The following is a 113,053-nucleotide window of genomic DNA, read 5'->3' on the forward strand; positions in this document are numbered from 1 at the left end:
CCTCTTCGTCGACCAGCGCCGCGACCTCTTCCGAGTAGTCCCGCGGGTGCGACATCTCGCGCCCGAGGAACGGCTCGGTGTTGTCGCCACCGAACTTGATGGCGCCGAGCCGCTCGGTCATGCCGTACTGGGTGACCATCGCGCGGGCCGTGGCCGTGGCCTTCTCGATGTCGTTCGCCGCGCCCGTGGTCGGGTCGTGGAAGACGAGCTCCTCGGCCGCGCGCCCGCCGAGCATGTAGGCGAGCTGGTCGAGCATCTCGTTGCGCGTGGTCGAGTACTTGTCCTCTTCCGGCAGCACCATCGTGTAGCCCAGGGCACGGCCGCGGGACAGGATGGTGATCTTGTGCACCGGGTCGGAGTTCGGCGAGGCCGCCGCGACCAGGGCGTGACCGCCCTCGTGGTACGCGGTGATCTTCTTCTCCCGGTCCGACATGATCCGGGTCCGCTTCTGCGGGCCCGCGACCACGCGGTCGATCGCCTCGTCGAGCGCGTTGTTGTCGATCAGCTTCTGATCGCCGCGCGCGGTGAGGAGCGCCGCCTCGTTGAGGACGTTGGAGAGGTCCGCTCCGGTGAAGCCGGGGGTGCGTCGGGCGACGGCGCCGAGGTCGACGTCCGGTGCGACCGGCTTGCCCTTCTGGTGGACCTTGAGGATCTCCAGTCGGCCCTGCATGTCCGGACGGTCGACGGCGATCTGCCGGTCGAAGCGGCCGGGGCGCAGGAGGGCGGGGTCGAGGATGTCGGGCCGGTTGGTGGCGGCGATCAGGATGACGCCGCCCTTGACGTCGAAGCCGTCCATCTCGACGAGCAGCTGGTTGAGGGTCTGCTCGCGCTCGTCGTGGCCGCCGCCGAGTCCGGCGCCGCGGTGGCGTCCGACGGCGTCGATCTCGTCGACGAAGACGATGGCCGGTGCGTTGGCCTTGGCCTGCTCGAAGAGGTCGCGGACGCGGGAGGCGCCGACACCGACGAACATCTCGACGAAGTCGGAGCCGGAGATCGAGTAGAAGGGCACCCCGGCCTCGCCGGCGACGGCGCGCGCGAGGAGCGTCTTGCCGGTTCCGGGCGGGCCGTAGAGCAGGACGCCCTTCGGGATCTTGGCGCCGACGGCCTGGAACTTCGCGGGCTCCTGGAGGAATTCCTTGATCTCGTGGAGTTCCTCGACGGCCTCGTCCGAGCCTGCGACGTCGGCGAAGGTCGTCTTCGGCGTGTCCTTGGTGATGAGCTTCGCCTTGGACTTGCCGAACTGCATGACGCGGGAGCCGCCGCCCTGCATCTGGTTCATCAGGAAGAGGAAGACGACCACGATGAGGACGAAGGGCAGGAGGGAGAGCAGGATCGAGACGAAGGGCGACTGCTTCGTCGGGGAGACGGTGTAGCCCTTCTCGATCTGCCCGGCCTCGAACTTCTCCTGCAGCTTGTCGGCGAGGTCTGCGCCCTGGGTGCCGATGTAGCTGGCCTGGACCTTGCTGCTCTTGTCGATCTTCTGGCCGTCGATGAGCTCGATCTTGATGATCTGCTCGTCACCGGTGGTGAGCTTTGCCTGCTTGACCTGGTTCTTGTCGATCGCCTGGACGACCTTGCCGGTGTCCACCGTCTTGTAGCCCTCGGACGAGCCGACGACCTGCATCAGCACGACCACGGCGAGGACGGCCAGCACGATCCACATGACCGGCCCACGGAAGTATCGCTTCACGTCCATCCATACGGGGCGAGAACGCCCCGTCCCTCCTGCCCGTAGGAAAATGCTGCTGTGAGTGCTGCTGTGTGAAAAAGCTGTTCTTCGGACGGTACCTCAGCATCGTCGCCCGCGACCGCCTTCCCGTGGTTCAACGGGGGGAAGGCGGTGCGGGTTCCCCGTACGGCCTCGGTGTTCAGCCGCCGTAGACGTGCGGGGCGAGCGTGCCGACGAACGGAAGGTTCCGGTACTTCTCGGCGTAGTCGAGGCCGTAGCCGACGACGAACTCGTTGGGGATGTCGAAGCCGATCCACTTGACGTCGATCGCGACCTTGGCGGCCTCGGGCTTCCGCAGGAGGGTGCAGACCTCCAGGGAGGCGGGCTCGCGCGAGCCGAGGTTCGACAGCAGCCAGGACAGGGTCAGGCCGGAGTCGATGATGTCCTCGACGATCAGGACGTGCTTGCCCTTGATGTCGGTGTCGAGGTCCTTGAGGATCCTGACGACGCCGGAGGACTGGGTTCCGGCGCCGTACGAGGAGACGGCCATCCAGTCCATGGTGACGGGGGTGGACAGGGCGCGAGCCAGGTCCGCCATCACCATCACCGCGCCCTTGAGGACGCCGACGATGAGCAGGTCCTTGCCCGCGTATTCCGCGTCGATCTTCGCGGCCAGCTCTGCCAGCTTGGCGTCGATCTCTTCCTTGGTGATGAGCACCGACTGGAGGTCGGTGCCCATGTCCTTCTCGTTCACCCGGGTCACTTTCGTTGCAGCGTGCGTCAGCCTTGCCGGATGACCAGTCTGCCACCCTGGCGGCGGGCTTCGACTCGGCCGGGCAGGTTGATGGTCCCCTGGCCGCGCCAGCCGGTGATGAGCCGGTCGACTTCCTCGATGTGGCGGGCGAAGAGGGAGCCGGCGGGGGCGCCCTCGGCGATGACGGCGCGGCGCAGGACGCGGCGGCGTACGGCGGGGGGCAGTCCGAAGAGCTTGGCGCACTCGAGGGTGCCCGCCTCGTCGCGTACGGCGGTCTCGGCGTCGGCGGCCCAGGTGTCGAGGGCGTCGGCATCGTCCCGGGAGAGCTGGGCCGTCCGGGCGAGGGCTTCGACGACGCCCTTGCCGAGGGCTTTCTCCAGGGCGGGGAGGCCTTCGTGGCGGAGCCGGGAGCGGGTGTACGCGGGGTCGCTGTTGTGGGGGTCGTCCCAGACGGCGAGTTCCTGCGCGATGCAGGCCTTGCGGACGGTGTGGCGGTCGAGCTGGAGGAAGGGGCGCCGGTAGCGTCCGGCGGCGCCGGAGACGGCGGCCATGCCGGAGAGGGACCGGATGCCGGAGCCGCGGGCGAGGCCGAGGAGGACGGTCTCCGCCTGGTCGTCGCGGGTGTGGCCGAGGAGGATGGCGGCGGCTCCCTGGCGCTCGGCCGCGGCGTCGAGGGCGGCGTAGCGCGCGTCGCGGGCGGCTGCCTCGGGTCCGCCTTCGCGGCCGACGGTGACGGTGACGGCCTCGACGGGGGTGAGGCCGAGGGCGGTCATGCGTCCGGCGACCTCGGCGGCCCGGGTGTCGGAGCCGTCCTGGAGGCCGTGGTCGACGGTGATGCCGCCGGCGCGCACGGGGAGTTTGCGGGTCTCGAAGGCGAGCGCGGAGGCGAGCGCCATGGAGTCGGCGCCGCCGGAGCAGGCGACGAGCACGAGGGGTTCGTGTCCGTCGTGCGCGGTGGCGGGGTCGGTCTGGTGCTCGGTGAGGACGTCGTGGAGTACGCGGCGGACCGCCAGGCGTATCGCCGCGACCGCAGGATGGGGACCCATGTCCGGTGCCCTTCGTGATGGGGTGGGGTGCCTCGGTCGGAGTCTTAACGGTCGGAAAGGGGGGTTCGGTCACTCAGAGTGCGTCGATGGTGACAGAAACCCGGCCGTTACCCGAGCATTGCACGCCTCACCCCATGCCCAGGGTCCCTCGGATGGGTGATTGGCGGGTTGTTCTCCCGTGTTTCCTACGCCGTGCGGCGCACCTGCCTCACGAGTCTGCCTTACGGTGCACCCGCGCGATCCAGTCGGCGGGAGCGGCGATCTCGGACTTGGTGGGGAGCGTGTTGGGGGAGGTCCAGACGCGGTTGAAGCCGTCCATGCCGACCTGGTCGACGACGGCGCGGACGAAGCGCTCGCCGTCGCGGTACTGGCGGAGTTTGGCGTCGAGGCCGAGGAGCTTGCGCAGGGCGAGGTCGAGTCGGGAGGCGCCGCGGGCCCGGCGCTGCTGGAACTTCTCGCGGATCTCGGCGACGGAGGGGACGACGTCGGGGCCGACGCCGTCCATCACGTAGTCGGCGTGGCCTTCGAGCAGGGACATGACGGCGGTGAGGCGGCCGAGGATCTCGCGCTGCTCGGGGGTCTGGACGATCTCGACGAGGGAGGGGGCGGGTTCGCCCTCCTCGCCCTCGGGGCGGCCGCCGGCCAGGGCCTGGGCGGCTTCGCGGAGGCGCTCGACGACGGTGCCGGGGTCGACGTCGGTGGCGGCGAGAAAGGACTGGATCTCGCCCTGGAGGTGGTCGCGGAGCCAGGGCACGGCGGTGAACTGGGTGCGGTGGGTCTCTTCGTGGAGGCAGACCCAGAGGCGGAAGTCGTGTGGCGAGACCTCGAGTTCGCGCTCGACGTGGACGATGTTGGGCGCGACGAGGAGGAGGCGGCCGCCGCCGTTGGCCCCGGCGGGGAGTTGGCGGGTGGCGGGGGCGAAGGTCTCGTACTGGCCGAGGATGCGGGAGGCGAGGAAGGACAGGAGCATCCCGAGTTCGACGCCGGTGACCTTGCTGCCGACGGCGCCGAGGACGGCGTTGCCGGGGGTGGTGGAGCGGCGCTCCTGCATCTTGCCGAGGAGGGGGGTGAGGAGCTCGCGGAAGCCGGCGACGTTGGCCTTGATCCAGCCGACGCGGTCGACGACGAGGACGGGGGTGTCGTGGACGTCCTGGCCCTCGGGGAGCATCCGGGTGTAGGCGCGGACGTGTTGCTCGGCGGCTTTGGCGTGCTTGCGGAGTTCGGCGACGACCTCGCGGGCCTCGTCGCGGCTGACTTCGGGTCCGGGCCGCACGAGGCGGGTCGCGGTCGCGACCGCGAGGTTCCAGTCGACCATCCCGGATGTGCCTGCGCCACCGATGCTCGTCATGCGTCAACCGTACGGTCTCGGCGCCCGATCGGTGCGGGTTCGGTGCAGGTCGGACGCGGGTCGTGCGGGTGGTTCGGCCGTCAGTTCGGTGCCGCGAGGGCGGCGGAGAGCCGGTCGAGGGCGGGCTGTGCCTCGTAGGGGGAGAGGGTGCTGCCGGCGAGGAAAGCGAAGGCGAGGAGCCGTCCGTCGGGGGTGACGACCGTTCCGGCGAGGGTGTTGACGCCGGTGAGGGTGCCGGTCTTGGCGCGGACGAGTCCGGCGCCTGCGGTGGCGGGTGCGGTGTCGAAGCGGCCGGCGAGGGTGCCGGTGAAGCCGCCGACGGGCAGGCCGGTGAGGAGCGGGCGGAGGGCCGGGTGGGCGGGGTCGGCCGCGCGGGTGAGGAGGGCGGTGAGGAGGGCGGCGGAGACGCGGTCGCGTCGGTCGAGGCCGCTGCCGTCGGCGAAGCGGGCGCCCGCGAGGGGGAGTCCGAGTCCGGCGAGTTCGTCGTGTACGGCCTTTTCGGCGCCCTGGAAGCTCGCGGGCTGTTCGCGGGCGATGGCGGTCTGGCGGGCGAGGGCCTCGGCGAGGTCGTTGTCGCTGTGGGTGAGGGTGCGCTCGGCGAGCTCGGCGAGGGGGGCGGAGTACGTACGGGCGAGGGGGGCGGGCTTCGGGGCGGGGGCGGGCTTCGGGGTGGAGCCGGTCTGGGTGCCGGTCTTCGGGGTGCCGGTCCTGGGGGTGGGGCTGGGCGCCGGGGCGGGGGCGGGATCGCCGGTGACCGTGATCCCGGCGTCGGCGAGGAGGCCGGCGAAGGCGGTGGCGGTGGCGCCGGCCGGGTCGGCGCTGCGGGGCGCGGGGCCGCTGCCGCTCGCGTCCAGGCGTCCCCCGCGGGTCATGAGGGCGGTAACGGGGGCGAGGTTCTCGTTGGGGCCGATGGGGTGCAGCTCGGGGCCCGTGTAGAGGCTCGTGTCGTAGGTGAGCCGTACGGAGGTGTGGCCGCGGGTCCTGAGGGCGCGGGCGGTGTCGGCCGCGAGGGCGCGCAGGCGGGCCGGGTCGAGGGTGGGGTCGCCGCCGCCGGTGAGGGTGACGGTGCGGCCGTCGGTGGAGGCGGTGACGGTGGTGGGGATGCGGTGGTCGGGGCCGAGTGCGGAGAGCGCGGCCGCGACGGTGGCGATCTTGACGGTGGAGGCGGGTGTCATGGGGGTGCCGGCGCCCTCGCCGTACAGCTGGGTGCCGGTGGCGGTGTCGACGACGGAGGCCGTGCGGAGCGGGCCGAGGCCGGGGTCGGCGAGGAGCGGTACGAGGACGGCGGCGAGGTCCGCGGGGCGGCCGGCGGGGCGGCCGGCGGTGGCCGGGGCGTGCAGGGCCGGGAGGACGCCGGGGGCGCTGGGGGCGGGGGCGGGGCGGCGGGGCGCGGCGGGGGCCGGGGGCGGGGGCGGGGCGTGATGTGCGCCACCCGCCGCGGGGGCGGCGGCGCGGGCCCGCTCGGCCGTACGCTGACCCGAGTCCCACGGGCCGGCCGCGGTCACCGCCACGGCGGCCAGGGCCAGACCGAGGGCGGCGGAGCCCGCCGTGAGCTGCCACATCCTCGGCTCCGGCATGTGATGACCAGCCCCTTTCGCGATCACGGTCGTCCGTGAGGGACACTTAATCACCGCGCGTCGTCGCGAGCATTCACTTGTGTTGATTCAGGAGGAGCCACCCGTGGAGTTCGACGTTCTCATCGAGATCCCGAAGGGATCGCGGAACAAGTACGAGGTCGACCACGAGACGGGTCGCATCCGCCTGGACCGTCGTCTCTTCACGTCGACGGCCTACCCGACCGACTACGGCTACGTCGAGAACACCCTCGGTGAGGACGGCGACCCGCTGGACGCGCTCGTCATCCTCGACGAGCCGACGTTCCCGGGCTGCCTGATCAAGTGCCGCGCCATCGGCATGTTCCGCATGACGGACGAGGCGGGCGGCGACGACAAGCTGCTGTGCGTCCCGGCCACCGACCCGCGCATGGAGCACCTGCGGGACATTCACCACGTGGCGGAGTTCGACCGCCTGGAGATCCAGCACTTCTTCGAGGTCTACAAGGACCTGGAGCCGGGCAAGTCGGTCGAGGGCGCTGACTGGGTCGGTCGCGCCGAGGCCGAGGAAGAGATCGAGAAGTCCTACGCGCGCGCCAAGGAGCAGGGCGGCCACTGAGGCCTCGCTCTCCGGATCGGCGGCCGGCGCTCCGGTCCGGCCGGTCCTCCGGTCTTCTGATCTTTGGTCTTCTGATCTCTGATCTCTGATCTTCCGGCCGGTCTTCTGGTTCATGTGAAGGCGGTGCACCTCTTTGGGGTGCACCGCCTTTCGCACATCCGTCGCACACTCATACTGGAACCCACGGTTCCCGAGGTAGTGAGGCGGACAGAGTGGTGGCGGAGCCGGACGGCTCGAAGGGTGCTCCGGGCGAGGCTCCGGAGGACCGGAAGCCGCAGTCGGACGAGGCGCGGAGCGCGTTCGTCCCGCCGGCCGGGGTCGAGCAGCCCGCGCCGCCCGAGGAGGAGCATCCGACCTCCGAGTTCGCGCTTCCGCCGGGGCTGACCGCGGAGCCGCCGTCCGAGCAGGAGGGTTCGGCGTTCGCGACGCCGGCCACGTACTCGGCGAAGAACTCGCCTCCCGCGTTCACCCCTGCGTACGGGGTGCCCCTGGTGCGGCTGCCGCAGGACGCGCCGTGGCAGGACCGGATGCGGACCATGCTGCGGCTGCCGGTGGGTGAGCGGCCGGTGCCTGAGGCGCCGCGCAAGGAGGACGAGACGGGGCCCTCGGTGCCGCGCGTCCTCGACCTGACCCTGCGCATCGGCGAGCTGCTGCTCGCGGGCGGGGAGGGCGCGGAGGACGTCGAGGCGGCGATGTTCGTGATCTGCCGCTCGTACGGTCTGGACCGGGTCGAGCCGACGGTGACCTTCACCCTGCTCTCCGTCACGTACCAGCCGTCGCTCGTCGACGCCCCGATCACGGCGAACCGGACGGTGCGGCGCCGGGGCACGGACTACACGCGGCTCGCGGCGGTGTACACGCTGCTCGCCGACATCAACGCGCGGGCGCACGAGGTGACGCCCGAGGAGGCCTACCGGCGGCTCGCGGAGATCCGCCGGAACCGGCACCCGTATCCGGGGTGGGTCCTCACGGCGGCGGCGGGAGTGCTGGCCGGTGCGGCCTCGGTGCTGCTCGGCGGTGGCGCGACGGTCTTCCTGGTGGCCGCGCTGGGCGCAGTGCTCGGCGACCGGCTGGCGTGGCTGTGCGCGGGGCGCGGGCTGCCGGAGTTCTACCAGTTCCTGGTGGCGGCGATGCCGCCGGCGGCGATGGGCGTGCTCCTGACGATGCTGCACGCGGATCTGCGGCCGTCGGCGGTGATCACCGGTGGGCTGTTCGCGCTGATTCCGGGGCGGGCGCTGGTGGCGGCCGTGCAGGACGGTCTGACCGGCTTCTACATCACGGCCTCGGCCCGGCTCCTGGAGGTCGCCTACTTCTTCGTGGCGATCGTGGTGGGCGTGCTGTCGGTGCTGTACATCGCCGTGCAGTTCGACGCCCAGCTGAACCCCGAGGGGGCGCTGCGGGCGGTGGAGCGGCCGGTGACGCAGATCCTGGCGTCGATGGTGCTCTGCGCGACCTTCGCCATCCTTCTGCAGCAGTCGCGGGCGACGGTGCTCTTCGCGACGTTGAACGGCGGGGTCGCGTGGGTGATCTACGCGTCGATCGCGGTCACCGCGGAGGGCTCCACGGTCATGGCGACGGCCGTGGCGGCGGGCCTGGTGGGGCTTTTCGGGCAGCTGATCGCCCGATACCACCACACCTCGTCGCTGCCGTACGTGACGGCGGCGATCGGCCCGCTGCTGCCCGGTTCCGCGACCTACTTCGGGGTGCTCGCGATCGCCCAGAACAACCTGGACCAGGGCTTCGCGTCCCTGGCGAAGGCGGCGGCGCTGGCCCTGGCGATCGCGATCGGCGTGAACCTGGGGAGCGAGCTGGCCCGCCTCTTCATGCAGGCCCCCGGCGCGGCCGCGGCCCGCAGGGCGGCGAAGCGCACCAGGGGCTTCTAGCGGGTGTGCCCGGGCCCGGGAGCCCGGGTGCCGGGAACTTGGGGCCCGGGGCTCTCCGGTGCTTCTCGTCTAGCGCTTGGCGTGGCGGCCGCGGGAGGACGGGGGGTTGGGAGTGCCGGGGGCGTCGTGGCCGCCGTGACCGCCCTGGTCGACGTGGTCGCCGTCGGCCTTGGCCTTCTTGGACTGGGAGCGGGCGCGGAGGTACTCGATCACGATCGGGATCACGGAGAGAAGGACGATCCCGACGAGAATCATCTCGATGTGCCGGTGCACGAATTCGACCTTGCCGAGGGAGGCGCCGAGCAGGGTCACGCCCGCGCCCCACAGCACACCGCCGATGATGTTGAACGTGATGAACTGGCGGTAGTTCATGCGGCTGACGCCGGCGATGATCGGCGTGAACGTCCGCACGATGGGGACGAAGCGGGCCAGGATCAGCGACTTCGGGCCGTGCTTCTCGAAGAACTCGTGCGCCTTCTCGACGTTCTCCTGCTTGAAGAGCTTGGAGTCGGGGCGCTTGAAGAGGGCCGGGCCGACCTTGCGGCCGAAGAGGTATCCGACCTGGTCGCCGATGACCGCCGCGGCCACGATCAGCGTGCACATCAGCCACAGCGGCATGTCCAGCTTGCCGGTCGTGATCAGCAGGCCGGTGGTGAAGAGCAGCGAGTCGCCGGGCAGGAAGAACCCGATGAGGAGGCCGGACTCGGCGAAGACGATGGCCAGGACACCGATCGGACCAAAGGTCTGAATCAGATGGTCCGGGTCCAGCCAGCTCGGTCCGAGGGCAAGCGTGTTCACGGGTTCCGGGCTCCTGCGGTCGGTGGGGGCTTGGGGGACGGCTGGCCCCAAGCTATCAACGCGGGCAGGACCCGCCCGGTTCCACCCGGCTCCCACGGGATGCGGAGCGGGCCTCCGGGCCCGAGTGTGGGGGGTCAGGAGGTGCAATGCCGATGGGCATCGAGGAGTACGGAGGCGGCCAGGGGCCGCACCCAGACGTGCTGGTCGTGACGACGAACGATGTGCCGGGCTTCGAGGTCCGGCAGGTCATCGGTGAGGTCTTCGGGCTCACCGTGCGCTCGCGCCATCTGGGCAGCCAGATCGGCGCGGGGCTGAAGTCGATGATCGGCGGTGAGCTGAAGGGCCTGACGAAGACGCTGGTGGAGACCCGCAACCAGGCGATGGAACGGCTGGTGGAGCAGGCCCGGGCGCGCGGCGCGAACGCCGTGCTGATGTTCCGCTTCGACGTGTCGGAGGCGGCGGACGTGGGCACGGAGGTCTGCGCCTACGGCACGGCGGTGGTGATCGCACCCCGCGCGTGAGCCGCGGGGGCCCCGACGGCCCGACGGCCGGGAGACCCGGCCGTCGGGCCGTCGGGTTTTCGGGCCGCTGGGACTTCGGGCCGTCGGGATTCCGGCCGTCGGGATTTCGTGCGGGTCAGGATTTCGGGCGGGTCAGGCCGCCAGGCGGCGGGTGTTCGCCCGGACGGCGGCGCGGAGGTGTTCCGGCAGGCCCGGATGGATCGCCTCGTAGAAGGCGTGGAAGTTCTCGTCGGCGACGTACATCTCGGCGAGCTGCTCGTGGGTCTTCGGGTGGCAGTCGAAGAACCAGGTGGTGAGGTGGCGTCGATGGGCCTCGGCGAGGTCCATCGCCTCCTCGGCCCCGGGGGCCACGCCCCGGTCCATGAGGGCGCTGTAGGCGGCGCCCCAGGCGTCCACCTCGTCCTTCATGCGCTGCCAGTCCTCCTTGGTGTACTCCGCGGCGCGGGCCTGGGCCCGCTCGTGGGAGTCGGTGCCGCCCCAGCGGCGGGCGGACTCCTCGGCGTACCGCTCGGGGTCCTTGTCCCCGAAGACCTCGAACTTCTCCTCGGGGGTGAGGTTGATGCCCATCTTCTTCGCCTCCATGGCGTGCTCGACGGCCGCCGCCATCCTCCGGAGCTCCCCGATCCGCGCCGTCAGCAGCGCGTGCTGCCGCCGGAGGTGCTCCCGCGGGTCGGCGTGCGGGTCGTCGAGGAGGACGGCGACCTCTTCGAGGGGGAAGCCGAGCTCCCGGTAGAACAGGATCTGCTGGAGTCTGTCGAGGTCCGCGTCGTCGTAGCGGCGGTGGCCCGCCGCGCTGCGGCCACTCGGAGAGAGCAGCCCGATCGCGTCGTAGTGGTGCAGCGTGCGCACCGTGACCCCGGCGAAGCCGGCGACCTGTCCCACGGAGTGGCCCATCGGCCGTCCGCCCTTTCTCTCGGTACGCGTGTCAGCCTCGGGCCTGACGTGACGTGAGGTGCAAGTCCGTACGAGCCGGTTCCGGCCGAATCTCGGGATGTTATGTCGCTTTTGCTCACCTATGGTGGGGCGGTGGCCACTGATCATGCTCCGCCCGCTCCGCCGCCCTCCCCGTCGGAGGGCCCCTCCCGGGTCCTGCTGCGGCAGGTCCTGCCCGCGCTCGCGGTCGGCGTCGGAGCGAGCCTCCTGCTCCTGGGGATCAGTTCCCTCGCGGATGAGTTCCAGGGCGTGCTCTGGGACGACCTGCCGGACGCCCTCGGCATCGGCGGCTACTCCTCCCTCTGGATCATCATCATGCTCACGGCGACCGGTATCGCCGTGGGTCTCGTCGTGTGGAAGGTGCCGGGACACGCCGGCCCCGACCCGGCCTGCGAGGGTCTCGGCGGGCCGCCGCTCGCCCCCGGAGTGGTGCCGGGCCTGCTGCTCGCGGCCACGCTCGCGCTGGCCGGCGGGGTCAGCCTCGGCCCCGAGAACCCGATCATCGCGGCCAACATCGCCCTCGCCTACTGGCTCGGCAGCAAGGCACTGCCCTCGGTGCCCGCAGCCGCCTGGGTCGTCCTCGCCTCGGCCGCCACCATCGGCGCCCTCTTCGGTACGCCGGTGGCCGCCGCCCTCGTCATCTCCGAGGCCCTGACGGCGCAGCCGGGCCCCGGCTCCCTCTGGGACCGGCTCTTCACGCCGCTCGTCGCCGCCGGCGCCGGATCGATGACCACGGAGCTGCTCTCCGAGCCGAGCTTCGACATGGGGCTGCCGCCGCTGACGGACCCCGGTTGGGGCGACCTCCTCGCCTCCCTGGTCATCGCCTCCGCCGCGGCCGTCTTCGGCCTCGCCTCCTGCTACCTCTTCCCCTACTTCCACGCCGCCTTCCAGAGGCTGCGCCACCCGATGCTGATGCTGCCCCTCGGCGGTCTCGTCCTCGGTCTCCTGGGCGCCCTCGGCGGGAAGCTGACCCTCTTCAAGGGCCTGGAGCAGGTCAAGGAGCTCACCGCCTCGATCGGCAGCTGGTCCTCCGGTGACCTGGCCAAGATGGCCGCGGTCAAACTCCTCGCCCTCCTCGTCGCCGCCGCCTGCGGCTTCCGCGGCGGCCGCATCTTCCCCGCCGTCTTCATCGGGTCCGCCTTCGGGCTGTTCGCCCAGGCTCTCGTCCCCGAGGTCCACCCCTCCGTCGCCGTCTCCTCCGCCGTTCTCGGCGTCCTGCTCGCCACCACCCGGCTGGGCTGGATCAGCCTCTTCACCGGGGCCATCCTCGCCCCCTCCCCCGCGATGCTCGCCGTGCTCTGCCTGGCCTCCCTCCCGGCCTGGCTGATCGTCACCGGACGCCCCCAGCTCCAACTCGACAAGACCGGCACCTCCCTGCACTGACCCCTCCCCCCACCCGGACAGAAGGAGCCCCCCATGCCGCTGCACAAGGGTCCCGACGCCTCCCCGCACGAGCCCGAGCGCCGGCTCGCGCTCAACCCCTTCTTCGGAGAGGCCGACCCCATCGGCGGCATGACCGAGGCCCCGCCACGCCACCAGCTGCCCGCCGGTCCACTGCCCCCGATGAGCGCCTATCAGATCGTCCACGACGAGCTCATGCTCGACGGCAACTCCCGGCTCAACCTCGCCACCTTCGTCACCACCTGGATGGAGCCCCAGGCCGGTGTCCTGATGAGTGAGTGCCGCGACAAGAACATGATCGACAAGGACGAGTACCCGCGCACCGCCGAACTGGAGCGCCGCTGCGTCGCCATGCTCGCCCAGCTGTGGAACGCCCCGGACCCGGGCGCGGCCGTCGGCTGCTCCACCACCGGCTCCAGCGAGGCCTGCATGCTCGCCGGCATGGCGCTCAAGCGCCGCTGGGCCAAGAAGAACGCCGACCGTTACGCGGGCGGCGCCCGCCCCAACCTGGTGATGGGCGTCAACGTCCAGGTCTGCTGGGACAAGTTCTGCAACTTCTGGGAGGTCGAGCCCCGGCTCGTCCCCATGGAGGGCGACCGCTTCCACCTCGACGCCGAGACCGCCGCCGCGCTCTGCGACGAGAACACCATCGGTGTCGTGGCCGTCCTCGGCTCCACCTTCGACGGCTCCTACGAACCCGTCGCCGAGATCTGCGCCGCCCTGGACGCGCTCCAGGAACGCACCGGCCTCGACGTCCCCGTCCACGTCGACGGCGCCTCCGGCGCCATGATCGCGCCCTTCCTCGACGAGGACGTCGTCTGGGACTTCCGCCTCCCCCGCGTCTCCTCGATCAACACCTCCGGTCACAAGTACGGCCTGGTCTACCCGGGCGTCGGCTGGGCGCTGTGGCGCTCGCCCGCCGAACTCCCCGAGGATCTCGTCTTCCGCGTCAACTACCTGGGCGGCGACATGCCCACCTTCGCCCTCAACTTCTCCCGGCCGGGCGCCCAGGTCGTCGCGCAGTACTACACCTTCCTGAGGCTCGGCCGGGAGGGCTACCGCGTGGTGCAGCAGACCACCCGGGACGTCGCCCGCGGCCTCGCCGAGCGCATCGAGGCCATGGGCGACTTCCAGCTCCTCACCCGCGGCAACCAGCTACCCGTCTTCGCCTTCACCACGACGCCCGACGTCACGTCCTTCGACGTCTTCGACGTCTCCCGGCGGCTGCGCGAACGGGGCTGGCTGGTCCCCGCCTACACCTTCCCGGCCAACCGCGAGGACCTGTCGGTCCTGCGCGTGGTCTGCCGGAACGGCTTCTCGGAGGACCTCGCCGGGCTGTTCGTCGAGGACCTGAACCGCCTGCTGCCCGAACTCCGGAGCCAGTCCGGTCCGTCCACCCACGACAAGACCGCCGCCACCTCCTTCCACCACTGAGCCACGACCGGGCCGGGGGCCCGACGTCCGACCCTCAGCCCCCTCGGGCCTCGGGCCTCCGGCACCCGGAACCCCGGGTGCCCGGGTGCCCGGGTGCTCAGGGGCTCAGGGGCTCAGGGGCTCAGGGGACGTCGTCCCCGCAGGCGAGCCGGAACTCCGACCACCGCACCCCGTCCGCGGTCAGCGCGTACTGACACCGGGACGACTCGCGCAGCAGTCCCAGCGGGGTGCGACGGGTGAAGGGGGATCCGTCGCCGGACGGGACGAACGTACGACCGCCGTCCTCGCTCACGTACCCCGCGAGCTCCCCGCCGATCTCCACCCGGCCGCCGGGCCCCGGAACCGGCAGCCCGAGCAGCGTGCGGGGCTCCCGCTCCGGCCCCGTGGTCCACATCCGCTGCCACGTCCGGCCCCCGTCCACGGAGCGGTGCAGTGCCCGCATCGGGTTCTTGACGGGGGCGCCGCCCTTCAGCTCCCCCATCTCCGCCGCGTACACCGCGTCCGGGCCGACCGCCACCGCCGTGTACCACCCGGGCCGGGTGTCGGGGCTCGGCAGCCGGCTCACCGTCCAGCTCCGGCCCGCGTCCCGTGAGACGGCGACCGCCGCCCGCCCGGAGAGCGGATCCGTCCCCGACACCCACCAGGACCCGTCGGGCTCCGGCTGCTCCGCCGGTCTCGGATGCGCCCCGAGGAGCGGCACCCGGGCCAGCGCCCGGCGCCGCCCGTCCTGCGCCGAGACCACGACGAGCCGCTGTCGGTCGCACGAGTCGGGCAGCGCCTCGGCGGGCGCGGCGCAGTCCGTGGCGAGCACCGATCCGGCCGGTATCTCCGGGGTCGTGCCGACCGTACGCCGATCACCCGCGCGCCAGCTCCGGCCGCCGTCCCGGGTGAACCAGGTCCGGGCGGCCGGCTCGGCGCCCCCCTCCTCGATCAGCGCCCGGCCCGGCCCGAGGGCCAGCAGATTCGCCGAGACGCCCTCCGTCCCCGCTGCCTCGGGGAGCGGTGACCTCCGCAGCACCCACTCCTTCGCCCCGGCGTCCCGCACGGCCACGTGCTGCCGGCAGAAGCCGCTCTCCGGCGCCGCCGGGTCGCTCACGCAGTCGGCGAGCAGCACGAACCCGCTGCCGTCGCGCGCGAAGCCCGGACTGTGCGCCCAGCCGGGCAGCCCCGGCGAGGACGGCAGCCGGGGCGGCGCCCCGAACACCCCCGTCGGTCCCGTCGGTCCCGAAGGCCCGGACGAACCCGTCCGAGACCCCGATCCGGATCCCGATGCCGATCCCGGGGCCGGGGTCGTCCCCGTCCCCGTCCCCGACCCTGGCCCCGGCCCCGACCCTGGCCCCGGCCCCGTCCCCGTACAACCGGTCAGTACCACCAACACCAGCGCCACGACGGCGCCGGCCGCTCCCACGAGCCTGCGCATCGCACGATCCCCCTGCCCCTCGGGCGGTCCGCGGTGAACCACTGCCTTCAATACACCGCTCGCCGCCTTCGGGTTCCCACCTCCGTGCCGCTACTTTCCGAGCCGCCCGAACTTCCGTACCGCCAGCGGGAAGAAGACCGCCAGCAGCACCAGCGGCCACACCATCGCCGCCGTGATGTGCCCCGGTTCGCCGCCCGGATTGCCGAAGAGTTCGCGCACCGCCGTCGCGGTCGCCGACATCGGGTTCCACTCCACGACCGTGCCGAGCCAGCCCGGCATCGACTCGGGCGAGGCGAAGGCGTTGGAGAGGAAGCCGACGGGCCAGACCAGGATCTGAACCGCCGTCACCAGCTCCGCCCGCCCCGCGACCAGGGCGAGGAAGATCCCGATCCACAGCATCGCGAAGCGCAGCAGGAGCAGCAGCCCCAGCGCCCCCAGGAAGCTCGCGGCTCCACCGCTCGCCCGCCAGCCGATCGCGTATCCCACGCCCACCATCACGAGCAGCCCGACCGTCGACTGGAGCATGTCGGCGGTCGCCCGCCCGACCAGGACGGCGCCGTCGGCCATCGGCATCGACCGGAAGCGGTCGATCACGCCCTTGTTCAGGTCCTGCGTCACCGCCGTCATGGTGCCTTCGAGCCCGAAGACCATCGTCAGGGCGAGCATGCCGGGCACGAGGTAGTCGACGTAGTCGCCCGCGACGGCCCGGCCGCCGCCGACGAGGTAGCCGAACATCAACAGCATCATCACCGGGAACACGAGCCCGACCAGGACCTGCACCGGCTGCCGCGCCCAGTGGGCCAGCTCGCGGCGGGTCATCGTCCAGCAGTCGCTCACCACGTACGCGGCGCTCATGCCACGGTCTCCTTCTCTCGCTCCGTCAGCCGCAGGAAGGCCTCGTCCAGCGTCGGCCGCCGCAGGGCGATGTCCTCCGCCTCGATCCCGGCCTCCGCGAGGGCGCGGACGGTCTCGGTGAGCGAGGCCATCCGGTCCGTCACGGGCGCGCCGAGCCGCCGCCGGTCGGCGTCCACGCTCACCTCCGCCCGGGCGGCGGCGGCCAGCAGGCGGGCCGCCTCGTCGAGCCGTGCCGCGTCCCGTACGACCACGTCGATGCGGTCCGCGCCGACCCTCGCCTTGAGCTCGTCGGCCGTGCCGTCGGCGACGACCCGGCCCCGGTCGACGACCGAGATGCGGTCGGCGAGCTGATCGGCCTCCTCCAGGTACTGGGTGGTGAGGAGGACGGTCGTGCCCCCGTCGACGAGGGAGCGCACCGACTCCCAGACCTCGCCGCGGCCGCGCGGGTCGAGCCCGGTCGTCGGCTCGTCGAGGAAGAGCACCTCGGGTTCGGTGATCAGCGAGGCGGCCAGGTCGAGCCGTCGCCGCATGCCGCCGCTGTACTGCTTGACGGGCTTGCGCCCGGTGTCGGCGAGCCCGAAGCGCTCCAGGAGCTCGTCGGCCCGCGCCCCGGCGCCCCGCGCGCCCAGGTGGTGGAGCCTGCCGAACATCTCCAGGTTCTGCCGGCCGCCCAGCTCCTCGTCGAGGGCGGCATGCTGCCCGAGCAGCCCTATTCGCCGCCGTACCTCCCGGGCCTCGGTCCGTACGTCGTGGCCCGCGACCCGCACCAGCCCCTCGTCGTGGCGCAGGAGCGTGGCCAGGATCCGTACCGTCGTGGTCTTTCCCGCGCCGTTGGGGCCCAGCAGGCCGTGGACGGTGCCGCGTCCGACGGCGAGGTCCAGCCCGGCCAGGGCATCCTTCTCCCCGTACCGCTTCCGTGCGCCCTCCATGAGGATCGCGTCCCTGTCCATTCCGATTCCTCCCGAAAACACCTTAGTCAAATTTGACCAGTTGCCGCCGACTGAGGAAGTTATGCCCTCACAGGACACCTAGTCAACTTTGATCAGTCGGCGGATCCCGTCGCGAACGGGTTCTCCTCGCCCTCGGCGAGCACGCCCACGAAGGGGTCGCCCTCGCCCGCGAACACGTACGCCCCGCCCTCGATCCGCTCGATCAGACCGAGCGTCCACTCCTTGCCCGCGTCCGCCGAGTGCACCCAGAGGTGCATGATCTCGCCGATGTGCCCGAGCTGCCCGGGGCCGCCCTCCGGCGTGTAGTACTCGGTGACCGCCGACCGCCACTCGTCGAGCGCCCGGACCCGCCGGCGCAGCAGCTCCGCCGCCTCCTCCCGGGGAAGGTCCACGATGAAGCCGATGCCCGCCGACAGGACGTCCATCTTCTGGTCGTACGTGGTGAGGGCCTCGCGCAGCAGCGTGAAGTACTCCTCCGTGCCCCGCTCCGTCAGCTCGTACTCGACGCGCGGCGGGCCGCCGACCGCGCTCGGCGCGATCTCGTGGGCGTGCAGCAGTCCCTGCTTCGCCATCTGCTTCAGCGCGTGATAGATCGAGCCGGGCTTGGCGTTGGACCATTCGTGCGCGCCCCAGAACTCCAGGTCGTTGCGCACCTGGTAGCCGTGGGCGCGGCCGTGCTGCTTCACCGCGCCCAGGACGAGCAGCCGGATCGCCGACATGCCACGTACCTCCCTAGTCAATTTTGACCAGGGTACGGGGGCCGTCCCCCGGTCTCATCCCTGCCGCTCCGCCGCGATCAGCTCGAAGGAGCCCTTGCCGTCCAGGGACTCGCGGACGATGTCCGCGTGCCCGGCGTGGCGCCCGGCCTCCTGGACGAGGTGGAGCAGCATCCAGCGGATCGACACCCGGCCGTCCTTGGGGAACCAGGGCGCCTCGGGCAGCGGGAAGGTCTCGTCCAGGCTCGGCGCGGAGTGGACGAAGTCCTCGGTCTCCTTCGCCACGCCCGCCCAGAATTCGATGATCTCCGGGATCGTCTCGTCCCCGACGAGCCGGAAGCCGTCGCCCCAGGTCTCCTGGGTGCGCTGCTTCTCGTTCGGCCGCTGCTGCGCGAGCCGGAGCCAGTTCAGCTCCACCTCGGCGACGTGCTTGAGCAGGCCGGACAGGCTCAGCTCACTGACGCTGGGGCGGCTCGCCGCCTGCTCCTCGGTGAGCCCGAGGAGCGAACGGCGGATCGCGGCGCGCTGGGCCTCGATGAAATTGAGGAGCGCGCCGCGCTCGTCGCCGTGGGCCTCGGTGGGAACAAGAGCGACCATGGTGTCCGCCTTCCGTAGCGTGAGGTGAATCGTGTGGACCTTCTCGACACCGACCACGCTACGGACCCTTGCGGACAGGTTCTGTCCTAGACGCGGACCAGAAGGGGGACCAGAAGGGGGACCAGAAGGGGATCAGAAGGGGAACCGGCTCCGGCCGTGCTGGATGGAGATCCACTTCTGGGTGGTGAAGACCTCCACCATCGCCTCGCCGTTGAGCCGCCCGACGCCCGAGTGCTTCTCGCCGCCGAAGGGCACGATCGGCTCGTCGTGCACGGTGCCGTCGTTGATGTGGATCATGCCGGTGTGGATGCGCTTGGCGACCCGTACGCCCCGCTCGATGTCACCGGTGTGGACGGCGCCGCTCAGTCCGTACGGGGTGTCGTTGGCGATCCGCACGGCCTCCTCCTCGCCGTCGAAGGGGATGATGAGCGCGACCGGGCCGAAGATCTCCTGGCTCAGCACGGGCGCGTCGGCGGCGATGCCGGTCAGGACGGACGGGGAGACGACGTTGCCGTCCACCGAGCCGTGGAGCAGCGCCGTCGCTCCGGCCGCCACCGTCTGGTCGACGATCGAGGAGACGGCCTTCGCCTGCTGGGAGTTGATCAGCGGGCCGATGTGGGTGGCGGGGTCGGCCGGGTCGCCGACGCGCAGGGTCTTCACCTTCGCCACGAACTTCTCGGTGAACTCCTCCTCCACGCTGCGGTCCACCAGGATGCGGTTGGCGGCCATGCAGACCTGGCCCTGGTGCACGAAGCGACTGAAGACGGCCGCGTCCACCGCGTAGTCGACGTCGGCGTCGTCGAGGACGATCAGGGCGCTGTTGCCGCCGAGTTCGAGGACGGCGTGCTTGAAGTTCTGCGCGCAGACCGTGGCGACGTGGCGGCCGATCCGGTCGGAGCCGGTGAAGGAGATGACCTTCGGGACGGGGTGGGTGAGGAGCGCGTCGCCGATCTCGGCGATGTCGGTGACGACGACGTTCAGCAGGCCGGCCGGGAGCCCGGCCTCCTCCAGGACCTTGGCGACGAGGGTGCCGCCGCAGATCGGGGTGTTCTGGTGGGGCTTGAGGACGACCGCGTTGCCGAGGGCGAGCGCGGGCGCCACCGACTTGATCGAGAGGAGGAAGGGGAAGTTGAAGGGGGAGATGACGCCGACGACACCGACCGGGAGGCGGTAGACGCGGTTCTCCTTGCCGTCCACCGGGGAGGGCAGGAGGCGGCCCTCGGGGCGGAGCGCCAGCTGGATCGCCTCGCGCAGGAACTCCTTGGCGAGGTGCAGCTCGAAGCCGGCCTTGAGGCGGGTGCCGCCGAGCTCGGCGACGATCGTCTCGGCGATCTCCTCCTCGCGGTCCTCGAGGATCCGCAGCGCGCGCTCGAAGACGAGCCGGCGCGTGTACGGGTTGGTCTCGGCCCACTCGGCCTGGGCGCGCTCGGCGGCCCGGTAGGCGCGGTCGACCTCAGCCGCCGTGGCGACGGTGATCGACGCCAGCTTCTCCCCGGTGTACGGATTGAAGTCGATGATGTCCCACGAGCCGCTGCCCGGCTTCCACTCGCCGTCTATGTACTGGTGGGCCAGCTCGGTGAAGTGCGACATGGATCGAGACCCCTCTACCCGCCAACTGATGTCGCGTCATCGTACTTATGTGTCAGGAGAGTTGGAGGAGTCCTCGGAGAAGGTCCCGGCTTTCGGCCGGATCCGGACTGTCCTTCTGGAGGCGCTCCATCACGCGCTGGTACTGGGCGACCTCCTCGCGCTTGTCGAGGTAGAGCGCGCTGGTGAGCTGCTCCAGGTAGACGATGTCGGAGAGGTCCGACTCGGGGAAGCTCAGCATCGTGAAGGCGCCGCTCTCACCGGCGTGGCCGCCGAAGCTGAAGGGCATGACCTGGAGGGTGACCCCGGGGTGCTCGGAGATCTCGATGAGATGCCTCAACTGGCCCTGCATGACGGATCGGTCGCCGTAGGGGCGGCGCAGCGCGGCCTCGTCGAGGACGGCGTGGAACTGGGGGGCCCGCTCGGAGACGAGGACCTTCTGGCGCTCCAGGCGCAGGGCGACGCGGCGGTCGATCTCGGCGCTCGGGGCCTCGGGCATGCCCCGGGTGACGACGGCCTGGGCGTAGGCCTCGGTCTGCAACAGCCCGTGGACGAACTGGACTTCGTAGACGCGGATGAGGGAGGCGGCGCCTTCGAGGCCGATGTACGTGGGGAACCAGCCGGGGAGGACGTCACCGAAGCTGTGCCACCAGCCGGTGACGTTGGCCTCGCGGGCGAGGCCGAGGAGCGCGCCGCGCTCGGTCTCGTCGCCGACTCCGTAGAGCGTGAGCAGATCCTCGATGTCCCTTGCCTTGAAGCTCACCCGTCCCAACTCCATGCGACTGATCTTGGATTCGGACGCGCGGATCGAGTAGCCGGCCGCCTCGCGGGTGATTCCGCGCGACTCGCGCAACCTCCTCAGCTGGGAGCCCAGCAGGATGCGCCGCACCACGCTCCCGCTCGCTCCACCGGATTCGCCTGCGGTCACGGCTCTCAGCCTCCCCTTTACGGTGTCGAGCCCCCGTCGAGCCCCGGATTCTGCCATCAAACGCTTCAGCGCGTACACATTCGATTACGGAAAGGGGCGACTTCCGGGCACCTGCTCGACGGAACGGGGCCCGGGGCACACCGATTCGCCTGTCAACCCGTAGAAGATATGCACAGATTCACCACAGGGACGGACAGGTCCGGCGCGTGCACGTGCATCTGCCCTTGCATCCAGTGGTCGCATTCGGAACCATGGACCCCGCGCAGCCGCGTACTCGTTCGTGTTGTCGTGTTGTCGCACCACAGTCGCGATTCCCGGGAGTGCCTCGCATGGGGACGAATGGATCGACCGTGCTCGAGCCGTTAAGGCAGGGCCTTCCGCCGATCGATCCCGGCGCTGTCTCCACCTCCGCCTCCTGCGCCCTGCCCGCCCGGTACGAAGCCGTGCGCGGGGCCCGGAAGTTCACCAGCGCCACGCTCGACCGGTGGGAAATGACCGACCGCTTCGACGATGTCGCTCTGGTCGTCTCCGAGCTCGTCACCAACGCGCTGCGCCACGCGGTACCCGCCGACGCGCCTCAGGAAGAAGGCCAGAACCCGCCGGTGCGACTGCACCTCATGCGCTGGGCCTCGCGCCTCGTGTGCGCCGTGCGCGACCCCAGCCGGGAGAGCCCGGAGGCGCGCGGCGGCGAGGAGGACTTCGCCGCCGAGTCGGGACGCGGGCTCTTCCTGGTGGACTCGTTCAGCGACAGCTGGGGCTGGCACCCGCTCGCCGGGACGCTCCAGGGCAAGGTCGTGTGGGCGCTGTTCCGGGTGGGTCCGGAGCAGTAGCGCGGGAATGTCGTACGGAAGAAGGGCCCCGGCGGTCTCCGCCGGGGCCCTTCCTCGTGCCGTCCTCGTGCCGTCCTCGTACCGCCGCTCACACCAGGTGGTCGAACTCCCCGTCCTTGACGCCGAGCAGGAGCGCCTCTATCTCCGCCGGCGTGTAGACGAGTGCGGGCCCGTCGGGGTAACGCGAATTGCGTACGGCAACGCTTCCCCCCGGAAGTTTCGCGAACTCCACGCATGATCCCTGGGAGTTGCTGTGCCTGCTCTTCTGCCACACGACGCCTCGCAGCTCCGTGGCCGCCATGCCGTTGTACGCATGATGCACTGGTAGCTCCCCGAGTTGCTTGGTGCAGGTGTCAACTTCCTCGGATCATAGCTGTGTTCATATGCCAATGCATGAGCAGATGCACGTGCACGGGGGGTGGCGTAGTGGCTACGCGACTCAGCGTGCTACCGCGAAGTACGGCAGAAGTGCCATCTCACGGGCGTTCTTCACGGCCCTGGCGATCTGCCGCTGCTGCCGCGCGCTCACCCGGGTCACCCTACGGCTCCTGATCTTCCCCCGGTCGGAGACGAACCTCCGCAGCAGGTCGGTGTCCTTGTAATCGACGTGGTCGACATGGAGGACGCCGTCACGGTCGAGGGGGTTGGGTCGCGCCTTCACCGGCTTGCGCGGGGGCTTCGTGGGCATGGGGTCAGACCTCCAGGAGATGGTCGAAGTCGGAGCCGAGCCCCTTCCAGGACTCGCGCCCCGCGGCGTACTCGGCGTCGGTGAGCAGGCAGGAGCCGAGGAGCTCGGCCAGACCGTCGCGGTCGAGACCGGGCGAGGTGAAGACCAGGTGCTGGCAGCGGTCGCCGTGCTCCGGGTGCCAGTCCAGGGCGGCGGCGGCCCGCCGCAGCGGCGGCACCATCTCCCAGGCAGCGTCGGGCAGCGAGGCCAGCCAGGGACCGGCGCTCTCCACGCAGAGCGCGCCGCCCGCCGCGTCCCAGGCGAGCAGGGTGTCGGGCCGGTCGGCCAGGTAGAAGCGGCCGCGGCTGCGGGCGGCGGCGCAGGTCAGGTCCTCCAGGGCGGCCCAGAGCCGCTCGGGGTGGAAGGGCCGGTGGTGGCGCCAGACGTACGTGCCGACGCCGTGGTCGTCCGCCTCCTGCGGCAGCAGCGCGCAGGCCGGGTGCTGGGCGGCGGCCGCGGCCTCCACGTCGAAGCCGGCGAAGACCGCGGCGGCGAGCCCGCCGCCCTCGACCGGGATCCGCAGGGCGGTGGGGTGGAGCTGGTCGAGCAGGGCCCGGTCCTCCCCGCCGGCCTCGGGGCTCTCGACGACGGCGAGGACGGGCGCGTACTCCAGCTGGCGCGCCCAGGTGTCGGCGACGGTACGCCGGTCTGTGGCGGCCGCGGCGAGCCCGACGTCGGCGAGGTCGTCGCCGTTGCCGAGGTACGGCAGGAGGAGCGCCGGGTCGACGGCGGTGACGACGGCGCCGATGCGGAAACCGGCTTTGGCGACGACCTCGGCCATCGCCCTGGGCTCGACGGAGTCCCAGAGCTCGACGACGGCGAGCCGGGTGAGGCCGGAGTCGCGGAACCGTTCCAGCTCGGGGACGAGGTCCTCGCGCAGGGCGCAGCAGGCGCAGTCGTTGACGAGCGGTGTCTCGCCGGTGGACAGCACCCCGGTGGCGTCCCGGACGGTACGGGCGACGGTCCCGGTCTCCGGGGCCGTCGCGAGGTCGTGGTGGAGCGCCACGCTGCCGGGGACGTCGGCCAGGAGCCGGTCCACGGCAGCGCGGCGGGCGTCGGAGTGAAGACCTCCGACGAGGGCGACGGAGAGCATCAGGGGGCCTCGCGCCGTCCGTACCGCTTCTCGAAGCGCTCCACGCGGCCGGCGGTGTCGAGCACGCGCGCGGTGCCCGTGTAGAAGGGGTGGCTCGCCGAGGAGATCTCGACGTCGACGACGGGGTAGGTGCGCCCGTCCTCCCACTCGACCGTCCTGCCGCCGGTCCTGTCGGCGGTGAGCGTGGAGCGGGTGAGGAAGGCGAAGCCGCCCGCCTTGTCGCGGAAGACGACGGGCTCGTACGGGGGGTGGATGCCGGGCTTCATGGGCTCAGCGCTCCTCTCGGAAGTCGACGTGACGGCGGACGACCGGGTCGAACTTGCGCAGGGTGAGGCGGTCGGGGTCGTTGCGGCGGTTCTTGCGGGTGACGTAGGTGAATCCGGTGCCGGCGGTGGACCGGAGCTTGACGACGGGGCGGAGTTCGTTACGGGCCATGGTGTGTAGAGTAAATGAAAATGGTTCTCATTTCCAATATCTCTACGGAGAGGTAGGTCACCCTTGTCCGCCCACTGCCAGCTGACCGGAGCGCAGCCCGGATTCGGCAACCGGATCTCGCACTCCCACCGGCGCACCTCACGCCGCTTCGACCCCAACATCCAGCGCAAGCGGTACTGGCTCGCCGGCGAGGGCCGGTACGTGCGGCTCACGCTCAGCGCCCGCGCGATCAGGACCGTCGACGCCATCGGCGTCGAGGCCGCCGTGGCCCGCATCCGGGCGCGCGGGGGGAAGGTCTGATGGCCAAGCGCAGCAAGATCGCGCGCAACGAGCGCCGGAAGACGATCGTGGCGCGGTACGCCGAGCGGCGGGCCGAGCTGAAGGAGATCGTCCGCCGCCCCACCACCCCGGCCGCCGACCGCGAGGCGGCGGTACGCGAACTCGCCCGCCAGCCCCGGGACGCGAGCGCGACCCGGGTACGGAACCGGGACGCCGTGGACGGCAGGCCCCGGGGCCACCTGCGGAGGTTCGGCATCTCCCGGGTCCGGCTGCGGGGGCAGGCGCACGCGGGCTTCCTGCCGGGGGTGCGGAAGGCGTCCTGGTGAGGGGCTGAGGAGCCGGGTCGGCTCGCAGCCGACAGGCGTCGGCCATCGGCCATCGGCCATCGGCCGTCAGCCGTCGGCCGTCAGCCGTCGGCCGTCGGTCGTCAGCCGGGGAGGTCGGCGAGGAGCTTGCCCGCGCGGTCGTACAGCGCCACGCCGACATCCCCTTCGCCCGGCCCGGTGTGGGCGTACCAGACGCCCCAGCCGGGCCGGTCCGGCAGTTCGAGCAGGGTGGCGAGGGTCTTCCGCCCTCCGGCGCCCGTGAGTTCGAGCCGGCCGGCCGTACGGGTCCCGATCCCGTAGTACAGGCCCGAGTGGAAGACGCCCGCCGCAGTCCCCTCCGACTGATGGGACACGCCCGGTGCGGCCGTGTCGACGTTGCCGTCGGTGACGCTGCGGGAGTTCTCGTACCCGTCCGGCCCCACCCAGTGCTTGCCCTCCGCCGTCAGCCAGACCTTCCAGCCCTTCCCGGCGTCGACGCGCTCACCGGGGCGGACGGTACGGACCGGGGGCGCGGTGGGCGTCCGCGTCGGCGTCGGCGTCCGTGCGGTCGTCGGGACCCGGGGGGCGACCACGGACGGCGGGGCGGCGACCGGGCCGGGGACCGGCAGGGACGAGCGCGTGTGCGGCACGCCCGCGACCACCGCCGAGGCCGTCGCGACCACGAGGACCGACAGTGCCGAGAAGGTCGCCGTACGGCGCCGCCGACGCGCCAGACCCGCGCGGCGGACGGCCGCGAGCGGCACCGGACCCGGGGTGACGTCGAGCGCCTCCCGCACGAAGGCCTCGCGGAGGAAGGCCTCGCGGATCCGGTCGGCTTCGGTCTCGGGGTCGGGGGCGGGGGCAGCGTCGGGGTCGACTTCGGGGTCGGTTCCGGCTTCGGGGTTCATCGGCGGGCTCCGGACGGGGCGGGGGCGTACGGGACGGGGGCGGCGGCGAGCCGGGGGTGGGTGCGCAGCGCCGCCAGACCGCGTCGGGCGTGTGTCTTGACCGTGCCGATCGAGCAGTTGAGCACGTTCGCGATCTCCGCCTCGGTCAGGTCGTCCCAGTAGCGGAGCACCATCACCGCGCGCTGGCGGGCGGTGAGATCGGCTAACGCCTCCTGGAGCGCGGTGCGTTGCTCGACGGCCTCGGCGTGGCCCGCGTACGCGTGCCGGACCGACTCGGGGAGCACCGGGGTCAGGAGATGGGCGACCCGCTTCCGGCGGAGCCGGCTGAGGTTGTTGTTGATCAGGGCCCGGCGCACATAGAGGTCGATCTCGCCCCGGGGAACCCGCCGCCACCGCCCGTACACCTTGGCGAGCGTCGTCTGCACCAGGTCCTCGGCCTCGTGGAAGTCGCCGGTCAGCAGCTGGGCCGTACGCACCAGCCGGGGCCAGGCGGCGACGGCGAACGCGGCGAAGCCGTCGTCCTCGGCGGCGGGCTCGTGCGACACGGTGTCGGACCTCGCGTTCGTTCGGCGGAAGAGGAGAGAGAGGAGATAGAGGAGAGGAGGGAGAGAAGGGAGGGAGGCGAGGGGCGGGGCCCGCCCCGTGACGGGCCCCGCCCGGTTCACGGCAGCGGCCGGTCAGAACTCCGAGGCCGGCAGTTCGGTCAGGAGCTTGCCGCCGCGGTCGTACAGCGCCACGGCCGGGCTGCCCTGGGACGGTCCGGTGTGGACGTACCAGACCCCCCAGTCGGAACGGCCGGGCAGGGCGACGAGGGTGGCGACGGTCTTGCGGCCGTCCGCGCCGGTCAGCTCCACCCGGCCCGCGTCCCGGGTCCCGTAGTAGAGGCCCGAGTGGAAGACTCCGTTCGCGTCGCCTTCGCTCTGGTGGCTCACGCCGGGCTGGGACCGGTCGATGTTGCCGTCGACCACGCTGCGGAAGTTCTCGTAACCGTCCGGGCCCGACCAGTGCTTGCCCTGCCTCGTCAGCCATACGGTCCAGCCCTCCCCGGCGTCGACGCGCTCACCGGGGCGGACGGTACGGACGGGGGCGGGGGCAGGGGCCGGAGTGGTCTCGGCAGCGGCGGGGGCGGCCGGGGCGACGGCCGCGGGGGCGGAAGCGGCGGCCGGGGCGGTCTCGGCGGAGGCCACCGTCGGTGCGGCGACGGCGGCGGCCGCGGCCACGACCGCTGTCGCCGCCGGCAGGTACTTCTTCGTCCAGGTCATCCGGGTCGTCCGGGTCATCCAGTTGCTCCAGGGATCGTCTCGTCGGCCAGGGACCGTCTCGTCGGCCTGCGACCGGTCGAGGTCGACCGGCCGAGGTCCTCACCCCTACCAACTCCGCCCGGCCCACCGCCGGATGACATGGTCGCGAAAATCGCGGCCCCCTAGCGCGCCGGAGCGGAGTCCGCCAGTGCCGCCGTGAGCTCGTCCAGGGCGTCGAGGAGCAGCCGGGCGCCCTTGTCGAGGAGGAAGTGGTCCGGCGGGGCGGCCGACCACGCTGCGACGGTCTCCCGCAGGTCGTCCCAGCGCGGTTCGCGGCGTTCCCGCAGGTCCTTCGCGCCCCGCTCCGTCGACCGGTGCAGGGCCTCCGCGAGGGCCGCGGCGGCGGGCAGCGGCGCCGCTCCGCGCTCCGGCAGGTGCGCCTCCAGGAGCATCGCCGCGCGCCCGAACTCCGCCAGGGCGTGCCCGGCCTCCTCCGCCGTCGCGTGCGAGAGCCCCCGGTGGCGTACCGGCTCGTGGGTCGCGCGGGCCACCGCCTCCTGCCAGGCCACCCGGGCCGCCCGGGTGGCGAGGAGCGCCTCGCGGACGTCGGGGCCGGCACGGCCGGCGGGCTCGGCGTACCGGGCGGCGACGGCGGCGGCGTACCGGCCGTCCGCCACCAGCCAGTCCGCGAGGCGGCCGCGCAGCCGGGGCGTCTCCCAGGCCGGGTGGACGGCGTACCCCAGCATGGCGAGCAGCCCGCCGAGGAGGGTCAGGAGCACCCGCTCCCGCACCGTCTGGGTCAGTCCCGCGCCGGCCATGTCGAGCAGGAAGACGACGTACGCGGCGACGCAGACCTGGCTGACCGCGTACCCCGTGCGCATCAGCAGGTACATCCCGAAGGCGCACAGCACCGCGAGTCCGGCGGACAGGTACATGTCCGGGTGCGCCGTCTGCACGACCGCCGTCGCGAGCGCCACCCCGACGAGCGTGCCGCCGAAGCGGGCCACCGAGCGGGCGTACGTCTGCGAGAAGTCCGGGCGCATCACCATCACCGAGGCCATCGGTGCCCAGTAGCCGTGCCCGAAGGGGAGCGCCGTACCGAGGAGGTAGCCGGCGGCCGTGACCGCCGAGACGCGGACGGCGTGGCGCAGGATCGGCGAGTCGGGGCGCAGCTCGGCACGCATCTTCGCGAGGACGATCGGCGCGAGCCGGGCCATCGTGGGGCGGGTACGGGCCTCCACCGCGCTCGTCTCGGTACGGGGCTCCACCGTCTCGACGACGTCGTCGAGGAGCGCGGCGAGCCGGAGGGCGGCGCGGTGGGGCGGGCCGGAGAGGATCGAACCCGTGTCCGGGGTGCGGAGGACGGCGACGGCGGGCGGCGGGAGCGTGACCGGCTCGCCGTGCCGGATCGCGTGCGCGGCGGCGTCCAGGACGGCGCCGGCCGCGGCGAGCAGCTCGCGCACGCGGTCCCGCTGCGGGCCGTCGTCCGGCACGCCGACCGCCGGGTCCGCGAGCGAGGCGAGCACCGGGCGGATCCGCTCGGCGAGCCCCCGCGCACCGTGCAGCTCCGCCGGGCGGCTGCGGGCCTGGCGGGGCGTCACGGCAGCGGCGTTGCGGGCCGTCATGAGCGTACGGGGTCGAAGGGGGCGACCGGGTCGCGGCGGAGGCGGCGGGCGTAGTCCGCCTCGGCGGCGAGCGCGTCGGCGAGGGCGTCGCGCTGGGCGCCCCAGCGGCGGACGGGGAGGAGGACGACCAGGGCGGCCTGTACGACACCGCCCGTGAAGATCATGGCGGCGTGGCCGGCGGCGGTGGCGACGGAGGTGGGGAGGGTGACCGTCACCAGCATGATCGCCACGTTGGAGGAGGCGATGATGCCGGCGGTGGGACCGGCGGCCCAGGCGAGCCCCGAGAGGAACGTCCAGAGCAGCAGCAGGCCGAGGAAGAGGACCGGGTGGGCGCCGGCGCCGGTGACGTATCCGAGGAACGTCGACACGGCGAGGCTGGCGCCGGAGGCGAGGGCGAGGGTGGGGCGGGGACGCCAGGAACGCTGGAAGGTGGCGATGGCGGCCTGGAACGCGCCGAAGGCCGAGGAGGCGGCGACGGAGGGGCCGAAGAGGGCGAGCGAGACCCCGACGACGAGGGCGAGCCCGAAGGCGCCCCGGGCGGCGATGACGGGTTCGAGCCGCGGCCGCTCGACGGTGAGCCCCGAGCGGGCGGTCTCCTTCAGGGCCCGGAGCCAACTCATGCGCAGAGCGTATCCACGAACTACCCCCAATCGGGCATTTCACCCCCCACTCCACCCCACCCCACCCCCACCCCTTCCCGAAACCCTGCCCCCCTCCGAGCTATCCGGCGGTTGCCGACCGGGGCACGCTGATGCGCGCGTTCTCACCTCGCATGGCCTGCGGCCGGCGACTGTCGATGACGCTCGCTGCGGATCGGCAGTCGCCGCAGGCGTTCTCCCTCTCTGGCAGCCACCAGTAGTCGGAGGGCGCCATGTCGGCTCACTGGATCCCGCACAGCGTCGCGTCGTAGGCCCCGCTACTTCGACCAGGCCCACCCACTTCGGCCACGAGTTCCGGGCGTTCACCGGGCTCACGCCGACCCGGTACGTCGAAGTCCGGCGGCGGTTCCTGCGCGAACATCCCGGGCCACGCGCTGGACGGCCGGCCGCTGCCGGCCGATTGATTTCTTACCGGAGCGACAGCTCACGACACGTTAATTTGGGGCACCCCAGAGCAGAGGAGAGCCCCGTGGGCAAGGTGGTCATGTACAGCTCGGTGTCGGTGGACGGCTTCGTCGCGGACGAGAATGACCAGCCCGGGCCACTGTTCGACTGGCTGTCCAGCGGTGACGTCCCGTTGGACGAGAGCGGCGAGCTGAAGGTGTCGCAGACGTCCTACGACTACATCCGGCCGTACTGGGACCAGATCGGAGTCACGATCGTCGGCCGCCACGTCTTCGACCTGACGGACGGCTGGGACGGGAAGCCGCCGGGCGGGATCGACCACATGGTCGTCGTGACGCACCGGCCGGCGCCCGAGGGCTGGGACCCCGAGGCGCCGTTTCACTTCGTCGACGGCGTCGAGGCAGCCATGGCCAAGGCGCAGGAGCTTGCGGGTGACCGCTTGGTCGAGGTCGCCGCCGGCGACGTCGGTGGCCAGGTGCTTGCCGCGGGCCTGATCGACGAGGTGCGCATGGACGTCGTACCCGTCGTGTTCGGGTCCGGCAAGCGCTACTTCGGGTCGGTCCACGCGCAGCACCTGTTGGAGGATCCTGACGTGGTGATTCAGGGCAACCGGGTGCTTCACCTGCGCTATCGGGTGCGCCGTTGACCGATCTGAGCGGGTACGCGAAGAAGTCCACTGCGAACGGTGACACAAGAGGCAAGGACGAAGGACACGACCAGCCGCGTCGGCAGGAGTCGGCGGCGCCCCACCATGGCCCCGGGCCGAACACCAGGGCGGCGCCGCCCTCGTCGGCCGTGCCGCGTTCGTTCGGGCGCTCCGCTCCTACGGGAGGTGGCGGCGGTCCGGATGGAGGCCTGCCCTGTCCGCCGCCGAGGCTCCGTGGGTCCAGCCCTCCTCGTCCCAGGCCGCTCGGACCCTGGTCGCCCGCGTCTCCGGGAAGAGTTCGTCCGTGCGGGTGGTGACCGCGAGGTCGCGGGAGGCGAGGGCCGGGAGGAGCGTCGGGGCCTCCGCGGCGACCCGGCGGGACGTCGCCGACAGGCGGGTGCCCAGGCGGTTGGCGTAGGCGAGGAGGAAGGACTGGCGGAACGACTTCGTGCGCTTGCGGCCACCCGCCCGCTGCTCCGCCTCCGCCCGCGTCATCGCCGCCGTCCCCTGCACGAGCAGCGACGTGTACAGCAGCTCCACCGGGTCCAGGTCCGCCTCGAAGCCGACCACCGTCGAGAAGCCGTACGCCTCGTTCCACACCGCCCGGCAGTGGTTCGCGGTCGCCACCGCGTCCAGCAGGATCGCCTTGGCCTGCTCGTACGGCGGTTCCACCCCGATCCGGATCGCGCCGGGCGTCTCCGGGGACGGCGCGCCCGCCGCGAGCGTCGCCTCGTCCAGGCTGTGCCGGGCCATCAGCTCCTGGGCCTTCGCCGTGAGCGCCTCCGCCTCCTCCGGGTACCCCGTCGCCTCCGCCTTCGCGAGCAGCGCCCTGATCCGGCCGAGCATCCGGGGCTCCCCCGCGGTCGCGGGCGGCAGCGCCTCCCCCGGGACCGGGCCGACCGCGTCGAGCCGCGGCAGCCGGACCAGGATCCGGTACAGCTCCAGGACGGTCGTCGCGTACGAGAAGCGGTCCGTCGGGCGGCCGGTGCCGGGGTCCAGTTCGTCCAGCTGTGGCTGCCAGCGGTGCGGCAGCCGCTCGTAGCCGGCCGTCTCGCTCCTGATCAGGGCGGCGAGGAGCCGGACGTGCTCGTCGGAGAGTTCGCGGCGGGCCGTGCGGACCAGGTCCGCCGGCTGCCAGCCCCGCACCCACAGCGTCCGCACGAACTCCTCGCCCCGCCGGGTCAGTTCCGCGTCCGCGCCCCGGTCGGCGGCGAGGAGCGAGGCGGCCGTGTCGAGCGAGCCGTCGTCGCTCGCGTACAGCGCCTCGAAGGCCTTGTCGATGATGGTGGTGCTCACGCCGTCCTCGTGTCCCATTCCTCGCGCGACCGGGCGATCACCGCACGGTGGTCGAGCGACCAGTCGATCAGCTGCTTGATGAGGTGGGTCATGCTGTGACCGGTCTCGGTCAGCGCGTACTCCACCTGCGGCGGGGTCGTCGGGTACACCGTCCGCGAGACGAGGCCGTCCCGTTCGAGGCGGCGCAGCGTCAGGGTCAGCATCCGCTGCGAGATCCCGGTGACCAGTCGCTGGAGCTCCCTGAACCGCCGTGGCCCCGGCGCGAGTTCGACCACGACGTGCACGGTCCACTTGTCGCCGAGCCGGTCCTGGACGTCCCGTACCCCGCACTCGTCGGCACAGCTCACCACCGGCCCGTCGGCCACCTCCGCACGGGTCGCCTCGGCCACCTCCCCGCCGGTCACCTCGGTCGCCTCCCCGCCGGCCACCTCGGCCACCTCCGCAGCGGCCTCGGACGCCTCCGTGGCGACCGACGTGGTTACCTCCGTGTGCCCTTCCGACATCGAAGTGCCTCCTTCCGCGATCTTCCCCGTCCCCCCACGATGGTCTCAGCCGTCACCACCCCAGGGGGAAACCATGCTGCTCGTCACCGGTGTCTCCGGCGCCCTCGGCTCGCTCGTCGCCGAGCGCCTCGCCGGCCGCGACGACGTCGTCCTCGGCACCCGCGCCGGACTGCCCGGCACCCGCCGCGTCGACTTCGACGCTCCCGTGACCCTGCCGGACGCCTTCGCCGGGGTCGACACCCTGCTCCTCGTCTCCGCCGGGTACGGGGAGGACGACACCGTCATCGCCCGCCACGGCGCCGCGATCTCCGCCGCCGAACGCGCCGGCGTCCGGCACCTCGTCTACACGAGCCTCTCCGGCGACGGCGACCACCTCACGTACGCGCTCGCCCACCGCTGGACCGAGCGGCGGCTCCAGCGGTCCGCCACGCTCGACTGGACGATCCTCCGCAACGGCCTCTACGCCGAGTTCCTCACCTGGATCGCCGCCCCGGACGCCGGGAACCGCATCACCGGGCCCCTCGGCGAGGGCCGTCTCGCCGCCGTCGCCCGCGAGGACCTCGCCGACATCGCCGTCGCCGTCGCCACGGACCCGGCCGCCCACCGGAACCGGGTCTACGAGCTGGTCGGCGAGCGCCCCCTCGGCGGCGCCGAGCTGGCGGCCGCCCTGGGCGCCGCGTACGCGCCCGGCACCCTCGCGGACGCCCGCGCCGCCGTCGCCGCCTCCGGGGCCGTGCCCTTCCAGGTGCCGATGCTGGCGAGCACGTACTCGGCGATCGCGCACGGCTTCCTCGACGGTACGGGCGTCGAGAGCGACCTGCGCGCGCTGCTGGGCGGGCGCGAACCCCGCGACGCGCTGGACGTGTTCGTGAAGGCCGTACGGGAGGGGTAGGGCCAGGCATACCCCCCGGACGCCCGGCAGTGGTCGTGATCGGCGGCGGCGGAAACGGTTCGCTTGAGCCATGACCACGACTACGGCTGCCGCCGCCAATTCAGCTCCCGCTGCCACTGCCACTGCCGTACGGCTCCGGGGGCTCACCCGCCACCACCGTGACGTCCGCGCCCTCGACGGCGTCGACCTCGACTTCGCCGCCGGGACCTTCACCGCCGTCATGGGGCCCTCGGGCTCCGGAAAGTCCACGCTGCTCCAGTGCGCGGCCGGGCTCGACCGGCCCACCTCCGGGAGCGTGGAGGTCGGCGGCACCACCCTGGAGGGGCTGAGTGAGCGGCGCCTGACCCTGCTGCGGCGGGACCGGATCGGCTTCGTCTTCCAGTCCTTCAATCTGCTGCCCAGCCTGACGGCCGCACAGAACGTCGCCCTGCCGCTCCGGCTCGCCGGCCGCCGCCCGTCCCGTACGGAGGTGCGGGAGGCGCTCGCACGCGTCGGGCTCGCCGGGCGGGAGCGGCGCAGGCCGGGGGAGCTCTCCGGCGGTCAGCAGCAACGGGTCGCGATCGCGCGGGCGTTGATCACCCGGCCGGCCGTCCTCTTCGGGGACGAGCCGACGGGCGCGCTGGACTCGACGACGAGCCGCGAGGTCCTGGACATGCTCCGGGGGCTCGTCGACGAGGACGGCCAGACGATCGTCATGGTCACCCACGACCCGGTGGCGGCGGCGCGCGCGGACCGGGTGGTGTTCCTGGTCGACGGCCACCTGGCGGGCGAACTGACCGCGCCGACGGTGGAGTCGGTCGCGACCCGGATGGCGGGCCTGGAGGCTCCGGACACCCGTGACGGGGGGCCGGACGCCCCCGGCGCGACTCCGGCGACCCTCGGCCGAGGTCCGGACACCCCCGGCGCGGGCGCGGCCTCCCCCGCCCCGTACCGCGCCGACACCCCCGTGGGGAGCCCGGCATGCTGACCGTCGTCCTCTCCGGGCTGCGTGCCCGCTGGGCCTCCTTCCTCGGCGGCTTCCTCGCCCTCGCCCTCGGCGTCGGGCTGCTCACCACCATGGGCCTCGGCCTCTCCGCCACCTTTCACGCGCCCGAGCGTTCTCCCCAGCGGTTCGCCTCCTCGCCCGTCGTCGTCCAGGGCCAGGACCGGCTGACGCTCGACGTGCGGCGCGGGCCCGACACCGTTCCCGTGGAACTGGCGCTCGACCGTCCACAGCCTGTGGACAAAGAACTCCTGCGCGAGCTCCGCGCCCGCTGGACCGTCACCACCTCCGCCGCCCCTTCCGCCTCCCCTTCCACCTCCGCCGGCACCGGCCACGCCACCGCCCCCGACACCGGCCGCCCCGACGCCGTCGGCGTCGACGCCCCCGCCGACGAGGTCCGGGCCCTGGTCGGCGACCGCGCCCGGGTCCTCACCGGCGGCGAACGGCGGAACGCCGACCCCGACCCCCAGCGGGACGCCCGGGCCCTCGTCGGCCTCAACGCCCTCCTCGGCACCACCGGAGGCGTCACCGCCTTCGTCTCCGTCTTCGTCGTCGCCTCCACCTTCGCCTTCGCCGTCGCCCTGCGGCGGCGCGAGTTCGGGCTGCTCCGCACCGCCGGAGCCACCCCCGGACAGGTCCGCCGGATGCTCCTCGGCGAAGCGACGGCACTCGGCGTCCTCGCCTCCGCCACCGGATGCGCGCTCGGCGCCCTCGGCGCGCCCCTGCTGGCCCGGACGCTTGTCGACGGCGGCCTCGCACCCGAGTGGTTCGCGGTCGGCGACGCCGTCTGGCCCTTCCACCTCGCCTTCTGGACGGGCCTGACCGTCGCCATCACCGGGGCCGTCGCCGCCTCCCGCCGGGCCGGGAAGGTGGGCCCGACGGCCGCCCTGCGCGAGGCGGACGTCGACACCGACGTCCTGCCCCTCGGCCGGGCCCTGCTCGGGACGGGACTCCTCCTCACGGGGCTCGGACTGCTCGTCTGGACCTGCGTCACCGAACCGTCCGAGCTGCTCAAGCGGAAGACGTACACGACCCTCCCGATGCTCCTGATCGGCGGCGTCGCCCTGCTCTCCCCGATCCTGGTGCGGCCCGTGGCGCGCCTGCTGCGGCTGCGCGGGGCCGTCGGGACGCTCGTACGGGAGAACAGCGCCGCCTCCGTCCGCCGCACCGCCGCCGTCGCCGCGCCCGTCCTCGTGACCGTGGCGCTCGCCGGGACGCTCTTCGGCTCGGCGGCGAGCGTCACGCACACCCGTGGCGTCGAGGCGCGGGAGCAGACGGCCGCTCAGTACGTGGCGAGTGGCGAGGACCTGAAGCAGGTGACGGGCGCACCGGACGGAGCCGTCCTCTCCCCCACCGGGCCGACCTCCCTCTTCGTACGGGACGGGGCCGAGGCCGTCGTCAAGTACGGGGCGCGGGCGGTCGCCGACCCGGCGGCCTTCGCGGAGCTTGCCCGGCTCCCCGTGGTCGCGGGAGACCCGAGGGACCTCGACGACCGGTCGATCGTCGTCAACGAGGAGTTCGAGCGGCACCGTGTCGGCGAGACCGTCGAGGTGTGGCGCGCGGACGGCAGCGGGCCGGTACGGCTCCGGGTCGTGGCCGTCCTGGCGCTCGGCACCGGCGACAACGGACCGTACGTCACCCGGGCGAACGCGCCGGGCGCCCCCATCGACCGGATCGAGGCGCTCGGCGGCGGCGCGGCCACGGCGCGGGCCCTGGAGGCGAGCGGCGGAACCGTCAGGACCGCCGACGCGTGGGCCGCGGGCGACCATCCGGCGAGCAATCCGCAGACCCGGCTCGGCATGATCCTGGTCCTCGGCATCGCCCTCGTCTACACGGTGATCGGGCTCGCCAACACGCTGCTCATGGCGACCTCCGTACGCGGCGGGGAACTGGCCTCCCTCCGGCTGGTCGGCGCCACCCGGTCCCAGATCCTGCGGGTGGTGACGGGCGAGGCGGCGCTCGCCACCGCGATCGGCGCGCTCCTCGGCCTCGCGGTGACGGCGGCCGTCCTCGGCACCCTGGGGGCGGGTCTGGCCGCCCTGTCGGCACCGGTGGCCCTGGTCCTCCCCTGGGCCACGGTCGGCGCGGCGGCGGCGGTGTGCGCGACGGTCGCCGTCGCCGCGTCGGCCCTCCCCGCGTGGCGGCTCACGCGCTGAGCGGCGATGGTGGGACACGGGGCGGTGACAAGGGTCGGAGCCGGGTCACCGCCCCTCCACGCGCGCGTGAACCCCTCGTAGGGCTGCACGCGCGCGTGCAGCCCTACGAGGGGGAGTCGGCCGGCTTCGCCGCCCGCCACTCCGGTGCGAGGACCGACCAGACCTCCTCGTCGTACACCTCGCCCCGGTAGGCGTAGCTCTCCCGCAGGACGCCGTCCCGTGTCATGCCGAGGCGCCGGGCCACGGCGATGCTCGGCTCGTTGACGGAGGAGACCACCCACTCCACGCGGCGGATCCCCCGCACCTCGATAGCCCAGTCGATGAGCGCCCGCGCGGCCCGGGTCACCAGACCCTTGCCGACCCCCGCCGGTTCCAGCCAGCAGCCCGCCTCGGCCCTGCCGCTCGCGGTGTTCAGCGTCCGGAGGATGACGGCGCCGACGAGCGTCCCGTCCGACGACCAGATGCCGCAGATACGGCCCGTGTCGGCCGCCACCTTCTCCGCGTACAGCCGGAGGAAGGCCCGGCTCGACTCCAGGTCGGTCACGACGTCGGGGAGGCCGTTGCGGGCGCCGATGAACTCCCGTCCCCGGTCCATGTGCGCCAGGAACTCGTCGGCCTGCCACGGTTCGAGCGGGCGCAGCTCCGCGCCGTCGTCTCCCAGGGGTATCGCGTACATCGTCGTCGCCTTCCACGGTCGGTCGGATCCAGCCTTCGCGGCGGAGGGATCGTCTCACCGTCCGCCGGCCGGTGGACCCTACGGGACCAGGACCAACTTGCCCCGTACGTGGCCCGATTCGCTCAGTTCCTGGGCCCGGGCCGCCTCCTTCAGGGGGAGCGTGTCGGCCAGGCGGACCGTGAGGGTGCCCTCCACCGCCTGCCGGGCCTGGGCCGTGAGCCCGGCGCGTACGGCGTCGGGGGTGCCCGAGACGCCCGAGAAGACGATCCCGTGCTCCGCCGCGTCCGTCGCCGCGATCGTCGCGATCCGCCGCTTGTCCGCGGTCCCCTCTCCGCCCAGGAGCTCGATCGCGACCGGCAGCACCCCGTGGCCGGCCGCGTCGAAGACCGCGTCGACGCCGTCCGGCACGGCCGCCCGGACCCGGTCGGCCAGGCCCTCCCCGTACGCCACCGGGATCGCGCCGAGCTCCCGCAGGTACGCGTGGTTGGACTCCGAGGCGCTGCCGACGACCGTGATCCCGGCCGCGACGGCGAGCTGGACGGCGACCGAGCCGACGACGCCCGCCGCCCCGTGCAGGAACAGCGTCTCGCCCTCCCCCACCCCGATCAGGTCGAGGACCCGCTGTGCCGTCTCGCCGGCCACCGGCAGGCTCGCGGCGGCCTCCCAGGAGAGCTCCGCCGGCTTGGGTACGACGGTGCCGGCGATGGCGTACTCGGCGTAGGCGCCGGTCTTCGTCCAGCCGAGGACCTCGTCGCCGACGGCCAGGTCGGTGACGCCCTCGCCGAGCGCGTCGACGGTGCCGGCGAACTCCAGGCCGGGGACGGCGGGGAAGGTCGTCGGGTAGAACTCCTCGACCCAGCCGTAACGGCGCTTCCAGTCCACCGGGTTGAGGCCCACCGCCGCCACCCTGACCCGGACCTCGCCGGGGCCGGGCTCCGGCACGGCGACGCCGGTCGCGTGGCGGAGCACCTCGGGGCCGCCGAACTCCTCGTAGACGATCGCTTCCATCTCAGCCTCCAGCGCTGCCCGTTCGCGTCTCTCGTTCCTTGACGTGCTCCAGCCTGCGCCCCCGCCCACCTCCTCCCCGCCCTCCCAACGGCCAGTCCCACCTGTCCGAAAGACCGGCCGGGCCCGCCCCGCGCCCCCGTACGCTGATCCGCATGGACGCGCTCACCCTGACCGCCGCGTACGAGATCCTCCGCCGGCCGCTCGGCGAGATCCTCCCCAGGGTCTCGGCCTCCCTCGCCCCCCTGATCCCGCACGTGGACGCCGCCGAACTCTCCACCCACTGCGCCCACTCCCCCTTCAAGACCATCGGCGGTACGGAGGGACTCTCCGTCTCCGAGCTGACGCCGCTGCTCCTCGCGGGCGTCCCCGGGAGCCCCTGGCAGGGTCCGGCGACGATCGGCGGCCGGGAGCGCCAGGTCGTCGCCGTGAAGAGCGACGCGACCAGGCGGGGGGCGGTCCTCGTGCTCGTACGGGAGGACGGCGCCGCCCCGGCGGGCGCGGCCGAACTCGCTGTGGCGCAGGCCCTGTGGGATCTGGTGACCAGCCACTTCGACCGGTTCGCGACGGAGGCCCTGCCGGGGGCGCTGGCCCGTTCCCGCGCGGCGGCCGACACCCGGGCCCGGGTGATCTCGGAGCTGACGACCTCGCATGTGGCGGCGCTCTCCGGGGTCCTCGGGGTGCTGCGCAGCCGGGCCCTCGACGACACGACGGCCCGGACGACCGCGACCGACCTGGCCGCATCGGCGCTGATCGAGATGCGGGCGGAGCAGCGGCAGGACCGGGCGCTCGCGGAGGAGCCGGCGCGGGACGCCTTCGAGCGGCTCGCCGGCGAGCTGCGGCCGATGCTGCGGCACAGCACGGTCCGGCTCGACCTGGGCGCGCCGGACGCGGACCGCTCGCTCGCGGCGGACGTGGCGCACAGCGCGCGGGCGATCGTCCGGGCGCTGCTCCTGGTGGTCCTGGAGCAGGAGACGGTGCGGCGGGTCCACGTCGGCTGGCAGCTGACCGAGCACGAGCTGAGGGCCTCGGTGCGGGACGACGGGGCGGGCGCCCTGGCCCCCTGCGACCTGGGCGCGGGCAGCGTCCGGGACCGTCTCGACGTGCTCGGCGGGCGGCTCGACATGGAGGCGGTGCCGGGCTGGGGGACGACGATCACGGCGGTGATCCCGCTGGCGACGCCGGAGGCGCCGGTCGAGGCGGCGCACCCCCTGACCGGGCTCGGCGAGCGGGAGGTGGAGGTCCTGCGGCACCTGGCGCTCGGCCACCGCAACCGGCGCATCGCGGAGGAGCTCCACATCAGCGAGTCGACGGTGAAGTTCCACGTGGCGAACATCCTGAACAAGCTGGGCGTCGACTCGCGCGGCGAGGCCGCCGCGCTCTTCCACGCGGCGGCGTAGACCTCGTACGCGTTTCGGGTCCGGCCCGGCTCCGCCCCGCTCCGACCCGGCTCCGGCCCGCCTCCCGGGCGCTGTCAGTGGCAGGTGCCAGACTCGCACCCATGAGCGAGAGGTGGGCGCTGGCCGCCGAGGCGGAGGGGGACGGAGCGCTGCTCGTACCCCTCGGCCCCGACGGGCTGCCCATCGGAGAGGTGCGGCGCGAGCCGGACCTGGTGGCTGCCGTGCGGGCCCGGCCCGAGGTCGCCCGCTGGGTGTGGCGGTCGACGGCCGAGGTGTATCCCCGGCTGCTCGCCGCCGGGGTACGGGTCGAGCGGTGCTACGACGTGGAGGACGCCGAGCAGCTCCTCCTCGGGCACGAGGGGCGGCTGGGGGAGCCCCGCTCGGCGGCGGCGGCCTGGGCGCGCCTGCGGAACGCCCCCGTACCGCCCGATCCGCCGCAGCGCAGCGCCGAGCCCGGTTCGCAGGACTCGCTCTTCGAGCCGCGGCCCGTCGCCTCCGTGCCCTTCGAGGGGCTCCTCGCGGTCTACGGGGAGCAGCTGCGCCGCCACGACCGGACCGAGCACCCGGGGCGGATGCGGCTGCTCACGGCCGCCGAGTCGGCGGGGATGCTGGTCGCCGCCGAGATGCACCGGGCCGGTCTGCCGTGGCGGGCGGACGTGCACCGGGATCTGCTGCACGAGCTGCTCGGCGAGCGGTACGCGGGCGGGGGCGAGCCGCGCCGCCTCGCCGAGCTCGCGGACGAGGTGTCCGCGGCCTTCGGGCGCCGGGTCCGGCCGGATCTGCCCGCCGACGTGGTGAAGGCCTTCCAGCAGGCCGGCATCCGGCTGAAGTCCACCCGCCGCTGGGAGCTGGAGGAGCTCGACCACCCGGCGGTGAAACCGCTGATCGCGTACAAGAAGCTGTACCGGATCTGGACGGCGCACGGCTGGTCCTGGCTGGCCGACTGGGTCCGCGACGGCCGTTTCCGGCCCGAGTACCTGCCGGGCGGCACGGTCAGCGGGCGCTGGACGACCAACGGCGGCGGGGCGCTGCAGATCCCGAAGGTGATCCGGCGGGCGGTGGTCGCCGACGAGGGCTGGCGGCTCGTGGTCGCCGACGCCGACCAGATGGAGCCGCGGGTCCTCGCCGCGATCTCCCGCGACCCCGGCCTGATGGAGGTCGCGGGCCACCCCGACGACCTGTACACGCGCCTCTCGGACCGGGCCTTCTCCGGCGACCGCGACCACGCCAAGATCGCGCTGCTCGGCGCGGTCTACGGGCAGACCAGCGGCGACGGCCTGAAGAACCTGGCGGCGCTGCGGCGCCGCTTCCCGCGCGCGGTGGCCTATGTCGACGACGCGGCGAAGGCGGGCGAGGAGGGCCGGCTCGTCCGGACCTGGCTCGGCAGGACCAGCCCGCGGGCGGTCGGCGCGGGCGACGACGACGAGGCCGGGCTGCCCCAGGAGGGCGGCGAACCCGCCGCGGCGGAGGGCGAGTTCGTCCCGGGGTACGCCTCGGGGAACGCCCGGGCGCGCGGCCGCTTCACCCGTAACTTCGTCGTGCAGGGCAGCGCCGCCGACTGGGCGCTGCTCATGCTGGCGGCGCTGCGGCGCTCCCTCGGGGGGATGCGGGCGGAGCTGGTCTTCTTCCAGCACGACGAGGTGATCGTGCACTGCCCGGCGGAGGAGGCGGAGGCGGTGACGGCCGCGATCAGGGCGGCCGGGGACGAGGCGGGGCGGATCGCGTTCGGGGAGACGCCGGTGCGGTTCCCGTTCACCACGGCGACGGTCGAGCGGTACTCGGACGCGAAGTAGGCCCGGACGCCGAGCAGAACCGGCGGTACGGGTCCCCCACCCGCACCGCCGGTTGTCTCAGGGCTACTTCCTGGGCAGCTTCTCCCACTTCGGGCTCAGCGCGATCGTCTTCAGCTGCTCCATCGTCAGCGCGGGCTCGGGGCGCGTGGCGGCCTCGCGCTGCGTCCCGGCGTTGAAGGCGGAGACGACGACCCGGAAGCCCTCGGGCGTCATGGTGTCGACGGTCCACCAGACGACACCGGCGCCGCCCTTCTCGCCGGGCTGCTGGGTGAGCTTGACCTTGCGGCCGTCGGGCAGGGTGGTGACGTTCCCGCTGCCGAAGAGGTCGCCGGCCGCGCCCCCCATGTTCTGTTGGACGTTGATCTCGACGAGGCTCTTGCCCTTGCCGTCGTCGACGACCACGAAGCCGTATTCGCCGTTGCCGCCCTTGTCGGCGACCGTGAGGCCCTTGGGCAGAAGCGCACGCAGGGTCGTCTGGACAACGGCGCCGACGGGCTCGGCGGGCGGCTGGTGCGCCTCCTGGACGGCCTCCGCCTTCGGGTCCTTGGTCAGCTGCCGGAGCAGCGGGCGCCAGGCCTCGGCCGTGACGAGGGCCTTCAGCTGGGTGGCGGTGAAGGGCGGGTTCTCGCGGCTGATCGCGGCGCCCTTCTGGGCGGCGGCGTTGTACTCGCTCGCGTCGATCAGGAAGCCGTCCTTGGTGAGCAGGACCGCGCGCCAGTTCTTGGTCTCCTCGCGCTTGTCGGGGTACTCGTACCCCTGGATGACCATCAGCCGGTCGCCGCCCGGCAGCGTGCCGCTGGTGCACTTGTCGAACTCGACGTGGACCCTGCTCGGGCACTCGACCTGCCCCGCGCCGGCCTCGCCGTCGCCGCCGGCGGAGCGGAAGAGGCCGACGGAGAGGGCGGCCTTGCCGTGGCCGTCGTCGTAGATCCCGAGGGCCGACTGGCCCTCGCCGTCCAGGTTGTCGAACTGCCACTGTCCGGCGGGGGTGTTGGCCTCGATGACGGCCGCGATGTCCTTGACCGGGATCTGCGCCTGCGGCATCTGCGCCTGGCGCCGCTTCTCCGCCTGGCTCGGCTCCGTGGCCTCGGCGGCGGTCGGCTTGGGGGCCGCGGCCGTGCCGGCGGCCGTCGCCTTCCCGGTGGGGCCGAGCAGCGACCCGCCGTACACGCCGCCGATGCCGACGGCGGCGAGCGCGAGGGCGCCGCCGATCACCGCGAGGCGGCGGCGCACCAGGCGGCGCCGGCCGCGGGTGAGTCCGCCCGAGACGAGCTCGCGCCGGCCGTCGACGGAGAAGCCTTCGCCGGTGCTGCGCAGGACCGCGCCGAGCTCTTCCTCGAATCCCTCGTGCGGGGAACCTTCGTTCTGAGGCATGCCGAAACCACCGTTTCCGGTTCGTGGGTGAGAAGTCTGATGGATGGGAGCGGGTCAGCGGGTCAGCGGGTGGCGAACTCCGCGATGCTCCCGCCGAGCCGTTCCCGCAGCTTCGCGAGCGCCCGCACGGAGCGGGTGCGGACCGCTGCGGAGCTGACGTGCAGGGCGTCGGCGGTCTCCTCGATGCTGCGGTCCTCCCAGTACCGCAGCACCACGACCGCCCGGTCCTTGGGCGCGAGTCCGGCCAGCGCGTCGAGCAGCGCGATCCGGAGCGCCGGGTCCTCGCCGTTCTCGGGTGCGCGGTCGGGCAGCTCGCCGAGGGGGCGCTCGGTGGCCGAGCGGCGCCGCTGGTGGCTGAGGAACGTGCGGACGAGCACGGTCTGGGCGTACGCGGCGGGGTTACCGATCCGTGCCATGCGGCCCCACAGGGCGTACATCCGGCCGAGCGTCTCCTGTGTGAGGTCCTCGGCGAGATGGGTGTCGCCGCTGGTCAGCAGGCATGCGGACCGGAACAGGTGCCCCGTGCGTGCGGAGGCGAACTCCAGGAACTCGTCCGCGCGGGACTTTCTCATGCCCCTCCTTTCCCTCGCGGTCACGTGGCGTGGTCGCCGTACACCTCATTGACGCGACGGGGGTCCGGAAATGTTTCAGGAAATCTTGGAGGGGATTCCCGCCCGACGGGTCCGAAGAAGCGGAATCGGGTATTCCTGAGGTATGAACACTCTCAGCGCAGCAGAGACCCTGGCCGCTGGAGTTTGGCAGTCGGGTCTGGGACAGGTCCTCGGCGGACTCGTCATCGTCGCCGTGCTCATCGGCGCCGTCTGGCTGGGCTTCCGGGTCCGCGACCGCGAGTCGGACACGCCGAAGCCGGAGGACCAGCCGCACCGGCCGGAGACCGACCGGCTGCCCGGCGAGATGTCCGAGTACCGCAGACCGGCGGTGATGCCGCAGAACGACGGCGAACACCGCCTCATGCCGTACCAGCTCAAGGATTCCGGCACGGCGGGCAGCGAGACCTCCCCTGACCCGCCGAGCGAGGAGAAGCGCAAGTGGGGCGGGATCTCCAGCGGTGGCTTCGGCAGCGGAGGCACCGGCCACGGCGACTGAAGCCGTGCGCACCCCTGGTCGCCGCCGGGGCGTCCCTTGAGGGCGCCCCGACGACGGCCGCACGCTGACCCGCCCCTGACCCGGAGGTCACGCCCCGTGGATGACGACGACGACCTCGCCGCCCGCGCCGAGGAGCGCGAGCCGCGGCTGACGGCCGTGGCGTACCGGATGCTCGGCTCGTTCGACGAGGCCGATGAGGCGGTACGGGACGCGGTGCGCGAGTCGGTACGGGAAGCGGTCCACGAGTCGATGCCGGAGTCGGTACCCGAGCCGGTACCCGATTCGGCACCGGAGACGGCCCGCCGCCCCACCGCAGCCGACCGGGTGCTCGACGCCCTGGGTCGGATCTGCCTGGAACGGCTCCGCGCTCGCGAGACCCACCGGACGGCCCCCTGGGACCCCTGGGCCCCCGTCCGGCACGACCCGGCGGACCCCGACCCCGCCCTCCTGACGGCCCTGGACACGCTCACCCCGCCCGAGCGGCTCGCCTTCGTCCTCCACGACCTGTTCGACGTCCCGTACGAGGAGATCGCCCGGATCCTGGAACGCACCCCGGCCGCCGCCCGCCAGCTCGCCGCCCATGCCCGGCACCGGGTGCAGGGCACCGAGGAGATGCCGGAACCCGACCCGGCACGCCAGCGGGTGACCGTCGCCGCCTGCCTGGCGGCCGCGCGGGCCGGGGACTCCGACGCGCTGCGCGCGCTCCTCGACCCGGACGTGGCGCTGCGGGCCGACCCCACCGCCGTACGGGCCGGGGTGCGGCCCGCGCACGGGGCGGGGCCGGTGGCCCCGGCCCTCGCCGGGGGGATCCGGCAGGCCCGCCCGGCCGTGGTGGACGGGGCGGCGGGCCTGGTCCTGACCCGCGGCGGACGGCCCGGCACGGTCTTCTCCTTCACCGTGCTCGACGGCCGGATCACCTCGGTGGACGTCCTGGCGGACGAGGGCCACCTCAGCCGCCTGACCGTCCAGGCCCCGGCGGGGAACACCGCCCCGGCCTGAACGCCCCTTACTCCCCCAGCACGCGCCCGGCGCGCTCGGCGACGTGCGCGGGCGCCGCGAGATCCTCGGGCAGGGCGGGGTCGGTGACCGGCTCGCCGAAGGTGGTCACGACCGGCAGGACGCCCGCCCACAGCCCGAGCGCCGCGTCCTCGGAGTCGCCGTCGTCCGGCGGACCGCTGCGGGTCTTCACCGAGGCCTCGGTGAGGTCCAGCGAGAGGAGGACCGTCGCGGCGAGCTCCTTGCGGCTGGGCTGCCGCACGTACTCCCACTGCCCCGGCGAGCTCTGCTCCGTGAGCGCCCGCAGCCCGCGCAGCTTCTCCTCCGGGTCGGTCACGACCCGGGGTATGCCGTAGACCATCGCGCAGCGGTAGTTGACGCCGTGCTCGAAGACGGAGCGGGCGAGGACCAGGCCGTCGACATGGGTGACCGTGACGCAGACGGTCGTCTCGGGAGCCCGCACCAGGCTGCGGCTTGCGACGGAGCCGTGGAGGTAGAGCCGGTCGCCGTCCACGCCGTACGCGGTCGGCACCACCATCGTCGTACCGTCGACGGGAACCCCGAGGTGGCAGAGGAAGCCCGCCGCGAGCACGGCGTCCAGATCGGCACGCCGGTGACTGCCCTTCTCGCGCATGCGCCGCAGCCGTGTCCGCTCGGTGACGGCCAGGTCGCCGGCGCCCGTCGGGTCGCCGGTGGCTTCTGTGGTGGCGCTCATGATGCCCTCTCGTTCCGCGTACCGGTTGCTGGTGGTGTTCTACGGGCTCACAGCCCGTCACCGCCACCGGCGCCCACCTGTCGGAACACCTCCCCCACGGCCGGAGGACGGGCTCAACCAGCCATGCCTCCCTGGTATTCGGCCCGAACCGGCCGCTCGGTCCAGGCGCAGCCGACCGGGACCGGCTGGAGGTCGCGGGGGGCGCACCAGCGGACCCGCTCCCAAGCGCCCGTCTGCTGCCCGAGAGCCACCGGCACGCTCCAGGGGCGGCCGGAGAAGCCCGCGCCGACGGCCTTCACACACGCCTCCTTGACGGTGAAGATCCAGGCGAACTCCCGTCTGCGGACGGCCTCGGGCATGGCGGCGAGGGCTTCGGCGTCCCCGGGCGAGCAGCAGAACCGCAGCAGCCGGTCGCCGACGGCGGACGGGGTCTGCACGTCGACGCCGACGTCGCGGTCCCTGCCGACGGCCGCGGCGACCCAACCGGAGGAGTGCGAGAGGCTCACGCCCAGATCCGGCCGGTCGGGCAGGTACGGCCGGCCGCTCGGGCGTGCGGCGACCGGCCCGCCGTGGAGGTCCTCGCCGATCTCCCGCAGCAGGGCCCGCAGCAGGGTCCGCGAGGCGGCGTGCTCCACGGCGCGCCACGGCGGCAGTTCCGCGGCGGCCGCCCGGTCGGGCGCGGCGACGGGCAGCGCGGCCAGGATCTCCTCGCTCCGGCCGACCAGGTGGTGCACGCCCTCGGCGGCGGTACGCGGCCGCGCCCTCCACCGCACCGACGGCCCGCTCACCGGCTCACCGACTCACCCGCTGACCCGCGCCCGCTCACCGGCTCACCCACTCACCCGCTCACCCGCTGACCCGCGCCCGCTCATCGGCGCCCGCTCGCTCGCTCGTCCACGCACCCGCTCGTCCACGCACCCGCTCAGGCTCGGTCCGGCACCCGGCGCAGGGTGCGGATCGGGCGGGCGGCCAGCAGGGCCGCGGTGGTGAGGAAGCCGACCACGACGCCCACCAGGAGCACGGCGTCGGTGCCGAACGCACCGACGGCGGGGCCGGCCAGCGCGCTGCCGATCGGGTACATGCCGACGGAACCCGCGACCTCGTAGGCGTGGACGCGGTTGAGCACCTCGCCCGGCACCTGGGTCTGCACGCTGGTGGCCCACATGACGCCCCAGACGCCGATCCCGACCCCGACCAGGACCTGGGCGACGCAGAGCAGCCAGACCGGCCAGCCCAGCACGATGCCGAGCGGGTAGAGCGGGTAGGCCATCATCGCCACGGCCCCGGCGGCGAGCGGCCGCTGGGGCTTGTAGCGGATCGCGAGCAGACCGCCGGCCACGGTGCCGGCGCCCAACGCGGCGTTGACCAGACCGAAGGCGCTCGCGCCGTGCTCGGGCACGATGACGCCGGCGGCCACCGACAGCTGCGGCCCCCAGGAGAGCACCGCGTAGAACATCCAGATCAGGATGACGCCCCAGAGCCAGCTACGGGAGGTGAACTCCTGCCAGCCGACCGCCAGGTTGCGCCACAGGCTCTGACCGGCCGGCGGGGCGGGGACCACGCCGAGCCGGAGCACGAACAGGCAGATCGCGCTGGTCCCGTAGGCGACGGCGGAGATCACCATCACCCAGCCGGTGGACCCGAACCCGACCAGGGCGCCGGCCAGCGCCGGGCCGCCGAGGCCGGTGATCGCCTCGGAGGTGCGCAGCACCCCGTTGGCGCCCTGCACGTCCCGGGAGACCAGCGGGACGGTCGAGGAGGCGCCCGGCTGGAACAGCGCGTTCGCCGTACCGGCCACCACCAGCAGCGCGTACAGCTGCCAGAGGTGCTCGATGCCGTGGATGAAGAGGAGGGCCAGCAGCACGTGGGCGGTGAGGTTCGCCAGATCCGCGATGATCATCATCCGGCGGGCGGTGAACCGGTCGGCGAGCACCCCGCCGAACAGCACCAGGCCGGCGAACGGGGCGACCAGGAAGGCCATCGAGTAGCCCGCGGTGTCCAGGCCGTACCCGCCGCTGAGCAGACCGGCCGAGACCGCGACCGGCAGCATCGCCCAGCTGAGCAGGCCCGCGCTGCGGGCGGTGAAGTAGTACCGGAAGTTACGGGACCAGATCGCCGGCTCCCCCGACGGCGGCGCCCCGTCGGGTCCGTCCTTCGTCTGCGGGGGCGTATCCGCCGCGCTGTGCTCCGCGAGACGTTCTTCCATGACTGTTCAACCCTTCAGTCGTTGATCGTGGTCTTCATCGGCCGAGCGGCCGGGTGCCCTGGGTGCCGTCGGTGCCCCGGGTGCCGTCGGTGCCCCGGGTGCCGTCGCTACGTGCCTCGTCGGTGCCGGGAGGTGCGGCCTGTTCCCCCGCGGCCAGTTCCCCCACGGTGACCAGCTCCAGGCCGCGTTCGAGCAGGCCCTCGACGATCGCCGGAAGGGCCCGCACGGTCTGGCTCCGATCGCCGGCGCCCTCGTGCATCAGGACCACCGAGCCCGGCCCGGCGGACTCCAGGACGGTCGCGGCGATCCGCTCCGGCCCCGGCCTCGCCCAGTCGCGGGTGTCCACGTCCCACATCGTCAGGGTGGTCGGGTACCCCTCCAGGGCGGCCAGCACCTCGGGGCTCAACGCCCCGTACGGCGGCCGGAACAGGGTCGGGGCCTCCTCGCCGGTCACCTTGGCCACCGCCTCCGCCGTCCGGTCGAGCTGCTCGCGCAGCTGGTCCGGCGTCAGGTCGGGCAGGTAGGGGTGCGACCAGGAGTGGTTGCCCAGTTCGTGGCCGGACGCGGCGATCCGGCGCACCAGGTCGGGCAGGGCCGCGACATGGTGACCGACGCAGAAGAAGGTCGCCCGGGCTCCGTAGCGGTCCAGGATGTCCAGCACCTGGCCGGTGTGCACCGGATCGGGGCCGTCGTCGAAGGTGAGCGCGACGCGCGGGGTGTCCCGGCGGCCGTGCTCGAAACAGCGTCCGGTCGCCGTCAGCGCCGCCACGATCGGCTCGCCGCGCCGCACGCCTTCGAAGTACTCCTCGGCGCGGCCGGTCAGCGTGCCTCCCTCGGCGGTCACCCGGGCCAGCTCGCCGGGCGCGGTCCTGGCCCGTTCCGCCAGCTGTCCGGCCGGGACGGAGCCGAAGCCCGGCCGCGGCGGCAGCAGCCAGGGATCCGCGCGGTACACCTCCAGACCGGCCGCCGTCATCGGGCCGTCGAGCAGGCCGTTGGTGCTGTCCAGGACCACGGCGGGTGGCCGCCCGCCGTCGAACGCCTCCAGCCAGGCGATGAGTTCGGCGACCTGGGCGCCGCCCCAGCCGCTCGGCTCCACCACCCGGCGCCCCGCGCCGTCGAGCACCTCGACCCGGTAGCCCTCGTCCGTCCAGGCGATTCCCGCGTACCGCGTGGCCATCAGTCCCCCAGAGCGATCGCCTCGGCGACGATCAGCCGCTCGACCCCGCGGAGGAACCGCTCCATCCCCTCGCGGCCGATGACCGCCGGGTCGGCGGTCATGGCGAGGTCCAGGGCGCCCGGGGCGGTCAGCACGTCAATAGCCATCGAGACGTTCTTGCGGGGCAGGAACTCCGTCGGCCAGCTCAGCTCGGTCCTGCCGATCAGCTCGCTCAGCGCGGCCCGCGGCCTCTCGACGCCGTCGAACGGCCCGACGCCCGGGTCGCGGGTGTCGTTCCACCAGTACGAGTGGTCGGCCGCCTCGCCCTTCTCGACGAGCAGCGCCACCTCACGGTCCAGCGCCCACTTGTCGTACGAGGCGTGCCGGAACGCGCTGAACGCGACGGAGCGCGTCCGCCGCACCGCGTCCTCGAAGTCCCGGTCCGCGTCCGTGAGACGGAACAGGGCCTCCTGCGCCACCGTGCTGACCGCCGCGGCGGCGGCCGGCTGGAAGCGGTTGCCCACGACCACCTGGAACAGCACGTCGCTGCTCCCGGACATCCTGGCCAGCTGATGGGCGGCCGCGCCGAGCAGCACCGCGGCATCGCTGACCTCCAGCTCCGCCGCCACCCGCCCGACGGCGATCGCCAGCGCGGGCGAGCGCAGCAGCGCGTTGGGGAACATCCGCTCCGGGTCGTCCGCGAGTTCCGGCGCCGCGGGGTCCTGGAAGATCCGGCGGGGGCCGGCGGTCAACTGCTCGCACCAGTAGCGGCGGGCCGCCTCGTCCCGGCGGCGGCCGAGCGGCGACGCCTGGACCTCCGCGGCGTCCAGGGGCTGGAGGGAGGGGCGTGCCTGGCGCAGCGACGCGGCGGTCTCCCCCGATACGACCGACTCCAGGTCGCGGAGGAGGATGCCCAGCCCCCAGTAGTCCATCCCGGTGTGCGCCCCGACCAGCACCAGCCGGTGGACCAGGCCCTCGGACTCCACCAGGCCGACCCGCAGGGGCCAGTCCCGCGTGTGGTCGAAGGAGCGGCCGGCCAGCTCCTTGAGCAGGCCGGCGCCGACCTCCGGGGCCTGGTCCGCCGGGCACGTACGGGTCTCCACCGGAAGCTCGCCGCTGCCGTCAACGACCTGCTCCAGACCGTCTTCGCCGTCCTGCAGGAACCTGGTGTGCAGGCTGTCGTGGAGCAGGAGCAGCTCCGTCAGGTCCGCGAGCACGCGGGCCGCGGGGCGGGGCGGGGAGACGGGGAGGTCGACCGGCACGTTGTACCGGGGGGCGTCGTCGCCGAGCCGGGTCACGACCCCCCAGATCGCCCGCTGCCCCCAGGTCGCCGGGCCGGTCCCGGCCCTCGCGGAGTCCAGTCTGATGGTCCGCTTCTCAGCCGTGGTCATCGTGTTCCGACCTTCCCTTCGGTTTGCCTTGTCCGATGTCTGTCGAGGCCGGGCACGACCCGGCGAAACGCCCGGTACGAGGGGCGAGTACGGCCAACCGGGGGTGAGCCCGTCCACCACGGCGGGGACGTGGTGGACGAGCTCACCCCTGGGGGCCGCGCGGAAGTCACCCCTCGCCGTGGGCGAAGAGCGCGACGTGGCTGCGGCCGGTGCGCGGGTCCGTGTCGCAGAGCACGACCCGCCGGTACGCCCGCTGCCACTCCTGCCAGTGGTCGGCCAGCTCCAGCCAGAGGCTCGTGCAGTAGCTGCCGGGGGCGACCCGGTGCACCGCGGTGGCTTCCGGGACGTCCTCGGTGACCCAGGGGCCGAGGACGAGCAGCGTGCCGTCCTCGGCTTCCAGGTCCTGGCCCAGGGTGTTCCCGCCGAGGGCGGTCGCCGCCGAACCGGCCGAGTGCGCCCGGACGAACCGCAGGCCGGCCCCGGTGGAGGCCCCGAGGACCAGCGCCGCGGCCGAGTCGACCAGCGGGGTCTCCTGGACCAGTGGGAAGGCCGTCGGCAGGGTGGTCTGTTCGAGCACCGCGAGGACCACCTCCGCGGCCCGCCCCGCGCGGTGGTACGCCGAGGCGATCCGCAGCGCGGTGAAGGGTGCGGCCAGGCCCTGCTGGCCGATCGCGAAGTTGGTCGCCCGGCCGCCGAGGCGGCCGGTCAGATGCGGCGCGACGGCGGTGAACGGCACCACGTCCGGCAGGGCGTGGGTGACGATCAGCAGCTCCGGCCTGCTCCGGCCGACGCCGTCGTCGGCGACGAGCAGGTCCGCGAGGTCGCGGTGGTGGACGTGCGCGCCGCGGCTCAGCAGCTCCTCGTCCGGCTTCTCACCGAAGGGAGTGAGCAGGTCGCGGTAGTAGTCGAGCGCGGCCGGGGTGGTGTCGCCCGGTCCCCGGCCCTGCGGTGAGCGCACCGCCGCGGCGGCCCGGACGGCGAGTCCGCTCATGACGTCCCCTCTGCTTCGCGGAGTGCGGCCTCGACGTAGTCGGCGAAGGACCGCATGGTCCGCAGGTGGTCGATGTCGAGCTCCTCCGGGTCGACCGAGATCCCGGTCGCCTCCTCGACGGTCATCAGCAGGCCCAGCACGGCGAGGGATTCGAGCTGCAGCTCGTCGAAGAGCGCGGTCTCCTCGGTGAGTCCGCTGATCGGCCGCTCCAGGACCTCGCTGAGCGCCTTCTCGATGGTCAGCAGAATCTCCTGGCGGTTCATCCGTTCTCGCCCCCCGCCCGGTGGGTGATCACCATCGCGCCGAAGGTGGCGCCCAGACCGACGGAGACCAGCAGGTAGTGCGCGCCGTCCACCAGCCGGCCGGCGTCCCGCAGGGTGGTGTAGTTGACGAAGACGTCCGAGGCGAAGGTGTGGCTGAAGCGCGGGACGTTGTCCAGGAACACCTTCTCCGGCGCCACCTCCAGCTCCTTGATGGTCTGCCGCCAGGCCAGCTTGTTGACGTTGTGCGGGATCACCAGGTCGATCTCGTCGAGCGTCAGCCCCGCCTCCGCCACGGCCTGGTGGATGACCTCGGCGATCCTGCTGCCGTACTGCTCCCCGAACCGGGTGTTCTGCTCGGCGGTCAGCTCCAGCCACTGGGCGTACTCGCCCAGGGTCCGGGTGGCGAAGGCCCGGACCACGTCGCCGTCGCCGTCCAGGGTGATCAGGCAGGAGGCCGCGGCGTCCGCCATGATCGAGGTGTTGGGGACGTGCTGGACGATCGGCGAGTACGCCTGCTCACCGGTGACCATCAGGGCGTACGCGCCCTCGCCGCCCTCCGCGCGGAGCAGCTCGCCGAGGACCTCGATGGCGCCCAGGCTGCTGACGCAGGCCTGGTGGCTGAGGCCGAAGGCCTCGGTGTCCGCGAGGCCCAGGTCCTCGCCGACCACCTGGGCGATGTCCACGTCGGCCGGGGCCACCGCCTGGGTGGTGTGGGCGTACGCCAGGTAGTCCACCCGGCCGCCGTCGGGGAGGGCGGCCAGGGCGCCGCGCGCGGCGGGCCGCAGCAGGTCGAGCAGCGGGAGCTCGGGGTCGAAGCGGAGCGTGTCCAGGCCGTAGAACTTGCGGAACACCCCGAGCTCGGCCCGGCGCAGGCCGAGCCGCTCGCCCAGCTCCTCGATGCGCACGCTGCGCTCGGGCAGGTACGACTCGATCCGCTCCAGGGTGATCCGGCGCTCCGTGGTGATCCGGCGCTCCGTGGTCGGAAGGCTCATCAGGCCGTCGCGATCTCGGCGCGGATCAGCCACAGCCGGTTGGCGCCGCGGCGGTCCCTCGGCTGGACGTCGTACGGCCAGCGGCCCTCGCCGGCGCCGGGCTGACCGGGCTCGCGCAGGTCGGTGGTCTTCCAGCCGTTGGCGGTCAGGAACTCCTCGGGCTCGTCGGTGCCGAAGATCCACGGCGTGCCGTCGGCGGCGAGGTTGTCCAGGAAGCGCTTCGAGAACGGGCTGCGCAGCAGGGCGCGCCCGAGGATGTCGAAGGCCAGGTGGCTGCCGGGGGCCGAGGCGGAGGCGAGCAGCCGGAGCAGTCCGGCGGCCTGCTCCTCGGTGAGGAAGAAGGTCAGCGCCTCGGCGATCCACAGGGTGGGGCGGTTGCGGTCGAAGCCGGCGGCCTCCAGATCGGGCAGCCACTCCTTGGTGAGGTCGGCGGACACCTCGCGCCGGTCGGTGCGCGGCTCGGCCCCGAGGGCGTCGAGCCGGCGGCGCTTCTCGGCGATCAGCAGCGCGTGGTCGACCTCGTAGAGCTCGGTGCCGTCCGGCCAGTCGAGCCGGAACGCCCGGGTGTCCATGCCCGCGGCGATCAGCACCACCTGCTGGATCCCGCTCTCGGCGAGGACGTCCCGGATGGCGTCGTCCAGGAACCTGGTCCGGATGGAGATGAACGGCAGCAGGCCGCCGCCCGCGTAGCGCTCGATCAGCTCGAAGCCCCTGGGCGCGGCCAGGTCGTTGGCCAGCGGGTCGACGAAGAGCGCGTCCTCTCGCTCGGACTCCTGCGCGCGGGCCGCGGCCATCCACTGTGCGGTGTACGAGACAGCATCCATGGTGAAGATCCCTCCTCGGGATCAGGCGAAGAACGCCTTCTCGATGGTCGCGAGGGTCTGGAAGTCCTCGATGTCGATGTTGTCGAAGTCGATCTCGACGCCCGCGGCGTCCTCGATGGTGTAGACGAGCTCGACGAAGGCGAGCGAGTCGACCAGCCGGCTCTCGATGAGGTCGACGTCGGCGGCGAGCTCGGTGCGCTCGGGGTGACGGCCGAGGATCCAGTCCCGGACCTTGTCGATACCTGCGGAACTCATGGCATTCCCTTCAGAGTCGCTGTTCCAGCGAGTTGTGGTGATCGAGAGAGGTGGAGGAGGCCGCGACGGCGATCGCGAAGCCGGCGTCGTGGCTGATGCTGACGTCGATCGGGCCGAGCCCGGCGTCACGGGCCAACTCGGCGGCCCTGCCGGAGAGTCGGACCCCGGGTCGGCCGCCGGGACCGCGCAGGACCTCGATGCCCTGCCAGGGAACCGGCCTTCCGACGGCGCCGAGGAGCTTGAAGACGGCCTCCTTGGCGGCCAGCCGTCCGGCGATCCCGGCCTGGTCGGGTGCGCCGTCCGGAGTGCGGGAGACGCTCAGCTCCTCGGCGGAGAGGTACCGCTTGAGCAGCAGGCCGATACCGGGGTCCAGCAGTTCGCGGACCCGGGAGAACGGCACGAGGTCGACGCCGATGAGTGGCTGGACCACGACGGGTCGGGGCGCGACGGGCGGGGTTACGGCGGGCGGGGTTAAGGCAGGTGGGGTGACGGCGGGCGGGGTGACGGCGGGCGGGGTTAAGGCAGGTGGGGTGACGGCGGGCGGGGTGACGGCGGGCGGGGTTACAACAGGTGGGGTTACGGCGGTTGGGGTGACGGCGGGCGGGGTTACAACAGGTGGGGTTACGGCGGTTGGGGTGACGGCAGGTCGGGTCACGACGGGTCGGCGGCGGCGCTCACGGCGGCCAGCGCGGCGTCGAGGTCTTCCTCGAAGTGCTCGGTCAGGACGGCCAGCCAGCGCTCGAGACCGAAGGCCACGCAGGAGGTGTAGGCGTGCTCGCCGGACTCCAGCCGGATGCCGCACCGCTCGCCGAAGAAGTTGCGGTGGGTGTTGACGGAGGCGATCGCCAGGTCGCCGTACTGGAACTCGTACTTGACCGGGCTGAGCTTCTGCATCAGGGCGCGGCCGTTGTCGTTGCGGAAGAACGGGTCTCCGGCCGGTACCTTGCCGAGCTCGATCCCGAGCGCGGCGGCGAAGGCCTGGATCCGCTCGGTGAAGCGGGCCAGCACCTGCTGGGTGTGGTCGAAGCCGCCGAGTGCGACGATCTCGCGCATCTGGAAGCTGGCGAGGCGGCGCAGCCCGCCGTAGTGGTCCTCGTTGCGGAAGCAGCGGTTGACCAGGGTCACCAGGGTGTCGTCGGCGACCTGTTCGCCCTCGTGGAAGAGGTACGCGCCGTAGCAGGTGGCGTGCGGCAGTCCGTACCGGGCCTCGGTCACCGCTCCCGGGCCGAACCGGCCGTCCACCGGCTTGAACTGGTCTTCCGTCAGATCGAGCGAGCCGGCCACCCAGGCGAGCTGGGGGAAGTTGGTGTAGACGTCGAACTTCTCCAGGTCGGGCACCGGGAAGAGCGGCGGGGCGCTGATCTCCTCGGCTCCGGCCGCGAGACCCCAGCCGGCGAAGACCCGGTCGAGCTCCTTGACGAGCCGGGTGGCTTGCGGCCCGAGGATGGCCAGTGCGGGCGCGCCGTCGCTCCCGGTCAGGCGGTTCATCGGATGAGTCCCGTCTTCTCGAGGTACTTGGCGGTCTTGCGGAAGGTGCGCTGCTCGGCCTCGGCACGGGCCGGCGACTCCATCAGGGACCGGCGCAGCTCGTGCGGGTTCTCCAGGCCGGCGTCGCGGTAGACCTGCGGGTGGTAGAGGGAGTCGAAGCTGTGCTTCAGGTAGCGGCGCAGGTAGGTGGAGATGTCGTCCAGTTCCTGCTCGGTGGCGGTCTCCTTCAGGTCCTGGTGGAGCAGGCCGACCAGTTCGCGGCCGAAGGCGATGTGCCGGGACTCGTCCTGGTGGTGGATCCGGTTGATGCCGCGGATCGTCTCGTGCAGCCGCTCGTCCTCGGCCATCGCCGAGTTGAAGTGGTCGACCAGCTCCTCGAAGATCAGGATCCGGGCGAAGACCAGCAGGCTCTGGACCTTGGCCGAGGAGCCGGCCACCTCCGCGCCGCCGGCCGGCTGCCGGTAGATCTTCCCGCCGTAGCGGAGGCAGAATTCGGCAAAGAACCACATGTGCTCGTTCTCCTCACCGATGAAATGGTGGAAGAACTCAGAAGGCGTTTCGAAACCGGCGGTGTGGATTCGGGCGACCACCTCGATGAGCAGTTCCCGGATGCCGTGCACATTGAGGCTGTAGAAGTTTATGCTCTCGTGCTTGGAAAGCGTGTGGAGCTGCTGCGGAGTGAGCTTCTCGGCCCATTCCGTCCCGTACGTGGTGGTGAGCTCGGGGCTCATCCACCACATGTCCTCGGGAAGCTTGTCCGGCCACTCGAACAGCCGGTACGGGTTGTAGTAGTCGTCGATCGACTTGGTGGCGAGTCGGTCCAGAATTCCCCGGAACCGGTCGTTTCGGTCGATCACGTCGCTGACCATCGCGCGATGTCTCCGTTCGCTTCGAGGGCTCTTTGCTCATCCAAGAATGGATTCCGGCGCGGGGTCCATCAATGCCCGAAACCGGCTGCCGAATTCGGCCAGCGGGCGGGTCGGCCCGTCACGGGAGACAGTCGGGCGCTCTCGGGGAACGGCGGCCGGATCAGTCCGGCCTGACACCGTCGTGGTGCTCCGCGAGTTCCGCGCGCAGGGTGGCGTTCTCCTGCTCCAGCAGCGCGAGGCGATCGCGGATCGGGGCCAGGGCGTCGGAGAGTTCGTCCTGGCTGAAGCGGGGGGTGATGTGGTTGGGGCAGTTCCAGGCGAAGGCCTCGACCCGGATGGTGACGAGCTGTTCGACCGTGCCACCGGTACGCGGCGAGGCCAGGCGCTCGGCGAGCGCGGGGTCCTCGTCGGCCTGGACGGCGGTGGCGTGGCCGAACAGCTTGAGGCGGGTCTGGCGGGCGTGGTCGATGAAGAAGAGCGCGACCCGGTCATTGGCCCGCACGTTGCCGGTGGTGATGTACTGCCGGTTGCCCCGGACGTCCAGATAGCCGAGGGTGTGCGCGTCCAGGACATGGACGAACCCCGGCGGGCCGCCCCGGAACTGGATGTACGGCCAGCCGGTCTCGCCCACGCTGGCGAACAGGAAGCCGTCGAGGCCGCGGATGAAGCCCGCGGCGGCCTCGGTGAGCGGCTCGGCCTCCTCCACCGGCTCCCGCAGGCGGCGGTCGGTCGCCGAAGCGCTGCCCATCTCCTCCTGGACCCGGCGCACCGCCGAGGTGTACGCGAGTCGGTCGTAGCGGCTCATGCGGCGCTCCTCACGGCCAGGTCGACCAGGCCGGTCCGGGCGGCCAGCACACCGGCCTGGAAGCGGCTGGAGGCCGACAAGTCCTGCATGATCGTGGCCACATGGCGGCGGAAGGTCCGCTCGGACATGCCCACCCGGCGCGCGATGACCTCGTCCTTGGCGCCGGAGGCCAGCAGGTCGAGCAGGGTCGCCTTCAGGTCGCCCATCGTCCCCGCGTAGCCGGCCGCGCCGGAGTCGAAGTCGAACGCGGACTCCCAGACCCGGGCGTGCAGTCCGGCCAGGAAGGCCGCGACCGCGCCCTCGTAGACGACGGCGATCGCGTCGCCCTCGCCGGCCGGGATGAAGGCCGTCTTGCGGTCGAAGACCAGGAAGCGGTCGCGCACCTCGTTGGTGGTGCGCACCTGCCCGCCCGCGGGCAGGAGTTCGCCGAGGTGCGCGCGGGTGTCGGAGTCGCCGCGGGCGGTGTGCGGGTAGAGGATCCGTCCCTGCGCTCCGCGCCGTACCGCCTCCAGCACCAGGGGCCGGGCCAGCCGGAACTCGGGGGTCTCGCGGGCCACGCAGGGCTGCATCACCAGGACCTCGGTGGTGCAGCTCTGCGCGGCCTCGAGGAGGCGCAGCTCGATCTCCTCGCGGTCGTCGGTGATCACCACCGACTCGGCGCGGGTCCTGGACTGCTTCTCGAAGGCTGCCACGAAGGAGCTCAACTGCCCCTTGAATCCCGCGAGTCGGTGACGGCTGTCGAGGATCTCCCGCTCCAGGGGGACCAGCAGCTCCATCTGGGCTGCCTCCGGGCTGACCGCGACCAGCCGGCCCGCGGCGCTCTCCGCCGGCTTGACCAGGCGCAGTTCGCGCAGCATGCCGATCGCCTGCTCGACGCGCGGCTGCGGGACGCCCAGCTCCTGGGCGATCCCGGACGGACTGAAGTCGGCACGTCCGACGGTGTGTTCGTAGAGTGCGACCACGAACTCGTTCACCTCGTCGGCGCGCCGGGCTTCCTGACGTGGGGTCTGTGCCGCGAATTCCATCGTCACCTTTCTGATCGCGCGGATGCTGCGGGCATGACCGAAGGAGAGGGGCCTGAACGCACCCCGCGCGGGTGACGGCGAAGGCCACCGTGAGCTGTGGCAACGCGTCACCTCATGGATCGGCACGGGGAACGGCCTTGCGGTGCGGCCACCGTATGGGCCCCGCCTGGTCGGTCTCCTACAGCCGGACCAGAGGACCGGAAGCCTCCGGAACGCCGGTCCCGGCGGAGCGCACCGGGGCTGACCTACGGTTCTGCCGGTCGCCGCGGACCGGCCCGCAGGAACCGGCAGAACGTGTGCAACTGCCGGAGTGGTCGTTCTGCCGCCCGGCTGGCACGTGACTAGGTCAACTGCGCTTTGCTGATTGCCAGTTGATCGACACCTTCAGCGGATCGGCCCCGCGTTGGTGACCTCGTCGGCGGTCTCCGCCCGGTCGCCGCGCCGGGCGATTCCACGAGTCTGGGGGAGGTGGTCGCAGGCCGGCCCCATGGAGCCGTTCTCCTGGCGCGCGGCTCGGATGCGGCGCAGTGCCAGCGCCTCGCCGTCGGCCCAGCCCGCCTGGCGTGCGAGCTCCAGCGCGCTGCCGAAGAGTTCCAGCGCCTGCGCGTTGTTCGCCAGCACCCAGTGGCATTCGGCGCGCCGCAACTGGGCGGCGGCCTGGGCCCGCAGCTCGCCGTCGGCGACGGCGGCGAAGAGGCTGGCGGTCGCGACCTTGAGGCAGTCGCCCGTGTACATCCGCACCGAGAGGTAGCCGTGCAGGCTCTCGGCCAGCCGCCAGGCGATGGCGGTGAAGCCCGCGCCGGACGCCTGCAGGACGGCGCCGGCCAGGTTCTCCCGCTCGCTGTCCAGCCACTCCGAGGCCTGGCCGTGGTCGGAGAAGACCAGCGCGGCCGAGGGCGCCGTACCGGCGGACGGGACCGAGGCCGAGTCCGCCGGGTAGAGCAGTCGGGCCGCCGCGTCGGCGTGGTAGAGGTACCAGTCGTAGAGCCGCTGCCGGGCGGCGTGCGCCTCGTCCCTGCTGACGAGTTCGCGGGCGTAGGAGCGCAGGAGGTCGTGCAGCCCGAAGCGGCCGGCCGCCCGTTCCCGCACCAGATGGGCGGCCGTCAGGCGTACGAGCAGTGCGGCCGATTCGGCCGAGGTCGAGTCCGCCAGCGCCGCGGCGCCGTCCACGGTGAGGTCGGGTCCGGGCATCAGGCCGAGGAGCCGGAACATCCGCTGGGCCGCGGCCGGGAGGGCGCGGTACGAGAGGTCGAAGGCGGCCCGTACCGTCGAGCGCCGGTCCCCTTCGATGTGCAGCCGGCTGAGCATGTCGTCGCCCGCTAACTCGGCGCAGTAGTCGGCGATGCCGGCATTGCGGGCCAGCAGGTTGGCGCCGGCGATCCGGATGGCCAGCGGCAGACCGCCGCACACCCGCACGAGCCTGCGGGCGGCCTCCTCCTCGGCCGCGACCCGGCTCTCGCCGATGGTGCTGCCGAGGAGTTGGCGGGCCTCGTCCGGATCGAGCACGTCCAGGACGAGCTGGCGGGCGCCGTCACTCGCGACGAGACCCGCGAGCTGGCTGCGGCTGGTGATCACCACCGCGCAGCCCTGGGCGCCCGGGATGAGCGGCCTGACCTGCTCGGCGTCGCGCGCGTTGTCCAGCACGATCAGCATCTGCTTGTCGGCGAGCAGCGTGCGGTACAGCGCCGCGGCCTCGTCCTCGTCCGCCGGCACCTGGTCGGGCGGAGCGCCGAGGGCCCGGAGGAACTGCGCCAGGACGTCTCCGGGACGCAGGGTCGGGAGGGGGGAATGGCCGCGCAGGTCGACGAAGAGCTGCCCGTCCTCGAAGTGTTCGCGCCGCGCGTGCGCCCAGTGCTTGGCGAGGGCGGTCTTGCCGACGCCGGGCGCGCCGACCACCGCGACCAGGTGCGAGCGCCGCGCCGGGTCGGGCGAGACGAGGGCGTCCAGCTCGCGCATCTGCCGCCGCCGCCCGACGTAGGAGCCGGCCCTGGCGGGCAGCTGGGCCGGGAGCGGGCCGGTGGGCGCCGTGCGGCCGGTGGGCGGCGTACGGTCGGCCGGCGCGGGGCGGTCGGGGCGCAGCGCGAGGGGCAGTTGCTGGCGCAGCACCCGCAGCTGGGCGTCGCGGACCTCCGCGCTGGGTGCGATGCCCAGTTCCTCGTCGAGGCGGTCGCGCAGGCGGTTGAACACGTTGAGCGCGGCGGCCTGCTCCCCGCAGCTGGCGAGGGCGAGGATCAGGCGGGCGTGCAGACCCTCGTGCAGCGTCTCGGTGTTCACCATGTCCCACAGCACCGGGACGGCCTGCTCGGGCCGGCGCAGCAGCAGCGCCGTGTCGGCGTGCAGAAGCACCGCCTTGACCCGCCGCTCGTTGGCCACCACCGCGGCCGGATGCTGGCGCAGCACCGGGTCGGCGTCCGCGAGCACGGGGCCCCGCCACCACCGCAGGGCCTGCGTCAGCGACTCGTACGCGGCCCCCGGGTCCGGTGCGCGGTGCAGTCGCTCGGCCTGGGCCACCAGTTCGTCGAAGTGGCCGAGGTCGATCTGGTTCCGGGAGGCCTCAAGCAGGTAGCCGGTGGGCGTCCGGGCGACGGTCGGCGGCGGGACGATCCGCGGGCCGCCCTGTTCCAGCAGTCGGCGGACCTGGCTGACGTAGGTGTGGATCAGGCTCTGGTGGGAGCTGGGCGGCCCGGAGGGCCAGAGGGTGTCGGTGATCTCCTGCTGGGTGGCGGGCTCGGGGTGCTTGAGCGCGAGGAGGCCGAGCAGGCGGCGGAGCATGGGGCTGGTGACCGGGACGGGGGTCTGGCCGCGCTGGAGGGAGAGCGGGCCGAGGATCAGCAGGCGCGGCCGGCCGGCGTCGCGCGGTGACCCGGTGCGGGCGGTGGCCAGCAGGTCCGTCAGCTCACCGCCGGTCAGCCCCAGCGCCTCGGCCAGGCGCTGGAGGGTGCGCGACTGGGGCCGGTGGACCCGGCCGCGCTCGATGTCGCGCAGCGCCCTGGTGCTGATCCCGGCCCGCGCCGCGGCCACCTCCTGACTCAGCCCGGCCCGTCTGCGGAACGACTGGAGCCGTGAGCCGAACGGGCCGGGCTCGCCTGCCGCACCTCCCCGGGGAAGCCCCGTGGCCGCCGTCCTCTCTGACATGGCATCCCCCTCATCCGATGACCGCGACCCGTCGATCATGACCGGCGGCGGCATTGCGGGCCGTGCGCGGCCGACTCTGCAGAGGCTTCGTCAGTGATTCAGTTTGGACTAGACCAATGCCCCAAGCAAGGGGAGCGCAGATCCGCGCGCGCCCGCGGGTGCGCGGGCGCACGCGTGCGAGACGCACAACCCGCGCGACCCCGCCCAGCCGCGGGCCGAGGATCCGCAGCCACACCCGCACCGCATCAGGGCATGAAAAAACCCCAGGTCACGGCGAGTGAGTCCTGGGGTAATTCCGAGCCGCCTTCGGGATTCGAACCCGAGACCTACGCATTACGAGTGCGTTGCTCTGGCCAACTGAGCTAAGGCGGCTTGCCGTGCAGACCCATCGTGGGTGCAGCAGCGCGGCCAAGTCTACACAGTTTCCGGGGGTGCTCCGACCGCCCCCGGATCACGCCTATGAGCAGCGCTTTCCGTCCTGCGGAGGAGTGCCTTCCAGGAGGTAGGCGTTGATGGCCGTGTCGATGCAGTCGCTGCCCCGGCCGTACGCGGTGTGGCCGTCGCCCTCGTAGGTGAGGAGGGTGCCGGAGGAGAGCTGGGCGGCCAGGGACCGGGCCCACTTGTAGGGGGTGGCCGGGTCGCGGGTGGTGCCGACCACGAGGATCGGGGCGGCTCCCTCGGCGGCGATGCGATGGGGGCGGCCGGTGGGCTGTGTGGGCCAGTAGGTGCAGTTGAGGGCCGCCCAGGCGAGGCCCCTGCCGAAGACCGGGGAGGCCTTCTCGAAGGACGGGACCGCCTTCTCCGCGTCGGCGGGGGCGGCGTAGGCGGGCGGCAGGTCGAGGCAGTTCACGGCGGCGTTGGCGTACATCAGGTTGGCGTACGTGCCGTCCGCCTCCCGCTCGTAGTAGTTGTCCGCCAGGGCGAGCAGGCCCGAGCCCTCGCCGCCGATCGCCCGGGTGAGGGCCTCGCGCAGCTGGGGCCAGGCGCCCTCGTCGTACATCGCCGCGATCACGCCCGTCGTGGCGAGCGACTCGCCGAGCTCGCGGCTCTCGCCCGTCGGCACCGGCTCCGCGTCCACGTCGCGGAAGAACGCCCGCAGCGCCTCACCGGCCGCCGCGACCGACTCGGTGCCCAGCGGGCAGTCCGGCTTGCGGACGCAGTCGGCGGCGAAGGCGCGGAAGGACGTCTCGAAGCCGGCGGTCTGGTCGCGGTTCAGTTCGAGGGCGGAGAGGGACGGGTCCATCGCTCCGTCGAGGACCAGCCGGCCGACCCGGCCGGGGAAGAGCTCGGCGTACGTGGCGCCGAGGAAGGTGCCGTACGAGGCCCCCACGTAGGTGAGCTTCTCGTCGCCGAGCACCGCCCGCAGGATGTCCATGTCACGGGCCGTCTCGACCGTGGACACGTGCGGCAGGATCTCTCCCGAACGCTTCTCGCAGCCCGCCGCGAACTCCTTGAAGGCCGCGCTCAGCGCGTTGGTCTCCGCGGTGTCGTCGGGGGTCTGGTCTACCTGCGTGTACGTGTCCATCCGCGGGCCCGTCAGGCACTCGACCGGCTCGCTGCGGGCAACTCCGCGCGGGTCGACGGCCACCATGTCGTAGCGGGCGCGGACGGGGGCCGGGTAGCCGATGCCCGCGTACCCCTGGAGGTAGCCGACGGCCGAGCCGCCGGGCCCGCCGGGGTTGACCAGGAGCGACCCGAGCCGCTTCCCCGGGCCCGTGGCCCGGACCCGCGAGACGGCCAGCTCGACATCGCCGCCGTCCGGCTTCGCGTAGTCGCGCGGCGCCAGCAGCGTCGCGCACTGGAAGCCCGGCACACCGCAGTCGCGCCACTTCGGCTTCTGCCCGTAGTACTCCCTCAGCGCCCCGGACTCGGCCGGGACGGTGGCCGAGGCGGGCGCCGGGGCGGCCGCCTGGGTCGTACGGGACGCGGCGGCGTCGCTTCCGCCCGTGCAGCCGGAGAGGATCAGTCCGGCGGCCGCGAGAGCCGTGGCGGACGTACGGAGCAAACGCCTGGAGTCCATTCCCGGAGCGTATCCGGACGAGTACGGACCGTGTCCAATCGCGTGCGGGGGGCGAGAGGCGACAGGGCCTAGCCTCGCAGCGACATCGTCATCGCCTCCACCGCCAGCAGCGGTGCCACGTTCCGGTCGAGGGCCTCGCGGCAGGCGAGGATCGCCTCGATGCGGCGCAGCGTCAGCTCCGGAGCGGTGTCGTGGGCGATCCGCTCCAGCACGTCCCGCACGTCCACGTTGGCGATGGCCGAGCGGGAGCGGAGCTGGAGCGTCAGGACATCGCGGTAGAAACCGGTCAGCTCGGTGAGCGCGAGGTCCAGGCTGTCGCGCTGGGTGCGCGTCCTGCGCCGCTTCTGCCGCTCCTCCAGCTCCTTCATCGCACCGGCCGTGCCGCGCGGCATCCGCCCGCCCTGGACGGCGCCGAGCGCCGCCTTCAGGTCCTCGGTCTCCTTGACGTCGACCTCCTCCGCGACCTGCTTCGCGTCCTCGGCGGCCGCGTCGACCAGCTCCTGGGCCGCCTTGAGGCAGCCGCCGATGTCCGCGACCCGCAGCGGCAGCTTGAGGACGACCGCCCGGCGCGCGCGGGCCCGCTCGTCGGTGGCGAGCCGCCGCGCCCGGTCGATGTGCCCCTGGGTCGCGCGGGCCGCCGCGTACGCCGCCTCCGGCTCGATGCCGTCGCGCCGCACGAGCACGTCCGCCACCGCCTCCACCGGCGGTGTCCGCAGGGTCAGGTGGCGGCAGCGGGAGCGGATCGTGGGCAGCACGTCCTCCAGAGAGGGCGCGCAGAGCAGCCAGACCGTGCGCGGCGCGGGCTCCTCCACGGCCTTCAGCAGGACGTTCCCCGCGCCCTCGGTGAGCCGGTCGGCGTCCTCCAGGACGATGACCTGCCAGCGGCCGCCCGCCGGCGACAGCTGGGCGCGCCGGACGAGCTCGCGGGTCTCCTTCACGCCGATGGACAGCAGGTCCGTACGGATGATCTCCACGTCCGCGTGGGTGCCGACGAGCGTCGTGTGGCAGCCGTCGCAGAATCCGCAGCCGGGGATCCCGCCCATGGCCCGGTCGGGGCTCACGCACTGCAGCGCGGCGGCGAACGCCCGCGCCGCCGTCGCCCGCCCGGACCCCGGCGGGCCGGTGAACAGCCAGGCGTGGGTCATCTTCGACGCCTCGGGGTCGGGCTCTCCGGCGGCATGGGCGGTCACGAGCGCGTCGGCGTCCCGCGCGGCGGCCGAGAGCTGCTCCTCGACCTGCGCCTGTCCGACCAGGTCGTCCCAAACGGCCATGTCTGCCCCTCCTCAGGTACGTCCTCCATTGTGGGGCAGCGCTCTGACAACCCCCGCCGACCCGGCGTCAGGCCGCGCTCCGGTCGCGACGCCGACCCGGCGTCAGGCCGCGCTCCGGTCGCGCGTCAGCCACAGGCCGGCGGCGGAGCCCAGCAGGACCGCTCCGGTGCAGACGCTTCCGGCGATCTGGAGACCGCCGCTCCAGTCGGCGAAGGTGCTGACGAAGACGTTGGCCAGGACGCTCGCGGTGAGCAGCAGCCAGAGCACGGCACGCATGGGGGTCCTCCATTGATCGGGGTTCTCGGGTGGGGGTGAGGTGAGGTGGGTGGGTCTCCGGGGCGTTCCCGGCGACCCTTCGGCCCTTCGGCCCCTCGACCCTTCGATCCTCGCCATCGCGGCTCCCCCGCACAGCGGTGCCCGCCCCCGAACCGATGGTGTAGCCCGCTCCACCGCCCTCCTCCGGGCAGCCGCCTACCCTGACACCATGCGCGAGGCGATCAAGGAAGCGGCCCGGGCGTGGCTCCACCTGTCGGTCGGGGCCGCGATCGCCCTTCTCGGCTACCTGATGATCGGCGTCGCCCTGTTCACCGCCTTCCTGACCGTCACGGTCATCGGCGCCGGCGTCCTCCCCGAGAGCGTGCTGCTGCTGCGCCGGCTCGCCGGCTGGGAGCGGCGCCGTACGGCCGCGTGGACCGGGACGCCCGTCCCGGAGGCGTACCTGCCGCTCGAAGGCCCCCTCCCCGCGCGCGTGCGGACCGCGGTCACCGACCCCGGCACCCGCCGGGACCTGATCTGGGCCGCCGCCCACCTCCTCTACGGCTCCATGCTCTGGTACGCCTCGCTGATCACGTGGGTCGTCGCCGTGCTCGTCGACGGGGTGTGGACCGGGCTCGCCGGACGGCGGCCGGTGCTGCTGCCGCTCCTCACCCGGCTCGCCGACCTGGAGTCCGACTGGTCGCGCACGCTGCTCACCCCGGCCCCGTCGGCCGCCCGGGACGCCGCGCTCGCCGCCCGTATCGAGCAGCTGACGGCCACCCGGGCGGGCGCGGTCGCCGCGCACGGCGCCGAACTGCGCCGGATCGAACGCGATCTGCACGACGGGGCGCAGGCCCGGCTGGTCGCGCTCTCCATGCGGATCGGCCTGGCCAGGCGGGCGTACGACTCCGATCCCGTGACCGCGCGCAAGCTCCTCGACGACGCCCAGGAGCAGGCCGAGGAGGCGCTGGCCGAGCTGCGGCACGTCGTGCGCGGCATCCACCCGCCGATCCTCACCGACCGCGGCCTGACCGGGGCGGTACGGGCCCTCGCCGCGAGCAGCGGCCTGGAGGTCGAGGTGTCCGTGACGGGCCTCGGCGACGGCCCGGACACCGGCGGCCCCCGCGCCCCCGCCGCCGTCGAGGCCGCCGCGTACTTCGTCGTCGCCGAGGCCCTCACCAACGCCGCCAAGCACAGCGGCGCCGCCCGCGCCTCCGTCGCCCTCACCCGCGAACCCGCCGGCCTGCGCGTCCTCGTCCGTGACGAGGGCCGCGGCGGCGCCGAGGCGGGCGAGCGGGACGGCTCCGGCCTGACGGGCATGCGCCGCCGGGTCGCCGCGCTCGACGGCACCGTACGACTGACCAGCCCCGAAGGGGGCCCGACCGTGATCGAAGTGGAGCTTCCGTGCGTGTGGTGATCGCCGAGGACAACGCCCTCCTGAGGGAGGGGCTGGTGCTGCTGCTGTCCTCCTCCGGCCACGAGGTCGCCGGGGTCGCGGCGACCGGACCCGAGATCCTGCCGCTGCTCCTGGAGCACCGCCCGGACGTCGCCGTCCTCGACGTGCGGCTGCCGCCCGGCTTCCGCGACGAGGGGCTGCGGGCGGCGCTCGCGGCCCGCGAGCGGCTGCCGGAACTGCCGGTGCTCGTCCTCTCCCAGTACGTGGAGGAGACGTACGCGGCCGAGCTCCTCGGTGGCGGCGCCCGGGGCGTCGGCTACCTCCTGAAGGACCGGGTCGGGCGGGTCGACGAGTTCCTGGACGCCCTGGAGCGGGTCGCCGCCGGCGGTACGGCCCTGGACCCGGAGGTCGTCGCCGAGCTGCTCGCCCGGCGCCGCGACGACCCGCTGGACTCCCTCACCCCGCGCGAGCGCGAGGTCCTGGAGCTGATGGCCCAGGGGCACGACAACAGCACGATCGCCCGCTCGATGGTGGTCACCGAGCGGGCCGTGCACAAGCACATCGGCAATGTCTTCGCGAAGCTCGGCCTGCCGCCGAGCGACAGCGGCGGCCACCGCCGGGTCCTCGCCGTGCTCGCGTACCTCAACGCCTGAGGCGCCGCCCCGAGGCCGGCAGGAACACGCCCGCCGCCACCGTCAGCACCACGGTCCCGGCGATCAGCGCGCCCTGCGCGGGCGGCAGGTACGGCAGGCCGCCCGTCAGCGCCCAGGCGAAGGCGGTCAGCGGCAGCGCTGCCACCACGACCCCGAGGAGCAGCCCCGTGGCCGTCAGGAAGCCGGCCTCCAGGCCGAGCATCCGGCGCAGCTGACCGGCCGAGGCCCCCACCTGGCGCAGCAGCGCCAGCTCGCCGCGCCGCCCCGCCCCGATCAGGGCGAGGGTGCTGAGGACGGAGAGGACGGTGAGCGCGCCGATCGCGGTGACGACCGCCGCCGACACGACCCCGTTCAACTCGGCCCCGGCCGCGGTGACCTGCTCGGGTGCGACCTCGGGTGCGATCTCGGATCCGGTGGCGGCAGCGACGCCCCCCGCATCCGCACCGCCCGTCGCCACCAGCACGCGCGCGGGGTACGGGTCGGTCATGTGCGGGGTCAGTTCGGTCTTCGGCAGCAGGAACTCGCCGAGGGCGAGCGTGCGTTCGTACACCGCCACCACCCGCAGCCGCTTCTCCGCGCCGTCACCGAGCCGCAGGGTCACCGTGGATCCGGGCCGCGCGTCCAGCGCGTCGGCCATGTCCGCGCCGACCGCGACCGTGCCGCGCCCGGCGAGTCCGGCCAGGTCGCCCGCGACCACGCCCGGGTCGAGCGTGCCCTTCAGGCCGTCGGCGTCCACGCCGAGGACCGGCAGCCGGTCGAGGCGCGGCGAACCGGCCTCCGTACGGGCCAGGACCACCGTCGAACGCACCACGTCCGTCGCCGCGGTGACGCCCGGAAGCTTCCGCACCCGCTCCGCCGTCGTGCCGGAGACCGCGAGGTCGGCGGTGGTCGCGGAGCTCGCCTGCGCTTCGGCCGCCCGCCCCATGGTCGAGCCCGCCGCGAGCTGCACCAGCGCGAAGGCGGTGACGAGGACGACCGGGGTGAGCGCGGCCCCGAGCCGCCGCGAGTGGGCGGCCGCGCCGGCCGCCGTGAGCCGCCCGGGCGCCCCGCCGAGCCGGCGGAACGGCCCGTCCAGGACCCGCATCGCACCCCGCGCGATCCACGGCCCGAGCAGGGCGAAGCCGGCGACGAGCGTCACCGTGGCCGCTCCGGCCGCGGCGCCGGCCGCCTCGCCGCCCTGCGTCGTGGCCGTACCGGCCGCGGCCGCGCCGAGGGCGAGCAGGACGAGCCCGCCGACGCGGCGCCCGGCGCCCCTGCCCGGCCGGTCCGCCCGGCGGGTCGAGAAGAGGACGACGAGCCGGGCGAGACCGACCACGACGGCGGCGACGCCGAGCGAGGCGGCGAACAGCCAGGGCGGGGTGGGGAGGACGAGCCCCTCCGGTACGACTCCGGTACGGGATCGCAGCGTCGACCACGCGACCAGGAACGTCGGTACGGCCGCCAGTGCGCCGACCAGCGCCGCCGCGCCCGCCACCCGGGTCACCTCCCGGCCGGCGGCGGCCCGCACCTGACGGGGTGTCGCGCCGACCGCGAGCAGCAGCTCCCGCTCGGCACCGCGCTGGTTGAGCGCCTGCGCGACGAGCGAGGAGAGGACGAGGACCGCGATGAGGAGCACCGTCCCGGAGACGGCCGCGAGGACGCCGAGGAGCTCGGTGCGCGCGGGCGGCGCGGCGAGGTGTTCGGCGCCGCCGCGGCCGTCGCCGGTGAGCGCCCGGAGGGGCTGCCCGGCGGCGGTGTCCTTGAGCCCGGCGCCGTCCAGCGCCGCACGCACGCGCGCGTGAAGGGTGTCCGTGGGAACACCGGGCTCGGCGAGGACCCCGACGGCGTCGACGGTGCCCGGGTGCCCGGCGAGCCGCCGCGCCTCCTGCGCGGTGACGTACAGGGCGGCGGGCCCGTCGGCCACGCCGACGACCGTAAGCCCGGCCACGGTCTCCCCGACCCGGGCCCCGGCGCCGATCCCGGCCCCGGCGACGACCTCTCCGGCCTTACGGGGCTCCCGCCCGTCGAGCAGCTCGTACGGCGCCAGCGAGGCGGCCTCCCAGGACCGCCCGGTGTACGTCCCGGCACCGGCGGCCGCAGCGGCACGGGCCTCCGTACCCGACCCCGACCCGGGCCCCGGAGCCTTCCCCGACTCCGACTCCGACCCCGACCCCGGAGCCATCCCCGACCCCGAAGCCTTCCCCGACCCCGACTCCGACTCCCTTACGACGAAGGTGTCGTCCGGGATCGCGGCCCGGACGCCCGGGACCTCGCGCAGGACGTCGACGGCCGAGCCCGGGATCCGTACCCGCTCGGTCAGCCCCGCCGAGACGGTGGTCGGCTCGCTCCCCCACGGATCGGCCGTCCAGCTGACCTCCTGGTCGCCCGCGACGACGACGGGCGCCGCCGCGTACCGGTCCACGCGCGCGTGGCCGAGGCCGACCGAGCCGACCGCCAGCGCGAGGGCGCCGAGCAGCGTGGCGGTGACGACGACGGCCGCGAACACGGCCGCCCACGCCTTCCGGTGCGTCCGCAGCGACCGCGCGGCGAGCAGCCTCACCGCCGGGTTCCTCACCGGGCTCACCGCGACACCGCCAGGTACCGTCCGGCCGCGTGGCGCCCGGTGTCGGCCGTCCCGCCCAGCGCCTCCCGCACACCGGCCTCGTCCGGCCGGTCGAGGCGGCCGACCAGCCGGCCCCGCTCCAGGAACACGGCCTCGTCCGTCCAGGCCGCCGCCACCGGGTCGTGGGTGACGAGGACGACGGTCCGGCCGCGCTCGTCCACCGCGCGCCGCAGCAGGGCGAGGACTCCGGCCGCAGTGACCGGGTCGAGCGCGGCGGTCGGCTCGTCGGCGAAGACGACCTCGGGTTCGTTGACCAGGGCCCGGGCGATCGCCACCCGCTGCCGCTGGCCGCCGGAGAGGTTCTCGGGCGCGTCCTCGGACCGGTCGGCGAGCCCCACGGACGCGAGGCCGGCCAGGGCGCGGGCGTCGAGCTCCCGGTCGCCACGGGCGCCGGCGAGCAGCAGCGGCAGGGTGACGTTCTCCCGCACGTTCAGCGCGGAGACGAGGTTCAGCGACTGGAAGACGAAGCCGATCCGGTCCCGGCGCAACCGGGTGAGTCCGGCCGCCTTCAGCGTGGCGAGGTCGGTGCCCCCGACGCGTACCGTGCCCGCCGTCGGCCGTTCGAGCCCGGCCGCGCACCGCAGCAGCGTGGACTTCCCGGAACCCGACCGGCCCATCACCGCCACGAACCGCCCGCGCGGCACGACGAGGCTCACCCCGTCGAGCGCGGGCACTCCGCCACGGGAGCCACGAGTTCCTTCGTACGTCCGGCTCACCCCGTCCAGGGCGAGTGCGGCGCCGCTCTCCGTCACTGCTGTCGTCATCATGCCGACAACGCTAGAAAAGCGCAGGTCACAGCGGTATGGGGCTGGCTTCCCGGTCGAGGGTGGAGCTAGCTACACCCTCGACCGGGGGACGCCGTGAGACCTCAGCGGCGGCGGCCGTCGCCCTCGTCGTCCTCGTGCGGGCCGAACAGCTCGTCCGCGAGGGTCGGCAGATCGTCGAGCGGGGTCTCCTCGGCCCAGTCCGACCGACGGCGCGGCCGGCCCTGCTCGTCGAGCTGGGGCAGCTCACGGGTCCGGTCGTTCGCCCCGTGGGGCTGCGACTCACGCGGCGACGGCGACTGACGCTGTGGCTGCGCCTGCTCGTCGCGGAAGATGTCCTGCGGCACCCGGTCGGCGGGGTCGGACGGCACACGGGGGTCCCGTACGGAAGGCAGGACGGCGGTCTCGTCGACGCCCCGGGCCTCCCGGGCGGCCTCCCGGACCTGCGGCAGGACGGACGTCTCGGCCTCCGGCTTCACGATCGGGGTGGCGACGGTGACCTCGTTGGGCGAGACGGTCGGCGCGTCCGGCTTCACGATCGGCGTCGGCACGGTGACCTCGTTCGCCGACACCTCGGAGGCCCGAGCGGCCCGCTCGGCAGCCGCCCGCTCGGCAGCCTGCTTCTCGGCGGCGGCCTTCCTCCGTGCGTCCTCCGCGGCCTGCTTCTCGGCAGCGGCCTTCCTCCGTGCGTCCTCCGCGGCCTGCTTCTCGGCAGCGGCCTTCCTCTCGGCAGCCGCCTTCACCGCGGCCGCCTCCGCAGCCGCGGCCCGCTGGGCAGCGGCCTGCTCCGCGGCGATCTTCTCCGCAGCCGCCTTCTCCGCGGCGGCCTTCGCGGCCGCCTCGGCGGCGACCTTCTCCGCCGCGGCCCTCACCGCCGCCTCCTCCGCCGCCTTCGCCGCGGCGGCGGCCTCGGCCATCCGGCGGGCCTCCTCGGCCCGGAGCAGGGCCTCCTCGGCCTTGCGCTGCTTCTCCAGGCGGCGTTCCTCCGCCTCCGCCCGCAGCCGGGCCTCCTCCTCGGCCTCCCTGCGGAGCCGCTCCTGCTCCTCCTGGCGGGCCTTCTCCTCCGCCGCGAGCCGCTTCCGCTCCTCCTCGGCGGCGAGCTCGGCGGCGATCCGGGCCTCCTCGGCCCGACGCCGGGCCTCCTCCGCCTGCCGTTCGGCCTCCAGGCGGCGCGCCTCTTCCTCCTCGCGCCGCTTGCGCTCCTCCTCCTCGGCGCGGAGCTTGGCGAGCTGCTCCTGCCGCTCGCGCTCCAGGCGCTCCTCCTCCGCCTTGCGGGCGGCCTCTTCCTCCGCCAGGCGCCGCGCCTCCTCCTCGGCCTTCCGGCGGGCCTCCTCCGCGGCCTTCACCTCGGCCTCGGAGAGCGGCAGCATCCGGTCGAGCCGGTGGCGTACGACGGTGGTGACGGCCTCCGGCTCCTGGCCGGCGTCGACGACGAGGTAGCGGCTCGGGTCGGCGGCCGCGAGGGCGAGGAAACCGGCCCGCACGCGCGCGTGGAACTCCGGCGGCTCGGACTCCAGCCGGTCGGGCGCCTCGGTGAAGCGCTCGCGGGCCGTCTCCGGGGAGACGTCGAGCACGACGGTCAGATGCGGGACGAGCCCGTCCGTCGCCCAGCGCGAGATGCGGGCGATCTCGGTCGGCGACAGGTCACGGCCCGCGCCCTGGTAGGCCACGGACGAGTCGATGTACCGGTCGGAGAGGACGATCGCGCCCCGCTCCAGGGCCGGCCGGACCAGGGAGTCGACGTGCTCGGCGCGGTCGGCCGCGTACAGCAGGGCCTCGGCCCGGTTCGAGAGCCCCGCCGACGACACGTCGAGGAGGATCGAGCGGAGCCGCTTGCCGATCGGGGTGGCGCCGGGCTCGCGGGTGACGACGACCTCGTGGCCCTTGGCGCGGATCCACTCGGCGAGCGCCTGGACCTGCGTGGACTTCCCGGCACCGTCGCCGCCCTCCAGGGCGATGAAGAAGCCGGTCGGGGACGCCGCCTGGGACGGGTCGGAGCCGCGCAGCGCGTCGCGCAGGTCGCGGCGGAGCGGGACGCCCGCCCGGTCGTCGGTCTTCGCGAGGACGAGCGCGGCGACCGGCAGCAGCAGCGCGCCGACCAGGGCGAGCGTGAAGGCTGCGCCGCCGTGCGCGAAGACGAAGCTGCCGGAGGCGAGCCGGTGCGGCCCGATCGCGGCGGCGAGCAGCGGGGCGCCGAGGGCGCCCACGGCCATGCCGACGCGGGCGTTGGCCTGGAGGTGCTCGGTGGTCCGGGCCCGGCGCGGCTCCTCGGTCTCCTGGTCGACGAGGATGTGGCCGGTGTTCGCGGCGACACCGGCCGCGTACCCGGCGAGGACGGCGAGGAACAGCACGGTCGCGGTGTCCGGCACCAGGCCCATGGCGATCAGCGCGACCCCGGTGACGGCGGTCGCGAGGGCGAGCAGCCGGCGCCGGGACAGGACGGGCAGGACCGAACGCGCGGTGCGGATGCCGACGGCGGTGGCGCCGCTGAGCGCGAGGATCAGGAGGGCGTACGTGACGGGACCGCCGCCCAGGTCGTACGCGTGGAGGACGGCGAGGGACGCGGCCGCGGCGATCGCCCCGGCGACGGTGGCGCAGGTCAGGACCAGCAGGGGCAGGATGCCGGTACGGCCCTTGTCGGCCACGGCCTTCCCGGTCGCTGCGGCCTTCCCGGTCGCCACGCCCTTCCCGGCCACGGCGGCCTTCCCGGTCGCGAAGGCCTTCCCGGCCACCGGGCTTCCGGCCTCGGAGGCCTTCCCGGTCGCTGAGGCCGTCGCGTCGTCGCCCTCCGCCGTGACCTGGCCCTTCCCGGCCGTGGGGCGGCGCAGCCCCTCCAGGGGCGAGCGGGGCCTCGGCGTCCGCCCGCCGGGCAGCGCCATCGCGTAGACGACGGTGACGGAGGCGGCGAACAGTCCGGCGGCGACGTACGAGCCGAGGGCCGCCTGGTGCAGCGAGAACCAGTCGAGTCCGGTGCCGAGCAGGTTCCCGACCAGCGTGGCGACGAACAGCACGGCGGCCGCGGCCGGAACGGCGAGGAAGCCGGTGCGCTGGGACAGCCGGCGCAGCGCGCCGAGGTGGTCGGGGAGCGGCCGTACGGCGGCGCCCTCCAGCGGCGGGGCGGGCAGCAGCGCGGGCGCTGCGCCCTCGCGGCAGACCGTCCAGAGCCGCTCGGCCGCACCGGTGACGAAGACGGTGCCGAGCAGGAACCAGAGCGCGCTGTCGGGGATCCAGTCGATCCACAGCGGCGCGATGACGAGCAGCGCGACCCGCAGCCCGTCGGCGCCGATCATGGTCCAGCGCCGGTCGAGCGGGCCGTCGGGCCCGGTGAGCGCGGTGAGCGGTCCGAGGAGGACGGCCCCGAAGAGCACCGAGGCCAGCAGACGCGTGCCGACGACGGCGGCCACGGCGAGGGCGGCGCCCCGGTAGCCGCCCCCGAGCGCGCCCTCGGCGACGGCCGCCTGGAGGCCCAGGAGGACGAGGACGAGGAGGGCGAGGGCGTCACCGACGCTGCCGACGACGTGGGCGCTCCACAGCCGGCGCAGGGGCTGATGGCGCAGGAGGGCCCGTACGGCACGCTCCTGGGAATCCGCGACGAGTGCGGCGTCGGAATCGCCGAGGCGGTCTGGCTGCTCTGCTCGCGTCATCCGTCCACCCTATCCGGACGCCCTTGCTCCCCGCGGCCCCCGCCCGAACATCCGGACGAGCCTGTGACAGGACGAACGCGGGAGGGGCGGAGGCCCTCGGCCCCCGCCCCTCCCGCTCGTCTTCTCCGCGCCCCGCCGGGGCGGCGGCGACTACTCCGGCTGAGCCGCCGCCGTCTTCTTGGCCGCGGTCGTCTTCTTCGCCGTCGTGGTCTTCTTCGCGGCGGTCTTCTTCGCCGCCGTCGTCTTGGCGGCCGTCGTCTTGGCGGCCGTCGTCTTGGCGGCGGTGGTCTTCTTCGCCGCCGTCTTCGTGGCCGTCTTCTTCGCCGTCGTGGCCTTCTTCGCCGGGGCCTTCTTGGCGGCCTTCTTGGCCGGCCCCTTGGCGCGCTTCTCCGCGAGCAGCTCGTAGCCGCGCTCCGGCGTGATCGTCTCCACGCTGTCGTCGGTGCGCAGGGTGGCGTTGGTCTCGCCGTCCGTCACGTACGGGCCGAAGCGCCCGTCCTTGACGACCACGGGCTTCTCGCTGACCGGGTCGGTGCCCAGCTCCTTCAGCGGCGGCTTGGCGGCGGCCCGGCCGCGCTGCTTGGGCTGCGCGTAGATCGCGAGCGCCTCTTCGAGCGTGATCGAGAAGAGCTGCTCCTCGTCGGTGAGCGACCGCGAGTCCGTGCCCTTCTTCAGGTACGGGCCGTAGCGGCCGTTCTGCGCGGTGATCTCGACGCCCTCGGCGTCCGCGCCGACGACCCGGGGGAGGGACATCAGCCGGAGCGCGTCCTCCAGGGTGACGGTGTCGAGCGTCATCGACTTGAAGAGGGAGGCCGTCCGCGGCTTCACCGCGTTCTTGCCGGTCTTCGGGGTGCCCTCGGGCAGGATCTCGGTGACGTACGGGCCGTAGCGGCCGTCCTTCGCGACGATCTGGTTGCCGCTGACCGGGTCGGCGCCCAGCTCGAAGTCGCCGCTCGGCTTGGCGAGGAGCTCCTCGGCGTGCTCGACGGTCAGCTCGTCGGGCGCGAGGTCCTCCGGGACGTCGGCGCGCTGGTGGCCCTCGGAGTCCTTCTCGCCGCGCTCGACGTACGGGCCGTAGCGGCCGACGCGCAGCACGATGTCGTTGCCGACGGGGAAGGAGGAGATCTCGCGCGCGTCGATCGCGCCGAGGTCGGTGACGAGCTCCTTGAGGCCGCCGAGGTGGTCGCCGTCGCCGTTCCCGGCGTCCGCCGCACCGCCGGAGGCGGCCGTACCGCCCTCGGTGTCACCGAAGTAGAAGCGCTTCAGCCACGGCACGGACTTGGCCTCGCCCCGCGCGATGCGGTCGAGGTCGTCCTCCATCCTGGCTGTGAAGTCGTAGTCGACGAGCCGCCCGAAGTGCGTCTCCAGGAGGTTGACGACGGCGAAGCTCAGGAAGGACGGCACGAGCGCCGTGCCCTTCTTGAAGACGTAGCCGCGGTCGAGGATGGTGCCGATGATCGACGCGTACGTCGACGGGCGGCCGATCTCGCGCTCTTCGAGCTCCTTGACCAGCGAGGCCTCGGTGTAGCGGGCCGGCGGCTTCGTCGCGTGGCCGTCCGCCGTGATCTCCTCGGCGGTCAGCGCGTCGCCCTGGGCGACCTGCGGCAGGCGCCGCTCGCGGTCGTCGAGCTCCGCGTTCGGGTCGTCGGCCCCCTCCACGTACGCCTTCATGAAGCCGTGGAAGGTGATCGTCTTGCCGGAGGCCGAGAACTCGGCGTCCCGGCCGTCCGCCGCGCGGCCGCCGATCTTCACGGTGACCGAGTTGCCGGTGGCGTCCTTCATCTGGGACGCGACGGTCCGCTTCCAGATCAGCTCGTAGAGCCGGAACTGGTCGCCGGTCAGGCCGGTCTCCGCCGGGGTGCGGAAACGATCACCCGAAGGGCGAATCGCCTCGTGCGCCTCCTGCGCGTTCTTGACCTTGCCCGCGTAGACGCGCGGCTTCTCCGGCAGGTAGTCGGCGCCGTACAACTGGGTGACCTGCGCCCGGGCCGCCGTCACGGCGGTGTCGGACAGGATCGTGGAGTCCGTACGCATGTAGGTGATGAAGCCGTTCTCGTACAGCTTCTGCGCCACCTGCATGGTCGCCTTCGCACCGAAGCCCAGCTTGCGGCTCGCCTCCTGCTGGAGGGTCGTGGTGCGGAACGGGGCGTACGGGGAGCGGCGGTACGGCTTCGACTCGACCGAGCGCACGGAGAACGCGGTGTCGGCGAGCCCGGCGGCGAGCGCCCGTGCCTTCTCCTCGTCCAGGTGGAGCACGCTGTCGGTCTTCATCCGACCGTCGGCGCCGAAGTCACGACCCTGCGCGACGCGCTTGCCGTCGACCGCCGCGAGGCGCGCGACCAGCGAGGACGGGTCGGAGGCGTCACCGGAGCGGCCGGTGCCGAAGGTGCCGGTGAGGTCCCAGTACTCGGCGGAGCGGAAGGCGATGCGCTCGCGCTCGCGCTCGACGACGAGCCGGGTGGCGACGGACTGCACGCGGCCGGCGGACAGCCGCGGCATGACCTTCTTCCACAGGACCGGCGAGACCTCGTAGCCGTAGAGCCGGTCGAGGATGCGGCGGGTCTCCTGGGCGTCGACCATCCGCTGGTTGAGCTCGCGGGGGTTGGCGACGGCCTCGCGGATCGCGTCCTTGGTGATCTCGTGGAAGACCATCCGGTGGACCGGGACCTTGGGCTTCAGGACTTCCTGGAGGTGCCACGCGATGGCCTCGCCCTCGCGGTCCTCATCGGTGGCGAGGAAGAGCTCGTCGGACTCGGCGAGCAGCTCCTTGAGCTTCCTGACCTGAGCCTTCTTGTCGGCGTTGACGACATAGATGGGCTGGAAGTCGTGCTCGACGTCGACACCGAGGCGGCGTACCTCGCCGGTGTACTTCTCCGGCACCTCGGCGGCGCCGCTGGGGAGGTCGCGGATGTGTCCGACGCTCGCCTCGACGACATAGCCAGGGCCGAGGTAGCCCTTGATCGTCTTCGCCTTGGCAGGCGACTCGACGATGACGAGTCGGCGGCCGCCGTGTGCGGTCTCGCTGGTCGGGGACAACTTCGCTCTTCTCTCCGGATCGACACTCTCTGGCACGTACGGCGCTGGCACGCACGGCAGCGGCACGGACGGTGACGCTCCCGTCGCTGCGGAGTGTGACGGTACAACCCGCCCCCGTGTCAAACGGCGAAAGCCCGCAACGGCCACTCGAACGGTAACCCGAGTCCTGGCATTCCTGCCGCCCGGACCTCAGGTCGGGCGGGGCGGACGGTCACGCCGGAGGGATCGGAACAAGATCGGGAGCTGGCCCGGAGGCGGCCCGGAGGCAGGATCGGAGCCGGACCGGAGGCAGGATGGAGCCGGACCGGAGCCGGGGCCGGAGGCGGTATCGGAGCCGGGATCAGAGCCGGCCGAAGCACCAGAGGCCGAGGGCCAGGGAGGCGGCGCCGAAGAGGCTCGTGAGCGCGACGGCGGTGCGCGGCGCGACCCCGTACGCCACGGGCTCACGGTGCAGCACCCGCACGGTGGTCCACAGCAGCAGCGCGCCCCCGAACAGCGTGAACGCCGCCCCCGCGAAGATCGCCGGCCCGCTCTCCATGCCCGTACCCCGTTCCGTTCACGTGCGGTGTTCGTCTCCCGCAGCCGAGGCTGACACCTCCGGGCGTCGTGGGTGCGAATTCCGGGTGAACGACGCGGACCGGCTCGCGCGGTTTCACGAAGATGGCCGGTAGTGACCCACTCCTCACTTCACCTCTTCCTCTCCTGTCACATCACGTCGAGACCTGCTCACATCACATCGAGGCCTCCTCGCATCAGATCGAGGCCTCCTCGCATCACGTCGTGGCCTGCTCACATCACGTCGAGCGTGGCCCGGCGCCGGCTGCCGCGCTCGAAGACGGCGAGCAGGGCGACGGCGAGCAGCCCCCATCCCGCGCCGACGGCGAGCTCGGTCCCGAGCAGGGCCCCGTCCAGGCCGCCGCCCGCGGTCAGTCGCCGCGCCGCGTCCGCCGCGTGCGTGAGCGGCAGCAGCTCGCCGGCGAAGCGCATCCACTCCGGCAGCGACTCCCGGGGCACGGCGGCGCCCGTCAGGAGGAGCAGCCCCGAACTCGCCACGTTGGACACCAGGAAGACGTCGCGGAAGCGGAGCCCGAGCGCCCCCAGCGCGAGCCCGAAGGCCGAGCAGGCACCGGCGGCGGCGAGCAGCACCAGCCCGAGCCCGGGCAGCGCCCCGGCGGGCACGGGCAGCCCGAGGAGCAGCGCGGCGGCGGTGAGCACGAAGGCGCTGACGAACAGCCCGTTGAGGACGTACGGGAGGGCGCGTCCGATCCAGAGCGGGACACGGTGCCGGGGCGAGAGCAGGACGGCGCCGAGCGTGCCGTACCGGCGCTCGTTGGCGACGGCCATCGTGCCGCCGTACACGCAGGAGGCGGAAGCTGCGAGGACGGCGTTTCCTACGAGATGGAAACGGTCGTCGGCGACACCGAGTTCCCTGCCGAGGAAGACGAAGAAGAAAACCTGGAGCAGCGGCCCGACCAGCAGGGTTCCGATGAACATCGGTGGGGTCGTCCAGTTGAACAGCGCCCGGTAGGAGATCGCCCCGCCGACGACGACGAGCCGGGCGGTGCCGGGAAAACGGAACATCTCTGTCTGGCCTTTCAGGTGAGGGCGAGGGTGGCGGCGGCACGCGCCCGGCGCTCCACCCGCCCGAGGACGAGGACGGCGGCCAGGGCGTATCCGGCCCCGAGCGCGGCGGCGGCGAGCAGCGGGGGGACCACGTCCCCGCCGGAGGTCGCCGCGTGCACGGCCCGCGCACCCCAGGTGGTGGGCAGCGCCCAGGACAGGGGCTGCGTCCAGGCGGGCAGCACGGTGACCGGCACGAGCAGCCCGGACAGCAGCCAGACGGGCGTGTCCAGCGGGTTGGCCAGGGCGTTGGCGTTGCGAAGCAGGACGAAGGTGGCGGCGAGGAGGAGCCCCATCATGCCGAGGGCGAGGACGCACACGGGCACGGCGAGCAGGAAGAGCAGCGGGTGCGCGAAGTCGAGCGGGACGTCGAAGAGGAGCACGCCCCACAGGACCGTCGCGCCCATGGCGTACGTGCCGATGACGGCGGTCGCGAGGGTGATCGGGAGCAGGACGAGCGCGAGCGGCGCCGGCGCCACGACCAGGGTCTCCAGGGTGCCGAGCCAGCGCTGGTTCTGCACCGCGCCGCCCGAACCGAAGAGCACCGAGCCCCAGATGCCCATCAGTCCGGCCCCGACGGAGGCGGTGAGCAGCCGGTCCGGGTCGCCGGCGGCCCGGAAGAGGTAGACGGCGAGGGTCGCGTAGACGAGCGGGACGAGGACGGCGAAGGTGATCTCGATCGGGGAGCGCGACATGTACGAGACGTGGGTGCGCACCCCGACGAGGATCAGCCGCGGGACGCGCCTCATACGGACAGCTCCTCGGCGACGCCCTCCGGGGCTCCGGCCACGGCCCGGTCCGTGGTGTCGTCCTGGGTTCCGGCCACGGCCCCGTCGTTGACGTCTTCCGGGGCTCCGGCCACGGCCCCGTCCGTGGCGCCCGTCGCCTCCTCCACGATCGCGATGTACGCGTCCTCCAGGGACGGTTCGCGGCTCGTGACCCGTCCGATCCGTACGCCGTCCAGCGCGGCCAGCACCGGCCCGTGCAGCTCGGCGGAGCCGCGTCCGGTCTGCACGGTGACGATCTGCAGGGTTCCCCGGTCCTCGACCGACGCGCCCCGCACCCCGGCCAGTCGGCGCACCCGGTCGAGCCGCTCCTCGTCCACCCCGTACGCCTCGATCTCCAGCACGTCCCGGCCCCGTACCCGGGACTTGAGGCTCTCGGGGGTGCCGAGGGCGCGGATCCGTCCACCCGCGATCACGGCGATCCGGCCGCAGAGCTCGTCGGCCTCGGCCATGTAGTGGGTGGTGAGCAGGACGGTGGTGCCGGCCGCGGCCAGGTCCGCGACCGTACGGCGCAGGTCGCGGGCGGCGACGGGGTCGACGCCGATGGAGGGCTCGTCGAGGAAGAGGACGTCGGGGTGGTGGAGCAGGCCGCGGGCGATGTGGAGGCGCTGGCGCATGCCGCGCGAGTACCCCTCGACGCGCTCCTTCTCCCGCCCCACGAGGCCGACGAGGTCGAGAAGTTCGGCGATGCGCCGCTTCTGCGCGCGGGGTTCGACGCCGTAGAGCTCGGCGAAGTAGCGGAGGTTGTCGAGCGCGGAGAGCCGGTCGTAGAGGCCGCGGTCGCCGCCGAAGACGTACCCGATCCGGCGGCGTACGGCGACGGGGTCGCGGGCCACGTCGTGGCCGAACACCCGGGCCGTGCCGGAGGTCGGCAGGAGCAGGGTGTTGAGCATCTTGATGGTGGTGGTCTTCCCGGCGCCGTTGGGGCCGAGCAGGCCGAACAGCTCCCCCGGCGCCACCTCGAAGGTGACCCCGCGCACGGCCTCGGTCTCGGTCCGCCGGGGCTTCAGCCACCCGGTCCTGCTGGTGTAGGTGCGGCGCAGCGCTTCCGCCTCGATTGCGAGCATGCGGCGGACGGTAGAAGCCCGCGGAGGGGCGGTGCCATCGATTCGGGAGCCCCCGAATCGTCGGGGCGGAGGGACGGAGGGACGGAGAAGCGGCGCGGCGGCGGGGCGGCGCGGCGAACCGCTGACCGCTGACCGCTGACCGCGACTCAGGCGACCGGGCCGCGGCTCAGGCGACCGCGTGCAGCACGCCCTCCCCGGCGAGCAGGGCGAGCAGCGAACGGCCGGTGTCCGTGAGCTGGTAGTACACCGAGCGCCCGACCCGGTGCCGGGTGACCACCCCGGCATCCGAGAGCACCGACAGGTGCTCGGAGACGGTGCTGGGCGCGAGGCCGAGCCGGTCCGCCAGACCGGCCGTGGTCAGCGGCCCGCTCAGCTCGCGCAGGACCGCGGCTCGGCCCCGGCCGAGCATCAGCCCGAGCCGGTCCTCGGCGACGGGCTCGGGCGGTTCGCGCAGGGCGGCGGCGCCCCGGGCCTGGAAGCTGAGCGCGAACACCTCGGGGTCGTCCGTCGAGTACAGCCGGCAGCCCTCGGCGAAGACCAGCGGCACGAGCACGAGACGCCGCTCTCCGGGCGCGTACTCCGCGTCGATGTACTTGGTCAGTTCGAGTACGGGGGACTGCCACCGCCCCCGCGTCTCCAGGCCCGCGAACAGCGCGTCGACGCCCTCCGTCGCGAACGTCCTGGCCCGGACGAGCACTTCGTCCTCGACGAGCCGCCGCATCGTCGGCCAGTACGGCTCGATCGCGCCCTCCCAGTAGGCCGCGTACGCGTCGGCGAGCGCCGCGCAGGCCGCCTCCGGGTCTTTCAGGTAGGGCTGCACGAAGGGCTCGTCGGCCATGCCGGGATAGCAGACGGCCACCTGGGCCCGGACGAACTCCGGGTCGGTGGCCCGCAGCGCGGCCAGCTCCTCGTGGACGTTGACCGTGCCGAACGGCCGGGGCAGCAGGAAGTCGGAGACCTCGCCCCGCCCCTCGACGAACAGGTCCCACAGCGGTCGGAGCCTGTCGTCCTCCCGCCACACCTCGCGTGCCTGCCCGACCCACTCCTGGTACGGCCAGGAGGGGTGGCGGTGCGGCAGCGCGAGGTGCATGGAGCAGAACGCGTCCCGCAGCGGGCTGATCGCGATCCGGGTCGCCCCGAGCGAGGCCTCGTCCAGCTCGATCCGTATCAAGCGCCGCTCTCCTCCCCGACGGGCAGCAGGAAGCCCTCCTCGACGAGCAGCCGGATCGCCTGCGGGGTGCGGTCCCGCAGCATGACCGGGTCCTCGCCCATCAGCTGCCCGATCGCGTCGAGGATGCGGCCGGCGCTGAGCGTGCCGTCGCACACGCCGGCGAACCCGGCGCCGACGTGGTCGACCTTGGTGGCGCGGCGCATGCCCCGGTTCTGCCGGAGCACGACGTGCTCGGGGTCCTCGGCGCCCGGGAGCCCGACCTGCTCCTGCATCACCTCGGGCGCGAGCGTGAAGCGGTCGGCGAGGAGCGCGGCGTCGTCGTGGCTCCGCAGGTAGTCCTGGCGCTCGAAGTGGGCGCGGACGGTGTCGCCGAGGGGCTGCTCGACCGGGTGCGGCCACTCCTCGATCAGGATCGACGGCTCGATCTCGCCGGACTCCACCACCGCGTTCCGCCGGATCGTGATCCAGCCGAAGCCGATCGTCCTCGTCCTGCGGGCCTCGAACTCGTCGAGCCAGCGCCCGTACTCCAGTCGGTACTCGTCCTCGTCGCCGCGGTGGGCGCCGCTGTCCCGCAGCCAGAGCTCCGTGTACTGGGTGACGTCCTGGACCTCGCGCTGCACGATCCAGGCGTCGCAGCCGCGCGGCACCCAGGAGCGCAGCCGATCCTGCCACTCCTCGCCGTCCACGTGCTGCCAGTTGGCGAGGAACTGGGCGTAGCCGCCGTCGTTGAGCCGCTCGCCCGCCTCCTGCACGAGGGTGCGGCACAGGTCGTCGCCGCCCATCCCGCCGTCCCGGTAGGTGAGCGTGGCGCCGGGGGAGATCACGAACGGCGGGTTGGAGACGATCAGGTCGTACGTGTCGCCGTCGACGGGCTCGAAGAGCGAGCCTTCGAGCAGCTCGGCCTCCCGGGCTCCGGAGAGGGCGAGCGTGAGCCGCGTGAAGTCCAGGGCGCGCGGGTTGAGGTCGGTGGCGGTGACCAGGGTGGCGTGCTGCGCGGCGTGCAGCGCCTGGATGCCGGAGCCGGTGCCGAGGTCGAGCGCGGACGTGACCGGCGTACGAACGGTGATGCCGGCGAGCGTGGTGGAGGCGCCGCCGACGCCGAGGACGACTCCCTCGGCCTTCTTCCCGATGCCCCCGGCACCGCCGACGGCACAGCCGAGGTCGGAGACGATGAACCAGTCCTCTCCGTCCGGGCCGCTGTACGGCCGGACGTCGACCGTCGCGAGCACGGCGTCGTCCTCACGGACCACCCAGCCGTCGGCGAGGGCGTCGGCGAGCGGGAGCGCGGCGGCGGCCCGGCCGTACGCGACGGCCTGCTGGAGCAGGAAGAGCCGGACGAGGGTCTCCAGCGGGGAGTCGCCGCGGGTGGCGCGCAGGGCGGGCACGGTCTCGCTGCGGGCGAGCGCCGCGTAGGCCGGGGCGCCGAGCAGGTCGAGCAGTCCGTCGGCGGTGAAGTCGGCGGCGAGCAGCGCCACGCGCAGACGGGCGGCGTGCGCGGGCACCGGGAGGCTGGGGGGCAGGCTGGTCGTACTCACGGACCCCATTGTGACGGCCGCCACCGACATCCGGGCGGCCGACCCGGCGGGGGCCGTCCGATCACCGCCGCCGGGCCGGCAGAAGCCCACGGCCTCGGTCCCGCCGAAGCACCACCGTGCCCGCGCCGAAGCACCACCGGGCAGGCACCGAACCACCGCGGCCCGCACCGGACCGCCACCGGGCCGGCGCCCGGGCACCACCCGCCCGCACCGGACCGCCACCGGGCACCACCGGACCGCCAGCAGGCCGCCAGCAGGCCGTCGTCGGCGGGCGTCTACTCCGAGGACTTCTTGGTCGGCTTGGCGGAAGCCTTCTTGGTCGGCTTGGTAGAGCCGGAGTCAGCGTCGGAGTCCGCGTCGGAGCCCGACTCCGAGTCCGAGCCGGCCTGCGGCGAGGCCGAGCCGGAGGTCTTCGGCGGGACCGAGGCCGTGGGCTTCTGGCAGCCGGGCTGCTTGGCCATCGCCTGACCCAGTTCGCCCTCCTCCAGCTTGGCCAGAGCCGCCTGGTCCATCTTCTCGATCTTGGTCAGCCCGTCGGCGACGTCCTGGAGGCCGTCCGCGAACTTCTGCTGGTTTGTCGGGTCCAGCGCGTCGACCTCCTTCTTGAGCCCCACGTAGGCCACCGCGGTGGCGTTCAGCTCCTTGATGGCGTCCTGCTGGACCTTCTGGCCGTTCTCGACGGGCGGCGCCCCGGCGGCCTCGACGGCCTTGGCGAGGGCGCGGTCGGCGTCGGCGATGTCCTGGAACGCCTTCGAGTCGGCGGCCTGGATGTCGGCCGGCTTACTGTCGGCGGCCGTCGAGATGATGATCTGGTGGGCGTCGGCCCGCTTCTGGATCTGAGGCTTCGCCTGGTCGCAGAACGTCTTCGCCCAGTCCTCCACCTTGTTGCCCTCGTCGTCGCTGCAACCGGACAGCACGAGCACCAGTACCGCACCGCCGGACAGTGCGGCCGCAAGCTTCTTGTTCACCGGATCGGTCCCTTCCAAGGCTCTCGGCCCCGGAACATACACGCCGAACGGGCTACTTCCACCTTTCGTACGAGGGATTCATCCCACATTGCAGTCGTATGACCCAAGGGAGAGATCGCCTCGAACACCTCCGGTGCCGAGGAATGAGACGGACGACACGTCAGGAGACGGTCACCGAACGCCGCTTGGAGACCCGGACCGCGGCGACGAGGACGAGCACCGCGAGCGCAGCGACCCCCGCCCTCACCCAGTCGTTGGCGTCGTCCCCGTATCCGAACTGCACGACCGCGGGGGCGATCAGCAGCGCGACCAGGTTCATCACCTTCAGGAGGGGGTTGATCGCCGGTCCCGCCGTGTCCTTGAACGGGTCGCCGACCGTGTCCCCGATGACGGTCGCCGCGTGCGCGTCGCTGCCCTTGCCGCCGTGGTTGCCGTCCTCGACGAGCTTCTTCGCGTTGTCCCAGGCGCCACCGGAGTTGGCGAGGAAGACCGCCATCAGGGCGCCCGTGCCGATCGCCCCGGCGAGGTACGAGCCGAGCGGGCCGACGCCGAGCGCGAAGCCGACCGCGATCGGGGCCGTCACGGCGAGCAGCCCGGGCGTGGCGAGTTCGCGCAGCGCGTCCTTGGTGCAGATGTCGACGACCCGCCCGTACTCCGGCTTCTCGGCGTACTTCATGATCCCGGGGTGCTCGCGGAACTGCCGCCGCACCTCGTACACCACCGAACCGGCCGACCGGGACACCGCGTTGATCGCGAGCCCGGAGAAGAGGAAGACGACGGACGCGCCGAGGATCAGCCCGAAGAGGTTGTTGGGCTGCGAGATGTCCATCGAGAGCGTCAGCGCGTCCGCCTTCCCGCCGATCTCGCCTGCCTCGGCGACCGCGGTCGCGATGGCGTCCCGGTACGAGCCGAAGAGCGCCGCGGCCGCGAGGACCGCGGTGGCGATGGCGATGCCTTTGGTGATGGCCTTCGTCGTGTTGCCGACGGCGTCGAGGTCGGTGAGGACCTGCGCGCCCGCGCCCCGCACGTCCCCGGACATCTCCGCGATGCCCTGCGCGTTGTCGGCGACCGGCCCGAAGGTGTCCATGGCGATGATCACACCGACGGTGGTGAGCAGGCCCGTCCCGGCGAGGGCGACCGCGAAGAGCGCCAGCATGATCGAGGCGCCGCCGAGCAGGAACGCCCCGTAGACGGCGAGCCCGATCAGCAGGGCCGTGTAGACGGCGGACTCCAGGCCGAGGGCGACCCCGGCGAGGACGACGGTGGCGGGTCCCGTGAGCGAGGACCTGCCGATGTCCCGGACGGGCCGCCGGCCGGTCTCGGTGAAGTAGCCGGTGAGCTGCTGGATGAGCGCGGCGAGGACGATGCCGATGGCGACCGCGACCAGGGCGAGGACCCGCGGATCGCCGCCGTGGTCGCTGATCCCGGGCTCGGTGACGCCTTCCAGCTCGGCGTACGAGGACGGCAGGTACGTGAAGGCGGCGACGGCGACCAGCACGAGCGAGATCGTCGCCGAGAGGAAGAAGCCTCGGTTGATCGCGCTCATCCCACTGCGGTCGGCGTGCCGCGGGGCGACCGCGAAGATGCCGATCACCGCGGTGACCACGCCGATGGCCGGCACGATCAGCGGGAACGCGAGGCCGTCGTCGCCGAAGGCGGCCATGCCGAGGATGAGCGCGGCGACGAGCGTCACCGCGTACGACTCGAAGAGGTCGGCCGCCATGCCCGCGCAGTCGCCGACGTTGTCGCCCACGTTGTCGGCGATGGTGGCGGCATTGCGCGGATCGTCCTCCGGAATGCCCTGCTCGACCTTGCCGACCAGGTCGGCGCCGACATCGGCGGCCTTGGTGAAGATGCCGCCGCCCACCCGCATGAACATCGCGATGAGCGCGGCGCCGAGACCGAAACCCTCCAGGACCTTCGGCGCGTCGGCGGCGTAGACGAGGACGACGCAGGAGGCGCCGAGCAGCCCGAGACCGACGGTGAACATGCCGACGACCCCGCCCGTACGGAAGGCGATCCGCATGGCCCGGTGGGCGACCTCGGTGAGGCCCTTCTCCGGTTCGCCGGGCGCCGGGGTGGCCTCCCTGGCCGCCGCCGCGACCCGTACGTTGGCCCGTACGGCGAGGCGCATGCCGACGTACCCGGTGACCGCCGAGAAGAGCGCCCCGACCAGGAAGAACAGGGACCGTCCCGCGCGCTGCGACCAGTCGTCGGCGGGCAGCAGCAACAGCAGGAAGAACACGGCGACCGCGAAGACGGCGAGGGTACGCAGCTGCCGCGCGAGATAGGCGTTGGCGCCCTCCTGGATGGCGGCGGCGATCTCCTTCATCTTCTCGGTGCCCTCGCCGGCCGCGAGCACCTGACGGACGAGGAGCTGCGCGACGACCAGCGCGGCGAGGGCGACGGCCGCGACGACGACCACGATCGTCCGGTTCCCGCTCGTGAGCACCGCCGCGGCGAGCGAAGTGGGGTCCATGGAGACGGATCATAGGGAGACGAACCGGAACAAACGGGGACCCCGCAGAGCCACCGCGCGGATGCACCAATCCGGCCGGGCGACCCGGTCGACCCGGGCGTGGCGCAATCGGCCGGGCGTGGCGTCGCGGCCGGGGCGGTCGGCACGGGCCGGGCCGGGCGTGGCGCACGGGCCGGGGCGTCCGGCACCGGCCGTGGGGGAAAAACGAGGAGAGGCCCTGCTGTGGGCAGGGCCTCTCCTCGTCGCGCGTGTGACGGTCGGGCGAGGTCAGGACAGGACGTCCGCCGGGCTGGTCGGCCAGCTCATACGGATGGTGCCGCCGTCCTCGCCGGCGCTCACCTCGAAGTCGTCGACGAGCCCGCGGATCACCGCGAGACCCATCTCGTCCTCGCCGTCGGCGTCGTCGAAGTCGTCGGCCGGGGCCGAGGACCGCGCGCCGGGCACACCGGCGGCATCAGCCGCCGCCACGCCCGCACCCGGCACCTCGTCTCCGACCTCGATGGAGAACGCCTTCTCCTCCTCGGTCAGCACGACCCTGATGGGGGTAGTGACGCCGTTGCTGCGATGCAGCCCGACCGCACGGGAACAGGCCTCACCGACGGCGAGACGCACCTCGTCGAGGACCGCCTCGTCCACCCCGGCCCTGCGGGCGACCGCGGCCGCCACCAGGCGGGCCGTACGGACGTGCTCGGGCTGAGCGCTGAATCGGAGTTCAACGGTGGCCATGCGATCCCTCCGGGTCAGTCGACCGCGTTGACGGCCTCGTCGACCGACGTGTGGATCGGGAACACCTTGGTGAGTCCCGTGATCCGGAAGATCTTCAGAATGCGCTCCTGGTTGCAGACCAGACGCAGCGAGCCCTCGTGCGCGCGAACGCGCTTCAGACCACCGACGAGCACACCCAGGCCGGTGGAGTCGAGGAAGTCCACGCCCTCCATGTCGACAACCAGGTGGTAGCTGCCGTCGTTCACCAACTCGACCAACTGCTCGCGCAGCTTGGGCGCGGTATACACATCAATCTCGCCACCGACCTCGACGACCGTACGGTCGCCACCAGCGCCGGACACATTGCGAGTCGACAGGGACAGGTCCACGGATCCTCCAGCACCTTGCTATCGGGCGATCGCCCCCTCGGGCCTCCCAGGCGGAGCCAGGGAACTGATCGCCAGCCGCGATGGCATTCAATCACTTACCAGCAGCCATGCACGACGCCTTGGGAGCATTGTCCGTCATGGCAGTGACACACTCGGTGCCGATGGCCAAGAATCACCGCCCCAGTCGTCCAGCCGGGGACATGGGCAGTCGCCCCTCTCCCGGCGTGGTCCTCGACCGGCTCTCCGCAGGCGAGAGTCGGGCCGCGCGCATCACTCATATGGAGCACATGCCCGCCAGGGAGGGCCGCCATGCCGTCTGGCCGCATCGCATCCGTCCGGAGGTGATCAGCGCGATCCAGGCGGCCGGGATCGAGCACCCCTGGGCCCATCAGGCGGAGGCCGCCGAGCACGCCCTCGACGGCGATTCCGTGGTGATCGCCACCGGCACCGCCTCGGGCAAGTCGCTCGCCTACCTCACCCCGGTCCTGACGACCCTCCTGGACGGCGCCGAGGCCCCCAACGGTCGCGGGGCCACCGCCCTCTACCTCTCGCCCACCAAGGCCCTCGCAGCGGACCAGCGGCGCGCCGTCCGGGAGCTGGCCGGCCCGCTCGGCACCCGGATCCGCCCCGCCGTCTACGACGGCGACACGCCGGTCGAGGAGCGCGAGTGGGTCCGCCAGTACGCGAACTACGTGCTGACCAATCCCGACATGCTGCACCGGGGCATACTCCCCTCCCACCCCAGGTGGTCCTCCTTCCTGCGCGCCCTGCGCTACGTCGTGATCGACGAGTGCCACACCTACCGGGGCGTCTTCGGCTCCCACGTCGCCCAGGTGATCCGCCGCCTGCGCCGCATCTGCGCCCGGTACGGCTCCGAACCCGTCTTCCTCCTCGCCTCGGCCACCTCCGCCGAACCCGCCGTGGCGGCCGGCCGCCTCACCGGGCTGCCGGTCATCGAGATCTCCGACGACGCCTCCCCGCGCGGCGAACTGGTGTTCGCCCTGTGGGAGCCGCCGCTCACCGAGCTGCACGGCGAGCGCGGCGCGCCCGTGCGCCGCACCGCCACCGCCGAGACCGCCGACCTGCTGACCGACCTGACCCGGCAGGGCGTGCGCTCGGTCGCCTTCGTCCGCTCCCGGCGCGGCGCCGAACTGATCGCGGTGATCGCCCAGGAACGGCTCGCCGAGACCGACCGCGCCCTGGCCCGCCGGGTCGCCGCCTACCGGGGCGGCTACCTGCCCGAGGAGCGCCGGGCCCTGGAACGCGCCCTGCACTCCGGCGAGCTCCTCGGCCTGGCCGCCACGACCGCCCTGGAGCTGGGCGTGGACGTCTCGGGCCTGGACGCCGTCCTGATCGCCGGCTACCCGGGCACCCGGGCCTCCCTGTGGCAGCAGGCGGGCCGCGCCGGCCGTTCCGGCGAGGGCGCCCTGGCGATCCTGGTCGCCCGGGACGACCCGCTGGACACCTTCCTGGTCCACCACCCGGAGGCGATCTTCGAACAGCCGGTCGAGTCGACCGTCCTCGACCCCGACAACCCCTACGTCCTCGCCCCCCATCTGTGCGCCGCCGCGGCGGAGCTCCCGCTCACCGAACCGGACCTGGCCCTCTTCGGCCCGGCCGTCCCCGACCTGCTGCCCCAGCTGGAGGGCGCCGGACTCCTGCGCCGCCGGTCCACCGGCTGGTACTGGACCCGCCGCGAGCGGGCGGCCGACCTCACCGACATCCGGGGCGGCGGAGGCAGCCCCGTCCGGATCGTGGAGGCCGGCACCGGCCGGCTGCTCGGCACGGTCGACGAGGCCGCCTCCCACACCGCCGTCCACGAGGGCGCCGTCCACCTCCACCAGGGCCGCACCTATCTGGTGCGGGAGCTCGACCTCAAGGACTCCGTGGCCCTCGTGGAGGAGGCCGTCCCGCCGTACTCCACCACCGCCCGCGACACCACCTCCGTCTCCGTCCTCGAAACCGACACCGAGATCCCCTGGGGAGCCGGCCGCCTCTGCTACGGCTCCGTCGAGGTCACCAACCAGGTCGTCTCCTTCCTGCGCCGCCGTCTGATCACCGGCGAGGTGCTCGGCGAGACCAAGCTCGACCTGCCGCCCCGCACGCTGCGCACCCGGGCCGTGTGGTGGACGGTCACCGAGGACCAGCTCGACGCCGCCCGGATCAACCCGGAGATCCTCGGGGGCGCCCTGCACGCCGCCGAGCACGCCTCCATCGGCATGCTGCCGCTCTTCGCCACCTGCGACCGCTGGGACATCGGCGGCGTCTCCGTCCCGCTCCACCCCGACACGCTGCTGCCCACCGTCTTCGTGTACGACGGCCACCCGGGCGGCGCGGGCTTCGCCGAGCGGGCCTTCCACACGGCCCGGGCCTGGCTCACCGCGACCCGCGAGGCCATCGCCTCATGCGAGTGCGAGGCCGGCTGCCCCTCCTGCGTCCAGTCCCCGAAGTGCGGCAACGGCAACGATCCGCTGCACAAGCGGGGCGCGGTGCGCCTCCTCACGGAACTGCTGCGGGAAGCCCCGGAACCGCCCCCCACGGAGCCGCCGCCGGAGCCACCGCCCGGGAAGGAAGACCCTGGGGAGGAAGGCCCTGGGGAGGAAGCGCCCGCGCAGGACCCGCCCTCGACCTGACCTCCGGCCGGTACGGCCCACGCACCACCCGGGCGGTCACCTCGGCGAGCTCACCCCGCACGGCGCACCGCAGCAGCTCGGTGCCCTGCGCCGCGGCCACGCGCCCGGCGGCGGCGCACGCCTCGGCCTCGCCCCGCAGGGCCCGGTCGGCGGCGGCGAGGGCGGCCAGATCCGCCGCCCCGCCGGCCCTGTGCCGGGCCGCCACCGCCTGCCCGAGCGCGAGCACCGCCCCGAACACCACACACAGCACACAGGCCGCGAACGCCGTCCACACGGTCGCCGACCCCCGATCGGCCCAGCCGGCCCGGCCACCGGCCCCACCAGCCCCACCGGCCCGGTCAGCCCGGTCAGCCCGGCGACCCGCCGTCACGGCGGACCTCCGAAGGCCGGGCCCCCGCCCGCCGCACCTCCCGCACCCACCTCGTCCTCCGCGAGGGCCGCCGCGCCCGCCCGCAAGGTCAGTCCCATGCCCCGGGGGCCCGGGGCCGCCACCTCCACCGTCACCCGCCACAGCTCCCCCGACCGCGTCACCGACACCCGGGCACCCTCGGGTGCGGCCGCCCGGGCGGCCCCCTCGGCGGCGGCGACCGGCTCGGAGCGGGCCGCCGCCCTGGCCCCCGCCCGCGCCGCGTCCACGCACCGGATCTGCGCGGCGGCCGCGGCCAGCGCCCAGAGCAGGGTCACCGTGAACAGGGCGAGGACGGGCAGGACCATCGCCGCCTCCACGGTCACGAACCCCCGGTCAGAACGGCGCATCGAGGGCCTTACCGATCATCGATTCGAGTGCTCCCGAGACGGTCCCGCTCGTCACGATCTTGTAGAGCACCGCGGCGAAGGCCGCCGCGGCGATCGTCCCCACCGCGTACTCGGACGTCGTCATCCCCGCGTCGGACCGCGCGGCCTGTCGCCGAGCCCGCCACCACCCCCTCACCGAACCGTTCACCGAACTCCTCACCGAACGCTCCGCCGAACGGGTCACCGTCGCCTTGTCCGTCATGTCGATCTCCTTCTCTCGTCTTGCTGTCGCGTTCATCGGTCCATCAGTCCCGCCGCCAGCCCGATCACCACGGGTGCCACTCCCACCGCCAGGAAGGCGGGCAGGAAGCAGAGCCCCACGGGCGCGCTGATCAGCACCTGCGCCCGGCGTGCCCGGGCCTCGGCCGTACGGGCCCGGGCCGCCCGCAGGCCGGCCGCGTGCCGGGCCACGGCCTCCGCGGCGGGCGCGCCCGAGGAACCGGCCCGTTCCATGCACCGGGCCAGCCCCTCGGCACCCGGTATCGCCCCGAACCTCCGCCACACCTCGGTCGGTTCACCACCGAGCCGCAGCTCGGCCGCCGTCCGGGTCAGGCGCTCGCCCAGCGGCCCACCGAGCGACCGGCCCACCGCCTCCGCCGCCGCGCCGGGCCCCGCCCCCGCCGAGGCGCAGGCCGCCAACAGATCCGCCGCGAGCGGAAGGTGCCGCGCCGCCTCCTCGCCCCCGGTCGCCGCGGACGGCCGTCTCCCGGACCGCCTCCATCGCGCCCCGCAGGCCACCAGGACCCCCGCGCACAGGCCTCCGAGCCCGCCGAGCAGCGCCCAGCCGACGAGCCCCACCACGAGCGGCACCGCCCACCGCCTCACCCACGGCGGCCACCCGGCCCCGGACTTCCCGGACAGGGACTTCCCGGACAGGGGCTTGCGAGAGAGAGGCTTCCGGGAGAGAGGCTTCCGGGGCGGAGGCCTCCCCGTCCATGAATCGGGTGTCACCAGCAGGCTCCCCACCCGTCGTCGCATCCCGCGCGCCCGCCGCCCGCGCACCACTTCCCGAGCGACCTGTGCGCACAGCACCAGCGACAGCACCAGGAGCGCCGCGATCCGCGCAGTCCCCGTCATGCCCGCTCGCCTCCCCTGACGATCCGCGCGGCCCACCACAGCCCGGCCGCCTCCAGAGCCCCGCCCACCACCAGACACGCCAGGCCCGCCGGCGTGTGCAGCAGCACCCGCAGAGGATCGGCGCCCAGCGCCGTCCCGAGGGCGAGTCCGGCCAGCGGGAGCACCGCGAGGACCGTCACCGTCGCCCAGGCACCGGCCAGTTCGGCCCGTAGCCGCTCCCGCTGCTCGTGGTGGCCCCGCAGGGCCGCCTCCAGCCGGTCGAGCCCGGCCGCCAGACCCGCACCGCCGTCCACGGCCACCTGCCAGCAGGCGGCCAGGCCCGCGAGGCCGTCGGCGCCGTCCTGCCGCGCGGCCCTCCGCAGCGCCTCCGGCACGTCCCCGCCGAAGCGGGCCGCCGCGAGCACCACCGCCTCCTCGTCGCCGAGCGCGCCCGTCTGCCGGGCCGCGAAGGTCAGCGCCTGCACGGGCTGCCAACCGGCCCTCAGCTCACCGGAGACCGCCCCGCACAGGGCCACCACCCGCTCGGCCCGCGCGTCCCGCTCCTTGCGCCGCGCGCCCGCCCGCAGCCGCCGCCCCACCAACGGCACCGCGACCGCCCCCGCCAGCAGCGGCAACGGCGAGCCGCCCAGCAGCGCGACCACCCCCGACACCGGCAGGCACAGCCAGGCGCGCCGCCCCCGCACCAGCGCCCACCAGCGCGCGGCCACGGCCCGTCGCACCGCGCCGCCACCCCGCTCACCGGGCCCACCCGGGAGGACACCCGCGAGCACCGCCCTTGCCCGGCCCGCCCCGCGCCGCCGCTCGGCCGCCCACCACAGGACGAGCCCCGCGCAGAGCACCGCCGCCCCCTGGGCCGCTCCCCGCACCGACGCCGGCTCCACCGACGCCACGAGCGCCGACACCAGTTCCCCCGTCACCACGCCCCGCCCCCGATCAGCGACCGCAGTCGCTCCCAGCCCCGCTCCCGCTCGAATCCCGCCGCGCCCCACCGCAGAGCGGGCACCGTCCGCACGAGCCCGTCCCGATCCCGCTCCAGGACATGGACCTCGGCGATCCGCCGCCGCCCGTCCCGGTCCCGCACGAGATGGAGCACCACGGACAGCCCGGCGCCCAACTGGCTGTGCAGGGCCGCCCTGTCGAGCCCGGCCGCCGTCCCGAGTGCCTCCAGACGGGCCGGTACGTCCGCCGCGGTATTGGCATGGACCGTTCCACAGCCTCCTTCGTGACCCGTGTTGAGAGCGGCGAGCAGGTCCACGGCCTCGCCACCCCTGACCTCACCGACGACCAGCCGGTCGGGCCGCATCCGCAGCGCCTGGCGGACCAGGTCCCGCAGGGTCACGAGCCCTGCGCCCTCCTGGTTCGCGGGCCGCGCCTCGAGGCGCACCACGTGCGGATGGTCCGGCCGCAGCTCCGCCGAGTCCTCGGCGAGCACGATCCGCTCCCGCTCCCCCACCAGTCCCAGCAGGGAGGCGAGCAGGGTGGTCTTGCCCGTCCCCGTGCCGCCGCTGACGAGGTACGACACCCGGGCGTCGATCAGCGCCCGCAGGACGCGGGCGCCGCCCGGCGGCACGGTGCCCGCGTCGGCGAGCTCCTCCAGGGAGAAGGCGCGCGGGCGCACCACCCGTAGCGACAGGCAGGTCGAGCCGACGGCCACCGGCGGCAGCACCGCGTGCATCCGGGTGCCGTCGGGCAGCCGGGCGTCCACCCAGGGCCGGGCGTCGTCGAGCCTGCGTCCCGCGACCGCCGCGAGCCGCTGCGCGAGCCTGCGCACGGCGGTCGCGTCGGGGAAGGACACCGGGGCCCTTTCGAGGCCGGCGCCCCGGTCCACCCACACCCGGTCGGGCGCCGAGACCAGGACGTCGGTGACCGCCGGATCGGCGAGCAGCGGCTCCAGTGGCCCGGTGCCGATCAGCTCGCACCTCAGTTCCTCCGCGGCACCGAGGACTTCCGCGTCGCCCAGCAGCCTCCCCTGGGCCCGCAGCGCCGCCGCCACCCGCGCCGGAGTGGGCTCGGCGCCGCTCGCCGCGAGCCGCTGCCGCACGGCGTCGAGCAGCCCCGTGCCCCCGGCCCCGAACCCGCCGCCGCCCGCGACCACGGCCCCGGTCATGTCGCACCGCCGGGGACGAGTGCGCGCTCCCAGAAGGCGGCGCAGAACCGGCCGAGCGCACCACGGGGCTCCGCACCGGGCGGCACGCCCGCGTCCTGGTCGGCGACGATCCCCGGGTCGTAGGGGAGTTCACCGACCAGCGGCAGCCGCAGCGCGTCGGCGACCCACCGCTCGTCGAGCCCCGCCGCGTACGGGCCGCGCACCACGGCCCGCAGGTCGCGCACGACCGCGCCGAGGACAGAGGCCACCCGATGGGCGGCCGCGACGGCCCTCAACTCCCCCGGGACGACCAGCAGTCCGAGGTCGAGCTGGGCCAGGGCCTCGGCGGCCGCGTCATCGGTTCCGCGCGGCAGGTCGACCACGACGATCCCGCCGCGCCGCCGGGCCGCGGCGAGCACGGACCGCACGGCCTCGGCCGGTGCCGGCGGGGCAGGCTCCCTGCCCCAGCTGAGCACCCGCACCCCGCGCACCGCGGGCAGGGACTCCTCCAGGGCGCCGCCGGCCAGCCGACCCTTCGAGGCGGCGAAGTCGGGCCAGCGTCTGCCCTCCTCCCGCTCGCCACCGAGCAGCACGTCCAGCCCGCCGCCCAGCGGGTCGCCGTCGACGAGCAGGGTGCGCCGCCCGGTCCGCGCGGCGGCCAGCGCCAGGCCGCAGGCCAGGGTGGAGGCGCCCGCACCGCCGCGACCGCCGACGACCCCGACGGTCAGCGCCTGACGCCCCACGCCCTCGGCCGCGTCGGCGATGCGGTCGACGAGGAGGCTCTCGGCCTCCGGCAGCCTCAGCACGCACTCCGCGCCGACCTCGACGGCCCGCCGCCAGACCCCCGGATCGTCCTGCTCGCGGCCGACGAGGACCACCCCCGACCTACGGGCCGCTCCCCGGCAGCGGGCCGCTGCGTCGTCGCCGACCAGGACGAGCGGCGGGTCCGTCCAGCCCGCCCGCCGCTCCGGCACGCGGTGGTACACCTCGGGCTCGGCTCCGGCCGCCGCACACAGGCGGAGGAGGTCGTCGAGGAGTCCGAGGTCCTCGGTGACGATCAGCGGGCCGGCGCGGCGCAGCTCGTCCGCACCCGTTCCCCCGGAAGTCCTTGATGCCTCCACGGCACACACCCCTCTCGTGATTCCTGCCGTCCGCGAACTTCGCGACAGGAATCACCGTGGGGCCGTACCGAAAATCTTGGGGATCTTGCTGAAAAACTGTGGATAACCAGGGTCCTGTGAATATCCGCACCACCCCTCCGAGGGCTCTCCGGAACGCAGTCTGCCGGTTACTCTGAGTGATGAATCGAGTGCTCGACGGCAGACCGGCCGGAGCGCGGCCGCAGCGTACGGAGAGAGGATCGAGCGATGACACGGAGGGCGAAAACGGCTCCGGACATGCGACGACCCCCGCCGGGGGGGAGAGCGGGGGTCGTCTTTCCGGCCGACTCGGGGGGGGGAGGAGCCGGACCGGGTTAGCACGGTCGCGAACGATCCGTGACTTCCATGGTGTACCCGAGAGCCTTCTCAGGCAAACCCACGCGCCCCAGCGTACGCCGAATGGCGGGCACCTATGCTCAGGCTTGTGGAAAACCACTCCTTGCCGCGCACAGCCGCCTTCTTTGACCTGGACAAGACGGTCATTGCGAAGTCCTCGACGCTGACCTTCAGCAAGTCCTTCTACCGGGGCGGGCTGATCAGCCGCCGTGCCGCCCTGCGGACGGCCTACATCCAGTTCGTGTTCCTGGTCGGCGGAGCCGATCACGACCAGATGGAGCGGATGCGTGAGTATCTTTCCGCGCTCTGCAAAGGCTGGAACGTCGCCCAGGTCAAGGAGCTCGTCGCCGAGACCCTGCACGATCTGATCGACCCGATCATCTACGACGAGGCCGCCTCCCTCATCGAGGAACACCACGCCGCCGGCCGCGACGTCGTGATCGTCTCCACGTCCGGGGCCGAGGTGGTCGAGCCGATCGGCGAGATGCTCGGAGCCGACCGTGTCGTCGCCACCCGGATGGTGGTCGGCGAGGACGGCTGCTTCACCGGCGAGGTGGAGTACTACGCCTACGGGCCGACGAAGGCCGAGGCCGTCCGGGAACTCGCGGCGTCGGAGGGGTACGACCTCTCCCGCTGCTACGCCTACAGCGATTCGGCGACCGACATCCCCATGCTGGAGGCCGTCGGCCACCCGTACGCGGTCAACCCCGACCGGACGCTGCGCCGCGAGGCCGTCGCCCGGGAATGGCCGGTTCTCTCCTTCGAGAAGCCGGTCCGCCTGAAGCAGCGGCTGCCCGGGCTCCGGATGCCGCCCCGTCCCGCGCTCGTCGCGGCGGCGGCCGTGGGCGCGGCGGCGGCGGCAGGGCTCGTCTGGTACGCCTCCCGGCGCCGCCAGGCCGCGCTCGTCCATCGGGCCGCCGGTGACTTTGCCCGAATTTGAGCGATGAGCAAAGAAGCGGAGCCAGCACTTTCGCTTCCACTCCGACAGGAGTAGAAAGGAATCAGGCCCGCGAGACCGAGGACATCCGAGAGGATCACCTGTTGAGCATGAAGGCCCCACGGACCTAGCACAGAAACCGAGCACCCACGCGACGTCGACCCGTCGATTACGGGCCAGCCGCACCAGGCCAAGGGCAAAGTTCCCGGCCTGATGGGCACTTATCGAGGACGCATGGTAACTGGGTAGACGTGCCAGCGGCGGTACCAGACCTGGTGCCGCCGCAACCCATTTCCGGGCTTCCCCGCCCCGATCCGCTCAGCCGGATCCCGGGATCCGGCTCAAGCAGCGCCGGCTCAAGCAGCGCCGTCTCAAGCAATGCCGTCTCAGGCAGCGCCGCGCTGGAGCGCCTCGCAGACGGCCGTCGACTCCCGGACCCCCAGCTCGACCGAGCGCCCGCAGTGCGCGATCCAGGCGCCCACGCCCTCCGGGGTGCCGGACAGATATCCCTCGAACGCGGCCAGGTACGCCGCCCGCCCCTGCTCGGCGTGGCCGACCTCCGCGGGGCAGATCGCCTTGGGGTCGAGGCCGCTGCCGACCAGCGCGATCCGCTCGGCCGCCCGCGCGACCAGGCCGTTGTACGAGGTGAAGGGGCGCAGCGCGAGCAGCTCGCCGTGCACCACCGCGGCCGTCACGAGCGCCGGGGCCTCGCCGCCGGCGACGATCAGCTCCGCGAGGCCGTCGAGACGGCCGGCGACCTCGGAGGGCGTCGGCACCAGAGCCTCGATCAGCGGCTCGTCGACCGTCTCGCCGTCCAGCCGGGGCCGCCCCACCGATTCGCCCGGGTCACCTGCGGCGACCAGGTGGAGCCGGGCGAGCACCCGCATCGGCGACTGGCGCCAGATGGAGAGCAGCTGTCCGGCCTCGGCGCCCAGGCGCAGGGCCGCACCGACCGTGCGGGCCTCGGCGTCGGCGCTGAAGTCGGTGCGGCGGCGGACCTCTTCCAGGGCCCAGTCGGCACCGGACAGGGCGGCCGAACCGCGCGCCCCGCGCAGCGCCGCCTCGGAGGAGATCTCGTTGCTGCGGCGCCGCATCACACGGTGGCCGTAGACCCGGTCGACGGCCTTGCGTACGGAGTCCACCGCATCGGCGACGCCCGGCAGGGAGCCGAGGGCGGCCAAGGGGTCAGAGGCGTGCGTACTCATAAGTAGGGAGGCTACGCGCCCCGGGGGCCCGCCCCACGATGGAGTGGTCTTCTTCACGCACCTTGACCACGTGCCGCATCCGTGCCACTACCCTAGGTGAACATGAAGATCGCTTTCGTGGGGAAGGGCGGCAGCGGCAAGACCACGCTGTCCTCGCTTTTCATCCGCCACCTCGCCGCCACCGAGTACCCGGTCGTCGCCGTCGACGCCGACATCAACCAGCACCTGGGCGCCGCGCTCGGACTGCCCGAGACCGAGGCCGCCGCGCTGCCCGCGATGGGCGCGCACCTGCCGCTCATCAAGGAGTACCTGCGGGGCTCCAACCCGCGGATCGTCGCCGCCGACACGATGATCAAGACGACCCCGCCCGGGGAGGGTTCGCGCCTGCTGCGGGTCCGCGAGGACAACCCGGTGTACGAGGCCTGCGCGCGCACGGTCCGGCTCGACGACGGCGACATCCGGCTGATGGCGACCGGCCCCTTCACGGAGTCGGACCTCGGGGTGTCCTGCTACCACTCGAAGGTCGGCGCGGTGGAGCTCTGCCTGAACCACCTGGTCGACGGGGTCGACGAGTACGTGGTCGTCGACATGACGGCCGGTTCGGACTCCTTCGCCTCCGGCCTCTTCACCCGCTTCGACATGACCTTCCTGGTCGCCGAGCCGACCCGCAAGGGCGTCTCGGTCTACCGCCAGTACAAGGAGTACGCGCGGGACTTCGGCGTCGCGCTCAAGGTCGTCGGGAACAAGGTGCAGGGCCAGGACGACCTCGACTTCCTGCGCGCGGAGGTCGGCGAGGACCTGCTCGTGACGGTGGGCCACTCGGACTGGGTCCGCGCGATGGAGAAGGGCCGCCCGCCCCGCTTCGAGCTCCTGGAGGCGGAGAACCGCATGTCGCTCCAGGCCCTCCAGGACGCGGCCGACGACTCGTACGCCCACCGCGACTGGGAGCGCTACACGCGCCAGATGGTCCACTTCCACCTGCGCAACGCGGAGAGCTGGGGCAACGCGAAAACGGGGGCCGACCTGGCGGCGCAGGTCGACCCCGGGTTCGTGCTGTCCGAAGGGCTCAGCGCCGTTCAGCCTGCTTGACGCCGGTCGCCGGGTCGCCCGCGGGGGCGGGCGGCCGGGCGGCGGCCAGGAAGGTCTGCCAGCCGTCCTGCGGGGCCTCGCCGACCTTCAGGGTGCGCATCCTGGCGATGACGTCGGGGTCCTGGGCGTCGAGCCAGTCGGCGAGCTGCCGGAAGGACACGCACTTCACGTCCTTCTGGACGCAGACCGTCGCGATGGTCTCCTCGATGGCGCGCATGTACGTGCCGCCGTTCCAGGACTCGAAGTGGTTGCCGATGATCAGCGGCGCGCGGTTGCCCCGGTAGGAGCGCTCGAAGGCCTGCACCAGGCCGTCCCGCATCTGGTCGCCCCAGTACCGGTGCTGGGACGGGTCGCCCTGGGTCGTGCCGGGCGACTGGTTGACCAGGAAGTTGTAGTCCATGGCGAGCGTCTGGAAGGCGCGGCCCGGGACCGGCACGAGCTGCATCGACAGGTCCCAGAGGCCCAGGTCCTTCTTGGGCCAGATCTGGTCGTTGACGCCGCTCGTGTCGTAGCGGAAGCCCATCTGCGCGGCCGCCTGGACGAAGTTCTTCCGCCCCTCGAGACAGGGGGTGCGGGCGCCGACGAGCTCCTTCTCGTAGTCGAAGGGCAGCGGCTGCTCGGCGCGCAGGCCGGCGTTGGACTTCCAGTTCTTGACGAAGGACTTGGCCTGGTTGATCTCGCTCTTCCACTCCTCGACCGACCAGTTGCCGACGCCGCCCTCCTTCCCGCAGAAGTGCCCGTTGAAGTGGGTGCCGATCTCGTTGCCCTCCTGCCACGCCGCGCGCAGTTCGCGGACGGTGGCACGGATGCCGTCGACGTCGTTGAAGCCGATGTCGGAGCGCCCGGGGCTGTGCTGCGGCGGGTCGTAGAGCTCCTTCTTCGCCTCGGGCAGCAGGTAGACGCCGCTGAGGAAGTACGTCATGGCGGCGTCGTACTTCCTGCCGACCGAGCGGAAGTGGGAGAACAGCTTCTGGCTGTCCTCGCCCGCGCCGTCCCACGAGAAGACCACGAACTGCGGCGGCGTCTCCCCCGGCTTGAGGCGCTGCCAGACCGGCTGGTGGGGCTGGGCGCCGGTGAAGGCCGTGGAGCCGTCGCCGATCAGGCGGACCGCGTTCTGCGGAGCCGCGGCCGGGCCCTTCTTGGTGCCCGAGCCGCCCGGCACGCCCTTCGTGGCGTCCGAGCCGCCCGGCACGCCCTTCGTGGCGGCGCCGTCGGATCCCGAGCAGCCGGCGAGGCCGGTGATCAGGGCGACGGCGAGGGCGCCGGCGGCGAGCGCCTTCTTGTGGACTGCGGTCCTTCTCCCGGCGGCTGGCATCCGCCCACCTCTCCCTCAGAGCACACGTTCCGTACGAGCGGCGTCAACGTCGCACCACACGAGCCGGGGAGATGAAACGACAAGCGGCATTCCGTTCGGCTATCACCGGAACCGGTGAATCATTGCCCTGTTTGCCCCGAAAATAATGCCGCAGACTTTACTCTCCATTACGATCCATTTACCGAGCGTTGATCCTTGCCCTCGTGGGGATCCCGCCGGGAATCCCGCCGCTGCACGCCGTGACCCACGGCCGCGACCCCCGCGTTCGTCCCGCACGAGCCGCGATCGCGCCGCCCCGGAGGAGACGGGAACATGACCCTCTGCACCCCTGCCCGCACGACCACCCGACCCCGAACCCAGCGGCCCCACAGCCCGCCCGACGGCCCCCGTCGCTTCCGCGTCGCCGGCGCGGACCTGTCCGCCTCGGTCGCCGTCTTCCTGATCGCGCTGCCACTCTCGCTCGGCATCGCGCTCGCCACCGGAGCCCCGCTCCAGGCCGGCCTGGTCGCCGCCGCCGTCGGTGGCCTCGTCGCCGGCCGGTTCGGCGGCTCCCCGCTCCAGGTGAGCGGCCCCGCCGCCGGTCTCACCGTCGTGACCGCCGAGCTCATCCAGCGGTACGGCTGGCGCACCACCTGTGCCATCACCGTCCTCGCCGGCCTCGCCCAACTCGGCCTGTCCGTCCTGCGGGTGGCCCGCTCCGCCCTCGCCGTCTCGCCCGCGATCGTGCACGGCATGCTGGCCGGCATCGGCGTCACCATCGCCCTCGCCCAGCTCCACATCGTGCTCGGCGGCAATCCGCAGAGCTCCGCCGTGGACAACGTCCTCGGCCTGCCCGCCCAGCTGGCGCACGTCCATCCGGCCGCGCTCGGCATCAGCGCGCTCACCATCGCCGTGCTGCTGGGCTGGCCCCGGCTGCCGGGCCGCGCGGGACGGTTCGCGCGGCGGATCCCGGGCGCGCTCGTGGCGGTGGCCGGAGCGACGGCGATGGCGGCGATCGCCGGGCTCGCCGTGCCCCGCGTCGACCTCCCCTCCTGGAGCAGCCACGCCCTGCCCGGGCTGCCCGAGGGCCCGGTCCTCGGGATCGCGGCCGGCGTGCTCACGATCACCCTGGTCACCAGCGTGCAGTCGCTGCTCTCCGCCGTCGCGGTCGACAAGCTGGTCGCCGGGCGGCCGGACCACGGCCGGGGCATCCCGCGCACCGACCTCGACCGCGAGCTCGCCGGACAGGGCGCGGCCAACGTGGTCTCCGGGGCGCTCGGCGGGCTGCCGGTCGCCGGGGTCGCGGTCCGCAGCGTCGCCAACGTCTCGGCGGGCGCGGTGAGCCGCTCCTCCACGATGCTGCACGGGCTGTGGATCGTGCTCGCGGCCCTGCTGCTCGTCCCCCTGCTCGATCTGATCCCGCTGCCCGCGCTCGCCGCCCTCGTCATGGTGGTCGGCATCCAGATGGTCAGCATCACCCACATCCGTACGGTGACCCGGCACCGCGAGGTCGTCGTCTACGCGGTGACGCTGACCGGCGTCGTCCTCGTCGGCATCCTGGAGGGCGTCGCCCTCGGCATCGCCGTGGCCATCGCCGTCGCCCTGCACCGACTCGCCCGCACCCGCATCACCCGCGAGGAGCGGGACGGGCACCAACTGCTGCACGTCAGGGGCCAGCTGACCTTCCTCGCCGTGCCCCGGCTGAGCCGAGCCCTGCACCAACTGCCCCAGGGAGCACACGTCGTGGTGGAACTCGACGGATCCTTCATGGACCACGCCGCCTTCGAGACGCTGAGCGACTGGACCGCCGGGCACCTCGCCCACGGCGGTACGGTCGAGACGACCGGTCCGTCCGGCGCCCGGATCGCCGAAGCCACCCCCGGCACGGCCGCCGGCCCCGAGGCGCAGACCTGCTGCCGCCCCTGGACCCCGTGGCACAACCACCAGTGCGGGAAGCAGCCGGCCGACGGGCCCGGCGAGGCCGCCGAGCCCGAGGAGACCCGGCGGACGTCGGGGCTGCACCTGGCCAGCGGTATCGGCAAGTTCCAGCGGAACACCGCCCCGCTCGTACGGGACGAGCTCGCCCGGCTCGCCCGCGAGGGCCAGCGTCCCTCGCAGCTCTTCCTGACCTGCGCCGACTCCCGCCTCGTCACGAGCATGATCACCTCCAGCGGCCCGGGCGACCTCTTCACCGTGCGCAACGTCGGCAACCTCGTCCCCCTCCCCGGCGAGGAGAGCGGGGACGACTCGGTGGCGGCGGCGATCGAGTACGCCGTGGACGTGCTGCGGGTCGCGTCGATCACCGTGTGCGGGCACTCCGGCTGCGGCGCGATGCAGGCCCTGCTGGGCAGCGGCCCGGACGATCCGGCGACCCCGGCGACCCCGCTGCGGCGCTGGCTGCGCCACGGCCGGCCGAGTCTGGAGCGGATGGGGAGCCGGCGGCACGCCTGGGCCCGGATCTCCGGACGGCTGCCGGCCGATGCGGTCGAGCAGCTCTGCCTGACCAACGTGGTCCAGCAGCTGGAGCACCTGCGGGCGTACGAGTCGGTGGCGCGCCGACTGGCCGAGGGCAGCCTCACGCTGCACGGCATGTACTTCCACGTGGGCGAGGCGCAGGCGTATCTGCTCGCCGACACGGACGAGGTGCACAGCTACGACGACGTGTTCACCCAGGTCATGCCGACGGACCACCTGGAACCGGCCCGCGCGTCCTGAAACGGGCGCCCCGCTCGTACCCGCGCGTCCTGGGCCGACCGCCCCGCTCCGCACCCGCGCGTCCCGGAACGACCGCCCCCCGCGCGTCCCGAGGGCAATCACGCCATTCCGTCCCCGCGCGTCCTGAACCATCGGCTCCGACCGTCCGTGAGACTGTGTGGCCCCTTCTCCCACCGCTCGGGAAGAAGGGGCCACCGCACGTCAGCCGGCTCACAGGTCTAAACCAATTGCCTGGATGCTCTTGTCACCCGGGCATCTGACTGATGAGCTATGACACGGGACACATCAGCACAGAGGACGCCCTGGGAAAGGGAGATGTCGTGAGCAACGAGAGCCTGGCCAATCTGCTTCGGGAAGAGCGTCGATTTTCGCCGCCCGCCGAGCTGGCCGCGCACGCCAACGTGACGGCGGAGGCGTACGAGCAGGCCAAGGCGGACAGGCTGGGCTTCTGGGCCGAGCAGGCCAAGCGCCTGACCTGGTCCACCGAGCCGACCGAGACCCTCGACTGGTCGAACCCGCCGTTCGCCAAGTGGTTCGCGGACGGCGAGCTGAACGTGGCGTACAACTGCGTCGACCGCCACGTCGAGGCCGGTCACGGCGACCGGGTCGCCATCCACTTCGAGGGCGAGCCGGGCGACAGCCGCGCGATCACCTACGCCGAGCTCAAGGACGAGGTCTCCAAGGCGGCCAACGCCCTGACCGAGCTGGGCGTCCGCAAGGGCGACCGGGTCGCCGTCTACCTGCCGATGATCCCCGAGGCGGCCATCACGATGCTGGCCTGCGCCCGCGTCGGCGCCGCCCACTCGGTGGTCTTCGGCGGCTTCTCGGCCGACGCCGTGGCCTCCCGCATCCAGGACGCCGACGCCAAGCTGGTCGTCACCGCCGACGGCGGTTACCGCCGTGGCAAGCCGAGCGCGCTCAAGCCCGCGATCGACGAGGCCGTCGCCAAGTGCCCGCAGGTCGAGCACGTCCTGGTGGTCCGCCGCACGGGCCAGGACACCGCCTTCACCGAGGGCCGCGACGTGTGGTGGGACGACATCGTCGCCCGCCAGTCCGCCGAGCACACCCCGGAGGCCTTCGAGGCGGAGCACCCGCTCTTCATCCTCTACACCTCCGGTACGACGGGGAAGCCGAAGGGCATCCTGCACACCTCCGGCGGCTACCTCACCCAGGCCGCGTACACGCACCACGCCGTCTTCGACCTGAAGCCGGAGAGCGACGTCTACTGGTGCACCGCCGACATCGGCTGGGTCACCGGACACTCGTACATCGTCTACGGCCCGCTGGCCAACGGCGCGACGCAGGTCATGTACGAGGGCACCCCGGACACCCCGCACCAGGGCCGGTTCTGGGAGATCGTGCAGAAGTACGGCGTCACGATCCTCTACACGGCGCCCACCGCGATCCGCACGTTCATGAAGTGGGGCGACGACATCCCCGCGAAGTTCGACCTGTCCAGCCTCCGCGTGCTGGGCTCGGTCGGCGAGCCGATCAACCCCGAGGCCTGGGTCTGGTACCGCGAGCACATCGGCGCGAACAAGACCCCGATCGTGGACACCTGGTGGCAGACCGAGACCGGCGCGATGATGATCTCGCCGCTGCCGGGCGTCACCGAGACCAAGCCGGGCTCCGCCCAGCGCCCGCTGCCGGGCATCGCCGCGACCGTCGTCGACGACGAGGCCAACGAGGTGCCGAACGGGGGCGGCGGTTACCTGGTCATCACCGAGCCGTGGCCGTCGATGCTCCGCACCATCTGGGGCGACGACCAGCGCTACATCGACACGTACTGGTCCCGCTTCGAGGGCAAGTACTTCGCCGGTGACGGCGCCAAGAAGGACGAGGACGGCGACATCTGGCTGCTCGGCCGGGTCGACGACGTCATGCTCGTCTCGGGCCACAACATCTCGACCACCGAGGTCGAGTCGGCGCTCGTCTCCCACCCGTCCGTGGCCGAGGCGGCCGTCGTCGGCGCCGCCGACGAGACGACCGGTCAGGCCATCGTCGCCTTCGTCATCCTGCGCGGGTCGGCGAGCGAGACGGTGACATCATCCGCTGACGCGGTGGACAACCTCGTCGCCGAGCTGCGCAACCACGTCGGCGCGACCCTCGGCCCGATCGCCAAGCCGAAGCGGGTCCTGCCGGTGGCGGAGCTGCCGAAGACCCGCTCGGGCAAGATCATGCGCCGTCTGCTGCGCGACGTGGCGGAGAACAGGGAGCTGGGCGACGTCACCACCCTGACCGACTCCTCGGTCATGTCGCTCATCCAGACCCAGCTGCCGGCGACGTCCAGCGAGGACTGAGCCCCGGTCGCACGACGGAAAAGCCCGCCCCGAACCACTCTGGGCGGGCTTTTCCGTCTCCTTCTCCGGCGGGACGAAAGGGCCAAACATCCCTAAAGTGAATCCCGCCGGACACAACCCCGCCTCGTTAGGTAAAGTAAGGATCGCGTCAGTGACGCGACAAGAAAACCTAGGTGCGCCGGGAAGTCTGGTCGGCATGTGCTCAGTCCTGCCCACCGACCGGAGGTTTTCCCCGTGGCCGCGCCCGCACCGACCGACCGCGACGACCGCAAGTTCCTCGGCCTGCTCTCCCTGCCCGAGCGGCGGTACCTCGCCGACGCCCTGCGCACCGAGACCGTCGGCGGCGTGCTGCTCCTCGCCGCCGCCGTAGCCGCCCTCATCTGGGCCAACACCCCCGCCGCCGACAGCTACGAGTCCGTACAGGACTTCCACCTGGGCCCCGCCGCCCTCGGCCTCGACCTGTCGATCCAGCACTGGGCGGCCGACGGCCTCCTCGCGATCTTCTTCTTCGTCGCCGGCATCGAGCTCAAGCGCGAGCTCGTCGCGGGCGAGCTGCGCGACCCCAAGGCCGCCGCGCTCCCCGTCATCGCCGCGATCTCCGGCATGGCCGCGCCCGCCCTCGTCTACGTCCTGGTCAACGCCCTCGGCAACGGCTCGATGGACGGCTGGGCCGTGCCCACCGCGACCGACATCGCCTTCGCCCTCGCCGTCCTCGCCGTCATCGGCACCTCACTGCCGTCCGCGCTGCGCGCCTTCCTCCTCACCCTCGCCGTCGTCGACGACCTCTTCGCGATCCTGATCATCGCGGTCTTCTTCACCAGCGACCTGAACTTCGCCGCGCTCGGCGGCGCCGTCGTCGGACTCGTCGTCTTCTGGCTGCTGCTCCGCAAGGACGTCCACGGCTGGTACGTGTACGTCCCGCTGGCCCTCGTCATCTGGGCCCTGATGTACAACAGCGGCGTCCACGCCACCATCGCCGGCGTCGCCATGGGCCTGATGCTGCGCTGCACCACCCGCGAGGGTGAGAAGCACTCCCCCGGCGAGCACATCGAGCACGTCGTACGACCGCTCTCGGCCGGCCTCGCCGTACCGCTGTTCGCGTTCTTCTCGGCCGGTGTCAGCGTCTCCGGCAAGGCGATCGGCGAGGTCTTCACCCAGCCGGTCACCCTCGGCGTCGTCCTCGGTCTCGTCGTCGGCAAGGCGGTCGGCATCTTCGGCGGCACCTGGCTCGCCGCCCGCTTCACCAAGGCGGAGCTCAACCCCGACCTGACCTGGCCGGACGTCTTCGCCGTCGCCTCCCTCGCCGGAATCGGCTTCACCGTCTCGCTGCTCATCGGCGAACTCGCCTTCGCCGGGGACGAGGTCCTCACCGACGAGGTGAAGGCCGCCGTCCTCATCGGCTCCTTCATCGCGGCCGTCCTCGCCTCCGTCCTGCTGAAGCTGCGGGTCCGCAGGTACCAGGTGCTCATCGCCGACGAGGAGCGCGACGACGACCACGACGGCATCCCCGACATCTACGAGCAGGACGACCCGGCGTACCACCTGCGGATGGCGGAGATCTACGAGAAGAAGGCCGCCGAACACAGGGAGCGCGCCCAACCGGCGGGGGCGTCGCGCGACGAGGCCGACCGTCCGGCATGATCTGACTCGGACCGGAGAAAAGACCTCGGACCGCAGAAGAGAAGAGGGAGCAGCGATGAGCGACCCGTTCGACGGAACCGAGCGCAGCCTCGGCCAGCTGGTCGCCTCGGCGACCGCCGAGATGTCCGCGCTGGTGCACGACGAGATCGCCCTGGCCAAGGCCGAGATCAGGCAGGACGTCAAGCGCGGTGCGATCGGCAGTGCCGCGGGCATCACCGCCGTGGTCGTGCTGCTGTTCTCCCTGCCGATGCTGAGCTTCGCGCTCGCGTACGCCATCAACACCTGGACCGGAGGGCACAACGGCGACGGCGGCTGGAACCTCGTCTGGTGCTTCCTGCTCTCCTTCGCCGCGAACGTGCTGCTCGCGGTGCTCCTCGGCGTCATCGCGTACGCCAAGTTCCGCAAGGTGAAGCCGCCGGAGAAGTCCATCGCCTCCGCCAAGCAGACGGCCGCGATCATGCAGAACGCGAAGCCGCACCCCCGTCCGGCGCAGCGCCCGGCGCTGGACAAGGCCTCCGCTGTGGCACGCTCGTCCGTATGACCCTCCCCGAGAGCAGCAACGGCAACGCCGGGCCCGTGCGGCTCGACGGGCCGTGGACCCATCGCGACGTGGCCGCCAACGGCGCCCGCTTCCACATCGCCGAGATGGGTGACGGCCCGCTGGTGCTGCTCCTGCACGGCTTCCCGCAGTTCTGGTGGACCTGGCGCCACCAGCTGCCCGCGCTCGCCGAGGCGGGCTTCCGGGCCGTCGCGATGGACCTGCGCGGGGTGGGCGGCAGCGACCGCACCCCCCGGGGTTACGACCCCGCCAACCTGGCCCTCGACATCACCGGGGTCATCCGCTCCCTGGGCGAGCCGGACGCCGCGCTCGTCGGGCACGACCTGGGCGGCTACCTCGCCTGGACGGCGGCGGTGATGCGGCCCAAGCTGGTGCGCCGCCTCGCCGTCTCCTCGATGCCGCACCCGCGCCGCTGGCGCTCGGCGATGCTCGCCGACTTCGCCCAGTCACGGGCCGGCTCGCACATCTGGGGCTTCCAGCGGCCGTGGCTGCCGGAGCGTCAGCTCGTCGCGGACGACGCGGCGCTCGTCGGGGAGCTGATCCGGGACTGGTCGGGGCCGCGCCCCGCCGACGAGGAGGCCGTCGAGGTGTACCGGCGGGCGATGCTGGTCCCGTCGACGGCGCACTGCTCGATCGAGCCGTACCGCTGGATGGTGCGGTCCCTCGCCCGCCCGGACGGCATCCAGTTCAACCGGCGCATGAAGCGGCCCGTACGGGTGCCGACGCTCCACCTCCACGGCTCGATGGACCCGGTGATGCGGACCCGCAGCGCGGCCGGCTCGGGCGAGTACGTGGAAGCTCCGTACCGCTGGCGGCTCTTCGACGGCCTCGGTCACTTCCCGCACGAGGAGGACCCGGTGGCCTTCACCACGGAGCTCGTCAACTGGCTGAAGGACCCCGAGCCCGACCGCTGACGGGCCGTCGGACGGCCGTCGGCCCTCTTCCTGACGTACAGGCATCCGTCGAACGGCCATTGCCCCGCGCATACTCCGATTGGCGGGTCCCCGGGCGGTTACCGACCTTGGGCCACGGGCAGACGTCGAGGTATGGGCTGGACGCACGACTACGGTGACACAGCACGCAACCGCCGCTCGGCCGCTGGGCCGGGCTCTCGCGAAAGGGGTGGCCCGCAGGATCAGGGCCACGCGCACGCCGTGCAAGGGGTAGGGATCTCACTCATTCTGCGCCGCCGGGCCCGCTGGGTCTCGGCGCGGCTCCGGCATCCACGCGACACCCCGTAGCGGGCCGCGGGGCTACGGGGCTCGGGCCCCTCGGGGCCGCCGCGCCGCGTAGCCCCCGCCCCGCTACAGGGCGCAGGCCTGGGTGTCGACCTGCTGGGCGGCCGTCCGGCCGCGCTCGATGTCCTCGCGGATCTCGTCGACCGTCAGCGCGTAGCCGGTGTTCACGTCGTCGAGGGAGCGGGCGAAGATCACGCCGTACACCTCGCCGTCCTCGGTGAGGAGCGGACCGCCGGAGTTGCCCTGGCGGACCGTCGCGTACAGCGAGTACACGTCCCTGCGCACCTTGTCGCGGCCGTAGATGTCGGGGCCGTCGGCGTTGATACGGCCCCGGACGCGCGCCGATCGCACGTCGTACGAGCCGTTCTCGGGGAAGCCGGCGACGATCGCGCCGTCCCCGCTGCGCGCGTCCTCCTCGGTGAACCGGAGCGGGGTCGCGTTCAGGTTCGGCACGTCCAGGACGGCGATGTCGCGCTGCCAGTCGTAGAGGACGACCTTGGCGTCGTACAGCTTGCCCTCGCCGCCGATCTGCACGGTCGGCTCGTCGACGCCGCCGACGACGTGGGCGTTGGTCATGACCCGGCGCCGGTCGAAGACGAAGCCGGTGCCTTCGAGGACCTTCCCGCAGCTCTGGGCGGTGCCGACGACCTTGACGATGGAGGCCTTGGCGCGGGCCGCGACCGGGCTCTCGGCGAGCGCCGGGTCGGGCGGCGTGACCTGGGTGATCGGCTCGTTGGCGAAGGGGCTGAAGACCGGGGGGAAGCCGCTGCGGGCGAGGGTCGACCTGAAGTCGTCGAACCAGCCGGACGCCTGATCCGGCATCACCTGCTCCACGCCGAGCAGGACCTTGGAGTTCCGCACCTCCTTGCCCACGGTGGGCAGCGAGGTCTGGGCGAGGGCGGAGCCGATCAGCCAGGCCACGAGGAGCATCGCGACGACGTTCACGAGCGCGCCGCCGGTGGCGTCGAGGGCGCGCGCGGGCGACCACGTGATGTGACGGCGCAGCTTGTTGCCGAGGTGGGTGGTGAACGCCTGGCCGACCGAGGCGCAGACGATGACCACCATCACGAAGACGATCGTCGCCGTGGTCGAGACCTCGCTGTTGTCGGTCAGCTGGTCCCAGAGGATCGGGAGCAGCAGAACCGCGACGAGACCGCCGCCGAGGAAGCCGACCACCGACAGGATGCCGACCACGAATCCCTGGCGATATCCGATGACGGCGAACCACACGGCGGCGAGCAGCAACAAGATGTCCAGCACGTTCACCGTCGATAGCCTCGCAAATTCGTTTCGGTCGCCCGGGGTCAGCCTGTCATGAGCGCCAGTCGAGCGGGACCTGCTTGGCCCGGTCCCAGGGGCGCTCCCAGCCGGCGTAGTGCAGCAGCCGGTCGATCACTCCGGCCGTAAAACCCCAGACCAGAGCGGACGCGACCAGGAACGCGGGGCCCTGGTGGCCGCTCGGGTGGACGGCCGTCGCACGGTTCGCGGGATCCGTGAGATCCGCCACGGGCACCGTGAAGACACGCGCGGTCTCACCGGGGTCGACGACCCCGACCGGGCTCGGGGCCCGCCACCAGCCGAGGACAGGGGTGACGACGAAGCCGCTGACCGGGATGTAGAGCTGTGGCAGCACGCCGAAGATCTGGACCCCCGCCGGGTCGAGCCCGGTCTCCTCCTGGGCCTCCCGCAGGGCGGCGCGCAGCAGCCCGCCGTCCGCCGGGTCGCCGTCCTCGGGGTCGAGGGCGCCGCCGGGGAAGGAGGGCTGTCCGGCGTGCGAGCGCAGGCTGCCGGCGCGCTCCATGAGCAGCAGCTCGGGCCCGCGCTCGCCCTCGCCGAAGAGGACGAGGACGGCGGACTGGCGGCCGGCCCCGCTCGCGGGCGGCAGGAAGCGGCTCAGCTGCTCGGGCGCGACCGTGCGGGCGGCCCGGTCGACGGGGCCGAGCCAGGCGGGCAGCCCTTCCCGGTCGAGCAGACCACCGGTGCCGGGACGGTGACCGCGGCCGTGGCTGTGGCCGTGGCCGTGGCTGTGGCTATGGCCGTGGCTGTGGATCTCTTCGTCGTGGACGTCTTCGTCAGTGCGCGTCATAGGCACCCCGTGTTTCACAACGCGATCGATGGACGGGTTCGTTCCCACGGCCCCGGCTCGCGGGCTCGCGGGCTCAGCCGTGGCCTCAGGCCGCTCGCGGGCTCAGCCGTGGCCTCAGGCCGCTCATGGGCCCGGCCGTGGCCTTCAGGCCGTGTTCTCAGGCCGCCCGTGGGCTCAGCCGCTCGTGCCCAGCGGCGGTGCGGGGCGTCCCGGATAGCCGGGCGGCGGGTCGAGCCGCTGGCCGGGGAAGCCGCCCATCTCGTACTTGAGCAGCTTCTTCGCCTTCTCCGGGTCCGTCTCGCCCTCGCCGTACGAGGGGCAGAGGTGGGTGATCGGGCAGGCGCCGCACGCGGGCTTGCGGGCATGGCAGATCCGGCGGCCGTGGAAGATCACCCGGTGCGAGAGCATGGTCCACTCGCTCTTCGGGAAGATCTCGGCGATCTCCGCCTCGATCTTGACCGGGTCCTCCTGCTCGGTCCACTTCCAGCGCCGGACGAGGCGCATGAAGTGGGTGTCCACGGTGATACCGGGGACCCCGAAGGCATTGCCGAGGACGACGAACGCGGTCTTGCGGCCGACGCCCGGCAGCTTGACGAGGTCCTCCAGGCGGCCGGGGACCTCTCCCCCGAAGTCGTCCCTGAGGGCGGCGGCAAGACCCATGATCGACTTGGTCTTGGCCCGGAAGAAGCCGGTCGGCCGGATCAGCTCCTCCACCTCCTCCGGCACGGCGGCGGCGAGGTCCTCGGGCGTGGGGTACTTCGCGAAGAGGGCGGGGGTGGTCTGGTTGACCCGCAGGTCGGTGGTCTGCGCGGAGAGGACCGTGGCGACGAGCAGCTCGAAGGGGTTCCGGAAGTCGAGCTCCGGATGGGCGTACGGGAAGACCTCGGCCAGCTCCCGGTTGATCTTCCGCGCCCGCCGGACCATCCCGAGCCGCGACTCGGGCTTCGCGACCTTCACCGTCTTCGCAGGCTTCACGGTCTTCGCAGGCTTCACGGGCTTCACGGGCTTCACGATCTTCGTGGGCTTCACGGTCCTCGTGGACGTCACCGGCTTCACGGACTCCAGCGGCTCCACGGACCCCACAGGCTTCCGATTTGGGGCTTTCGCCCGCTTCGACACGCCGTGTTCGCCCACAGCGGAATTATGTTCGGCCGACACTCTTTCAGCCCCCTTGGCCTGTGCTCTCACCGGCGAGTTGGACACCCGGCCAGCCTAGGGGCCACCACCGACATCCGCCCCGGGCGTGGCCGATCGGACCCCAATCGGGCCCCTGCCGTACGGACGGGTAGCCAAGTGAGTCAAACTTGTTGTGATTGATCGCACGGTTTTGTGCGTCCGGCATCATGGGACCCAGGTCCTTTGAGCAGGTCGACAGTAGGAGAGAACTCGTGGACGACGTTCTGCGGCGCGCCCCGCTCTTCGCGGCGCTCGATGACGAGCAGGCCGCCGAGCTGCGCGCCTCGATGAGTGAGGCGACGCTCGCCCGTGGTGACGCGCTCTTCCACGAGGGCGACCCAGGCGACCGCCTGTACGTGGTCACCGAGGGCAAGGTGAAGCTGCACCGCACCTCCCCCGACGGCCGCGAGAACATGCTGGCGGTCCTCGGCCCCGGCGAGCTCATCGGCGAGCTGTCCCTCTTCGACCCGGGCCCGCGCACCGCGACCGCCACGGCGCTGACCGAGGTCAAGCTGCTCGGCCTGGGCCACGGCGACCTCCAGCCCTGGCTGAACGTCCGCCCCGAGGTGGCCACCGCGCTGCTGCGCGCGGTCGCCCGCCGGCTGCGCAAGACCAACGACCAGATGTCCGACCTGGTCTTCTCCGACGTGCCGGGCCGTGTCGCCCGCGCGCTCCTCGACCTGTCGCGCCGCTTCGGCGTGCAGTCGGAGGAGGGCATCCACGTCGTCCACGACCTCACCCAGGAGGAGCTGGCCCAGCTGGTCGGCGCCTCCCGCGAGACGGTCAACAAGGCGCTCGCCGACTTCGCCCAGCGCGGCTGGCTGCGCCTGGAGGCCCGTGCCGTGATCCTGCTGGACGTGGAGCGCCTCGCGAAGCGCTCGCGGTAAGCACGCTTACGCCCACCGCACGTACGAAAAGGCCGCCCCGGTCCGACGACCGGGGCGGCCTTTTCGCGTGTCCGGCGAGGGTCAGCGCTTCGAGCCGTCCACGATCACCGGGGCGGAGCTGCCGTTGGCGCAGGGCACGGTGTAGACCGGGTTCTTCGCCGCGGCCTCCTTGAACGCGTCGATGCACTGGTTCATCAGGACCCGGTCCGTCAGCGAGTCGTTGAGGATCTTGTTGGCGCGGGCGATGCCCTCCGCCTCGATCCGGCGGCGGTCGGACTCGGCCTTGGCGGTACGGGCGGCCTCAAGGGCGCGCTCGGTCGCCTGCTGCTGCTGGATCTTGCGGTCGATCTGGCCCTGGAGGGCCTCCGAGGGCTTCACGTTGCGCAGGTTGACGGTGGTCACGTCGATGCCGCGCGGGGTCAGCCGCTCCTTGATCAGGGTGCCGATCTCGGCGTTGATCTTCTCGCGGTCGGAGGCGTACCCCTGCTCGCTGGTGTAGCGGGCGAAGACGTTGCGGACGATCTCCCGGCTGTCGGGGTAGACGAGCCGCTGCTGAATGGCGTCCTCGCTGCCCGCGAGCTTGTACAGCTCGACGGACTTGGACGGGACGACGGCCCACTTGACCGTGACCTCGACATACATGACGCCGCCCTGCGAGGAGCGGACCTCGACCACGTCCTTGTCGGAGAGGTTGAGGTCGACGGGGCGGGTGGAGAAGGTCGTGACGTCGGTGAACGGCGACTTCACGTGCATGCCCGAGGTCATGGGCGAGCCCACCTTGCCGAAGGCGACCGGCACACCGACCTCGTACGCGCTGATCACGTACGTCATGCTCGCGACCAGTGAGAAGAGGCCGGCGACCACCGCGCCGACGGCGCCGAGCTTCAGCCCCTTCGAGTCGTTGGAGCGGGCGACGAAGTAGAGCACCACTGCGGCGATGAGCAGCAGAATGGCGATGACGAACACGGGCGATCCCCCCGAAAGCTACGGCCAGAAGTAAGCGGAGCGTAAAACAAGGG

101 protein-coding genes, 1 tRNA gene and 2 pseudogenes (1 of these 104 running past the window's edge) are annotated in these 113,053 nt (G+C 73.0%); 28 read left to right on the plus strand and 76 right to left on the minus strand.

What is annotated here, in order from left to right; translation table 11 throughout:
• The 5 genes from ftsH to dacB all read right to left on the minus strand — a co-directional run.
• On the minus strand, window positions 1-1,696 hold the 5' portion of the coding sequence (ftsH, locus tag OG361_RS17930; protein ID WP_405854742.1) for an ATP-dependent zinc metalloprotease FtsH. It extends 332 nt beyond the left edge of the window; only the first 1,696 of its 2,028 coding nucleotides appear in the window; it begins with the start codon at window positions 1,694-1,696; the stop codon falls past the left edge of the window.
• 172 nt (window positions 1,697-1,868) lie between these two features.
• Window positions 1,869-2,408 carry a hypoxanthine phosphoribosyltransferase gene (gene hpt / locus OG361_RS17935; protein WP_030219931.1) on the minus strand — a complete coding sequence of 180 codons (540 nt, stop codon included), beginning with the start codon at window positions 2,406-2,408 and terminating at the stop codon, window positions 1,869-1,871.
• 41 nt (window positions 2,409-2,449) lie between these two features.
• Window positions 2,450-3,469, minus strand: a complete 1,020-nt coding sequence (gene tilS, locus OG361_RS17940) for a tRNA lysidine(34) synthetase TilS (protein WP_405854744.1) — start codon at window positions 3,467-3,469, stop codon at window positions 2,450-2,452.
• A gap of 208 nt (window positions 3,470-3,677) precedes the next feature.
• A complete protein-coding gene (locus OG361_RS17945) occupies window positions 3,678-4,817 on the minus strand; it encodes a zinc-dependent metalloprotease (protein WP_405854746.1) in 1,140 nt (379 codons plus the stop codon).
• Window positions 4,818-4,897: 80 nt separating this feature from the next.
• A complete protein-coding gene (dacB, locus tag OG361_RS17950) occupies window positions 4,898-6,394 on the minus strand; it encodes a D-alanyl-D-alanine carboxypeptidase/D-alanyl-D-alanine-endopeptidase (RefSeq protein WP_405854748.1) in 1,497 nt (498 codons plus the stop codon).
• Between the two features lie 103 nt (window positions 6,395-6,497).
• On the opposite strand from dacB, the gene OG361_RS17955 reads away from it, so the two are divergent.
• Together OG361_RS17955 and OG361_RS17960 are read left to right on the plus strand one after the other, a co-directional pair.
• Entirely contained in the window at window positions 6,498-6,989 is a 492-nt protein-coding gene (locus OG361_RS17955; RefSeq protein WP_024758444.1) for an inorganic diphosphatase, read from the plus strand.
• Window positions 6,990-7,201: 212 nt separating this feature from the next.
• Entirely contained in the window at window positions 7,202-8,872 is a 1,671-nt protein-coding gene (locus tag OG361_RS17960; protein WP_405854751.1) for a threonine/serine exporter family protein, read from the plus strand.
• Between the two features lie 69 nt (window positions 8,873-8,941).
• Here the strand turns inward: OG361_RS17960 and OG361_RS17965 are convergent, their stop codons facing one another.
• A complete protein-coding gene (locus OG361_RS17965; RefSeq protein WP_405854753.1) occupies window positions 8,942-9,670 on the minus strand; it encodes a DedA family protein in 729 nt (242 codons plus the stop codon).
• Between the two features lie 152 nt (window positions 9,671-9,822).
• On the opposite strand from OG361_RS17965, the gene OG361_RS17970 reads away from it, so the two are divergent.
• Window positions 9,823-10,191, plus strand: a complete 369-nt coding sequence (locus OG361_RS17970; protein ID WP_405862316.1) for a YbjQ family protein — start codon at window positions 9,823-9,825, stop codon at window positions 10,189-10,191.
• Window positions 10,192-10,323: 132 nt separating this feature from the next.
• Here the strand turns inward: OG361_RS17970 and OG361_RS17975 are convergent, their stop codons facing one another.
• A complete protein-coding gene (locus OG361_RS17975) occupies window positions 10,324-11,085 on the minus strand; it encodes a MerR family transcriptional regulator (protein WP_405854755.1) in 762 nt (253 codons plus the stop codon).
• Between the two features lie 132 nt (window positions 11,086-11,217).
• On the opposite strand from OG361_RS17975, the gene OG361_RS17980 reads away from it, so the two are divergent.
• Both OG361_RS17980 and OG361_RS17985 read left to right on the plus strand, forming a co-directional pair.
• Window positions 11,218-12,507 (plus strand): ion channel protein, encoded by a 1,290-nt coding sequence (locus OG361_RS17980; RefSeq protein ID WP_405854757.1) that lies wholly within the window; start codon window positions 11,218-11,220, stop codon window positions 12,505-12,507.
• A gap of 33 nt (window positions 12,508-12,540) precedes the next feature.
• Complete coding sequence (locus OG361_RS17985) at window positions 12,541-13,959, plus strand: glutamate decarboxylase (RefSeq protein WP_405854759.1); 1,419 nt, start codon at window positions 12,541-12,543, stop codon at window positions 13,957-13,959.
• 121 nt (window positions 13,960-14,080) lie between these two features.
• Here the strand turns inward: OG361_RS17985 and OG361_RS17990 are convergent, their stop codons facing one another.
• The 7 genes from OG361_RS17990 to OG361_RS18020 all read right to left on the minus strand — a co-directional run bounded on the left by OG361_RS17990 (window position 14,081) and on the right by OG361_RS18020 (window position 21,012).
• The gene (locus OG361_RS17990) at window positions 14,081-15,163 is read right to left on the minus strand and encodes a WD40/YVTN/BNR-like repeat-containing protein (RefSeq protein ID WP_405854761.1); all 1,083 of its coding nucleotides are present in this window, start codon (window positions 15,161-15,163) and stop codon (window positions 14,081-14,083) included.
• A 306-nt stretch (window positions 15,164-15,469) separates the two neighbouring features.
• Window positions 15,470-16,234 (minus strand): ABC transporter permease, encoded by a 765-nt coding sequence (locus OG361_RS17995; RefSeq protein ID WP_405854763.1) that lies wholly within the window; start codon window positions 16,232-16,234, stop codon window positions 15,470-15,472.
• Window positions 16,231-17,184: an ATP-binding cassette domain-containing protein gene (locus OG361_RS18000; RefSeq protein ID WP_405854765.1), complete on the minus strand. Its 954-nt coding sequence runs from the start codon at window positions 17,182-17,184 to the stop codon at window positions 16,231-16,233. Before OG361_RS18000 ends, OG361_RS17995 begins: the two co-directional genes overlap by 4 nt.
• A gap of 92 nt (window positions 17,185-17,276) precedes the next feature.
• A complete protein-coding gene (locus tag OG361_RS18005; protein WP_405854767.1) occupies window positions 17,277-17,903 on the minus strand; it encodes a PadR family transcriptional regulator in 627 nt (208 codons plus the stop codon).
• A 54-nt stretch (window positions 17,904-17,957) separates the two neighbouring features.
• Entirely contained in the window at window positions 17,958-18,497 is a 540-nt protein-coding gene (locus OG361_RS18010) for a DinB family protein (RefSeq protein ID WP_405854769.1), read from the minus strand.
• Window positions 18,498-18,629: 132 nt separating this feature from the next.
• Window positions 18,630-20,087: an aldehyde dehydrogenase family protein gene (locus OG361_RS18015; RefSeq protein ID WP_405854771.1), complete on the minus strand. Its 1,458-nt coding sequence runs from the start codon at window positions 20,085-20,087 to the stop codon at window positions 18,630-18,632.
• A gap of 52 nt (window positions 20,088-20,139) precedes the next feature.
• A complete protein-coding gene (locus OG361_RS18020; RefSeq protein ID WP_405854773.1) occupies window positions 20,140-21,012 on the minus strand; it encodes a helix-turn-helix domain-containing protein in 873 nt (290 codons plus the stop codon).
• 329 nt (window positions 21,013-21,341) lie between these two features.
• Here OG361_RS18020 and OG361_RS18025 point away from each other — a divergent pair, with 329 nt between their 5' ends.
• Window positions 21,342-21,842 (plus strand): ATP-binding protein, encoded by a 501-nt coding sequence (locus tag OG361_RS18025; protein WP_405854775.1) that lies wholly within the window; start codon window positions 21,342-21,344, stop codon window positions 21,840-21,842.
• 88 nt (window positions 21,843-21,930) lie between these two features.
• Here OG361_RS18025 and OG361_RS18030 read toward each other — a convergent pair whose 3' ends face one another.
• The 5 genes from OG361_RS18030 to rpmG form a co-directional block, all read right to left on the minus strand.
• Window positions 21,931-22,164 (minus strand): DUF397 domain-containing protein, encoded by a 234-nt coding sequence (locus tag OG361_RS18030; protein WP_405854777.1) that lies wholly within the window; start codon window positions 22,162-22,164, stop codon window positions 21,931-21,933.
• Between the two features lie 117 nt (window positions 22,165-22,281).
• Window positions 22,282-22,530 (minus strand): 30S ribosomal protein S18, encoded by a 249-nt coding sequence (gene rpsR, locus OG361_RS18035; RefSeq protein ID WP_405854779.1) that lies wholly within the window; start codon window positions 22,528-22,530, stop codon window positions 22,282-22,284.
• A 4-nt stretch (window positions 22,531-22,534) separates the two neighbouring features.
• The gene (locus OG361_RS18040; protein WP_405854781.1) at window positions 22,535-23,662 is read right to left on the minus strand and encodes a CobW family GTP-binding protein; all 1,128 of its coding nucleotides are present in this window, start codon (window positions 23,660-23,662) and stop codon (window positions 22,535-22,537) included.
• A complete protein-coding gene (locus OG361_RS18045) occupies window positions 23,662-23,928 on the minus strand; it encodes a type B 50S ribosomal protein L31 (protein WP_405854783.1) in 267 nt (88 codons plus the stop codon). The genes OG361_RS18040 and OG361_RS18045 overlap by 1 nt, the downstream gene beginning before the upstream one ends.
• Before the next feature lie 4 nt (window positions 23,929-23,932).
• Window positions 23,933-24,097: a 50S ribosomal protein L33 gene (gene rpmG / locus OG361_RS18050; protein WP_384137337.1), complete on the minus strand. Its 165-nt coding sequence runs from the start codon at window positions 24,095-24,097 to the stop codon at window positions 23,933-23,935.
• A 63-nt stretch (window positions 24,098-24,160) separates the two neighbouring features.
• Here rpmG and rpmB point away from each other — a divergent pair, with 63 nt between their 5' ends.
• Together rpmB and rpsN are read left to right on the plus strand one after the other, a co-directional pair.
• The gene (rpmB, locus tag OG361_RS18055; RefSeq protein WP_405854785.1) at window positions 24,161-24,397 is read left to right on the plus strand and encodes a 50S ribosomal protein L28; all 237 of its coding nucleotides are present in this window, start codon (window positions 24,161-24,163) and stop codon (window positions 24,395-24,397) included.
• On the plus strand, window positions 24,397-24,702 hold the full coding sequence (gene rpsN, locus OG361_RS18060; RefSeq protein ID WP_405854787.1) for a 30S ribosomal protein S14: 306 nt from the start codon (window positions 24,397-24,399) through the stop codon (window positions 24,700-24,702). Before rpmB ends, rpsN begins: the two co-directional genes overlap by 1 nt.
• Window positions 24,703-24,803: 101 nt before the next feature.
• Here the strand turns inward: rpsN and OG361_RS18065 are convergent, their stop codons facing one another.
• From OG361_RS18065 to OG361_RS18080, 4 genes and pseudogenes are all read right to left on the minus strand, one after another.
• Window positions 24,804-25,589, minus strand: a complete 786-nt coding sequence (locus OG361_RS18065) for a hypothetical protein (protein ID WP_405854789.1) — start codon at window positions 25,587-25,589, stop codon at window positions 24,804-24,806.
• Window positions 25,586-26,134 carry a SigE family RNA polymerase sigma factor gene (locus OG361_RS18070; RefSeq protein WP_384577751.1) on the minus strand — a complete coding sequence of 183 codons (549 nt, stop codon included), beginning with the start codon at window positions 26,132-26,134 and terminating at the stop codon, window positions 25,586-25,588. The genes OG361_RS18065 and OG361_RS18070 overlap by 4 nt, the downstream gene beginning before the upstream one ends.
• A 132-nt stretch (window positions 26,135-26,266) precedes the next feature.
• Window positions 26,267-26,869 carry a hypothetical protein gene (locus OG361_RS18075; RefSeq protein ID WP_405854791.1) on the minus strand — a complete coding sequence of 201 codons (603 nt, stop codon included), beginning with the start codon at window positions 26,867-26,869 and terminating at the stop codon, window positions 26,267-26,269.
• Window positions 26,870-27,012: 143 nt separating this feature from the next.
• Window positions 27,013-29,075 (minus strand): annotated as a pseudogene (locus tag OG361_RS18080) (FUSC family protein).
• 508 nt (window positions 29,076-29,583) lie between these two features.
• Between OG361_RS18080 and OG361_RS18085 the strand changes: the two are divergent.
• On the plus strand, window positions 29,584-30,165 hold the full coding sequence (locus OG361_RS18085) for a dihydrofolate reductase family protein (RefSeq protein WP_405854793.1): 582 nt from the start codon (window positions 29,584-29,586) through the stop codon (window positions 30,163-30,165).
• A gap of 177 nt (window positions 30,166-30,342) precedes the next feature.
• Here OG361_RS18085 and OG361_RS18090 read toward each other — a convergent pair whose 3' ends face one another.
• Window positions 30,343-31,479 carry a DUF2786 domain-containing protein gene (locus OG361_RS18090; protein WP_405854795.1) on the minus strand — a complete coding sequence of 379 codons (1,137 nt, stop codon included), beginning with the start codon at window positions 31,477-31,479 and terminating at the stop codon, window positions 30,343-30,345.
• Window positions 31,458-31,850 carry a winged helix-turn-helix transcriptional regulator gene (locus OG361_RS18095; RefSeq protein ID WP_405862318.1) on the minus strand — a complete coding sequence of 131 codons (393 nt, stop codon included), beginning with the start codon at window positions 31,848-31,850 and terminating at the stop codon, window positions 31,458-31,460. The genes OG361_RS18090 and OG361_RS18095 overlap by 22 nt, the downstream gene beginning before the upstream one ends.
• 187 nt (window positions 31,851-32,037) lie before the next feature.
• Between OG361_RS18095 and OG361_RS18100 the strand changes: the two genes are divergently transcribed.
• The 3 genes from OG361_RS18100 to OG361_RS18110 all read left to right on the plus strand — a co-directional run bounded on the left by OG361_RS18100 (window position 32,038) and on the right by OG361_RS18110 (window position 35,994).
• The gene (locus tag OG361_RS18100) at window positions 32,038-32,856 is read left to right on the plus strand and encodes an NAD(P)H-binding protein (protein WP_405854797.1); all 819 of its coding nucleotides are present in this window, start codon (window positions 32,038-32,040) and stop codon (window positions 32,854-32,856) included.
• A gap of 70 nt (window positions 32,857-32,926) precedes the next feature.
• On the plus strand, window positions 32,927-33,823 hold the full coding sequence (locus tag OG361_RS18105; protein WP_405854799.1) for an ABC transporter ATP-binding protein: 897 nt from the start codon (window positions 32,927-32,929) through the stop codon (window positions 33,821-33,823).
• Window positions 33,817-35,994, plus strand: coding sequence for an ABC transporter permease (locus OG361_RS18110; RefSeq protein ID WP_405854801.1), 2,178 nt, complete (start codon window positions 33,817-33,819; stop codon window positions 35,992-35,994). Before OG361_RS18105 ends, OG361_RS18110 begins: the two co-directional genes overlap by 7 nt.
• A gap of 103 nt (window positions 35,995-36,097) precedes the next feature.
• On the opposite strand, the gene OG361_RS18115 is transcribed toward OG361_RS18110, so the two are convergent.
• Window positions 36,098-36,670 (minus strand): GNAT family N-acetyltransferase, encoded by a 573-nt coding sequence (locus OG361_RS18115; protein ID WP_405854803.1) that lies wholly within the window; start codon window positions 36,668-36,670, stop codon window positions 36,098-36,100.
• Between the two features lie 78 nt (window positions 36,671-36,748).
• Window positions 36,749-37,678 carry an NADP-dependent oxidoreductase gene (locus OG361_RS18120; RefSeq protein WP_405854805.1) on the minus strand — a complete coding sequence of 310 codons (930 nt, stop codon included), beginning with the start codon at window positions 37,676-37,678 and terminating at the stop codon, window positions 36,749-36,751.
• A gap of 152 nt (window positions 37,679-37,830) precedes the next feature.
• Between OG361_RS18120 and OG361_RS18125 the strand changes: the two genes are divergently transcribed.
• Together OG361_RS18125 and OG361_RS18130 are read left to right on the plus strand one after the other, a co-directional pair.
• Window positions 37,831-39,075: a LuxR C-terminal-related transcriptional regulator gene (locus tag OG361_RS18125; RefSeq protein ID WP_405854807.1), complete on the plus strand. Its 1,245-nt coding sequence runs from the start codon at window positions 37,831-37,833 to the stop codon at window positions 39,073-39,075.
• A 101-nt stretch (window positions 39,076-39,176) separates the two neighbouring features.
• Window positions 39,177-40,868: a bifunctional 3'-5' exonuclease/DNA polymerase gene (locus OG361_RS18130; RefSeq protein WP_405854809.1), complete on the plus strand. Its 1,692-nt coding sequence runs from the start codon at window positions 39,177-39,179 to the stop codon at window positions 40,866-40,868.
• Between the two features lie 63 nt (window positions 40,869-40,931).
• Here the strand turns inward: OG361_RS18130 and OG361_RS18135 are convergent, their stop codons facing one another.
• Window positions 40,932-42,242 carry a hypothetical protein gene (locus OG361_RS18135; RefSeq protein WP_405854811.1) on the minus strand — a complete coding sequence of 437 codons (1,311 nt, stop codon included), beginning with the start codon at window positions 42,240-42,242 and terminating at the stop codon, window positions 40,932-40,934.
• Window positions 42,243-42,304: 62 nt separating this feature from the next.
• Window positions 42,305-42,814 (minus strand): SigE family RNA polymerase sigma factor, encoded by a 510-nt coding sequence (locus tag OG361_RS18140; RefSeq protein WP_405854813.1) that lies wholly within the window; start codon window positions 42,812-42,814, stop codon window positions 42,305-42,307.
• 142 nt (window positions 42,815-42,956) lie between these two features.
• Between OG361_RS18140 and OG361_RS18145 the strand changes: the two genes are divergently transcribed.
• A complete protein-coding gene (locus tag OG361_RS18145; protein ID WP_384563364.1) occupies window positions 42,957-43,349 on the plus strand; it encodes a DUF6479 family protein in 393 nt (130 codons plus the stop codon).
• Between the two features lie 96 nt (window positions 43,350-43,445).
• Window positions 43,446-44,348, plus strand: coding sequence for a sigma factor-like helix-turn-helix DNA-binding protein (locus OG361_RS18150; protein WP_405854816.1), 903 nt, complete (start codon window positions 43,446-43,448; stop codon window positions 44,346-44,348).
• A 7-nt stretch (window positions 44,349-44,355) separates the two neighbouring features.
• Here the strand turns inward: OG361_RS18150 and OG361_RS18155 are convergent, their stop codons facing one another.
• The 20 genes from OG361_RS18155 to OG361_RS18250 all read right to left on the minus strand — a co-directional run bounded on the left by OG361_RS18155 (window position 44,356) and on the right by OG361_RS18250 (window position 64,027).
• A complete protein-coding gene (locus OG361_RS18155; RefSeq protein ID WP_405854818.1) occupies window positions 44,356-45,060 on the minus strand; it encodes a pyridoxamine 5'-phosphate oxidase family protein in 705 nt (234 codons plus the stop codon).
• Between the two features lie 113 nt (window positions 45,061-45,173).
• Window positions 45,174-45,848 carry a 4'-phosphopantetheinyl transferase family protein gene (locus OG361_RS18160; RefSeq protein WP_405854820.1) on the minus strand — a complete coding sequence of 225 codons (675 nt, stop codon included), beginning with the start codon at window positions 45,846-45,848 and terminating at the stop codon, window positions 45,174-45,176.
• Window positions 45,849-45,982: 134 nt separating this feature from the next.
• A complete protein-coding gene (locus tag OG361_RS18165; protein WP_405854822.1) occupies window positions 45,983-47,266 on the minus strand; it encodes an MFS transporter in 1,284 nt (427 codons plus the stop codon).
• 34 nt (window positions 47,267-47,300) lie between these two features.
• Window positions 47,301-48,443, minus strand: a complete 1,143-nt coding sequence (locus OG361_RS18170) for a polysaccharide deacetylase family protein (RefSeq protein ID WP_405854824.1) — start codon at window positions 48,441-48,443, stop codon at window positions 47,301-47,303.
• Entirely contained in the window at window positions 48,443-49,813 is a 1,371-nt protein-coding gene (locus OG361_RS18175) for a condensation domain-containing protein (protein ID WP_405854826.1), read from the minus strand. The genes OG361_RS18170 and OG361_RS18175 overlap by 1 nt, the downstream gene beginning before the upstream one ends.
• A 166-nt stretch (window positions 49,814-49,979) precedes the next feature.
• Window positions 49,980-50,804, minus strand: a complete 825-nt coding sequence (locus OG361_RS18180; RefSeq protein ID WP_405854828.1) for a hypothetical protein — start codon at window positions 50,802-50,804, stop codon at window positions 49,980-49,982.
• Complete coding sequence (locus OG361_RS18185) at window positions 50,801-51,067, minus strand: acyl carrier protein (RefSeq protein WP_405854830.1); 267 nt, start codon at window positions 51,065-51,067, stop codon at window positions 50,801-50,803. The genes OG361_RS18180 and OG361_RS18185 overlap by 4 nt, the downstream gene beginning before the upstream one ends.
• On the minus strand, window positions 51,064-52,059 hold the full coding sequence (locus tag OG361_RS18190) for a 3-oxoacyl-[acyl-carrier-protein] synthase III C-terminal domain-containing protein (RefSeq protein WP_405854832.1): 996 nt from the start codon (window positions 52,057-52,059) through the stop codon (window positions 51,064-51,066). Before OG361_RS18190 ends, OG361_RS18185 begins: the two co-directional genes overlap by 4 nt.
• Entirely contained in the window at window positions 52,059-52,883 is an 825-nt protein-coding gene (locus tag OG361_RS18195) for a class I SAM-dependent methyltransferase (protein WP_405854834.1), read from the minus strand. The genes OG361_RS18190 and OG361_RS18195 overlap by 1 nt, the downstream gene beginning before the upstream one ends.
• Window positions 52,884-52,904: 21 nt before the next feature.
• Window positions 52,905-53,138 (minus strand): phosphopantetheine-binding protein, encoded by a 234-nt coding sequence (locus OG361_RS18200; RefSeq protein WP_024755837.1) that lies wholly within the window; start codon window positions 53,136-53,138, stop codon window positions 52,905-52,907.
• A gap of 10 nt (window positions 53,139-53,148) precedes the next feature.
• On the minus strand, window positions 53,149-53,568 hold the full coding sequence (locus OG361_RS18205; protein ID WP_405854836.1) for a holo-ACP synthase: 420 nt from the start codon (window positions 53,566-53,568) through the stop codon (window positions 53,149-53,151).
• Window positions 53,569-53,789: 221 nt separating this feature from the next.
• Entirely contained in the window at window positions 53,790-54,626 is an 837-nt protein-coding gene (locus tag OG361_RS18210) for a hypothetical protein (RefSeq protein WP_405854838.1), read from the minus strand.
• The gene (locus OG361_RS18215; RefSeq protein WP_405854840.1) at window positions 54,623-55,495 is read right to left on the minus strand and encodes a diiron oxygenase; all 873 of its coding nucleotides are present in this window, start codon (window positions 55,493-55,495) and stop codon (window positions 54,623-54,625) included. The genes OG361_RS18210 and OG361_RS18215 overlap by 4 nt, the downstream gene beginning before the upstream one ends.
• Before the next feature lie 160 nt (window positions 55,496-55,655).
• Window positions 55,656-56,300, minus strand: coding sequence for a pyridoxamine 5'-phosphate oxidase family protein (locus tag OG361_RS18220; protein WP_405854842.1), 645 nt, complete (start codon window positions 56,298-56,300; stop codon window positions 55,656-55,658).
• A complete protein-coding gene (locus OG361_RS18225) occupies window positions 56,297-57,325 on the minus strand; it encodes a LuxR family transcriptional regulator (protein WP_405854844.1) in 1,029 nt (342 codons plus the stop codon). The genes OG361_RS18220 and OG361_RS18225 overlap by 4 nt, the downstream gene beginning before the upstream one ends.
• A 384-nt stretch (window positions 57,326-57,709) precedes the next feature.
• Entirely contained in the window at window positions 57,710-60,460 is a 2,751-nt protein-coding gene (locus OG361_RS18230; RefSeq protein ID WP_405854846.1) for a BTAD domain-containing putative transcriptional regulator, read from the minus strand.
• Window positions 60,461-60,758: 298 nt separating this feature from the next.
• Window positions 60,759-60,832: transfer RNA gene (locus tag OG361_RS18235), tRNA-Thr, on the minus strand.
• 85 nt (window positions 60,833-60,917) lie between these two features.
• Window positions 60,918-62,480 carry an alpha/beta hydrolase gene (locus OG361_RS18240; RefSeq protein ID WP_405854848.1) on the minus strand — a complete coding sequence of 521 codons (1,563 nt, stop codon included), beginning with the start codon at window positions 62,478-62,480 and terminating at the stop codon, window positions 60,918-60,920.
• Between the two features lie 68 nt (window positions 62,481-62,548).
• Entirely contained in the window at window positions 62,549-63,751 is a 1,203-nt protein-coding gene (locus OG361_RS18245; protein ID WP_405854850.1) for a DNA polymerase III subunit delta', read from the minus strand.
• Between the two features lie 102 nt (window positions 63,752-63,853).
• Window positions 63,854-64,027, minus strand: coding sequence for a hypothetical protein (locus tag OG361_RS18250; RefSeq protein ID WP_405854852.1), 174 nt, complete (start codon window positions 64,025-64,027; stop codon window positions 63,854-63,856).
• A 208-nt stretch (window positions 64,028-64,235) separates the two neighbouring features.
• Here OG361_RS18250 and OG361_RS18255 point away from each other — a divergent pair, with 208 nt between their 5' ends.
• Both OG361_RS18255 and OG361_RS18260 read left to right on the plus strand, forming a co-directional pair.
• Complete coding sequence (locus tag OG361_RS18255) at window positions 64,236-65,423, plus strand: sensor histidine kinase (protein ID WP_405854854.1); 1,188 nt, start codon at window positions 64,236-64,238, stop codon at window positions 65,421-65,423.
• Window positions 65,411-66,055 carry a LuxR C-terminal-related transcriptional regulator gene (locus OG361_RS18260; RefSeq protein WP_405854856.1) on the plus strand — a complete coding sequence of 215 codons (645 nt, stop codon included), beginning with the start codon at window positions 65,411-65,413 and terminating at the stop codon, window positions 66,053-66,055. The genes OG361_RS18255 and OG361_RS18260 overlap by 13 nt, the downstream gene beginning before the upstream one ends.
• Here the strand turns inward: OG361_RS18260 and OG361_RS18265 are convergent.
• The 14 genes from OG361_RS18265 to OG361_RS18330 form a co-directional block, all read right to left on the minus strand.
• Window positions 66,045-68,594, minus strand: a complete 2,550-nt coding sequence (locus OG361_RS18265; protein WP_405854858.1) for an FtsX-like permease family protein — start codon at window positions 68,592-68,594, stop codon at window positions 66,045-66,047. The genes OG361_RS18260 and OG361_RS18265 overlap by 11 nt on opposite strands.
• A gap of 20 nt (window positions 68,595-68,614) precedes the next feature.
• On the minus strand, window positions 68,615-69,424 hold the full coding sequence (locus OG361_RS18270) for an ABC transporter ATP-binding protein (RefSeq protein ID WP_405854860.1): 810 nt from the start codon (window positions 69,422-69,424) through the stop codon (window positions 68,615-68,617).
• 101 nt (window positions 69,425-69,525) lie between these two features.
• Complete coding sequence (gene tmk, locus OG361_RS18275) at window positions 69,526-73,065, minus strand: dTMP kinase (protein WP_405854862.1); 3,540 nt, start codon at window positions 73,063-73,065, stop codon at window positions 69,526-69,528.
• A 150-nt stretch (window positions 73,066-73,215) separates the two neighbouring features.
• A complete protein-coding gene (gene topA / locus OG361_RS18280) occupies window positions 73,216-76,101 on the minus strand; it encodes a type I DNA topoisomerase (RefSeq protein ID WP_405854864.1) in 2,886 nt (961 codons plus the stop codon).
• Between the two features lie 340 nt (window positions 76,102-76,441).
• A complete protein-coding gene (locus OG361_RS18285) occupies window positions 76,442-76,639 on the minus strand; it encodes a hypothetical protein (protein ID WP_384563456.1) in 198 nt (65 codons plus the stop codon).
• Between the two features lie 251 nt (window positions 76,640-76,890).
• Window positions 76,891-77,682, minus strand: coding sequence for an ABC transporter permease (locus OG361_RS18290; protein ID WP_405854866.1), 792 nt, complete (start codon window positions 77,680-77,682; stop codon window positions 76,891-76,893).
• 14 nt (window positions 77,683-77,696) lie between these two features.
• Window positions 77,697-78,470 carry an ABC transporter permease gene (locus tag OG361_RS18295; RefSeq protein ID WP_405854868.1) on the minus strand — a complete coding sequence of 258 codons (774 nt, stop codon included), beginning with the start codon at window positions 78,468-78,470 and terminating at the stop codon, window positions 77,697-77,699.
• Window positions 78,467-79,573, minus strand: a complete 1,107-nt coding sequence (locus OG361_RS18300; RefSeq protein WP_405854870.1) for an ATP-binding cassette domain-containing protein — start codon at window positions 79,571-79,573, stop codon at window positions 78,467-78,469. The genes OG361_RS18295 and OG361_RS18300 overlap by 4 nt, the downstream gene beginning before the upstream one ends.
• Window positions 79,574-79,739: 166 nt before the next feature.
• Window positions 79,740-80,744, minus strand: a complete 1,005-nt coding sequence (locus OG361_RS18305) for an ArsR/SmtB family transcription factor (protein ID WP_405854872.1) — start codon at window positions 80,742-80,744, stop codon at window positions 79,740-79,742.
• Entirely contained in the window at window positions 80,741-82,288 is a 1,548-nt protein-coding gene (locus OG361_RS18310) for a methyltransferase (RefSeq protein ID WP_405854874.1), read from the minus strand. Before OG361_RS18310 ends, OG361_RS18305 begins: the two co-directional genes overlap by 4 nt.
• Before the next feature lie 266 nt (window positions 82,289-82,554).
• A complete protein-coding gene (locus OG361_RS18315; protein ID WP_405854876.1) occupies window positions 82,555-83,247 on the minus strand; it encodes a small secreted protein in 693 nt (230 codons plus the stop codon).
• 160 nt (window positions 83,248-83,407) lie between these two features.
• Entirely contained in the window at window positions 83,408-85,726 is a 2,319-nt protein-coding gene (locus OG361_RS18320; RefSeq protein ID WP_405854878.1) for a sodium-translocating pyrophosphatase, read from the minus strand.
• 267 nt (window positions 85,727-85,993) lie between these two features.
• Window positions 85,994-86,452 carry an ATP-binding protein gene (locus OG361_RS18325; RefSeq protein WP_189508294.1) on the minus strand — a complete coding sequence of 153 codons (459 nt, stop codon included), beginning with the start codon at window positions 86,450-86,452 and terminating at the stop codon, window positions 85,994-85,996.
• 14 nt (window positions 86,453-86,466) lie between these two features.
• A complete protein-coding gene (locus OG361_RS18330; RefSeq protein ID WP_015034520.1) occupies window positions 86,467-86,820 on the minus strand; it encodes an STAS domain-containing protein in 354 nt (117 codons plus the stop codon).
• A gap of 80 nt (window positions 86,821-86,900) precedes the next feature.
• Between OG361_RS18330 and OG361_RS18335 the strand changes: the two genes are divergently transcribed.
• Window positions 86,901-89,453, plus strand: coding sequence for a DEAD/DEAH box helicase (locus OG361_RS18335; protein ID WP_405854881.1), 2,553 nt, complete (start codon window positions 86,901-86,903; stop codon window positions 89,451-89,453).
• A 31-nt stretch (window positions 89,454-89,484) separates the two neighbouring features.
• Here OG361_RS18335 and OG361_RS18340 read toward each other — a convergent pair.
• The 7 genes and pseudogenes from OG361_RS18340 to ssd all read right to left on the minus strand — a co-directional run.
• Window positions 89,485-89,823, minus strand: a pseudogene (locus OG361_RS18340) (Rv3654c family TadE-like protein); the annotation flags it as partial.
• Window positions 89,820-90,209 (minus strand): TadE family type IV pilus minor pilin, encoded by a 390-nt coding sequence (locus OG361_RS18345; protein ID WP_405854883.1) that lies wholly within the window; start codon window positions 90,207-90,209, stop codon window positions 89,820-89,822. The pseudogene OG361_RS18340 and the gene OG361_RS18345, both read right to left, overlap by 4 nt.
• Entirely contained in the window at window positions 90,196-90,450 is a 255-nt protein-coding gene (locus OG361_RS18350; protein ID WP_405854885.1) for a DUF4244 domain-containing protein, read from the minus strand. Before OG361_RS18350 ends, OG361_RS18345 begins: the two co-directional genes overlap by 14 nt.
• Before the next feature lie 32 nt (window positions 90,451-90,482).
• Window positions 90,483-91,325: a type II secretion system F family protein gene (locus OG361_RS18355; protein ID WP_405854887.1), complete on the minus strand. Its 843-nt coding sequence runs from the start codon at window positions 91,323-91,325 to the stop codon at window positions 90,483-90,485.
• Window positions 91,322-92,191, minus strand: coding sequence for a type II secretion system F family protein (locus OG361_RS18360; protein WP_405862320.1), 870 nt, complete (start codon window positions 92,189-92,191; stop codon window positions 91,322-91,324). Before OG361_RS18360 ends, OG361_RS18355 begins: the two co-directional genes overlap by 4 nt.
• A 47-nt stretch (window positions 92,192-92,238) precedes the next feature.
• Window positions 92,239-93,432 (minus strand): TadA family conjugal transfer-associated ATPase, encoded by a 1,194-nt coding sequence (locus tag OG361_RS18365; RefSeq protein ID WP_405854889.1) that lies wholly within the window; start codon window positions 93,430-93,432, stop codon window positions 92,239-92,241.
• A complete protein-coding gene (gene ssd, locus OG361_RS18370) occupies window positions 93,429-94,532 on the minus strand; it encodes a septum site-determining protein Ssd (protein WP_405854891.1) in 1,104 nt (367 codons plus the stop codon). Before ssd ends, OG361_RS18365 begins: the two co-directional genes overlap by 4 nt.
• Window positions 94,533-94,983: 451 nt before the next feature.
• Here ssd and OG361_RS18375 point away from each other — a divergent pair, with 451 nt between their 5' ends.
• Window positions 94,984-95,847 (plus strand): HAD family hydrolase, encoded by an 864-nt coding sequence (locus OG361_RS18375; protein ID WP_405854893.1) that lies wholly within the window; start codon window positions 94,984-94,986, stop codon window positions 95,845-95,847.
• Between the two features lie 383 nt (window positions 95,848-96,230).
• Here OG361_RS18375 and OG361_RS18380 read toward each other — a convergent pair whose 3' ends face one another.
• The gene (locus OG361_RS18380; protein ID WP_405854895.1) at window positions 96,231-97,049 is read right to left on the minus strand and encodes an oxidoreductase; all 819 of its coding nucleotides are present in this window, start codon (window positions 97,047-97,049) and stop codon (window positions 96,231-96,233) included.
• A gap of 102 nt (window positions 97,050-97,151) precedes the next feature.
• Here OG361_RS18380 and OG361_RS18385 point away from each other — a divergent pair, with 102 nt between their 5' ends.
• On the plus strand, window positions 97,152-98,138 hold the full coding sequence (locus OG361_RS18385; protein WP_405854896.1) for an ATP-binding protein: 987 nt from the start codon (window positions 97,152-97,154) through the stop codon (window positions 98,136-98,138).
• On the opposite strand, the gene OG361_RS18390 is transcribed toward OG361_RS18385, so the two are convergent.
• Window positions 98,116-99,453: a hypothetical protein gene (locus OG361_RS18390; protein WP_405854898.1), complete on the minus strand. Its 1,338-nt coding sequence runs from the start codon at window positions 99,451-99,453 to the stop codon at window positions 98,116-98,118. The two genes, OG361_RS18385 and OG361_RS18390, sit on opposite strands and share 23 nt — an antisense overlap.
• A 312-nt stretch (window positions 99,454-99,765) precedes the next feature.
• Between OG361_RS18390 and OG361_RS18395 the strand changes: the two genes are divergently transcribed.
• The 6 genes from OG361_RS18395 to OG361_RS18420 all read left to right on the plus strand — a co-directional run bounded on the left by OG361_RS18395 (window position 99,766) and on the right by OG361_RS18420 (window position 107,888).
• Complete coding sequence (locus OG361_RS18395) at window positions 99,766-102,147, plus strand: bifunctional SulP family inorganic anion transporter/carbonic anhydrase (protein WP_405854900.1); 2,382 nt, start codon at window positions 99,766-99,768, stop codon at window positions 102,145-102,147.
• 320 nt (window positions 102,148-102,467) lie between these two features.
• A complete protein-coding gene (acs, locus tag OG361_RS18400) occupies window positions 102,468-104,447 on the plus strand; it encodes an acetate--CoA ligase (RefSeq protein WP_405854902.1) in 1,980 nt (659 codons plus the stop codon).
• 234 nt (window positions 104,448-104,681) lie between these two features.
• Window positions 104,682-106,088, plus strand: coding sequence for a Na+/H+ antiporter NhaA (gene nhaA, locus OG361_RS18405; protein ID WP_405854904.1), 1,407 nt, complete (start codon window positions 104,682-104,684; stop codon window positions 106,086-106,088).
• Window positions 106,089-106,143: 55 nt separating this feature from the next.
• Window positions 106,144-106,629 (plus strand): phage holin family protein, encoded by a 486-nt coding sequence (locus OG361_RS18410; RefSeq protein WP_405854906.1) that lies wholly within the window; start codon window positions 106,144-106,146, stop codon window positions 106,627-106,629.
• Window positions 106,626-107,561 (plus strand): alpha/beta fold hydrolase, encoded by a 936-nt coding sequence (locus OG361_RS18415; protein WP_405854908.1) that lies wholly within the window; start codon window positions 106,626-106,628, stop codon window positions 107,559-107,561. Before OG361_RS18410 ends, OG361_RS18415 begins: the two co-directional genes overlap by 4 nt.
• 132 nt (window positions 107,562-107,693) lie before the next feature.
• Complete coding sequence (locus tag OG361_RS18420) at window positions 107,694-107,888, plus strand: hypothetical protein (RefSeq protein ID WP_405854909.1); 195 nt, start codon at window positions 107,694-107,696, stop codon at window positions 107,886-107,888.
• Between the two features lie 63 nt (window positions 107,889-107,951).
• On the opposite strand, the gene OG361_RS18425 is transcribed toward OG361_RS18420, so the two are convergent.
• The 3 genes from OG361_RS18425 to nth form a co-directional block, all read right to left on the minus strand.
• Entirely contained in the window at window positions 107,952-109,151 is a 1,200-nt protein-coding gene (locus tag OG361_RS18425; protein WP_405854911.1) for a MarP family serine protease, read from the minus strand.
• 46 nt (window positions 109,152-109,197) lie between these two features.
• The gene (locus OG361_RS18430) at window positions 109,198-109,971 is read right to left on the minus strand and encodes an NUDIX hydrolase (RefSeq protein WP_405854913.1); all 774 of its coding nucleotides are present in this window, start codon (window positions 109,969-109,971) and stop codon (window positions 109,198-109,200) included.
• 174 nt (window positions 109,972-110,145) lie between these two features.
• Window positions 110,146-111,174 (minus strand): endonuclease III, encoded by a 1,029-nt coding sequence (nth, locus tag OG361_RS18435; RefSeq protein ID WP_405854915.1) that lies wholly within the window; start codon window positions 111,172-111,174, stop codon window positions 110,146-110,148.
• A 185-nt stretch (window positions 111,175-111,359) separates the two neighbouring features.
• Here nth and OG361_RS18440 point away from each other — a divergent pair, with 185 nt between their 5' ends.
• Window positions 111,360-112,034, plus strand: coding sequence for a Crp/Fnr family transcriptional regulator (locus OG361_RS18440; protein ID WP_018845857.1), 675 nt, complete (start codon window positions 111,360-111,362; stop codon window positions 112,032-112,034).
• Between the two features lie 81 nt (window positions 112,035-112,115).
• Here the strand turns inward: OG361_RS18440 and OG361_RS18445 are convergent, their stop codons facing one another.
• Window positions 112,116-113,000, minus strand: coding sequence for a prohibitin family protein (locus OG361_RS18445; protein WP_405854917.1), 885 nt, complete (start codon window positions 112,998-113,000; stop codon window positions 112,116-112,118).
• Between the last annotated feature and the right edge of the window lie 53 nt (window positions 113,001-113,053).

Source organism: Streptomyces sp. NBC_00090 (genome assembly GCF_045160815.1).
GTDB lineage: Bacteria > Actinomycetota > Actinomycetes > Streptomycetales > Streptomycetaceae > Streptomyces.

Coding starts and splice junctions, on each gene's coding strand:
- hpt (WP_030219931.1), bottom strand. CDS start 2,408: ATGGGCACCGACCTCCAGTCGGTGCTCATCACCAAGGAAGAGATCGAC.
- tilS (WP_405854744.1), bottom strand. CDS start 3,469: ATGGGTCCCCATCCTGCGGTCGCGGCGATACGCCTGGCGGTCCGCCGC.
- OG361_RS17945 (WP_405854746.1), bottom strand. CDS start 4,817: ATGACGAGCATCGGTGGCGCAGGCACATCCGGGATGGTCGACTGGAAC.
- dacB (WP_405854748.1), bottom strand. CDS start 6,394: ATGCCGGAGCCGAGGATGTGGCAGCTCACGGCGGGCTCCGCCGCCCTC.
- OG361_RS17970 (WP_405862316.1), top strand. CDS start 9,823: ATGGGCATCGAGGAGTACGGAGGCGGCCAGGGGCCGCACCCAGACGTG.
- OG361_RS17975 (WP_405854755.1), bottom strand. CDS start 11,085: ATGGGCCACTCCGTGGGACAGGTCGCCGGCTTCGCCGGGGTCACGGTG.
- OG361_RS17985 (WP_405854759.1), top strand. CDS start 12,541: ATGCCGCTGCACAAGGGTCCCGACGCCTCCCCGCACGAGCCCGAGCGC.
- OG361_RS17995 (WP_405854763.1), bottom strand. CDS start 16,234: ATGAGCGCCGCGTACGTGGTGAGCGACTGCTGGACGATGACCCGCCGC.
- OG361_RS18000 (WP_405854765.1), bottom strand. CDS start 17,184: ATGGACAGGGACGCGATCCTCATGGAGGGCGCACGGAAGCGGTACGGG.
- OG361_RS18005 (WP_405854767.1), bottom strand. CDS start 17,903: ATGTCGGCGATCCGGCTGCTCGTCCTGGGCGCGGTGAAGCAGCACGGC.
- OG361_RS18010 (WP_405854769.1), bottom strand. CDS start 18,497: ATGGTCGCTCTTGTTCCCACCGAGGCCCACGGCGACGAGCGCGGCGCG.
- OG361_RS18015 (WP_405854771.1), bottom strand. CDS start 20,087: ATGTCGCACTTCACCGAGCTGGCCCACCAGTACATAGACGGCGAGTGG.
- OG361_RS18025 (WP_405854775.1), top strand. CDS start 21,342: ATGGGGACGAATGGATCGACCGTGCTCGAGCCGTTAAGGCAGGGCCTT.
- rpsR (WP_405854779.1), bottom strand. CDS start 22,530: ATGCCCACGAAGCCCCCGCGCAAGCCGGTGAAGGCGCGACCCAACCCC.
- OG361_RS18040 (WP_405854781.1), bottom strand. CDS start 23,662: ATGCTCTCCGTCGCCCTCGTCGGAGGTCTTCACTCCGACGCCCGCCGC.
- OG361_RS18045 (WP_405854783.1), bottom strand. CDS start 23,928: ATGAAGCCCGGCATCCACCCCCCGTACGAGCCCGTCGTCTTCCGCGAC.
- rpmG (WP_384137337.1), bottom strand. CDS start 24,097: ATGGCCCGTAACGAACTCCGCCCCGTCGTCAAGCTCCGGTCCACCGCC.
- rpsN (WP_405854787.1), top strand. CDS start 24,397: ATGGCCAAGCGCAGCAAGATCGCGCGCAACGAGCGCCGGAAGACGATC.
- OG361_RS18065 (WP_405854789.1), bottom strand. CDS start 25,589: ATGAACCCCGAAGCCGGAACCGACCCCGAAGTCGACCCCGACGCTGCC.
- OG361_RS18075 (WP_405854791.1), bottom strand. CDS start 26,869: ATGACCCGGACGACCCGGATGACCTGGACGAAGAAGTACCTGCCGGCG.
- OG361_RS18090 (WP_405854795.1), bottom strand. CDS start 31,479: ATGGGACACGAGGACGGCGTGAGCACCACCATCATCGACAAGGCCTTC.
- OG361_RS18100 (WP_405854797.1), top strand. CDS start 32,038: ATGCTGCTCGTCACCGGTGTCTCCGGCGCCCTCGGCTCGCTCGTCGCC.
- OG361_RS18105 (WP_405854799.1), top strand. CDS start 32,927: ATGACCACGACTACGGCTGCCGCCGCCAATTCAGCTCCCGCTGCCACT.
- OG361_RS18110 (WP_405854801.1), top strand. CDS start 33,817: ATGCTGACCGTCGTCCTCTCCGGGCTGCGTGCCCGCTGGGCCTCCTTC.
- OG361_RS18115 (WP_405854803.1), bottom strand. CDS start 36,670: ATGTACGCGATACCCCTGGGAGACGACGGCGCGGAGCTGCGCCCGCTC.
- OG361_RS18120 (WP_405854805.1), bottom strand. CDS start 37,678: ATGGAAGCGATCGTCTACGAGGAGTTCGGCGGCCCCGAGGTGCTCCGC.
- OG361_RS18125 (WP_405854807.1), top strand. CDS start 37,831: ATGGACGCGCTCACCCTGACCGCCGCGTACGAGATCCTCCGCCGGCCG.
- OG361_RS18130 (WP_405854809.1), top strand. CDS start 39,177: ATGAGCGAGAGGTGGGCGCTGGCCGCCGAGGCGGAGGGGGACGGAGCG.
- OG361_RS18135 (WP_405854811.1), bottom strand. CDS start 42,242: ATGCCTCAGAACGAAGGTTCCCCGCACGAGGGATTCGAGGAAGAGCTC.
- OG361_RS18140 (WP_405854813.1), bottom strand. CDS start 42,814: ATGAGAAAGTCCCGCGCGGACGAGTTCCTGGAGTTCGCCTCCGCACGC.
- OG361_RS18145 (WP_384563364.1), top strand. CDS start 42,957: ATGAACACTCTCAGCGCAGCAGAGACCCTGGCCGCTGGAGTTTGGCAG.
- OG361_RS18155 (WP_405854818.1), bottom strand. CDS start 45,060: ATGAGCGCCACCACAGAAGCCACCGGCGACCCGACGGGCGCCGGCGAC.
- OG361_RS18165 (WP_405854822.1), bottom strand. CDS start 47,266: ATGGAAGAACGTCTCGCGGAGCACAGCGCGGCGGATACGCCCCCGCAG.
- OG361_RS18170 (WP_405854824.1), bottom strand. CDS start 48,443: ATGGCCACGCGGTACGCGGGAATCGCCTGGACGGACGAGGGCTACCGG.
- OG361_RS18175 (WP_405854826.1), bottom strand. CDS start 49,813: ATGACCACGGCTGAGAAGCGGACCATCAGACTGGACTCCGCGAGGGCC.
- OG361_RS18180 (WP_405854828.1), bottom strand. CDS start 50,804: ATGAGCGGACTCGCCGTCCGGGCCGCCGCGGCGGTGCGCTCACCGCAG.
- OG361_RS18185 (WP_405854830.1), bottom strand. CDS start 51,067: ATGAACCGCCAGGAGATTCTGCTGACCATCGAGAAGGCGCTCAGCGAG.
- OG361_RS18190 (WP_405854832.1), bottom strand. CDS start 52,059: ATGAGCCTTCCGACCACGGAGCGCCGGATCACCACGGAGCGCCGGATC.
- OG361_RS18195 (WP_405854834.1), bottom strand. CDS start 52,883: ATGGATGCTGTCTCGTACACCGCACAGTGGATGGCCGCGGCCCGCGCG.
- OG361_RS18200 (WP_024755837.1), bottom strand. CDS start 53,138: ATGAGTTCCGCAGGTATCGACAAGGTCCGGGACTGGATCCTCGGCCGT.
- OG361_RS18210 (WP_405854838.1), bottom strand. CDS start 54,626: ATGAACCGCCTGACCGGGAGCGACGGCGCGCCCGCACTGGCCATCCTC.
- OG361_RS18215 (WP_405854840.1), bottom strand. CDS start 55,495: ATGGTCAGCGACGTGATCGACCGAAACGACCGGTTCCGGGGAATTCTG.
- OG361_RS18220 (WP_405854842.1), bottom strand. CDS start 56,300: ATGAGCCGCTACGACCGACTCGCGTACACCTCGGCGGTGCGCCGGGTC.
- OG361_RS18225 (WP_405854844.1), bottom strand. CDS start 57,325: ATGGAATTCGCGGCACAGACCCCACGTCAGGAAGCCCGGCGCGCCGAC.
- OG361_RS18230 (WP_405854846.1), bottom strand. CDS start 60,460: ATGTCAGAGAGGACGGCGGCCACGGGGCTTCCCCGGGGAGGTGCGGCA.
- OG361_RS18240 (WP_405854848.1), bottom strand. CDS start 62,480: ATGGACTCCAGGCGTTTGCTCCGTACGTCCGCCACGGCTCTCGCGGCC.
- OG361_RS18245 (WP_405854850.1), bottom strand. CDS start 63,751: ATGGCCGTTTGGGACGACCTGGTCGGACAGGCGCAGGTCGAGGAGCAG.
- OG361_RS18250 (WP_405854852.1), bottom strand. CDS start 64,027: ATGCGTGCCGTGCTCTGGCTGCTGCTCACCGCGAGCGTCCTGGCCAAC.
- OG361_RS18255 (WP_405854854.1), top strand. CDS start 64,236: ATGCGCGAGGCGATCAAGGAAGCGGCCCGGGCGTGGCTCCACCTGTCG.
- OG361_RS18270 (WP_405854860.1), bottom strand. CDS start 69,424: ATGATGACGACAGCAGTGACGGAGAGCGGCGCCGCACTCGCCCTGGAC.
- tmk (WP_405854862.1), bottom strand. CDS start 73,065: ATGACGCGAGCAGAGCAGCCAGACCGCCTCGGCGATTCCGACGCCGCA.
- OG361_RS18285 (WP_384563456.1), bottom strand. CDS start 76,639: ATGGAGAGCGGGCCGGCGATCTTCGCGGGGGCGGCGTTCACGCTGTTC.
- OG361_RS18290 (WP_405854866.1), bottom strand. CDS start 77,682: ATGTTCCGTTTTCCCGGCACCGCCCGGCTCGTCGTCGTCGGCGGGGCG.
- OG361_RS18295 (WP_405854868.1), bottom strand. CDS start 78,470: ATGAGGCGCGTCCCGCGGCTGATCCTCGTCGGGGTGCGCACCCACGTC.
- OG361_RS18300 (WP_405854870.1), bottom strand. CDS start 79,573: ATGCTCGCAATCGAGGCGGAAGCGCTGCGCCGCACCTACACCAGCAGG.
- OG361_RS18310 (WP_405854874.1), bottom strand. CDS start 82,288: ATGGGGTCCGTGAGTACGACCAGCCTGCCCCCCAGCCTCCCGGTGCCC.
- OG361_RS18320 (WP_405854878.1), bottom strand. CDS start 85,726: ATGGACCCCACTTCGCTCGCCGCGGCGGTGCTCACGAGCGGGAACCGG.
- OG361_RS18325 (WP_189508294.1), bottom strand. CDS start 86,452: ATGGCCACCGTTGAACTCCGATTCAGCGCTCAGCCCGAGCACGTCCGT.
- OG361_RS18335 (WP_405854881.1), top strand. CDS start 86,901: ATGGCATTCAATCACTTACCAGCAGCCATGCACGACGCCTTGGGAGCA.
- OG361_RS18345 (WP_405854883.1), bottom strand. CDS start 90,209: ATGCGCCGTTCTGACCGGGGGTTCGTGACCGTGGAGGCGGCGATGGTC.
- OG361_RS18350 (WP_405854885.1), bottom strand. CDS start 90,450: ATGACGGACAAGGCGACGGTGACCCGTTCGGCGGAGCGTTCGGTGAGG.
- OG361_RS18355 (WP_405854887.1), bottom strand. CDS start 91,325: ATGACGGGGACTGCGCGGATCGCGGCGCTCCTGGTGCTGTCGCTGGTG.
- OG361_RS18365 (WP_405854889.1), bottom strand. CDS start 93,432: ATGACCGGGGCCGTGGTCGCGGGCGGCGGCGGGTTCGGGGCCGGGGGC.
- OG361_RS18375 (WP_405854893.1), top strand. CDS start 94,984: ATGCTCAGGCTTGTGGAAAACCACTCCTTGCCGCGCACAGCCGCCTTC.
- OG361_RS18380 (WP_405854895.1), bottom strand. CDS start 97,049: ATGAGTACGCACGCCTCTGACCCCTTGGCCGCCCTCGGCTCCCTGCCG.
- OG361_RS18385 (WP_405854896.1), top strand. CDS start 97,152: ATGAAGATCGCTTTCGTGGGGAAGGGCGGCAGCGGCAAGACCACGCTG.
- OG361_RS18390 (WP_405854898.1), bottom strand. CDS start 99,453: ATGCCAGCCGCCGGGAGAAGGACCGCAGTCCACAAGAAGGCGCTCGCC.
- OG361_RS18395 (WP_405854900.1), top strand. CDS start 99,766: ATGACCCTCTGCACCCCTGCCCGCACGACCACCCGACCCCGAACCCAG.
- OG361_RS18410 (WP_405854906.1), top strand. CDS start 106,144: ATGAGCGACCCGTTCGACGGAACCGAGCGCAGCCTCGGCCAGCTGGTC.
- OG361_RS18415 (WP_405854908.1), top strand. CDS start 106,626: ATGACCCTCCCCGAGAGCAGCAACGGCAACGCCGGGCCCGTGCGGCTC.
- OG361_RS18420 (WP_405854909.1), top strand. CDS start 107,694: ATGGGCTGGACGCACGACTACGGTGACACAGCACGCAACCGCCGCTCG.
- OG361_RS18430 (WP_405854913.1), bottom strand. CDS start 109,971: ATGACGCGCACTGACGAAGACGTCCACGACGAAGAGATCCACAGCCAC.